This is a genomic window from Methylobacterium brachiatum (assembly GCF_020523825.1).
Classification (GTDB): Bacteria; Pseudomonadota; Alphaproteobacteria; order Rhizobiales; family Beijerinckiaceae; genus Methylobacterium; species Methylobacterium brachiatum.
The window spans coordinates 1-110,979 of record NZ_JAJALK010000002.1; the positions used below are offsets into that span (position 1 = coordinate 1).

General features: G+C 70.3%; 117 protein-coding genes (1 of these 117 only partly in view). 72 read left to right on the forward strand and 45 right to left on the reverse strand.

Translation table 11 applies throughout. The features are described 5' to 3' along the window. From LGR69_RS03675 to LGR69_RS03695, 5 genes are all read right to left on the reverse strand, one after another. The coding region (locus LGR69_RS03675) for a GTP-binding protein (RefSeq protein ID WP_230365228.1) at positions 1–362 on the reverse strand (362 nt) is incomplete at its 3' end. A gap of 58 nt (positions 363–420) precedes the next feature. Next, positions 421–2,496: an elongation factor G gene (fusA, locus tag LGR69_RS03680; RefSeq protein WP_007557566.1), complete on the reverse strand. Its 2,076-nt coding sequence runs from the start codon at positions 2,494–2,496 to the stop codon at positions 421–423. A 30-nt stretch (positions 2,497–2,526) separates the two neighbouring features. Further along, a complete protein-coding gene (gene rpsG / locus LGR69_RS03685) occupies positions 2,527–2,997 on the reverse strand; it encodes a 30S ribosomal protein S7 (RefSeq protein WP_007557567.1) in 471 nt (156 codons plus the stop codon). Between the two features lie 133 nt (positions 2,998–3,130). Then, positions 3,131–3,502, reverse strand: coding sequence for a 30S ribosomal protein S12 (rpsL, locus tag LGR69_RS03690; protein ID WP_007557568.1), 372 nt, complete (start codon positions 3,500–3,502; stop codon positions 3,131–3,133). Positions 3,503–3,860: 358 nt separating this feature from the next. Continuing rightward, positions 3,861–4,460 carry a DUF805 domain-containing protein gene (locus LGR69_RS03695; RefSeq protein ID WP_230365229.1) on the reverse strand — a complete coding sequence of 200 codons (600 nt, stop codon included), beginning with the start codon at positions 4,458–4,460 and terminating at the stop codon, positions 3,861–3,863. Positions 4,461–5,290: 830 nt separating this feature from the next. Between LGR69_RS03695 and LGR69_RS03700 the strand changes: the two genes are divergently transcribed. The 16 genes from LGR69_RS03700 (at position 5,291) to LGR69_RS03775 (ending at position 15,182) form a co-directional block, all read left to right on the forward strand. After that, positions 5,291–6,094: an ABC transporter substrate-binding protein gene (locus LGR69_RS03700; protein WP_007557571.1), complete on the forward strand. Its 804-nt coding sequence runs from the start codon at positions 5,291–5,293 to the stop codon at positions 6,092–6,094. Positions 6,095–6,101: 7 nt separating this feature from the next. Continuing rightward, a complete protein-coding gene (locus LGR69_RS03705) occupies positions 6,102–6,836 on the forward strand; it encodes an amino acid ABC transporter permease (RefSeq protein WP_230365230.1) in 735 nt (244 codons plus the stop codon). Beyond that, positions 6,833–7,528, forward strand: a complete 696-nt coding sequence (locus tag LGR69_RS03710) for an amino acid ABC transporter permease (protein ID WP_230365231.1) — start codon at positions 6,833–6,835, stop codon at positions 7,526–7,528. Before LGR69_RS03705 ends, LGR69_RS03710 begins: the two co-directional genes overlap by 4 nt. Before the next feature lie 211 nt (positions 7,529–7,739). Beyond that, positions 7,740–8,117, forward strand: a complete 378-nt coding sequence (locus tag LGR69_RS03715) for a hypothetical protein (protein ID WP_007557577.1) — start codon at positions 7,740–7,742, stop codon at positions 8,115–8,117. A gap of 447 nt (positions 8,118–8,564) precedes the next feature. Further along, positions 8,565–8,933 carry a 50S ribosomal protein L14 gene (gene rplN / locus LGR69_RS03720; protein WP_007557579.1) on the forward strand — a complete coding sequence of 123 codons (369 nt, stop codon included), beginning with the start codon at positions 8,565–8,567 and terminating at the stop codon, positions 8,931–8,933. After that, positions 8,933–9,247, forward strand: a complete 315-nt coding sequence (gene rplX, locus LGR69_RS03725; RefSeq protein WP_230365232.1) for a 50S ribosomal protein L24 — start codon at positions 8,933–8,935, stop codon at positions 9,245–9,247. The genes rplN and rplX overlap by 1 nt, the downstream gene beginning before the upstream one ends. After that, positions 9,240–9,806 carry a 50S ribosomal protein L5 gene (rplE, locus tag LGR69_RS03730; protein WP_007557583.1) on the forward strand — a complete coding sequence of 189 codons (567 nt, stop codon included), beginning with the start codon at positions 9,240–9,242 and terminating at the stop codon, positions 9,804–9,806. The genes rplX and rplE overlap by 8 nt, the downstream gene beginning before the upstream one ends. A gap of 40 nt (positions 9,807–9,846) precedes the next feature. Continuing rightward, complete coding sequence (gene rpsN, locus LGR69_RS03735) at positions 9,847–10,152, forward strand: 30S ribosomal protein S14 (RefSeq protein WP_007557584.1); 306 nt, start codon at positions 9,847–9,849, stop codon at positions 10,150–10,152. Between the two features lie 10 nt (positions 10,153–10,162). After that, positions 10,163–10,558, forward strand: a complete 396-nt coding sequence (gene rpsH / locus LGR69_RS03740; RefSeq protein ID WP_007557585.1) for a 30S ribosomal protein S8 — start codon at positions 10,163–10,165, stop codon at positions 10,556–10,558. Between the two features lie 22 nt (positions 10,559–10,580). Continuing rightward, entirely contained in the window at positions 10,581–11,114 is a 534-nt protein-coding gene (gene rplF / locus LGR69_RS03745) for a 50S ribosomal protein L6 (protein WP_007557586.1), read from the forward strand. Between the two features lie 10 nt (positions 11,115–11,124). After that, on the forward strand, positions 11,125–11,487 hold the full coding sequence (gene rplR / locus LGR69_RS03750; protein ID WP_007557587.1) for a 50S ribosomal protein L18: 363 nt from the start codon (positions 11,125–11,127) through the stop codon (positions 11,485–11,487). A gap of 112 nt (positions 11,488–11,599) precedes the next feature. Next, a complete protein-coding gene (gene rpsE / locus LGR69_RS03755; RefSeq protein ID WP_007557588.1) occupies positions 11,600–12,187 on the forward strand; it encodes a 30S ribosomal protein S5 in 588 nt (195 codons plus the stop codon). 12 nt (positions 12,188–12,199) lie between these two features. Next, a complete protein-coding gene (gene rpmD, locus LGR69_RS03760) occupies positions 12,200–12,391 on the forward strand; it encodes a 50S ribosomal protein L30 (RefSeq protein WP_007557591.1) in 192 nt (63 codons plus the stop codon). 10 nt (positions 12,392–12,401) lie between these two features. Further along, entirely contained in the window at positions 12,402–12,908 is a 507-nt protein-coding gene (gene rplO / locus LGR69_RS03765; RefSeq protein WP_007557593.1) for a 50S ribosomal protein L15, read from the forward strand. 154 nt (positions 12,909–13,062) lie between these two features. Further along, positions 13,063–14,409, forward strand: coding sequence for a preprotein translocase subunit SecY (secY, locus tag LGR69_RS03770; RefSeq protein WP_007557594.1), 1,347 nt, complete (start codon positions 13,063–13,065; stop codon positions 14,407–14,409). Between the two features lie 170 nt (positions 14,410–14,579). Continuing rightward, positions 14,580–15,182 carry an adenylate kinase gene (locus LGR69_RS03775; RefSeq protein WP_050732925.1) on the forward strand — a complete coding sequence of 201 codons (603 nt, stop codon included), beginning with the start codon at positions 14,580–14,582 and terminating at the stop codon, positions 15,180–15,182. A 221-nt stretch (positions 15,183–15,403) separates the two neighbouring features. Here LGR69_RS03775 and LGR69_RS03780 read toward each other — a convergent pair whose 3' ends face one another. The 3 genes from LGR69_RS03780 to LGR69_RS03790 all read right to left on the reverse strand — a co-directional run bounded on the left by LGR69_RS03780 (position 15,404) and on the right by LGR69_RS03790 (position 18,405). Continuing rightward, positions 15,404–16,618 carry a glycosyltransferase family 61 protein gene (locus LGR69_RS03780; RefSeq protein WP_230365233.1) on the reverse strand — a complete coding sequence of 405 codons (1,215 nt, stop codon included), beginning with the start codon at positions 16,616–16,618 and terminating at the stop codon, positions 15,404–15,406. A 492-nt stretch (positions 16,619–17,110) separates the two neighbouring features. Next, positions 17,111–17,845, reverse strand: coding sequence for a DUF4198 domain-containing protein (locus tag LGR69_RS03785; RefSeq protein ID WP_205836171.1), 735 nt, complete (start codon positions 17,843–17,845; stop codon positions 17,111–17,113). Positions 17,846–18,048: 203 nt separating this feature from the next. After that, entirely contained in the window at positions 18,049–18,405 is a 357-nt protein-coding gene (locus LGR69_RS03790; RefSeq protein WP_007557602.1) for a hypothetical protein, read from the reverse strand. A 251-nt stretch (positions 18,406–18,656) separates the two neighbouring features. Between LGR69_RS03790 and rpsM the strand changes: the two genes are divergently transcribed. From rpsM to rplQ, 5 genes are all read left to right on the forward strand, one after another. Then, a complete protein-coding gene (gene rpsM / locus LGR69_RS03795; protein WP_007557604.1) occupies positions 18,657–19,025 on the forward strand; it encodes a 30S ribosomal protein S13 in 369 nt (122 codons plus the stop codon). 170 nt (positions 19,026–19,195) lie between these two features. Further along, a complete protein-coding gene (gene rpsK, locus LGR69_RS03800; protein ID WP_007557606.1) occupies positions 19,196–19,585 on the forward strand; it encodes a 30S ribosomal protein S11 in 390 nt (129 codons plus the stop codon). A gap of 25 nt (positions 19,586–19,610) precedes the next feature. Beyond that, positions 19,611–20,483, forward strand: a complete 873-nt coding sequence (locus tag LGR69_RS03805; protein WP_230365234.1) for an MBL fold metallo-hydrolase — start codon at positions 19,611–19,613, stop codon at positions 20,481–20,483. Positions 20,484–20,589: 106 nt separating this feature from the next. Continuing rightward, positions 20,590–21,609 (forward strand): DNA-directed RNA polymerase subunit alpha, encoded by a 1,020-nt coding sequence (locus LGR69_RS03810; protein WP_007557610.1) that lies wholly within the window; start codon positions 20,590–20,592, stop codon positions 21,607–21,609. 197 nt (positions 21,610–21,806) lie between these two features. After that, positions 21,807–22,217, forward strand: coding sequence for a 50S ribosomal protein L17 (gene rplQ / locus LGR69_RS03815; RefSeq protein WP_007557611.1), 411 nt, complete (start codon positions 21,807–21,809; stop codon positions 22,215–22,217). Between the two features lie 479 nt (positions 22,218–22,696). On the opposite strand, the gene LGR69_RS03820 is transcribed toward rplQ, so the two are convergent. The 8 genes from LGR69_RS03820 to LGR69_RS03855 are packed head-to-tail and all read right to left on the reverse strand — an operon-like array spanning position 22,697 to position 34,011. Continuing rightward, positions 22,697–24,667 (reverse strand): response regulator, encoded by a 1,971-nt coding sequence (locus LGR69_RS03820; RefSeq protein ID WP_230365235.1) that lies wholly within the window; start codon positions 24,665–24,667, stop codon positions 22,697–22,699. Then, positions 24,664–26,385 (reverse strand): response regulator, encoded by a 1,722-nt coding sequence (locus LGR69_RS03825; RefSeq protein ID WP_091865357.1) that lies wholly within the window; start codon positions 26,383–26,385, stop codon positions 24,664–24,666. The genes LGR69_RS03820 and LGR69_RS03825 overlap by 4 nt, the downstream gene beginning before the upstream one ends. After that, positions 26,382–27,461 (reverse strand): chemotaxis-specific protein-glutamate methyltransferase CheB, encoded by a 1,080-nt coding sequence (gene cheB / locus LGR69_RS03830; RefSeq protein WP_230365236.1) that lies wholly within the window; start codon positions 27,459–27,461, stop codon positions 26,382–26,384. The genes LGR69_RS03825 and cheB overlap by 4 nt, the downstream gene beginning before the upstream one ends. Further along, positions 27,458–29,713, reverse strand: coding sequence for a hybrid sensor histidine kinase/response regulator (locus tag LGR69_RS03835; RefSeq protein ID WP_230365237.1), 2,256 nt, complete (start codon positions 29,711–29,713; stop codon positions 27,458–27,460). The genes cheB and LGR69_RS03835 overlap by 4 nt, the downstream gene beginning before the upstream one ends. Positions 29,714–29,727: 14 nt before the next feature. Continuing rightward, positions 29,728–31,401: a methyl-accepting chemotaxis protein gene (locus LGR69_RS03840; RefSeq protein ID WP_230365238.1), complete on the reverse strand. Its 1,674-nt coding sequence runs from the start codon at positions 31,399–31,401 to the stop codon at positions 29,728–29,730. 49 nt (positions 31,402–31,450) lie between these two features. Next, complete coding sequence (locus tag LGR69_RS03845) at positions 31,451–32,026, reverse strand: chemotaxis protein CheW (protein ID WP_230365239.1); 576 nt, start codon at positions 32,024–32,026, stop codon at positions 31,451–31,453. After that, positions 32,026–33,510 carry a CheR family methyltransferase gene (locus LGR69_RS03850; protein WP_230365240.1) on the reverse strand — a complete coding sequence of 495 codons (1,485 nt, stop codon included), beginning with the start codon at positions 33,508–33,510 and terminating at the stop codon, positions 32,026–32,028. The genes LGR69_RS03845 and LGR69_RS03850 overlap by 1 nt, the downstream gene beginning before the upstream one ends. Before the next feature lie 6 nt (positions 33,511–33,516). Continuing rightward, positions 33,517–34,011, reverse strand: a complete 495-nt coding sequence (locus LGR69_RS03855; RefSeq protein ID WP_230365241.1) for a chemotaxis protein CheW — start codon at positions 34,009–34,011, stop codon at positions 33,517–33,519. A gap of 215 nt (positions 34,012–34,226) precedes the next feature. Here LGR69_RS03855 and LGR69_RS03860 point away from each other — a divergent pair, with 215 nt between their 5' ends. The 5 genes from LGR69_RS03860 (at position 34,227) to LGR69_RS03880 (ending at position 40,098) form a co-directional block, all read left to right on the forward strand. Next, the gene (locus LGR69_RS03860) at positions 34,227–34,475 is read left to right on the forward strand and encodes a hypothetical protein (protein ID WP_007562963.1); all 249 of its coding nucleotides are present in this window, start codon (positions 34,227–34,229) and stop codon (positions 34,473–34,475) included. Positions 34,476–35,154: 679 nt separating this feature from the next. After that, a complete protein-coding gene (locus tag LGR69_RS03865; RefSeq protein ID WP_007562961.1) occupies positions 35,155–35,970 on the forward strand; it encodes a DeoR/GlpR family DNA-binding transcription regulator in 816 nt (271 codons plus the stop codon). 85 nt (positions 35,971–36,055) lie between these two features. After that, entirely contained in the window at positions 36,056–37,588 is a 1,533-nt protein-coding gene (gene glpD / locus LGR69_RS03870) for a glycerol-3-phosphate dehydrogenase (protein ID WP_230365242.1), read from the forward strand. A 55-nt stretch (positions 37,589–37,643) separates the two neighbouring features. Next, positions 37,644–39,149: a glycerol kinase GlpK gene (gene glpK / locus LGR69_RS03875; RefSeq protein ID WP_007562957.1), complete on the forward strand. Its 1,506-nt coding sequence runs from the start codon at positions 37,644–37,646 to the stop codon at positions 39,147–39,149. Between the two features lie 217 nt (positions 39,150–39,366). Further along, positions 39,367–40,098, forward strand: coding sequence for an MIP/aquaporin family protein (locus tag LGR69_RS03880; protein WP_091865534.1), 732 nt, complete (start codon positions 39,367–39,369; stop codon positions 40,096–40,098). A gap of 126 nt (positions 40,099–40,224) precedes the next feature. Here the strand turns inward: LGR69_RS03880 and LGR69_RS03885 are convergent, their stop codons facing one another. After that, positions 40,225–41,124, reverse strand: coding sequence for a DUF4261 domain-containing protein (locus LGR69_RS03885; RefSeq protein ID WP_230365243.1), 900 nt, complete (start codon positions 41,122–41,124; stop codon positions 40,225–40,227). 422 nt (positions 41,125–41,546) lie between these two features. Here LGR69_RS03885 and lipA point away from each other — a divergent pair, with 422 nt between their 5' ends. The 3 genes from lipA (at position 41,547) to LGR69_RS03900 (ending at position 43,962) form a co-directional block, all read left to right on the forward strand. Beyond that, positions 41,547–42,530 carry a lipoyl synthase gene (gene lipA, locus LGR69_RS03890; protein ID WP_007562952.1) on the forward strand — a complete coding sequence of 328 codons (984 nt, stop codon included), beginning with the start codon at positions 41,547–41,549 and terminating at the stop codon, positions 42,528–42,530. A 16-nt stretch (positions 42,531–42,546) separates the two neighbouring features. Beyond that, a complete protein-coding gene (locus LGR69_RS03895; RefSeq protein ID WP_007562951.1) occupies positions 42,547–43,002 on the forward strand; it encodes a type II toxin-antitoxin system RatA family toxin in 456 nt (151 codons plus the stop codon). Between the two features lie 441 nt (positions 43,003–43,443). Then, positions 43,444–43,962, forward strand: coding sequence for a hypothetical protein (locus LGR69_RS03900; RefSeq protein WP_007562948.1), 519 nt, complete (start codon positions 43,444–43,446; stop codon positions 43,960–43,962). A gap of 22 nt (positions 43,963–43,984) precedes the next feature. Here the strand turns inward: LGR69_RS03900 and LGR69_RS03905 are convergent, their stop codons facing one another. Together LGR69_RS03905 and LGR69_RS03910 are read right to left on the reverse strand one after the other, a co-directional pair. Next, the gene (locus LGR69_RS03905; protein WP_230365244.1) at positions 43,985–45,202 is read right to left on the reverse strand and encodes an FAD-dependent oxidoreductase; all 1,218 of its coding nucleotides are present in this window, start codon (positions 45,200–45,202) and stop codon (positions 43,985–43,987) included. Positions 45,203–45,220: 18 nt separating this feature from the next. Next, complete coding sequence (locus LGR69_RS03910) at positions 45,221–45,718, reverse strand: CinA family protein (protein WP_007562944.1); 498 nt, start codon at positions 45,716–45,718, stop codon at positions 45,221–45,223. Between the two features lie 99 nt (positions 45,719–45,817). On the opposite strand from LGR69_RS03910, the gene LGR69_RS03915 reads away from it, so the two are divergent. Beyond that, positions 45,818–46,216 carry an MAPEG family protein gene (locus LGR69_RS03915; protein WP_007562942.1) on the forward strand — a complete coding sequence of 133 codons (399 nt, stop codon included), beginning with the start codon at positions 45,818–45,820 and terminating at the stop codon, positions 46,214–46,216. 345 nt (positions 46,217–46,561) lie between these two features. Here the strand turns inward: LGR69_RS03915 and LGR69_RS03920 are convergent, their stop codons facing one another. Then, positions 46,562–47,893, reverse strand: a complete 1,332-nt coding sequence (locus LGR69_RS03920; RefSeq protein WP_230365245.1) for a bifunctional 2-C-methyl-D-erythritol 4-phosphate cytidylyltransferase/2-C-methyl-D-erythritol 2,4-cyclodiphosphate synthase — start codon at positions 47,891–47,893, stop codon at positions 46,562–46,564. Between the two features lie 170 nt (positions 47,894–48,063). Here LGR69_RS03920 and dusB point away from each other — a divergent pair, with 170 nt between their 5' ends. From dusB to ntrC, 3 genes are read left to right on the forward strand one after another with little or no spacing between them, the layout of a single operon-like run. Continuing rightward, a complete protein-coding gene (gene dusB, locus LGR69_RS03925; RefSeq protein ID WP_230365246.1) occupies positions 48,064–49,086 on the forward strand; it encodes a tRNA dihydrouridine synthase DusB in 1,023 nt (340 codons plus the stop codon). Next, positions 49,083–50,240, forward strand: coding sequence for a two-component system sensor histidine kinase NtrB (locus LGR69_RS03930; protein WP_007562935.1), 1,158 nt, complete (start codon positions 49,083–49,085; stop codon positions 50,238–50,240). Before dusB ends, LGR69_RS03930 begins: the two co-directional genes overlap by 4 nt. Positions 50,241–50,289: 49 nt before the next feature. Then, on the forward strand, positions 50,290–51,750 hold the full coding sequence (ntrC, locus tag LGR69_RS03935) for a nitrogen regulation protein NR(I) (RefSeq protein ID WP_230365247.1): 1,461 nt from the start codon (positions 50,290–50,292) through the stop codon (positions 51,748–51,750). A 93-nt stretch (positions 51,751–51,843) separates the two neighbouring features. Here ntrC and LGR69_RS03940 read toward each other — a convergent pair whose 3' ends face one another. Then, complete coding sequence (locus tag LGR69_RS03940; RefSeq protein ID WP_039902856.1) at positions 51,844–52,113, reverse strand: hypothetical protein; 270 nt, start codon at positions 52,111–52,113, stop codon at positions 51,844–51,846. A 107-nt stretch (positions 52,114–52,220) separates the two neighbouring features. Between LGR69_RS03940 and LGR69_RS03945 the strand changes: the two genes are divergently transcribed. From LGR69_RS03945 to LGR69_RS03990, 10 genes are all read left to right on the forward strand, one after another. Then, a complete protein-coding gene (locus tag LGR69_RS03945; protein ID WP_007562928.1) occupies positions 52,221–52,394 on the forward strand; it encodes a ribosome modulation factor in 174 nt (57 codons plus the stop codon). Positions 52,395–52,658: 264 nt separating this feature from the next. After that, a complete protein-coding gene (gene metC / locus LGR69_RS03950; RefSeq protein WP_230365248.1) occupies positions 52,659–53,849 on the forward strand; it encodes a cystathionine beta-lyase in 1,191 nt (396 codons plus the stop codon). 71 nt (positions 53,850–53,920) lie between these two features. Further along, entirely contained in the window at positions 53,921–55,642 is a 1,722-nt protein-coding gene (locus tag LGR69_RS03955) for an ArnT family glycosyltransferase (RefSeq protein ID WP_230365249.1), read from the forward strand. Beyond that, positions 55,639–56,394 (forward strand): glycosyltransferase family 2 protein, encoded by a 756-nt coding sequence (locus LGR69_RS03960; protein ID WP_230365250.1) that lies wholly within the window; start codon positions 55,639–55,641, stop codon positions 56,392–56,394. Before LGR69_RS03955 ends, LGR69_RS03960 begins: the two co-directional genes overlap by 4 nt. Then, entirely contained in the window at positions 56,388–56,723 is a 336-nt protein-coding gene (locus LGR69_RS03965; protein ID WP_007562919.1) for a lipid-A-disaccharide synthase N-terminal domain-containing protein, read from the forward strand. The genes LGR69_RS03960 and LGR69_RS03965 overlap by 7 nt, the downstream gene beginning before the upstream one ends. Continuing rightward, on the forward strand, positions 56,720–57,319 hold the full coding sequence (locus tag LGR69_RS03970; RefSeq protein WP_230365251.1) for a pyridoxamine 5'-phosphate oxidase family protein: 600 nt from the start codon (positions 56,720–56,722) through the stop codon (positions 57,317–57,319). Before LGR69_RS03965 ends, LGR69_RS03970 begins: the two co-directional genes overlap by 4 nt. Positions 57,320–57,573: 254 nt before the next feature. Then, positions 57,574–59,265, forward strand: a complete 1,692-nt coding sequence (locus LGR69_RS03975) for a methyl-accepting chemotaxis protein (RefSeq protein WP_230365252.1) — start codon at positions 57,574–57,576, stop codon at positions 59,263–59,265. Positions 59,266–59,401: 136 nt separating this feature from the next. Then, on the forward strand, positions 59,402–60,301 hold the full coding sequence (rarD, locus tag LGR69_RS03980; protein ID WP_230365253.1) for an EamA family transporter RarD: 900 nt from the start codon (positions 59,402–59,404) through the stop codon (positions 60,299–60,301). 47 nt (positions 60,302–60,348) lie between these two features. After that, on the forward strand, positions 60,349–62,733 hold the full coding sequence (locus LGR69_RS03985) for a response regulator (protein ID WP_091859708.1): 2,385 nt from the start codon (positions 60,349–60,351) through the stop codon (positions 62,731–62,733). Then, complete coding sequence (locus LGR69_RS03990) at positions 62,730–63,011, forward strand: hypothetical protein (protein WP_007562909.1); 282 nt, start codon at positions 62,730–62,732, stop codon at positions 63,009–63,011. The genes LGR69_RS03985 and LGR69_RS03990 overlap by 4 nt, the downstream gene beginning before the upstream one ends. Before the next feature lie 366 nt (positions 63,012–63,377). Here the strand turns inward: LGR69_RS03990 and LGR69_RS03995 are convergent, their stop codons facing one another. Beyond that, entirely contained in the window at positions 63,378–63,932 is a 555-nt protein-coding gene (locus LGR69_RS03995) for a GNAT family N-acetyltransferase (RefSeq protein WP_230365254.1), read from the reverse strand. A 129-nt stretch (positions 63,933–64,061) separates the two neighbouring features. Here LGR69_RS03995 and LGR69_RS04000 point away from each other — a divergent pair, with 129 nt between their 5' ends. Beyond that, positions 64,062–64,436, forward strand: a complete 375-nt coding sequence (locus LGR69_RS04000) for a hypothetical protein (protein ID WP_007562907.1) — start codon at positions 64,062–64,064, stop codon at positions 64,434–64,436. Between the two features lie 40 nt (positions 64,437–64,476). Here the strand turns inward: LGR69_RS04000 and LGR69_RS04005 are convergent, their stop codons facing one another. After that, entirely contained in the window at positions 64,477–65,502 is a 1,026-nt protein-coding gene (locus LGR69_RS04005) for a P1 family peptidase (RefSeq protein ID WP_230365255.1), read from the reverse strand. A gap of 100 nt (positions 65,503–65,602) precedes the next feature. On the opposite strand from LGR69_RS04005, the gene LGR69_RS04010 reads away from it, so the two are divergent. Beyond that, entirely contained in the window at positions 65,603–66,472 is an 870-nt protein-coding gene (locus LGR69_RS04010; protein ID WP_230365256.1) for an NAD(P)-dependent oxidoreductase, read from the forward strand. A gap of 99 nt (positions 66,473–66,571) precedes the next feature. Beyond that, entirely contained in the window at positions 66,572–68,290 is a 1,719-nt protein-coding gene (locus tag LGR69_RS04015) for a methyl-accepting chemotaxis protein (protein ID WP_122160298.1), read from the forward strand. Positions 68,291–68,322: 32 nt separating this feature from the next. On the opposite strand, the gene LGR69_RS04020 is transcribed toward LGR69_RS04015, so the two are convergent. Then, on the reverse strand, positions 68,323–69,174 hold the full coding sequence (locus LGR69_RS04020; protein ID WP_230365257.1) for a S49 family peptidase: 852 nt from the start codon (positions 69,172–69,174) through the stop codon (positions 68,323–68,325). 224 nt (positions 69,175–69,398) lie between these two features. On the opposite strand from LGR69_RS04020, the gene LGR69_RS04025 reads away from it, so the two are divergent. From LGR69_RS04025 to LGR69_RS04060, 8 genes are all read left to right on the forward strand, one after another. After that, on the forward strand, positions 69,399–69,701 hold the full coding sequence (locus LGR69_RS04025) for a hypothetical protein (RefSeq protein WP_007562897.1): 303 nt from the start codon (positions 69,399–69,401) through the stop codon (positions 69,699–69,701). Between the two features lie 176 nt (positions 69,702–69,877). Next, on the forward strand, positions 69,878–72,628 hold the full coding sequence (gene gyrA / locus LGR69_RS04030; protein ID WP_091859690.1) for a DNA gyrase subunit A: 2,751 nt from the start codon (positions 69,878–69,880) through the stop codon (positions 72,626–72,628). Positions 72,629–72,689: 61 nt separating this feature from the next. Next, positions 72,690–73,193 carry a pantetheine-phosphate adenylyltransferase gene (gene coaD, locus LGR69_RS04035; protein ID WP_122160296.1) on the forward strand — a complete coding sequence of 168 codons (504 nt, stop codon included), beginning with the start codon at positions 72,690–72,692 and terminating at the stop codon, positions 73,191–73,193. Positions 73,194–73,220: 27 nt separating this feature from the next. Beyond that, positions 73,221–73,769 carry a peptidylprolyl isomerase gene (locus LGR69_RS04040; protein ID WP_230365258.1) on the forward strand — a complete coding sequence of 183 codons (549 nt, stop codon included), beginning with the start codon at positions 73,221–73,223 and terminating at the stop codon, positions 73,767–73,769. Between the two features lie 9 nt (positions 73,770–73,778). After that, positions 73,779–74,276 carry a hypothetical protein gene (locus LGR69_RS04045; protein WP_230365259.1) on the forward strand — a complete coding sequence of 166 codons (498 nt, stop codon included), beginning with the start codon at positions 73,779–73,781 and terminating at the stop codon, positions 74,274–74,276. Between the two features lie 67 nt (positions 74,277–74,343). After that, complete coding sequence (locus tag LGR69_RS04050; protein ID WP_007562886.1) at positions 74,344–74,805, forward strand: peptidylprolyl isomerase; 462 nt, start codon at positions 74,344–74,346, stop codon at positions 74,803–74,805. A gap of 120 nt (positions 74,806–74,925) precedes the next feature. After that, positions 74,926–75,312, forward strand: a complete 387-nt coding sequence (locus LGR69_RS04055; RefSeq protein ID WP_230365260.1) for a type II toxin-antitoxin system RelE/ParE family toxin — start codon at positions 74,926–74,928, stop codon at positions 75,310–75,312. Next, positions 75,290–75,613, forward strand: coding sequence for a helix-turn-helix domain-containing protein (locus tag LGR69_RS04060; RefSeq protein WP_230365261.1), 324 nt, complete (start codon positions 75,290–75,292; stop codon positions 75,611–75,613). The genes LGR69_RS04055 and LGR69_RS04060 overlap by 23 nt, the downstream gene beginning before the upstream one ends. Here LGR69_RS04060 and mobA read toward each other — a convergent pair. Both mobA and apbC read right to left on the reverse strand, forming a co-directional pair. After that, positions 75,564–76,220: a molybdenum cofactor guanylyltransferase MobA gene (gene mobA / locus LGR69_RS04065; RefSeq protein ID WP_307355180.1), complete on the reverse strand. Its 657-nt coding sequence runs from the start codon at positions 76,218–76,220 to the stop codon at positions 75,564–75,566. The genes LGR69_RS04060 and mobA overlap by 50 nt on opposite strands. 7 nt (positions 76,221–76,227) lie before the next feature. Further along, positions 76,228–77,376, reverse strand: coding sequence for an iron-sulfur cluster carrier protein ApbC (gene apbC / locus LGR69_RS04070; protein WP_230365262.1), 1,149 nt, complete (start codon positions 77,374–77,376; stop codon positions 76,228–76,230). Positions 77,377–77,550: 174 nt separating this feature from the next. On the opposite strand from apbC, the gene LGR69_RS04075 reads away from it, so the two are divergent. Together LGR69_RS04075 and LGR69_RS04080 are read left to right on the forward strand one after the other, a co-directional pair. Next, positions 77,551–77,868, forward strand: a complete 318-nt coding sequence (locus tag LGR69_RS04075) for a type II toxin-antitoxin system TacA family antitoxin (protein ID WP_230365263.1) — start codon at positions 77,551–77,553, stop codon at positions 77,866–77,868. After that, the gene (locus LGR69_RS04080; protein WP_230365264.1) at positions 77,865–78,389 is read left to right on the forward strand and encodes a GNAT family N-acetyltransferase; all 525 of its coding nucleotides are present in this window, start codon (positions 77,865–77,867) and stop codon (positions 78,387–78,389) included. Before LGR69_RS04075 ends, LGR69_RS04080 begins: the two co-directional genes overlap by 4 nt. A gap of 17 nt (positions 78,390–78,406) precedes the next feature. Here the strand turns inward: LGR69_RS04080 and LGR69_RS04085 are convergent, their stop codons facing one another. Next, positions 78,407–78,706, reverse strand: coding sequence for a hypothetical protein (locus tag LGR69_RS04085; protein ID WP_230365265.1), 300 nt, complete (start codon positions 78,704–78,706; stop codon positions 78,407–78,409). A gap of 126 nt (positions 78,707–78,832) precedes the next feature. On the opposite strand from LGR69_RS04085, the gene LGR69_RS04090 reads away from it, so the two are divergent. The 10 genes from LGR69_RS04090 (at position 78,833) to LGR69_RS04135 (ending at position 90,453) form a co-directional block, all read left to right on the forward strand. Further along, positions 78,833–79,336, forward strand: a complete 504-nt coding sequence (locus LGR69_RS04090) for a pyridoxamine 5'-phosphate oxidase family protein (protein WP_007562869.1) — start codon at positions 78,833–78,835, stop codon at positions 79,334–79,336. A gap of 126 nt (positions 79,337–79,462) precedes the next feature. Next, complete coding sequence (gene pncB, locus LGR69_RS04095; protein WP_230365266.1) at positions 79,463–80,755, forward strand: nicotinate phosphoribosyltransferase; 1,293 nt, start codon at positions 79,463–79,465, stop codon at positions 80,753–80,755. Between the two features lie 112 nt (positions 80,756–80,867). After that, positions 80,868–82,316, forward strand: coding sequence for an MmgE/PrpD family protein (locus LGR69_RS04100; protein ID WP_230365267.1), 1,449 nt, complete (start codon positions 80,868–80,870; stop codon positions 82,314–82,316). Positions 82,317–82,370: 54 nt separating this feature from the next. Continuing rightward, complete coding sequence (locus LGR69_RS04105) at positions 82,371–82,526, forward strand: hypothetical protein (protein WP_230365268.1); 156 nt, start codon at positions 82,371–82,373, stop codon at positions 82,524–82,526. A gap of 130 nt (positions 82,527–82,656) precedes the next feature. Next, positions 82,657–83,154, forward strand: coding sequence for a hypothetical protein (locus tag LGR69_RS04110; protein WP_163006005.1), 498 nt, complete (start codon positions 82,657–82,659; stop codon positions 83,152–83,154). A gap of 158 nt (positions 83,155–83,312) precedes the next feature. Further along, a complete protein-coding gene (locus LGR69_RS04115; protein WP_230365269.1) occupies positions 83,313–85,358 on the forward strand; it encodes an AI-2E family transporter in 2,046 nt (681 codons plus the stop codon). Between the two features lie 95 nt (positions 85,359–85,453). Further along, a complete protein-coding gene (gene hisN, locus LGR69_RS04120) occupies positions 85,454–86,242 on the forward strand; it encodes a histidinol-phosphatase (protein ID WP_230365270.1) in 789 nt (262 codons plus the stop codon). A gap of 61 nt (positions 86,243–86,303) precedes the next feature. Beyond that, positions 86,304–87,428, forward strand: a complete 1,125-nt coding sequence (locus tag LGR69_RS04125) for a hypothetical protein (RefSeq protein WP_230365271.1) — start codon at positions 86,304–86,306, stop codon at positions 87,426–87,428. Between the two features lie 189 nt (positions 87,429–87,617). After that, positions 87,618–89,063: a YcjX family GTP-binding protein gene (locus tag LGR69_RS04130; RefSeq protein WP_230365272.1), complete on the forward strand. Its 1,446-nt coding sequence runs from the start codon at positions 87,618–87,620 to the stop codon at positions 89,061–89,063. A gap of 361 nt (positions 89,064–89,424) precedes the next feature. Next, complete coding sequence (locus tag LGR69_RS04135; RefSeq protein WP_230365273.1) at positions 89,425–90,453, forward strand: YcjF family protein; 1,029 nt, start codon at positions 89,425–89,427, stop codon at positions 90,451–90,453. A gap of 10 nt (positions 90,454–90,463) precedes the next feature. On the opposite strand, the gene LGR69_RS04140 is transcribed toward LGR69_RS04135, so the two are convergent. The 3 genes from LGR69_RS04140 to LGR69_RS04150 form a co-directional block, all read right to left on the reverse strand. Continuing rightward, a complete protein-coding gene (locus tag LGR69_RS04140; protein WP_007562848.1) occupies positions 90,464–90,691 on the reverse strand; it encodes a hypothetical protein in 228 nt (75 codons plus the stop codon). 94 nt (positions 90,692–90,785) lie between these two features. Beyond that, positions 90,786–91,337 carry an RBBP9/YdeN family alpha/beta hydrolase gene (locus tag LGR69_RS04145; RefSeq protein WP_050733559.1) on the reverse strand — a complete coding sequence of 184 codons (552 nt, stop codon included), beginning with the start codon at positions 91,335–91,337 and terminating at the stop codon, positions 90,786–90,788. Positions 91,338–91,446: 109 nt separating this feature from the next. Continuing rightward, positions 91,447–92,520, reverse strand: a complete 1,074-nt coding sequence (locus LGR69_RS04150) for an apurinic/apyrimidinic endonuclease family protein (RefSeq protein WP_007562844.1) — start codon at positions 92,518–92,520, stop codon at positions 91,447–91,449. 121 nt (positions 92,521–92,641) lie between these two features. Between LGR69_RS04150 and LGR69_RS04155 the strand changes: the two genes are divergently transcribed. The 6 genes from LGR69_RS04155 to mscL all read left to right on the forward strand — a co-directional run bounded on the left by LGR69_RS04155 (position 92,642) and on the right by mscL (position 98,037). After that, complete coding sequence (locus LGR69_RS04155) at positions 92,642–93,835, forward strand: YihY/virulence factor BrkB family protein (RefSeq protein WP_039902842.1); 1,194 nt, start codon at positions 92,642–92,644, stop codon at positions 93,833–93,835. 117 nt (positions 93,836–93,952) lie between these two features. Continuing rightward, positions 93,953–94,363, forward strand: a complete 411-nt coding sequence (gene msrB, locus LGR69_RS04160; protein WP_007562841.1) for a peptide-methionine (R)-S-oxide reductase MsrB — start codon at positions 93,953–93,955, stop codon at positions 94,361–94,363. Between the two features lie 320 nt (positions 94,364–94,683). After that, a complete protein-coding gene (locus LGR69_RS04165) occupies positions 94,684–95,700 on the forward strand; it encodes a CYTH domain-containing protein (RefSeq protein ID WP_230365274.1) in 1,017 nt (338 codons plus the stop codon). Positions 95,701–95,979: 279 nt separating this feature from the next. After that, positions 95,980–96,690 carry a phosphatidylserine decarboxylase gene (locus LGR69_RS04170; RefSeq protein ID WP_230365275.1) on the forward strand — a complete coding sequence of 237 codons (711 nt, stop codon included), beginning with the start codon at positions 95,980–95,982 and terminating at the stop codon, positions 96,688–96,690. A 6-nt stretch (positions 96,691–96,696) separates the two neighbouring features. Next, the gene (locus LGR69_RS04175) at positions 96,697–97,539 is read left to right on the forward strand and encodes a CDP-alcohol phosphatidyltransferase family protein (protein WP_007562835.1); all 843 of its coding nucleotides are present in this window, start codon (positions 96,697–96,699) and stop codon (positions 97,537–97,539) included. Positions 97,540–97,608: 69 nt separating this feature from the next. Then, the gene (mscL, locus tag LGR69_RS04180) at positions 97,609–98,037 is read left to right on the forward strand and encodes a large conductance mechanosensitive channel protein MscL (protein WP_230365276.1); all 429 of its coding nucleotides are present in this window, start codon (positions 97,609–97,611) and stop codon (positions 98,035–98,037) included. A gap of 16 nt (positions 98,038–98,053) precedes the next feature. Here mscL and LGR69_RS04185 read toward each other — a convergent pair whose 3' ends face one another. From LGR69_RS04185 to LGR69_RS04255, 15 genes are all read right to left on the reverse strand, one after another. Beyond that, the gene (locus LGR69_RS04185; RefSeq protein ID WP_007562831.1) at positions 98,054–98,329 is read right to left on the reverse strand and encodes a hypothetical protein; all 276 of its coding nucleotides are present in this window, start codon (positions 98,327–98,329) and stop codon (positions 98,054–98,056) included. A gap of 141 nt (positions 98,330–98,470) precedes the next feature. Then, positions 98,471–98,884, reverse strand: coding sequence for a DUF1236 domain-containing protein (locus LGR69_RS04190; protein WP_007562829.1), 414 nt, complete (start codon positions 98,882–98,884; stop codon positions 98,471–98,473). Positions 98,885–99,017: 133 nt separating this feature from the next. Continuing rightward, positions 99,018–99,758, reverse strand: a complete 741-nt coding sequence (locus LGR69_RS04195) for a NepR family anti-sigma factor (protein WP_007562827.1) — start codon at positions 99,756–99,758, stop codon at positions 99,018–99,020. A 160-nt stretch (positions 99,759–99,918) separates the two neighbouring features. Continuing rightward, entirely contained in the window at positions 99,919–100,704 is a 786-nt protein-coding gene (locus LGR69_RS04200) for a class II glutamine amidotransferase (protein ID WP_007562825.1), read from the reverse strand. A 79-nt stretch (positions 100,705–100,783) separates the two neighbouring features. Beyond that, positions 100,784–101,101: an oxidase gene (locus tag LGR69_RS04205; protein ID WP_230365277.1), complete on the reverse strand. Its 318-nt coding sequence runs from the start codon at positions 101,099–101,101 to the stop codon at positions 100,784–100,786. Further along, positions 101,098–101,631 carry a hypothetical protein gene (locus tag LGR69_RS04210; protein ID WP_230365278.1) on the reverse strand — a complete coding sequence of 178 codons (534 nt, stop codon included), beginning with the start codon at positions 101,629–101,631 and terminating at the stop codon, positions 101,098–101,100. The genes LGR69_RS04205 and LGR69_RS04210 overlap by 4 nt, the downstream gene beginning before the upstream one ends. A gap of 2 nt (positions 101,632–101,633) precedes the next feature. Continuing rightward, positions 101,634–101,852, reverse strand: coding sequence for a hypothetical protein (locus tag LGR69_RS04215; protein WP_230365279.1), 219 nt, complete (start codon positions 101,850–101,852; stop codon positions 101,634–101,636). Between the two features lie 18 nt (positions 101,853–101,870). Then, positions 101,871–102,530, reverse strand: coding sequence for a cytochrome c oxidase subunit 3 (locus LGR69_RS04220; protein ID WP_007562818.1), 660 nt, complete (start codon positions 102,528–102,530; stop codon positions 101,871–101,873). Further along, positions 102,527–104,203 (reverse strand): cytochrome c oxidase subunit I, encoded by a 1,677-nt coding sequence (locus LGR69_RS04225; protein ID WP_007562817.1) that lies wholly within the window; start codon positions 104,201–104,203, stop codon positions 102,527–102,529. Before LGR69_RS04225 ends, LGR69_RS04220 begins: the two co-directional genes overlap by 4 nt. A gap of 10 nt (positions 104,204–104,213) precedes the next feature. Next, positions 104,214–105,188 (reverse strand): cytochrome c oxidase subunit II, encoded by a 975-nt coding sequence (coxB, locus tag LGR69_RS04230; RefSeq protein WP_007562815.1) that lies wholly within the window; start codon positions 105,186–105,188, stop codon positions 104,214–104,216. A gap of 5 nt (positions 105,189–105,193) precedes the next feature. Continuing rightward, a complete protein-coding gene (locus tag LGR69_RS04235; RefSeq protein WP_091863454.1) occupies positions 105,194–105,682 on the reverse strand; it encodes a hypothetical protein in 489 nt (162 codons plus the stop codon). Further along, the gene (locus LGR69_RS04240; RefSeq protein ID WP_230365280.1) at positions 105,679–106,731 is read right to left on the reverse strand and encodes a hypothetical protein; all 1,053 of its coding nucleotides are present in this window, start codon (positions 106,729–106,731) and stop codon (positions 105,679–105,681) included. The genes LGR69_RS04235 and LGR69_RS04240 overlap by 4 nt, the downstream gene beginning before the upstream one ends. After that, the gene (locus tag LGR69_RS04245; RefSeq protein ID WP_091863452.1) at positions 106,728–107,264 is read right to left on the reverse strand and encodes a c-type cytochrome; all 537 of its coding nucleotides are present in this window, start codon (positions 107,262–107,264) and stop codon (positions 106,728–106,730) included. The genes LGR69_RS04240 and LGR69_RS04245 overlap by 4 nt, the downstream gene beginning before the upstream one ends. Next, the gene (locus LGR69_RS04250; RefSeq protein ID WP_230365281.1) at positions 107,261–109,288 is read right to left on the reverse strand and encodes a quinol:electron acceptor oxidoreductase subunit ActD; all 2,028 of its coding nucleotides are present in this window, start codon (positions 109,286–109,288) and stop codon (positions 107,261–107,263) included. Before LGR69_RS04250 ends, LGR69_RS04245 begins: the two co-directional genes overlap by 4 nt. Before the next feature lie 2 nt (positions 109,289–109,290). Then, on the reverse strand, positions 109,291–110,979 hold the 3' portion of the coding sequence (locus tag LGR69_RS04255; RefSeq protein WP_230365282.1) for a TAT-variant-translocated molybdopterin oxidoreductase. 1,278 nt of this gene lie beyond the right edge of the window; the window shows 1,689 of its 2,967 coding nt (coding positions 1,279–2,967); its start codon lies off the right edge, out of view; it ends in the stop codon at positions 109,291–109,293.

The following is a 110,979-nucleotide window of genomic DNA, read 5'->3' on the forward strand; positions in this document are numbered from 1 at the left end:
AGGATGTGCTCGCGGGTCTGCGGCATCGGGCCGTCGGCCGCCGACACGACCAGGATCGCGCCGTCCATCTGGGCGGCGCCGGTGATCATGTTCTTCACGTAGTCGGCGTGGCCGGGGCAGTCGACGTGCGCGTAGTGCCGGTTCTGCGTCTCGTACTCCACGTGCGCCGTCGAGATCGTGATCCCGCGCGCCTTCTCCTCAGGCGCCTTGTCGATCTGGTCGTAGGCCGTGAACGTCGCCCCGCCCGTCTCCGCCAAAACCTTCGTGATCGCCGCCGTCAACGACGTCTTACCGTGGTCGACGTGACCGATCGTGCCAATGTTGCAGTGCGGCTTGGTGCGGGAGAACTTTTCCTTGCCCATCAGAGCCTCCTAAATTCGAAATCGCGTTGCGGAAGAAGGGGTGCCTCAGGCCGAAGCCTCAGGCGTACTTGGCGATGACCTTGTCGGCCTCGCCGCGCGGCACCTCTTCGTAGTGGTCGAACTGCATGGTGAAGTTCGCCCGGCCCTGCGACATGGAGCGCAGGTTGTTCACGTAGCCGAACATGTTCGCCAGCGGCACCATCGCGTTGATGACGTTGGCGTTGCCGCGCATGTCCTGGCCCTGGATCTGGCCGCGGCGGGAGTTCAGGTCGCCGATGACCGAGCCGGTATACTCTTCCGGCGAGACGACCTCGACCTTCATCACCGGCTCGAGCAGCACCGAGCCGCCCTTCTGGAGCGCCTCGCGCAGAGCGGCGCGGGACGCGATCTCGAAGGCGAGCGCCGACGAGTCGACGTCGTGGTAGGCGCCGTCGATGAGCTCGACCTTGATGTCGACCACCGGGAAGCCCGCGAGCACGCCGGCGCCGAGGACCGAGTTGAGGCCCTTCTCGACGCCCGGGATGTACTCCTTGGGCACCGCGCCGCCGACGATCTTCGACTCGAACGAGAAGCCTGCGCCCGGCTCGTTCGGCTCGACCACGAACTTCACCCGCGCGAACTGGCCGGTACCACCGGTCTGCTTCTTGTGGGTGTAGTCGATCTCCTGACGACGGGTCAGCTTCTCGCGGTAGGCCACCTGCGGCTGGCCGATATTCGCGTCGACCTTGTAGGTGCGGCGCAGGATGTCGACCTTGATGTCCAGGTGCAGCTCGCCCATCCCCTTCAGGATGGTCTGGCCGGATTCCTGGTCCGTGGAGACCCGGAAGGACGGATCCTCGGCGGCCAGCTTCGCCAGAGCGATGCCGAGCTTCTCCTGGTCGGCCTTCGACTTCGGCTCGACGGCGATCTCGATCACCGGCTCCGGGAACTCCATGCGCTCCAGGATCACGGCCTTGTTCGGGTCGCACAGGGTGTCGCCGGTGCGGGTGTCCTTGAGGCCGGCGAGGGCAACGATGTCGCCCGCGAAGGCTTCCTTGACGTCCTCACGGTTGTTGGCGTGCATCAGGAGCATGCGGCCGACGCGCTCCTTCTTGTCGCGCGTCGAGTTGATGACGTTGGCGCCCGACTCGATCTTGCCCGAGTACACGCGGCAGAACGTGATCGTGCCGACGTGGGGATCGTCCATGATCTTGAAGGCGAGCATGGAGAAGGGATCGGTATCCGTCGGGTGACGGACGACCGGCTCCTCGGTCTTGAAGTCGATGCCTTCGACGTCGCCGCGATCGGCCGGGGAGGGGAGGTAATCCACCACCGCGTCGAGCAGGGGCTGCACGCCCTTGTTCTTGAAAGCCGAGCCGCAGAGCACCGGATGGAAGGCGCGCTGCTGCACGGCGCGACGCACGAGCTTGTGCATCGTGGCGGCGTCCGGCTCGGTGCCGTCGAGATAGGCCATCATGGCCTCGTCATCGAGCTCGACGCAGGCCTCGACCAGCTTGGCGCGATACTCGACGGCCTGGTCCTTGAGCTCCTCGGGGATCTCGACCTCGGAGAAGTCGGCGCCCAGGGTCTCACCGGACCAGACGATCGCCTTCATCTTGATGAGGTCGATGACGCCCTTGAAGCTGGACTCGGCACCGATCGGCAGCTGCAGGCAGACGGGCTTGCCGGCGACGCGGTCGATGATGTCGGCGACGCACTTGAAGAAGTCGGCGCCGATCTTGTCCATCTTGTTGACGAACACGACGCGCGGGACGTCGTACTTGTCGGCCTGGCGCCAGACGGTCTCGGTCTGGGGCTCGACGCCCTGGTTGCCGTCGAGCACGCACACGGCGCCGTCGAGCACGCGCAGCGAGCGCTCGACCTCGATGGTGAAGTCGACGTGGCCGGGGGTGTCGATGATGTTCAGGCGCTTCTCGCGCCAGAAGCACGTCGTCGCGGCGGACGTGATCGTGATGCCGCGCTCCTGCTCCTGCTCCATCCAGTCCATGGTGGCGGCGCCGTCATGGACTTCGCCGATCTTGTGCGACTTTCCGGTGTAGTAGAGGATCCGCTCCGTCGTCGTGGTCTTCCCGGCATCAATGTGGGCCATGATGCCGAAGTTGCGGTAGTCCTCGATCGCGTGCGTGCGGGGCATCGGATTGCTCCTGAGAGACGGCGGAACCGCTTACCAGCGGTAGTGCGAGAAGGCGCGGTTGGCTTCAGCCATCCGGTGCGTATCTTCCCGCTTCTTGACGGCGTTGCCGCGGTTGTTGGCGGCGTCGAGCAGCTCGGCGGAGAGACGCTCGATCATGGTGCGGTCGTTGCGCGACCGGGCGGCCTGGATCAGCCAGCGGATGGCGAGGGCCTGTCGGCGCTCGGTCCGGACCTCGACGGGGACCTGGTAGGTCGCACCGCCGACGCGCCGGGAGCGCACCTCGATCATCGGGGCGACGTTGTCGAGCGCGGCGCGGAACACCTCGATCGGGTTGGCGCGGGCGCGGTTCTCGACGATGTCGAAGGCGCCGTAGACGATCCGCTCGGCGGTCGACTTCTTGCCCTCGTACATGATCGAATTCATGAACTTCGTCAGCACCACGTCCCCGTACTTCGGGTCCGGGATGATCTCACGCTTCTCGGCAGAGTGGCGACGGGACATCTCTTAAACTCTCAAACGAGTAGTTTTTAAGCACCTCGCGCAGGCCGCCTTGGCTCTTTTGATGAAGCCGGCGACATCCTTACGAGGCCGTGGAAAGGCCGTTGCGCGACCGGATAAAGTCCGGCCGGCGATCTTACTTCGGACGCTTGGCGCCGTACTTGGACCGGCGCTGCTTCCGGTTCTTCACGCCCTGCGTGTCGAGCACGCCGCGCAGGATGTGGTAGCGCACACCCGGAAGATCCTTCACGCGGCCGCCGCGGATCATGACGACCGAGTGCTCCTGGAGGTTGTGACCCTCGCCCGGGATGTAGCCGATCACCTCGAAGCCGTTGGTCAAACGGACCTTGGCGACCTTACGAAGGGCCGAGTTCGGCTTCTTCGGGGTCGTCGTGTAGACCCGGGTGCAGACGCCGCGCTTCTGCGGGCAAGCGTCAAGCGCCGGAACCTTGTTGCGGCTCCGCTGGATCTTCCGCGGCTGGGCGATCAGCTGGTTGATCGTCGGCATCCTGTGCCCTCTTCCTCGGTCACCTTGGCCGGACTGCGCAGAGCAGTCCGCAAAACGAATATGCGCCGGAGGTCCTGTCACAGACCCTCGGCGCGGTGTGGGCAGAGGAGCACGCCCGAAACGAACGCGCTCGTACCTACGGATCTGACTTAGAGCGTCAGGCGATTTGAGCCTTCGGATCGCTCGGGGCGATGGCGGCGCCCGGGGTCATACCCAAGGGCCGTCGGCAGCCAATGGCCGTCCGAAGTGGCGCGCTTCTAGCCGCGGTTAACGCGCAGGTCAATGCGTCCGGCGCGATATTCTTGCGATTGGCGCGCCTGATATCTTGCAGCCTGCGGCGAAGCTTAGCGCAATTCGGTCAGGTCGTCTCGGTGACTGGCGGCGGCCCGAATCGATTCGGTCCGGCATCGCCCGGGCGGGCGAGCACGGCGACGACGAACCAGATCCAGAGCGCGAATTCGACGAGGGCACAGGCGATGAGCAACGTGATTCCCGTGGCGGTGCCGCCCGACGTCATTCCCGCAACCATCCCGATCAGCGCGATCGGCAGCGGCGCCAGGAATATGAGGTTCCACCACCCGGACCGGTTCACGTCGTGGCAGCGCTTGATCGCGAGAGCGAGGCTGCACCACAGGATGACCACGGGCCCGATCATGTTGATGAGCGGAAGGATGCTCAAGAACAGATTGACGACCAGGAGCACGAGGAAGCCGAACAGCCAGTAGTCGCGCCGCCCGATCCGCCCCTCCGGGCTGAAATAGAAGGCGAGCCAATCCCGCTCGCTTAACAGCTGCGCGACGGAGGGAGCGAGAATCGGCTCGGCGCCCGGGACGGCATAGACCTGGCGCGCGTCTCCCTGTTCCGCCACGAAATCGACCGCCTGCCCGACGCGTATTGCCGATCCCCCCAGGTCCGGGGCGGCGAAGCGATAGCGCTGTCCGTCGTCTCCCGCGATCACGCCCGGCGCGCTCGCCCCGGGCGCCGCCAAAACCTTTCCGCGCATTCACCATCTCTCCCATTCGCGCGCCCGGTGCGATCGGGACGCAGGAACCCGGAAGATGTCCCGGGGGAAGATTGGCGGTCACCTATGACAGGTGGACTATTTGCGAGCGCGCGCAGATCCCAATCGGCACGATTTAAGGTGTTCAACCTGATGATCCGTTCCGGGCAGCGGATAATTAAAGAATTAACAATCTTCGCAGGGCGAACCAAGATCTGCGCCCGTGATCCGGCATTTAGCACTCGACGGAAGACCTCGCCTTCGCCGCGGCGGTCGCGCAATTGCGGGCTCGACTGCATCACGGAACAGAAGCGCGAAGGGCCGCAAGAGCTCATCGGATCACCGCGAAATTTTCATTGCGTCGTTCGGGCCATTCCTGCGCTTTCATTCTCCAAACGACAGAACTAAGAGAATGAACGGCTGTTGATTTTCCGGTTCGCCCTGCGGATCTTCATCGGTGCAACGCGTCTCGACGACGCAACTGCTTCCGATCATGACCCGCACCGATCCATTCTTCGTTCGATGTCCTGCCTGCGTCGGTCCGCCCGGCGGATGATCGGGCGGCGATCACGATGCCGGCCGCCCCGATGAGACACGCGCTGCGACCCGGCACCACCATAGCTCCACGCGAAAAGGCGGCGGGATCGGAGCGCACCGGCGCGCCGTGTCCCGGGCGCGAATCGCTCGGCTCCGGCGGGGGCCACCGGCCTCGCCACGCGACCGCCAGATCCTGAGCGCGCCCGATTCGGCCCTGGCGGGCCCAAACTTCCCTTCACCCGGAGACATCCATGCGCCGCTTGCTCACCTTTGCCCTTGCAACACTCCTCTCGGTCGGTGCCGCACAGGCCGACCGCCTCGACGACATCAAGAAGGCGGGCGTGCTGCGCGTCGCCACCTTCGACAGCAACCCGCCCTTCGGCTTCGTCGATCCGAACACCAAGCAGCTGGCCGGGCTCGATGTCGATTACGCCCAGGCGATAGCCGACAAGATCGGCGTGAAGCTGGATCTGCGGCCGACCAACCCGGCCAACCGCATTCCGCTCCTGACCTCCGGCAAAGTGGATCTGGTGCTGGCGAACTTCACCATCACGGAAGAGCGGGCCAAGCAGCTCGATTTCAGCATCCCGTATTTCGCCTCCGGCCAGCAATTCCTGGCCAAGAAGGGCACGCTCACCGCGGCCGAGCAGCTGAACGGCCTGCGCATCGGCGCCGACAAGGGCACTACCAACGAGATCGTCCTGCGCCGCGACTTCCCGAAGGCGACCGTGGTGGCCTTCGACGACACGCCCTTCGCCTTCGCGGCCCTGCGCAACGGCAACGTCCAGGCGATCACGCAGGACGGGCCCAAGCTCGTCGGCCTGCTGGCCAAGGTCCCGGACAAGGAGAATTACGAGGTTCCGGCCTTCTCGATCTCGAACGACTATATCGGCGCCGGCCTCCCGAAGGGTGAGACCCGTCTCCGCGACGTCGTGAACGAGACCCTCCGGGAGCTGGAGGCCAGCGGCAAGGCGGCGGCGATCTACGATCGCTGGTTCGGCCCGAACACGACCCAGCCGCTGCCGCGCCTGTTCCGGATCGGCGACCACAGCTAGCCGCCCGGTGAGCCTCTTCGGCGATCTCCTGGCGCCGCGCTACCTGATCTGGCTGCTGCAGGGTTTCGGGGTCACCCTGGCCCTGTCGGCGGCGGTCTGCGTCGCCGGGACCGGGCTCGGCCTCGCCCTCTGCTGCCTGCGCGAGACGGGGGGCCGGCTCGCGGGGGCGGGGATTGCGGGCTTCGTGGGCCTCGTCCGGAACACGCCGCTCCTGGTGCAGCTGTTCTTCTGGTACTTCGGCGCGGCCGCGCTGATGCCGGCCTGGCTCACCGCCTGGCTGAACAGCCCGCACAGCCTGCCCCTGGGGCCGGCCGCCCTGACATGGCCCGCCTACGAGACCCTGGCGGGGTTCCTCGGGCTGACGCTCTACGCCGCCGCCTACATCGCCGAGGAATGCCGCGCCGGCCTCAACGGCGTCCGGCCCGCCCAGCGGGAGGCCGGCTTGGCCCTCGGCCTGACCGATCTCCAGGTCTACCGCCACATCGCCCTGCCGCAGGCCCTGCGCATCGCCTGGCTGCCGGTGGTCGGCCAGTACCTCAACGCGATCAAGAACACGTCGCTGACCATGACCATCGGGCTGGCCGAGCTGTCCTACGCCGCGCGGGAGGTGGAGACCGAGACCTTCCTGGCCTTCCAGGCCTTCGGCATCGCGACGCTCCTCTATGTCGGGGCCGTGGCGGCGGTCGAGGCGGCCGGCCATGCCGTCGCGCGCCGCGACCCGGCGGGAACCGCCCGCCGGTGAATCGCGCCGTCATCACCGACAATCTCGGCTACCTGCTGGCCGGCGCCTGGCCGGACGGCCCGGTGGGCGGCCTGATGCTGACCCTGATTCTCTCCGTTGAATCGGGCCTCGCCTCGGCCATGCTGGGGCTCGTCCTCGGGATCGCCCTGGCGATGAGCCACGGCCGGACACGGCGGGCGCTGACCCTGGGGCTCGGGCTGTTCCGCGCCGTCCCGATCGTGATGCTGATCTTCTGGAGCTACTTCCTGCTGCCGATCCTGTTCGGCGTGTCGGTCCCGGAGACCGGGACCGTGGTCACCGCCCTGTCGCTCGTGGGCGGTGCCTACCTGGCCTACGCAGTGGCGGCGGGGATCGAGAGCATCGGGCGCGGCCAGTGGGAGGCCGGGCTGGCGCTGGGTTTCGGCCGGTGGCAGGTCCTGCGGTACCTCATCCTGCCCCGGGCGCTGCTGGCCATGGCACCGTCCTTCGTCAATCAGTGGACCGCGCTGATCAAGGATACCGCGCTCGCCTACGTGGTCGGCGTGCCCGAACTCTCCTTCGTGGCGACGCAGGTGAACAACCGCGCCATGGTCTACCCCGCCGAGATTTTCCTGTTTGTCGGCGCCGTCTACGGATGCCTCTGCCTGCTGGTCGACCGGCTCGCCGCGCTGCTGGCGAGGCAGCGTCGCCGACCGCGCGCGGGCAGGGCCTGACAGCGAACCTCACCTCCTCGTCTCCGCGCGATTCGGATGCGCCGCCGCGGACGCAGCGCGACCGCCTCCGAGGACGTGCCGTGCCCGCAGCGTGCCGGATCGGGGCAGGGGCCCGGCATCACGGTCTACGGAAGATTAAAACGAACCGTCGAAATGTCCCGGTCGTCGGGCGGCCCGCGGGCCGCCTCAGTGCGTATCGAGGATGTTGCGTATGGGTTGCGTCGCGGTCAGCAACGTCGTCCCCTTCCGGCGGATCGCCCCCGCCTCCGCGGCAGGCGAGCGGGATGCGCGCAACCGCCGTCGCAGCGAGCAGCGCGCGCTGATGGATGCGGTCTACGCCACCGGCAGCATGATCGTCGCCGCCGAGGATCGCGAGATCAAGCTCACCGCCTCGCGCCTGCAGGTCTACGGCTTCCTGACGATCGAGGAGGTCACCGAGGATGGCGGGATGCGGCGTCTGCGCCCGTCCGAGGCGATTCGCGCCCGGTCCGAGCGCCCGTGGCGCCTGTCGAAGCCGGCCTTCGGCGGCGCGGTGACGATCCCGAGCCTCGACGATTTCCTGTTCGAATCGGCCGGCCAGCCGTTCTGAGTCGCCCGGTCCCATCCGACCCACCCGCCGCGCGTGCTTGCGCGGCGGCTATCGCCGTTGCCCCGCTGCCGGATGATCGCGCGGCCGCCAAGGAATGGATGATGGCCCGAGCCATCGACTCACCCGACGCCCGGCGCTAAGCCGTTCACCGGCAGCGCCCGAACGGGACGCGGCGCCCGCGCCCGAATCGCCCCGGCAACGCTCGGCCGGCCCGGCGATTTTGCCGCGATCGGCTTGCCATCGCGGCCCACCCGTAGTATCCGCCCGGCCTTCGCGACATTTTCCATGGGTGCTCGCACCCTGTGAACGCGGTGACCGCGCCGGCGTCTCTGACGCCGCAAGCGCGGTCTATACCATGAGCCGGGGACATCAGATCCCCATCAGGCGTCGTCCGCCGGGCAATACCGCCCGCGTGCGGAAACCCGCCTGAAACAAGGAGTCACGCACGTGATCCAGATGCAGACGAATCTGGACGTCGCCGACAACTCTGGTGCACGCCGTGTGATGTGCATCAAGGTTCTCGGCGGGTCGAAGCGCAAGTATGCCGGCGTTGGCGATGTCATCGTCGTGTCGGTCAAGGAGGCGATCCCGCGCGGTCGCGTCAAGAAGGGCGACGTCATGAAGGCGGTCGTCGTTCGCACGGCCAAGGCCGTGAAGCGCGTCGACGGGTCGGTGATCCGCTTCGACAAGAACGCTGCGGTCCTGATCAACAATCAGAAAGAGCCGATCGGCACCCGCATCTTCGGACCGGTGCCGCGCGAGCTGCGCGCGCGCAACCACATGAAGATCATCTCTCTGGCGCCGGAGGTGCTGTAATGGCCGCCAAGATCAAGAAGGGCGACACGGTCGTCGTACTCACCGGCCGCGACTCGGGTCGCTCGGGCGAGGTCATTCAGGTTCTGCCGAAGGAAGGCCGGGCTTTCGTGCGCGGCATCAATCTGGTCAAGAAGCACCAGAAGCAGACGCAGAACCAGGAAGGCGGGATCATCTCCAAGGAGGCCGCCATCCAACTCTCGAACATCGCGGTCGCCGACGCCAACGGCAAGCCGACCCGCGTGGGTTTCCGCATCCTCGAAGACGGGCGCAAGGTCCGATTCGCCAAGAGCACGGGGGATCAGATCGATGGCTGAGGCCGACAAGAACGCCTACACCCCGCGCCTGCGCAAGCACTACGACGAGGTGGTGCGCCAGAAGCTGATCGAGGAGTTCGGGTACAAGAACCCGATGCAGGTTCCGCAGATCGAGAAGATCGTCATCAACATGGGCGTCGGCGAGTCCACCGCGGACTCCAAGAAGGCGACCGTCGCGGCCGGCGACCTCGCGCTCATCGCCGGTCAGAAGCCGGTGATCACCCGGGCCCGCAAGGCCATCGCGACCTTCAAGGTCCGGGAGGGCATGCCGATCGGCTGCAAGGTGACCCTGCGCAAGCAGCGCATGTACGAGTTCATGGATCGCCTGATCACGATCGCGCTGCCGCGCGTCCGCGATTTCCGCGGCCTGAACCCGCGCTCGTTCGACGGGCGGGGCAACTACGCGCTGGGTCTCAAGGAGCACCTCGTGTTCCCGGAGATCTCCTACGACAAGGCCGAGCAGATGTGGGGCATGGACATCGTCGTGGCGACCAGCGCCAAGACCGATGCCGAGGCCAAGGCTCTGCTCGCCGCCTTCCAGTTCCCGTTCCGGCAGTGAGGCCCTCGCGCCTCATACGCGGACACCGGAGATAGACCACATGTCGAAGAAAAGCTCAGTCGAGAAGAATGAGGCCCGCAAGACGCTGGTGAAGCGTTTCGCGGCCAAGCGGAAGGCGCTCCTCGAGATCGCCAACAACGACGCCCTCGAGATGGAGGAGCGCTTCGAGGCGCGCCTCAAGCTCGCGGAACTGCCGCGCAACTCGTCGGCCACCCGCATCCGCAACCGTTGCGGCATGACCGGCCGCCCGCGCGCGTTCTACCGCAAGATGGGCATCTCGCGCATCGCGCTGCGGGAGCTTGGCAACCGGGGCCTGATCCCCGGCCTGGTCAAGTCGAGCTGGTAAGGAGGTCCCCATGGTCAACGATCCCGTGGGCGACATGCTCACCCGCATCCGCAACGGCCAGCTGCGCCGTCGCAACGTCGTTCAGACGCCCGGCTCGCGCCTGCGCGCCAACGTGCTGAACGTGCTGAAGTCCGAGGGCTACATCCGCGATTACGCGGCGACCGACCTGGGCAACGGCCGCACCGAGTTCGCCATCGAGCTCAAGTACTACGACGGTCGCCCGGTGATCCGCGAGATCAAGCGCGTGTCGAAGCCCGGCCGTCGGGTCTACTCGTCCGTCGGCGATCTGCCGCACGTGGCCGACGGCCTCGGCGTCACCATCGTCTCCACCCCGCAGGGCGTCATGGCCGATCACGAGGCGCGCGAGCGCAACGTCGGCGGTGAAGTGCTCTGCACCGTATTCTGATCGGGACGGAGGAGGTTATCCCATGTCTCGCGTAGGCAAGAAGCCCGTTCCCGTGCCGGCCGGCGTCACCGCCACCGTCACCGGCCAGACGGTGAAGATGAAGGGCTCGAAGGGCGAGCTGCAGTTCGACGTTCCCGCGCTGGTCAGCGTGGCGATGAAGGACGGCGCCATCGAGGTCCAGCCGATCAACCAGTCCAAGCCCGCGCGCTCCCTCTGGGGCACGTCGCGGGCTCAGATCGCCAACATCGCCGAGGGCGTGTCGAAGGGCTTCGAGAAGAAGCTCGAGATCACGGGCGTCGGCTATCGTGCGGCGATGGCCGGCAAGGCCCTCAAGCTGTCGCTCGGCTACAGCCACGACATCGAATACGCGATCCCCGCCGGGATCACGATCGTTACCCCGAAGCCCACCGAGATCACGATCTCCGGGATCAACCGCCAGCAGGTCGGTCAGGTCGCCGCCGAGATCCGCGAATACCGCGGACCCGAGCCCTACAAGGGCAAGGGCGTGAAGTACGCGGGCGAGTTCATCTTCCGCAAGGAAGGCAAGAAGAAGTAAGGAGGGCATCATGTCTCGCAAGCTCGAAGCCCTCGATCGCCGCAAGGCGCGCGTCCGTCGCGCGCTGCGGGCGGCCGCCAACGGCCGTCCGCGGCTCTCGGTGTTCCGCTCGTCGAAGCAGATCTACGTGCAGGTCATCGACGACGTCGCCGGCAAGACGCTGGCCGCCGCCTCGTCGATCGACAAGGCGCTCAAGGGTGATCTCAAGACCGGCGCCGACGTGGCCGCCGCCACCGCGGTCGGCAAGCTCGTCGCCGAGCGCGCCAAGGCTGCGGGCGTGACGAAGGTGATCTTCGACCGCTCCGGCTACATCTATCACGGCCGGGTCAAGGCCGTGGCCGAAGCTGCCCGCGAGGGCGGCCTGGAGTTCTGAGGAACTCCCTCCGCGCGGCGTAAGACCCGCGCGGCCATCCCCTGCCGTCTCCGGCGAGGGGAATCGAGCGAGCGGATCGTCCGATCCGCGCTAGTGAGATAGGTTAGACAACATGGCACGTGAACGGGAAGGCGGGGGCCGCGGCCGCCGCGATGAGCGCGAGGAGCGCGACAGCGAATTCGTGGACAAGCTCGTCCACATCAACCGCGTCGCCAAGGTGGTGAAGGGCGGCCGTCGCTTCGGCTTCGCGGCCCTCGTCGTCGTCGGCGACCAGAAGGGCCGCGTCGGCTTCGGCCACGGCAAGGCCCGTGAGGTGCCTGAGGCGATCCGCAAGGCGACCGAGGCGGCCAAGCGCGGCCTGATCCGGGTGTCGCTGCGTGAGGGCCGGACCCTCCACCACGACGTCAACGGTCGTCACGGCGCCGGCAAGGTGATCCTCCGCGCGGCTCCGCAGGGTACCGGCATCATCGCCGGCGGCCCGATGCGCGCCGTGTTCGAGACCCTCGGCATGCAGGACGTCGTCGCCAAGTCGCTCGGCTCCTCGAACCCCTACAACCTCGTGCGCGCCACCTTCGAGGCGCTCAAGAACGAGGACAGCCCGCGCTCCGTGGCGGCCCGCCGCGGCATCAAGGTGTCGAGCCTCCAGGCCCGTCGCCGCGACGCCGATCCGGCCGACCAGTCCGAAGCTGCGGTCGCGTAAGGGGAGGGTCCGATGGCACAGAAGACCGTCCGTATCGAACAGATCGGCTCGCCGATCCGCCAGGAGGCCAGCCAGCGCCAGACGCTGATCGGCCTCAAGCTCAACAAGCTCCACCGCGTGTCCGAGCTGGAGGATACCCCCTCCGTGCGCGGCATGATCCGCAAGGTTGCGCACCTCGTGCGCGTCCACGGCGACGTGGCGTGAGGAGGTTCCGATGAAGCTCAACGAGATCAGCGACAATCCCGGCGCAACCAAGAATCGGATGCGTGTCGGTCGGGGCATCGGCTCCGGCAAGGGCAAGACCGCCGGCCGCGGCGTGAAGGGTCAGAAGGCCCGGACCGGCGTGTCCATCAAGGGCTTCGAGGGCGGTCAGATGCCGCTGCATCGTCGCCTGCCGAAGCGCGGCTTCAACAACCTCTACGCCCAGGACCTGAACGAGGTGAATCTCGGCCGGATCCAGGAGGCGGTGGACGCCGGCAAGCTCGACAAGGCCGCGACCGTGACGATCGAGAGCCTCGTCGCGGCCGGCATCATCGCCCGTCCCCGCGACGGCGTGAAGCTGCTCGGCGTCGGCGAGCTGACCGCGAAGCTCAGCTTCGAGGTCACCCGCGCCTCCAAGTCCGCCATCGAGGCGGTCGAGAAGGCCGGCGGTTCGGTCACGGTCGCGTTCGCGACGGGCGTGTCCCATCGCGGCGGTGCCACCGCCGAGGCCACGGCCTGACGCCCGGTCTAGGGGCGACGCGGGGACCCGTTGCACGGTCCCCGCGGACCCTTTAAGCCGATCCTCCGAGCGGCGGCCCTGCGACCACGCGGGCCGCCGTTTTCATTTCATCCGGGCATGCTTGGCCCGGCGACACTCCCAGGACGCGACGCTTATGGCCTCAGCAGCCGAGCAGCTTGCCGCCAACCTCAACTTCGGGGCGATCGCCAAGGCCGATGAGCTGAAGAAGCGCATCTGGTTCACCCTGGGCGCCCTCGTGGTGTTCCGGCTGGGCACCTACATCCCGATCCCCGGCATCGATCCGGAGCAGTTCGCCCGCAACTTCCAGCAGCAGGCCGGCGGCGTGCTCGGGCTGTTCAACATGTTCTCCGGCGGTGCCGTCGAGCGGATGGCGATCTTCGCCCTCAACATCATGCCGTACATCTCGGCCTCGATCATCGTTCAGCTGCTCACCTCGGTGATCCCGAGCCTGGAGGCGCTGAAGAAGGAGGGCGAGTCCGGCCGCAAGGTCATCAACCAGTACACCCGCTACCTCACGGTGGTGCTGGCGCTGGTGCAGTCCTGGGGCATCGCGATCGGGCTGCAGAGCTCCTCGGCCGCGATCGATCCCGGCCCGTTCTTCCTGGCCTCGACGGTCATCACGCTGACCGGCGGTACCCTGTTCCTGATGTGGGTCGGCGAGCAGATCACCTCGCGCGGCATCGGCAACGGCTCGTCGCTGATCATCTTCGCGGGCATCGTCGCCCACCTGCCGGTGGCGATCGCGGGCGCGCTGGAGCTCGGCCGCACCGGCGCGCTCTCGCCGGTGATCATCCTGGGCGTCGCCGTGGCCGCCGTGGTGCTGGTCTACTTCATCGTGTTCATGGAGCGCGCCCAGCGCCGCCTCCTGATCAACTACCCGAAGCGGCAGGTCGGCAACCGGATGTACGAGGGCCAGACCTCGTTCCTGCCGCTCAAGCTCAACACCTCGGGCGTCATCCCGCCGATCTTCGCCTCGTCGCTGCTGCTCCTGCCGGCCACCGCGGCGAGCTTCTCGGCCAATGGCGGCAGCACCGGCTGGCTCGGTACCGTCACCGCCTATCTGGGCCACGGCACCCCGCTGTTCATGGCGCTCTATGCGGCTCTGATCATCTTCTTCACGTTCTTCTACACCGCCGTGGTGTTCAACCCGCAGGAGACGGCGGACAATCTGAAGAAGCATGGCGGCTTCATCCCGGGCATCCGTCCGGGTGAGCGCACCGCAGCCTTCATCGACAAGGTGCTGACCCGCATCACGGTGATCGGCGCCCTGTACCTGACTCTGGTCTGCCTGTGCCCGGAGATCCTGTCCTCCTACGCCTCGGCGAGCCTGGGCTTCGGCGGCACCTCGCTGCTGATCGTGGTCTCGGTGACCATGGACACGGTGGCCCAGATCCACGGGCACCTGATGGCGCATCAATACGAGGGCCTCGTGAAGAAGGCCAAGCTGCGTGGCGCCTCGACCACGCAACGCCGCCGCTGACCCTGCTACAGAAGCGGGACGAAGCCACCGACGACCCCGCCTCTGACCCAAAGGTCCGGGTGCCTCCAGGCCCCGGACCGGCTAGAAAAACACGAGACGGGCGATGCCGGGGAGGCTTCGCCACCCGCCGCTTGGGCCCGTAGAGAGTCGGGCCGGACGAGGACAACGCCATGCGCATCATTCTGCTCGGCCCCCCCGGCGCGGGGAAGGGGACGCAATCCGAGCGGATCGTACAGCGCTTCGGCATCCCGCAGCTGTCCACGGGCGACATGCTGCGCGCCGCGGTCGCCGCCGGGACGCCGGTCGGCCTCGAGGCCAAGGCCGTGATGGAATCGGGCGGCCTGGTCTCCGACCGGATCGTGGTCGGCATCGTCGCCGACCGGATCGAGGAGCCGGACGCGAAGCGCGGCTTCATCCTCGACGGCTTCCCCCGCACCGTGGCCCAGGCCGAGGCGCTCAATACGATGCTGTCCGGCAAGGGGCTGAGCCTCTCCGCGGTCATCGAGTTCAAGGTCGATGAGGACGCGCTGGTCGGACGGATCCAGAAGCGGGCGGCCGAGACGCAGGCCCGCGGTGAGGCGGTGCGCAAGGACGACACCCCCGAGGTGTTCAAGCAGCGCCTGGAGGCCTACCGGGCCCAGACCGCGCCACTCTCGGCCTATTATGCCAAGACCGGCCTGCTCCACACGGTCGACGGCATGCAGCCGATCGATACAGTGACCGCCGAGATCATGACGGTGCTGGAGCCGCACGCGGAACGCGTCGCCTCCTGACGCGATCGCCGGCCGGCCGCGCTACGGCGGCCCGCCGGCTTTTCGCCCGGGTTCGGTGGGCCGCGATGAACGGCGCCCTCGGCGCTACCGGCCCGCGAAGACGAGCTCATTCTTCGAAGAATCGGGCCTTCCGCACCTCCGTGTTCGCGCCAGCCGTCGAAGAGCATCCGGGCTCGATTGACGGTGGCGCGGCGCGCTCGTCGCGTCGTCAGCCGGACGCTTCAGGCGGCGTGCCGGCGGATCGCCCGGTCCCCGTCGAGCCAGGCCAGGGCGCGGGCGAGGTGGTCGGGATCGAGCACGTAATCCGATTGCGCCGGACGCGTCGGGTCGAGGGCCTTGCCGTAGCAGACGCCGTAGCGATGACCGCGCGCCGCCGCGAGGTCGAGGTAATACGGGTCGGTGAAGGTCTCCGGGGCGAGGTAGAGGATCCGCGTGCCCGGTCGGCAGAACAGCGTGTTCACCATCGCGGCGCCCATGCAGCCGACGACGTGCTCCGCGCCCGCGAAGGCGGCAGCCTGCTCCCGGGCTGAAATCCCCTCCGGATCGAACGGCTGGTAGCCGCGCGCCAGCAAGGTCCTGCAGAGGTCGTCCCACCCGACTGGGACACGGCCCCGGTCGCGCCGGCGTATCACGAACAGCCGGGTCGGACGCCGCGGCGCCGGGCGCCACCAGCGCCGGTCCAGGCGATCCATCATCGCGATGGCTCGAGCCGAGAGGTCGGCGAGGGCCTGAGGATGCTTCGGCCCCGGCAGACCGGCCACCGGCGAGGCGAAATACAGGGTCTCCGCCCGGTAGGTCGTATCCGGCCGCAACAGGCGTAGCGTCACGTCGCGGCGGTGGAGTAAGGCGCGGAGGAGTTCGATCCGCATCCGGTCGGTCGCCGGGACGAAACCGTGCAGCAGCAGGCAGATCCGCTTGTGGCGGCGGGCCAGGTGCTCGACCGCCAGGAGGCGCGGCAGATCCTCGGCCAGCCAATGCCCCCAGTTGAACGTCCCGGAGGAGGTCAGCAGCAGATAGGCGTCGGTGCTCGGCAGCGTCCGGGTCGGCGCGCCGGGTCCGGGTTGCGGAAGCGTGACGCGATCCGCGGGCCGGAAGGTCTCGAACAGTTGCAGCGTTTCGCCGTCCCGGTCGATCGTGAGGCTTCGGTCGTGGATGCGCGCCTTGTCGATCCGCACCAGGACGCTGCCCGGCGCGACAGCCTGGGCGCCGCCCACGAAGGCGAATGCCGCGGTCAGGGCGGGCAGGAGAGCCGGGTCGGCGAAGATCGCGTCGGTGTCGAGGACGCGGGTATAGCGGGCCGGCGCGTAGAGTTTTGCGACCGGGACGATCTCCGGAGCCGGGCTCCCGTGCAGCCCGGCAAGGAGATCCGCATCACCCGGGAAGCCGCCGGCGGCGTAGACGGACGGATCGCAGGAGATGTAGCGCGGCGTGCGCATGACATTCAGCGGATCGACCGCCCCACATCAACGATGTGTCATGAACATCTCCGGTTCTGCCCACGTCAAGCACGGCCCGCGCGACGATGAATGCGCGAGTCACGACTTAAATTATATTGATAATCATATTGCCAAACACGGCAATCGCGCGTCGAAATGTCCGTCGACGCCGCTTTCTATTTGATGATCCTCGGCGCGCTCTTTCGCGAAACTTCCCATCTCGCGCCGAGAATCGCCAAACATCCCCGCAATCCAGGGCGGCGATGGAGCCGGCTCGTGGTCGAGACCTGCCTCTGGCTGCCCGGGCGCGCGGCTCGGCCGGCGCGGCATGGGGGCTTACAGGCCGAGGCTCCGCGCGGGGCCGACAGGATCGCCCCGCTTCCGAGCAGGCGGGTCGCCGCCTCGCGGACGACGGCTCACAGGATTCCGCCCCGGCTCAGGCCGCCTCCGAGCCGCGCCGAACGTGGCGGCAGCTCGGAGGCGCGCCCGTGATCAGTTCGTCTTCGGATCGGCGACCGTGAACGCGAAGGTGGCCGAATAGGTGTCCGTGTCGGCCAGCGCGGGGGTCTGCGAGGGGGCGACGCGGTGATTGACAGCCAGCACCTGCGGGCCGGCCGCCCGCAGAGGGACCGTCGCTTCGCCGGCGGCGTCCGTCGCGGCCCGAGCCTGGTCCGCCTCGCTCTTGAAGGTCGCACCGTCGGTGGCGACGACGTCAGCCCCGGAGAGCGGGCGCCCCTCGAACAGGACACGGACCCGGATCGCGCCCTTGGCGGCATTCGGCGCTTCCAGCGGCACGATCTCCAGCGGCTGGCCGACGACCCGATCCCACGGCGCGGTCGGGCCGACCGCCGCCTTGGCGTACTTGACCGACCACTGGCTCTTCTCGCCCTCCGGCACCATGCGCTTGCTGGCATTGCGGTAGCTGCCATCCGCCAAGCGGACCCAGTAGCCGTTGTCGTAGGCCGCCGCGACCAGCGCGTCCCCGCTCAGGGTCGCGCGCAGAACCGGCACGGCCCCCGGCTCCGCCTGCGCGGTGAGCCCGACCGTCCGAGACGGCTCATAGGCGATGAGGCCGGTGAGCTTGCGGGCCGCCGGCATCTCGGGCTCGTGCGGATGCCCATACTGGACCATCACGCTGCCCGGACCGGGCGAGAGCCACAGATCGTGGGCGGCGGCCGGTCCGGCGAGGGCGACGGATGCGGCGGCGAGAAGGGCGATACGGATCATCGTGACAGGTCCTCCGGTGACGTAGGGGCAGCCTAACCTGGTATCCGCTCGTCTTTCAAAGCGGATGATCGAGTCTCACCCGTTGCGGACCAAGCGAGGGCCGCAAACCGTCGGATTTGGCCGCCCGGTCCTCTCGGGCGCCCCCGTCTGGTTCACCGCCAAACCGGCATGCGGGGATTGTTGAGCGGCCCCACGGAGACGCGTCACCGGCGCCGCTCCGCCCGCAGGCCCCCGAAGAAATTGACGATGTCCATCGGCAGCGCCCGGCGGCCGAACAGGCGGAACGGGTTGCCGTCGGTACGGCCGTCGCGCAGCTCGACCATCGCGGTCATGCTGTTGTAGCGGAACACCATGCGGCGGTCCGCGAAGGTGGCCCAGAGCAGGCCGGGGCCGTCCTCCTCGTCCTGGAGGGCGATCGAGCCGGGCTCAGCCTCGGTGAGGATCCCGCCGGTGACGGCCAGGATCACCGGGACGACCTCGTCGGCATTCTCCTCCGCCGCCCGCAGGACCGAATCGGCGAAGGCCCGCAGGGTGGCGCCGTCGCTGGTCAGAACCGACATCTATGTTCCCTCGAGGAGCCGTGTCCGGTCCGCACGCGACGCATGGCGGCACGGCCGATCGTTCACCGGTCGTTGACATCTGGGCCCACGCACGCTAGCAGGCCGTCCTTCGTCCAATCGATCGCTGGTCCGAGGTGCCCTGTCCAGGGCCGCCCCCGGGCCACGTTGTCGTTTGGCGCGCGCAGGGGCCGGCCTCCACCGGACGCGCGCGGCAACTGCCCGGGTTTCCGGGCCTCATATGGAGCGTGATTATGGCCCGTATCGCAGGCGTCAACATCCCGACCAACAAGCGCGTCGTCATCGCGCTCCAGTACATCCACGGCATCGGCGCCAAGAAGGCCGAGGAGATCACCCAGAAGGTGAACATCCCCGCCGAGCGTCGGGTCAACCAGCTCACCGACGCCGAGGTTCTCCAGATCCGCGAGACGATCGACCGCGACTACATCGTCGAGGGCGACCTGCGCCGCGAAGTCTCGATGAACATCAAGCGCCTGATGGATCTCGGCGCCTATCGCGGCCTGCGTCACCGCAAGCAGCTGCCGGTCCGCGGCCAGCGCACGCACACCAACGCCCGCACCCGCAAGGGCAAGGCGAAGCCGATCGCCGGCAAGAAGAAGTAATTTTTGACTTTGGAAGGCCGTGCTTCGCTCGGCCTTCCCTCCGTTGCGCTAGTGTCCCGCAAGGATCCCGTCGCTGGCTCGACCGCCCCGCACGGGCGCGCCGGCCAAGTCCCAAAAGAATCCCGAGCGCCTGGAATTACGGGCGCGCTTGAAGGAAGAGTGAGACCCGAATGGCCAAGGAACCCCAACGCGTCCGCCGCCGCGAACGCAAGAACATCGTGTCGGGCGTCGCCCATGTGAACGCCTCGTTCAACAACACGATGATCACCATCACGGACGCGCAGGGCAACACGATCTCGTGGTCGTCCGCCGGCGCCATGGGCTTCAAGGGCTCGCGCAAGTCGACCCCGTACGCCGCCCAGGTTGCCGCCGAGGACGCCGCCCGCAAGGCGTCCGAGCACGGCATGCGCACCCTCGAGGTCGAGGTCTCCGGCCCGGGTTCGGGTCGTGAGTCGGCCCTGCGCGCCCTCCAGGCCGCGGGCTTCACGGTCACCTCGATCCGCGACGTGACCTCGATCCCGCACAACGGTTGCCGTCCGCGCAAGCGTCGTCGGGTCTGAACCAACCGGTTTGACGGAGAAGCTCATGACGGGATCGAAGCCGCTTCCGGGCGTGCTGCGTTGGAACCTCGGCGACCTCACGGTCACCGCGCTCAACGACGGCTGGTTTCAGGCCAGCCTCGATCTCGTCACGGGAATCCCGAAGGACGAAGCCGGCAAGCTGCAGGTCGCGGGCTTCCGCACCGAGCAGCCCAAGATCACGCTGAACGCCTTCCTGATCACCGGCGCCGGCCGCAAGCCGGTGCTGATCGATTCCGGATACGGCGATTTCGCCCCGGTGGAGACCCTGGGGCGGTTCAGCACGGCGCTGGCGCTCACCGGCGTCAAGCCGGAGGAGATCGAGACCGTCCTGGTCACGCACCTGCATCCCGACCATGTCGGCGGGCTGGTGACGAACGGGGCGGCCCGGTTCCCGAACGCCGAGATCGTGGTCCACGCCGACGAGGCGGCCCACTGGCTGCCGGACGACGCGCTCTCGCGGGCGCCGGACGAGGCCAAGCCGTATTTCGAGGGCGCCCGCAAGGCGGTGGCGCCCTACGCCAAGCGGATGCGCGAGCATCGCGGCGGCGAGGTCCTGCCGGGCATCACGGCGGTCCACCTGCCGGGCCATACGCCGGGGCATTGCGGCTTCCGCATCGTCTCCGGTGGACAGTCGCTGCTCATGTGGACGGATGTGGTGCACCTGCCCGCGATCCAGTTCAAGAACCCGGAGGCGGGTGTCGGTTTCGACGTCGATGGCGACCAGGCGCGGGCGACGCGCAAGGCCATCATGGACGAGGTGGCGCGCGAGCGGAGCTTCATCGCGGGCGCGCACCTGGAATTCCCGGCGCTCGGCTACGTGGACCGGGACGGGGCGGGCTACCGCTTCGTGCCGGCCCTGTGGGTGGGCGGCGAATAACAGACTTTGCATTCAGGGACCGTTCGGGGCGCCAGGGGGCGGCGCCGGACGGCCGAAGCGCGGGAACGGGTGTCGCGGGTCCCGGGCATGGACGAGAGGTAGGATCGTGGTCATTCAGAAGAACTGGCAGGAACTGATCAAGCCGAACAAGCTGCAGGTCTCGACCGGCGACGACCCGAAGCGGGTCGCCACCGTCGTGGCCGAGCCGCTCGAGCGCGGCTTCGGCACCACGCTCGGCAACGCCCTGCGCCGCGTGCTCCTGTCCTCGCTCCAGGGCGCGGCCGTGACCTCGGTGCAGATCGACGGCGTGCTGCACGAGTTCTCCTCGATCCCGGGCGTCCGCGAGGACGTCACCGACATCGTCCTGAACATCAAGACCATCGCGATCCGGTCGCAGACCGATGCGCCCAAGCGCATGACCCTGCGCAAGACCGGCCCGGGGACCGTCACGGCGGGCGACATCGGCACGGTCGGCGACATCCAGATCCTGAATCCGGAGCTGGTGATCTGCACCCTGGACGACGGCGCCGAGATCCGCATGGAGTTCACGGTCGCCACCGGCAAGGGCTACGTCCCGGCAGAGCGCAACCGCCCCGAGGACGCGCCGATCGGCCTGATCCCGGTGGACTCCCTGTTCTCCCCGGTGACCAAGGTCAGCTACCGCGTCGAGACCACCCGTGAGGGCCAGGATCTCGACAAGGACAAGCTGACGATGACCATCGAGACCAACGGCGCCGTGGGCCCGGAGGACGCGCTCGCCTACGCGGCGCGGATCATCCAGGACCAGCTGCAGGTCTTCGTGAACTTCGAGGATCCGCGCAAGGAAGAGGCCGCGCCGCTCGCGCCGCAGCTGCCCTTCAACCCGGCGCTGCTCAAGAAGGTCGACGAGCTGGAGCTGTCGGTCCGCTCGGCGAACTGCCTGAAGAACGACAACATCGTCTATATCGGCGACCTGATCCAGAAGTCCGAGGGCGAGATGCTGCGGACCCCGAACTTCGGCCGCAAGTCGCTCAACGAGATCAAGGAAGTGCTGGCCGGCATGGGCCTGCACCTCGGCATGGACATCCCCGGCTGGCCGCCGGAGAACATCGAAGATCTCGCCAAGCGCTTCGAAGAGCATTACTGAGGCGAAGCCGCCTCGGGCCGGACTTGGCGGCGCTGATCGGCGCCGTCTGCTTGGCCGATCCAGATCCGGGACTTCGCAGGCACGACGCGAAGTCCCAACAGTTCCCGCCGCGGGGTTATGCGGAATGAATGGCCCCGCTGTTGGGGCGCCCGGCCGTACCGTGGCACGGCGGCCGTGAAGAGAAGGAAGCCAGATCCATGCGTCACGGTTATCGCGGCCGCCGCTTCAACCGCACCGCCGAGCACCGCAAGGCGATGTTCGCCAACATGTCGGTCGCCCTGCTGAAGCACGAGCAGATCGTCACCACCCTGCCGAAGGCCAAGGACCTGCGTCCCGTGGTCGAGAAGCTCGTCACCCTCGGCCGCATCGACAGCGTCCACACCCGCCGTCTCGCCATGGCGCAGCTGCGCGATGCTGACATGGTCAAGAAGCTCTTCGCCGTGATCGGCCCGCGCTACCAGGGTCGTCCGGGCGGCTACCTCCGCATCATGAAGGCCGGCTTCCGCAAGGGCGACAACGCCCCGCTGGCCGTGATCGAGTTCGTCGATCGCGACGTCGAGGCCCGCGGCAAGGATTCCGGCCAGGTCGAGGTCGCCGAGGCGGCCTGAGCCAACGCTCCACCGACCGAACCCAAAAGAGCCGCCCCGGATCGTCCGGGGCGGCTTTTTCGTGCGCGGGCGCGGCCCAAAAAAGAACCCGCCGGCTTGCGCCGGCGGGCCTGAAGCAGGGTCCACGTTTCGGTCCGTCGCGGGAGCTCGCCCTGGCGGTCAGTGTCGGCCTGACCGGGAACTCGACCGCGCCGCGGGTCCGAAACCCCTATCCCTGCTGATTCCTGTTGGGCGGATCGTCCTGATCCGGGTCGGCATCACGCCGCCTGCCTGGGAAGATACCGTGATTGCTCATGGTTCACCTCCAGTTCGTAACCCGGAGCGCACCGGCTCCGTGGGGGGTCAATGAGCCGGCAACGGTGTGGTTCCCATGCAAGTCAGGGGGACGTGCATCGGCGCTGCATGCCCCGGTGTTTCGGCCCCTGCACTTGGCGCATCCAATCCCGTCATTGAGCGCAGCGAAGCAATGACGGTTTGGATCAACCGCGCCCCGAGCCCGCCCCGTCCAGCAGCTCCGAGACCCGGCTCGCCAGGTCGGCGGAGCGGAACGGCTTGGTCAGCACCGGGAGGTCGTCCGGGATCTGCATCGCCTCGGCATGGCCGGTGAGGATCAGCACCGGCAGGCTGGGGTCGCGGACGCGGATCTCGGCGGCGAGCTCGATGCCGCTCATGCCCGGCATGGCGAGGTCGGCGACGATCAGGTCGAAGCGCCCGGGCGCGAAGGAGCGCAGCGCGGCCTCGCCGTCGCCGGCCTCGGTGGCGTCGTGGCCGAAGCCCGCCAGGAACGAGGCGGTGACGTGCCGGACCTGGGCGTCGTCGTCGACCACCAGGATCCGCGCCGGCCGGGCCGCCACCGGCACATCGCCCGGCGCGCGCGTCGGCTGCTGGGGCGCCTCGGCCGCGAAGGGGAGGGCGAGCTCGACCCGGGTGCCCCGGCCGACCTCGCTCTCGATGGCGAGCCGACCCTTCGATTGCTGGGCGAGGCCGAACACCATGGCGAGCCCGAGACCGGTGCCCTGGCCCACCGCCTTGGTGGTGAAGAACGGCTCGCAGACCCGGCGCAGGATCTCGTCCGGGATGCCGGTGCCCTCGTCGGAGACGCTGACGCCGAGATAGGAGCCGTCGGCGATCTCCGGGTCGCCCGCGATGTCGAGGCGCCGCGTCGCCACCGTGATGGTGCCGCCGTCGGGCATCGCGTCCCGAGCGTTGATGCACAGGTTGAGCACCGCGAGTTCGAGCTGGTCCGGATCGACCTGGACGGCGGGCAGCCCGGCTGTCAGCTCCGTGCGGACGCTGACCAGGCCGCCGAGGCTGCGGCCGAACAGGTCGCTCATCCCGCCGATCAAGGCGTTGACGTCAGTGGCCCGCGCCTGGAGGTCGTGGGCGCGGCTGAAGCTCAGGAGTCGCTTGGTCAGGGAGGCGCCGCGCTCGGCCGCGCCGCGGGCGTTCTCGATCAGGCGCTGCACCCGGGGCTGCTCGGCGACCTTGGGAGCGGCGAGTTCCAGGCTGCCGAGGATCGCGGTCAGAAGGTTGTTGAAATCGTGCGCGATGCCGCCGGCCAGGGTGCCGAGCGCCTGCATCTTGTCGGATTGGCGCAGCCGCGCCTCCAGGGTCCGCTGCTCGGTCACGTCCCGCTCGATCACCGCGAGGTGGCTGACCGCGCCGCCGGCGTCGCGGATCGGCACCCGGGTGACGTGGCTCCACAGCTCGGCGCCGGTCGGGCCCTCGCTGGTCAGGCTCTCGGCCACCGTGCCGGAGCGGATCGCGGCGGCATCGGCCTCGGCCACGGTGCCGCCCTTCGCGCCGAGCAGGTCGCCCTCGCGCTGCCCGATGCAGCTGAAGACGTCCCGGCCGAGCAGGGTCGCCTTGCGGGCGTTGAGCCGCACGAACCGCCCGTCCGCATCCTTGAAGCTGATCGCATCCTGGGCGTGGTCGAGCAGCCCGCGCAGCAGCGCCCGCTCGGTGGCGAGGTCCCGGCCCAAACGGTGGCGCTCGAAGGCCTGCCGGACGGTCGAGCGCAGCAGGCTCGCGTCCCAGGGCTTGGTGACGTAGCCGACGATGCCGCCGCGGTTGAGCGCGGCGATCACCGCGGTGATGTCGGCATAGCCCGTGAGCAGGATCGCCTGCGCGTCGTGGAAGGCGCGGGCCTCGGCCAGCAGCGCGTCGCCGGTGAGGCCGGGCATGCGCTGGTCCGACAGCACCACGGCGATGTCGGGCTCGGCGTGCAGGATCTCGAGCGCCTCGTTCGGGTTCGAGGTGGTCAGCACCCGGTAGGAATCCTCGAACAGGTCCTCCAGGGCGATCAGGATATCCGGCTCGTCATCGACGGCCAGGATGGTCCCGCGGGGGCCATCGAACCCGGCCTCCTGAGCGTGGTGCGAATGCGTCTCTGTCACCGAACCGGTGTCCACTGCAGCGGGGAATGCTCGTCCGACCGTGCCTTCACTCATGCGCTGGCCGCCTGCCGCGGAATCCCGATCACGAAGCAGGCTCCCCCGTCCGGCGCCGCCTCCACGGTGAGCGAGCCGCTATGCGCCTGAACGACGCTGTAGGCAATCGCAAGACCCAGGCCGGTGCCTGAACCCACCGGCTTTGTTGTGAAGAATGGCTCGAATATCTTCTCACGCAGGTCTTCCGGGATACCAGGACCAGTATCGCTGATGCGAATCTCGTCGACCTCCGGTGTTGATAGGGTGTTGATCCGGATAATGCCACCCTCCGGCATGGCGTCGGCGGCGTTGCCGAGGATGTTCATCACCACCTGGTTGAGCAGCGCCGGGGTGCAGTGGATCTCGGGCCGGCCGGCGAAGCTGCGCTCCACGGCGATCCGGTCGCCGAGCTTGTGCTGGATCAGCGCCAGCACGGTCTCGATCGCCTCGGGCACGTTGACCAGCGCCCGCTCGCCCTCGTCGAGGCGGGAGAACTTGCGCAGGTTGAGCACGAGATCCTGGATCCGGGTCAGACCCATCCGCATGGAGCCGACCCGCTGGCGGGCCTTGTCGAGGGCGCGGGTGGCGGCCTCCGGGGCGGCGTTCGGCAGCTCGTTGAGCAGGCGCTCGACCGTGCCCTGGTGCGCCAGGATGAAGGCCAGGGGGTTGTTGATCTCGTGGGCGATGCCGGCGACCAGCTCGCCCAGCGAAGCCATCTTGGCGGCCTGGACCAGCTTGGCCTGGGCCTCGGTGATCTGCCGGTTGGCGTCGGCGAGGTCGCGGTTGGCCCGCTCCAGGGCGTCGGCGAGGCGGGCACGCGCCTCGGAGGCCTCGGCCTCGGCGCGGGCCCGCTCCACCGCCCGCTCGCGCTCGCCGAACTGGCCGGCGATGCGGCGGTCATCCTCCTCCAGCAGGCGCCGGCGGACGAAGCCGCGCACGCGCAAGGCCAGGACCTCGGCATCGGTCTTCGAGACCACGTCGTCGGCGCCGGCCGCGAAGGCCTCCACCAGGAAATCCTTGGCCGGGTCGCTGCCGGCGATGCCGACGAGGTGGAAGCCGGCGCCGGCCGCCTGGCCGGAGCGGCGCTGGCTGATCGCCCGGCACAGGGTCAGGCCGTCATAGGCGTGGCCGAGCAGGTCGACGGTCACGCAGTCGAACGCATCCTCGGCGACCCCGTCGAGGGCGTTAAGCGCCGCCTCCGGCCCGTCGGCGGTGGCGACGTGGTGGCCCTCCTGCCCGAGGAGGCCCGCCAGGAAGGTCCGGTAGGTGAGGCTGCCGTCGATCACCAGGATCCGGCCGCGCCGGAACGCGGCGGCGCCCGGCCCCTCGCCGTCGCCCGACGCCCGGCGCTCGCGCAGCAGGGCGCGGATGCGCAGGATCATCAGGTCGCGGTCGGCGGATTTCGGCAGGTAGGCGTCGGCGCCGCTCTCGAGGCCCTTCCGCTCGCCGCCGCCGCCGCCGGTGAGCATCAGGACCGGCAGGGCGCGGGTGCGCAGGGACAGGCGCATCTGCCGGATCAGCTCGTCACCGTCCATGCCGGGCAGGTGGTAATCGGCCACCACGAGGTCGGGCTGGGTGCGGTTGAGATGATCGAGGGCGGCCTCGGCCGAGGGGCAGCGCTCCACCGCGAAGCCGTGGGCCTCCAGGAGGAGGCGCAGCTCCAGGGCCTGCGTCTCCGAATCCTCGACCAGCAGGATCCGGGCGGGCCCATCCTGGGCGCCGGCCTCGCTCCGGCTCACGGCCGCGCCCCGGGATCGGCGAGCCGCAGGACGTGGTCGCCGATCCGGTCCAGCGGCAGGATCGTGCGGGCGGCGCCGAGCCGCACCGCCGCGGCCGGCATGCCGTAGACCACCGCGGTGCTCTCGTGCTCGGCGACCGTCTGGGCGCCGGCCCGGTGCATGTCGGCGAGCCCGACGGCCCCGTCCTCGCCCATGCCGGTGAGCAGCACGCCGATCCCCGCGGCGCCGGCCTGGCGGGCGAGGGAGCGGAACAGCACGGTGGCGGCCGGGCGCTGGCCGGAGACGGGCTCGGTGTCGACCACCCGCAGCACGCGGCCCGATCCGAGCTCGAGATGGCGGTCGCCGGGCGCCACGTAGACGCGGCCGGGCTCGGCCCGCTCGCCGTCCTGCGCCAGGGAGACCGGCAGGGCCACGACGCTGTCGAGCCAGTTCGCGAACCCCTCCATGAAGGCCGCGCCCATATGCTGGACCACGAGCACCGGCAGCGGGAAGGTCTTGGGCAGTGTGCCGATCACCCGGGCGAGCGCCGGCGGGCCGCCCGTGGAGGCCGCGATCGCCAGCAGGCTCGGGGCCTGCCCGGCCAGGTCGGCCGGCGCCGCGAAGGATCCCGAGAAGGCGGCCAGGCTGTTCCGGCCGGCCCATTCGGTGCCGATCGGGCGCCGCCGGATCACCGGGACCTGGGCCATGATCCGCAGCTGGGTGCAGATCTCGCCGGCCACCGCCTCGTAGCCGGCATGGGTGGTGGCCACGGGCTTCTCGACCACCGACAGGGCGCCGGCGCGCAGGGCGTTCATCGAGATCCGCAGGGAGGAATCCTCCACCGAATCGGCGATCACGACGATCGGGGTGGGCTGCTCGGCCATGATCCGGCGCGTGGTCTCGAGACCGTCGATGCCGGGCAGGCGGATATCCATCGAGATCACGTCGGGCCGCACCGTCTGGAGGGTGCCCAGCGCCTCCTCGCCGGAGGCCACCGCGGCGACCAGTTCGAGCCGGGGATCGCGCGAGACGATGTAGCGCAGCAATTCGCGCACGACGAGGCTGTCCTCGACCAGCATCACCCGCACGGGCGTCATAGCAGTTGCCCGATCGTGTCGAGCAGATGGCGCTGGTCGAATTTCTGCTTGGTCAGGTAGGCGTCCGCGCCGAGGTCGAGGCCCCGGGAGACGTCGGCGGCATCCCCGCGCGAGGTCATCAGGATCGTCGGCAGCCGGGCGAAGCGCGGGTCGGCGCGCAGCGCCTTCAGCAGGCCGAAGCCGTCCAGGCGCGGCATCTCCACGTCGGCGAGGACCAGATCGACGGGCTCGATCTCGGCGCGCAGCCGGTCGAGGGCGTCCTGACCGTCGACGCAGACGACCACGCGGTAGCCGGCGGCTTCCAAGATGCCCTTCTCCAAGGTCCGGGTGGTGATCGAATCGTCGACGACCAGGATGGTCGCCCGCGCGGTGGCGCGCTGTGAGGTCGTCGAACGTGGAGCCTGCGCCATCGTTCCGGCCGACAGGCCCGCAGATGTCGCACTCGCCCGCGCGGCGAGCCCCTCCGGGTCGAGCACCAGCACCGGCACGTCGCCGGGCAGCACCGCGGTGCCGGCGATCAGGTCCGGATCGGACCCGAAGGACGGCGCCGGCAGGACCAGCAGCGCCCGGACATCGTGCAGGCGCTCGACCCCCAGCGCCAGGCGGCCGCCGCCGGCCCGGAGCAGCACCGCGATCAGGATCGCCGGATCCTGGCCGGCGGCATCCGGGGCGGCGGGCGCCTGGCCCAGGATCTCGGCGAGATCAGTGACCGGGTGGTTGGTGGCCGCCTTGCCGTCGCCGACCCGCAGGATCGTCCGGCCCATCGCCACCGGCAAGGCGGCTCGGTCGAGCCGCAACAGGCGCTCCACGGCGCCCCCCGGCAGGGCGTAGGTCCGGCCACCCGCTTCGACCAGCAGCAGGCTGCGCCGCGCCGCCGAGAGCGGCAGGCTGAAGACCAGGGCGGTGCCGGCGGGCTCGCGCGGCTCCAGGCGGACGCTGCCGAGGAGCTGGCGGGCCGCGTCGGCGGCGACCGACAGGCCGTAGCCGCGTCCCGACAGGGTATCGACCGCCTCCGCGGTGGAGAAGCCGGGCTCGAAGACGAGGCGCAGCAGGGTCTCGGGATCGTCGGCCTCCCCGGGGGCGAGCAGGCCGCGGGCGCGGGCGGTGGAAGCGATCCGGGCCAGGTCCGGCCCCGGCCCGTCATCCGCGACGGTGACCTGCAGGCGCGAGCCGCGCACGGCCACCTCCAGCCCGAGCCGCAGGGCCTCGGGCTTGCCGGCGGCGCGGCGGATCTCCGGGCTTTGCCAGCCATGGCTGAGGGCGTTGCGCAGGGCGTGGAGCAGCGGGTCCTTCAGGGCCTGGAGCAGGCCGCGCTCCACCGGCAGGTCGAGGCCGCGCAGGTCGAGATCGACGTCGCGGCCCTGCTCCCGGGCGGTCTCGCGGATCGAGCGGGCGAGGGGGCCGAGCACGGTCTCGGCCGGCACCAGGGCGAGGCGCTCGGCCTCGGTGCGGACCCGGAAGGCCGCGCCCTCGATCGCGCTGGTCGCCGCGGCCTGGCGGCGGGACAGCTCGGCGGCCTCCCGGGCGAAGCCGCCGAGACGGGCGGCCAGCGCCCGCAGCGCCGGGGCTTCCGCGTCGGATTTCGCGGCCAGCGCCTCGGCGCCGACGCGCATGTCCCGGGCGAGCCGGGCGAGGCGCGCCAGACCCTCGGCGGCGGGCGCCTGCGCCGCCAGGGTGCTGGTCAGGTCGTGGCTCGCCCGGGCCAGAGCCTCCACGGCCTCACCGGGCACGCGCAGGATCGCGGCGCCGGATTCGGCGGGCTCGGGGGGCGGCGCGGGGGTCGGCGCAGCGGGGGTGGGCGCGGCGGGGGTGGGCGCGGCGAAGGCGGGCGGCGCCTCGGGGGGCGGAGCAGTCGGCGGTGCGGCGTCCCCCGGGGCCTCCCCGGGCAGGCCGAGGCATTGCCCTAAAGCCGTCAGGGCGTCGGCCGGCATGTCCGGCCCGGCGCCGTCCTGGAGGCCGGCGACGTAGGTCTCGATCCGGTCGAGGGCGAGGTGGACCGCGTTGGCTGCCTCGCGGTCGAGGGCGCGCGCGCCGGTGCGGACCCGCTCGAACAGGGTCTCCAGCCGGTGGGCGACCGCCTCCACGGGGGGCAGGTCGACGGCCCGGGCGGCGCCCTTCAGGCTGTGGGCGCGGCGGAACACGTCGTTCCAGTCCGGGGTCGCGCTCCCGAGCGCGGCCCGGATCGCCGTGACGTGCTCGCGGTGCTCGACGTCGAAGGCGGCGAGGAGGAGTTGGCGGATATCGGCGGCCAAGACGGCGCCCGCCCTCAATGCCGGTAGCGTTCGGCCAGGGCCATGAGGGCCTGGGCGAGTTCGGTGAGGTTGGCCGAGGCCGCCTCGACCTCGCGGGTGCCGGCCGCCGTCTGCTGGCTGGCCTGGCGGATGTTCTGCAGCGCCCCCATCACCTGCTCGATGCCGAGCTGCTGCTGGTTGGTCGAGGCCACGATCTGCTGGAAGGTCTGGACGTTCTCCTCGACCCGCGCCGTGATCTCCTCGATCGTCCGCTGCGTCGTGTCCGAGCGCGTCTTGCCGGCCGCCGCCCGCTTCACCGCCTCCTCGGTGAGCATCACCGAGGTGTTGATGCCCCGCTGGATCTCGCCCAAAATCCCCCGGACCTGACCCGTGGCCGCCTTGGCCTGGTCGGCCAGAAGCTTCATCTCCGAGGCCACCACCGCGAAGCTGCGCCCGCTCTCGCCGGCCGCGGCCGCCTCGATGGCGGCGTTGAGCGCCAGAAGATGCGTGCGCTCCGAGATGTCGTTGACCGTCTCGATGATGTCGCCAATCGTCTGGGTCTTCTCCGACAGGCTGACGATGTTGCCGGCCACGGCCTCGGCCTGCTCGCGGATCGCGTCCATCGCCTTGGCGGTGTCGGAGACCGCGCGCAAACCCTGGCGGGAGGTCTGGGCGGTGGCCTGGGCGGTGGCGATCACCTCGGTGGCGCGCTTGCCGATCTGGGCGCCGGAATGGGTGATCTCGTCCACCGTGGCGGCGGTCTCCTGGACGGCGGCGAATTGCTCCTCCACCGAGGCCGCCTGCTGCTGGGCCGAGGCACGGATCTCGGCGGCGGCGGCGTTGAGGTCGGCGGTGGCGGCGCGGTTCGTCCGGGCGAGATCGGACAGGCCGTCCACCATCGCGTCGAGCGTGCGCCCCAGGCGCGCGATCTCGTCGCCGCCGCGCATGTCGAGCTTGCCCGAGAGGTCGCCGGAGCCGACCCGCTCGACGAAGGCCATGACGGTCTCCAGCGGGTGCACCACGGCGCGGCGGATCATCCAGGTGACCAGCATCGCCAGCAGGACCGCCGCGGCGAGGGTCAGGTAGATCGACAGGCGCGAGCGCTCGTAGACCTCGTGGGCGGCGCGCTGCCCCAGGGCCATGCCGCCGTCGAGCAGGGTGCGCAGGTTGGTGATGCCGCCCAGGAACGGCGCCTGCAGGCGGCTGATCTCGTCGTTGCGGGCCTCGACTCCGGCCACATCCTGCTGGGCGATGGCGGCGAACTGCGCCTCGCTCGCGGTCCGGACATCCCGGAACGAGCGCTGCACCTCGGCCGCCGCCGCGGCGATCCGGTCCCAGACGGCGTTGCGCTGGGCCGAGATCGAGAGCGTCCGGTACTCGCCGGCGAGCTGCATCGTGGTGGCCAGCGCGCTCTCGACCTGGGCCGCGGTCCGGCGCCACGCCGCCACGTTGTCGTCGGTGCGCGCCGGGCGGCCCTGGGCCTGCGACAGCAGCGCGATCACGGCGTTGCGGCGCAGGAGCCCGAGATCCCGGGCCTGGTTGCCGAGGTCGTCGAGCTGGCGCAGCACCGACATGTCGCGCCGGACGATGGCGTCGGTCGTGTCGCGGACCGCCCCGATCTGCTCGAGGGCGTAGAAGCCCAGGGCCACGATCACCACCGTGACGGCGACGAAGCCGAGGAGGATGCGTCTTCCGATCGAGAACGTCACGGTCGGGGCTGGCTCCGGTGATGGGGCGCGGGGGCGCGGACCTGAACAGTTAGGGCAGCACGCGACGCAGGAGGCGGGGCAGGTCGACGACGACGAAATCCGGTCGGCCGCCGCCGGCCGAAGCGGGGGCATAGCCCGAAGCGGCGGCGTTGCCCAACCCGGCGGGGTCGGCCGCCTCCGCCATCCCTGCGGCAGACGGTCCCGCCGCGGCGGCGATCCCCAGCACCCGGTCGACCGCCAGCGCCACGGGCTGGGTCTGGCTGCCGCGCAGCACCACGAGATGCCCGGCCTCGCCCTCGGCCTCGGGCGGCGCTTCCGGCCGGCCGAGCGCCCGGGCGAGGCCGAGGACGCCGACGATCCGGCCCGAGAGGGCGATCAGGCCCAGCAGCGCCGGCACCGCCCCGGGCATCGGCGTGAACGGGCGCATCGGCAGCACGTGCGCGACCGCCGCGAGGGGAATCCCGTAGCGCTCGGTCCCGCAGGCGCAGACGAGGTGGTCGATGCCGGTCTCGGGTCCCGCGGCGGCCTGGCTGCGCCGGGCCAGGGACGCGGCGCGCTCGGCCCGGATGTCCCGCGCGGTTCTCGGCTTCGTCGCCTGCTCCGGTGCGCTTATGCGCGCGTCCATCAGGGCCTCCCGGTTCCGCCATCCGCACCGAGCCCGGCGCGGGCCGCGGCCGCGCCGGCGGCGATCTCGCCCGCCGCGGCGCCGTCGCCCTCGAGCAGGAGGGTGTTCGGCCCGAGGGCTTGGCTGAGCGCGATGGCGTTGTCGAGAGCGCGGGCCGCCGCCTCGGGGCGGCCGAGCGCGATCAGCAGCAGCCCGAGATGGTAATGGGCCATCACGAAGCCCCGGTCGAGATAGAGCGCCGCCCGCAGGGCCCGCTCGGCCTCGACGTCCCGGCCGAGGGTGCGGGCGAGAAGCCCCTCGTAGAAGCGCAGGGCCGGATCGGTCGGGTCCCGCGCCAGGGCGTCGCGCAGCACCCGCCAGGCGGCGCCGGTCTCCCCGGCATCGGCGAGCGCACGGATGCGCGCGAGGTCGTCCGCCGGCGTCTCGCCGTCGCCCAGGTCGAGGCTCGGCAGGAAAGCGGGCCGTGGCGGGGCGAGGATCGTCGCCACCGCGCTCTCGACGGGCTCGTCCGGCTCGTCCGCCTCGTGAATGCGCGGCGCCGACCAGGCCGGCTCGAGCGCCGGCGGGACCGGCCGGGGCGCCAGCGTCGGCACCGCGTCGGCCAGGCGCCGATAGGCGACGGTCCCGGGCAGGCTGACCGGGTCGAGGAAGCCGGAGAAGGTCGGGTTGGGCTCGGCATGGCCGAGCAGCATCCAGCCGTCCGGCCGGAGGCGGCGACCGAGGCCGCGCACCACCGCGGCCACCGTCTCGGCCTCGAAATAGATCAGCACGTTGCGGCACAGGATCAGGTCGAAGCCCTCGCCCGGCGGGACCTTGGGCTCGACCAGGCTCAGGAGGTTGCCGCGCTCGAACCGCACCAGCGCGCGGTATTCCGGCCGCAGGGCGAAGCCGCCCTCGCGCCGGATCCCGGGGGCGGGGGGCAGGCGCGTGAAGTAGCGCAGGCGGTCCTCCGGCGGCATGGTCCGGAGCGCCCAGCGCCCGTACTCGGCCGCCCGGGCGGTCGCCAGCGCCTCGACGCTGATATCGGTGCCGAGGATCACGATCCGCCAGTCGGGCAGGGCATCGCCCAGGGCCTCGCGCACCAGGATCGCCAGGGAATAGGGCTCGGCCCCGGTCGAGCATCCCGCGCTCCAGATCCGCAGGGTGCGGTCGTGGCGATGCGCCGCGATCAGCGCCGGCAGGATCGTCTCGCGCAGGGCCTGGAACTGCTCGGCGTAGCGGAAGAAGAAGGTCTCGCCGACCGTGATCTCGGCCTCGAGATTGGCCCATTCCGCCTCGCCCCGGGACCGGTCGGCCAGCAGGGCGCTGTAGGCGGCGCAATCGGCGATCGCGGTGGCCCGGAAGCGCCGGTGCAGGCGCTCGGCCAGGAGCTCGTCCTTGTCGATGTAATAATGATGGCCGGTGCGCGCGATGATCCGCGCCTTCAGCGCGGCATAGGCCGGGTCGCCACCCGGATCGGGGCGGGAAGGAACGAAGCGCGGCATCGCCGATCACGCGGACGGGGGCAGGGCGGCCAGGCGCTCGGCCGCCGCCCGGGTCAGCGCCGCGACCCGTTCCCGCTCCTGCGCGGTCAGCAGGCTCTCGGGGGAGAGGGCGTGGACGAGCCGGTCGCCGATCACGAGCTCGGCCGCCACGCAGCCGTTGAGCGTCCCGGCCTCCTCGGCCGGCCGGATCGCGCCCTCGGGCACGATCACCAGATCGGCGGCGCGGTCGACCAGATAGGCGACCGCATCGTCCCGGGTGAGCACCAGATGCGCGTAGAGGCCGGGCCGGGTGGCGGCCGGGCGCAGGCCGAGGAGCGGCGCCAGATCGATCACCGGGATTGGCGCGCCGCCGAGATTGAGGAAGCCGGCGAGCCAGCCGCCGGTCGCCGGGGGATTGTGCAGGTCCGGCAGCGGCAGGATCTCGGAGACGGCCGCGCGCGGCAGGGCGCAGGGCGTGCCGGCGATGTCGAGGAGCAGATAGGCCGAACCGCTGCTGGCCAAAGCCGCCCCCTCCCGTACGCATCGCGGCCCCGCCGGGACAGGCCGCGCAATAGGCCCCCGCCCCCCGGCAGGCAATGACCCGATCCCGGCATCCAACACCGGATCGCGGCGCCAGGGAACCATGTCTCCCCTCAGCCGCTTATTTTCCGACGCAGCGGCAAAGCCCAGACGACGGGCGACGCCTCGCCTGCGACTGTCTACGCCAGGGATTGATCATGAGGAAACTTCTGTTGGCCGCCGCGTCGCTGACGCTGCTCGCGGGCTCCGCCTACGCCCAGGGCAACGCGCCCTACAACAATTCCGGCGCACAGGCCGGTGGTCCCCGTGGCGGCCTGGAGCGCGCCGGCGAAGCCGCCGCGATGGAGCAGGGCGCCGCCCCGGCCCAGCGTCCGGTCATGCGCAAGCGCATGAAGCACAAGCGGATGATGAAGCATCATCGCCGGTCGCGTCACCACCAGATGTGAGCAGCCCGGGCGCGCCGCCAAGCGGCGTCACCGGCTCGATCAGGCCTGCCGCAGCCGCGGCAGGCTTTTTTGTTGGGTTTTCCGGTCGCGGCCTACGGCGGTCGCACAGCCGGCTCTGCAGGTCGCGACGCGCCCCTCCCGCGCGGGCCAGCGGGTTCTCCACATCGTTTCGGCATCAAGCGCTTGCGGCGCCATGCTCTTCCTCTCCCCTTGCGGGCTACGATATTCACACATCGCTGCCGGACGCGAACCAAGGCCAACCCCAGACGCGCCTCCCTCCCCCTCTGTGGGGGAGGGTGGGCCGGCCGTCAGGCCGGGTCGGGAGAGGGGCCAGGGGTGGCGCAGGCGGCATCGCTGCGCCACTTCCGCCCCCCAACCTCCAGCTCCTTCCCGCAAGCCGGAGGAGCGCGTGTTCCACCTTTCGTCACGACCTGCGCATGTCCGCGCCCCTGCGGGACAGACGACCCGCACCGCGACCGGCAGCGTGCGAGTTCGGTCACCCCAATGGAGCGGGCCTTCGCCACCCCCGCGACCTGTGCGCATCCGATCCGCCGCGTGCCCAACCCGGTTGCCCGGCCGCCCCGGCGGGTTCACTCTCGTGCGAAAGCCGACCACCCCACAGAATGTTCGCAAACGAACATCCCCGCGCCGGACGGGCCGGGGAACGCCAGGAGTCTCGATGTCACGACCGCTCGACCGGAGATCCGAGGACAGGGTCGAGGCCACCGGGGTCGAGGCGCGGCGCAGCGCCATCGTGGCGGCCGTGCGCCAGCGGGGCTTCGTCACGATCGAGGCCCTGGCCGCGCAGTTCGGCGTCACCGTCCAGACGATCCGGCGGGACCTGAACGAGCTGAGCGCCGAGGGCCGGCTCGAGCGTTACCGGGGCGGCGGCGGGTTGCCGTCGAGCGTCGAGAACATCGACTATGCCGACCGGCGGGTGACGCTCCTGCCGGAGAAGACCCGGATCGGCCGGTTGGCGGCCAGCCGGATCCCGTCGCATTGCTCGGTCTTCGTCAATATCGGCACGACCCCCGAGGCGGTCGCCCGGGAATTGACCCGTCACGACGACCTCAGCGTCATCACCAACAACCTCAACGTCGCCCTCTCCCTGGCTGAGGCCACGGAATTTCACATCGTCGTCGCGGGCGGCACCGTGCGCAACCGCGACGGCGCGGTGCTCGGCCAGCTCACCTGCGACACGCTCAGCCAGTTCCGGGTGGACGTGGCGGTGATCGGCATCAGCGGCATCGATGCCGACGGCGCGCTGCTCGACTACGATTACGAGGAGGTGCGGGCGACGCAGACCATCCTGGCCCATGCCCGCAAGACCTTCCTGGTCGCCGACCACACCAAGTTCACCCGACGGCCGATGGTGCAGGTCGGGCGGCTGGATCAGGTGGATACCTTCTTCACCGACCGGATGCCGCCGCCCGAGATCGTCGCGATGATCGAGCGCCAGGGGGTCACCCTGGCGGTGGCCGACGACGAACCGTAACGAACATGCGTTTTTTCGCTTGCGAAAATCGGCAGGCGGCTCAATATGTCCTGAACCTGCCATTCAGGGCGGGAGAGGAGGAACAATGCCGGCTGCACCGCGCCAGCACACGCCGTCCGACGCCTACGATCTCCTGGTCATCGGCGGCGGCATCAACGGCACCGGAATCGCGCGCGATGCGGCGGGCCGCGGCCTGTCGGTCCTGCTGGCCGAGCGCGGGGACCTGGCCGGCTTCACCTCCTCGTCCTCTACGAAGCTGATCCACGGCGGGCTGCGCTACCTCGAATATTACGAGTTCCGTCTGGTCCGCGAGGCCCTGGCCGAGCGCGAGCGGCTGCTGCGCCAGGCGCCCCACGTGATCTGGCCCCTGCGCTTCGTGCTCCCTCACGACGAGGGCCTGCGCCCGGCCTGGATGCTGCGGCTCGGCCTGTTCCTGTACGACCACCTCGCGCGGCTGCGGACCCTGCCGGGCTCGAAGTCGGTGGACCTGCGCACTTCGCCCTTCGGCGCGCCGCTGCAGAAGCGGCTGACCAAGGGCTTCGTCTATTCGGATTGCTGGGTCGAGGACAGCCGCCTGGTCGTGCTCAACGCCATGGATGCCCGCGAGCGCGGCGCCACGGTCCTCACCCGCACCGGCGTCGTCTCGGCACGGCGCGAGGGTGAGGGCTGGGTCGCGACCTTGCGCGACGAGCGCACCGGGACCGAGCGGACGATCCGGGCCAAGGCCGTGGTCAACGCCGCCGGCCCCTGGGTCAGCGCGACGCTGGGCGGCACGCTCGGCATCAACAGCCGCGCGGCGGTCCGCCTGATCAAGGGCAGCCACATCGTGGTCAAGCGCCTGTTCCCGGGCGACCAAGCCTATATCCTGCAGCAGCCCGACAAGCGGATCATCTTCGCGATCCCCTACGAGCGCGACTTCACGCTGATCGGCACCACCGACGTGCCCTATGACGGCGAGCCCGGCCCGGTCTCGATCTCCCCGGAGGAGACCGATTACCTCTGCGGCTGCATCAACCGCTCGTTCGACACCCGCATCACCCCGGCCGACGTGGTCTGGAGCTATTCGGGCGTGCGCCCGCTCTACGACGACGCGGCCGAGAACGCCTCCGCGGTGACCCGCGACTACGTCCTCGACGTGGAGGACCAGGGCGGCAAGGCGGCGGTGCTGTCGGTGTTCGGCGGCAAGATCACCACCTACCGGCGTCTGGCCGAGCACGCGATCGAGAAGCTCAAGCCGTTCTTCCCGGGCCTCAAGCCGGCCTGGACCGGCGATGCGGTCCTGCCCGGCGGCGCCATGCCGGACGCGGATTTCGACCAGTTCCTGGCCAAGCTCCAGGCGGAGAAGCCGTTCCTGCCCGTCGAGACCGCGCGGCGCCTCGCCCGGGCCTACGGGACCAAGGCCCGCGAGATCGTCGGGACCGCGCAGTCGATGGCGGATCTCGGCGAGGCGTTCGACGGCGGCCTGACCGCGGCCGAGGTCGATTATCTGCGCGTCGCGGAATGGGCGGTCACCGCCGAGGACATCCTCTGGCGCCGCTCGAAGCTCGGCCTTCGCACCAGCCCGGAGAGCGCCGCGCGCCTGTCCGCCTACCTCGACCGCAGGGCCGAGGCCGCATGATTGTGTCGAACCCGAGCCGGCGCGAGACCGGTCGGGCCTAACCAGGGAGGGAACGATGAGCCGTTACGTCGGGGCCATCGACCAGGGCACCACGAGCAGTCGCTTCATGGTGTTCGATCGTGAGGGCAGCGTCATCGCGCTGGCCCAGGCCGAGCACGCGCAGATCTATCCGGCCCCTGGCCATGTCGAGCACGACGCCGCCGAGATCTGGACCAAGACCCAGGCCGTGATGCGCGAGGCCCTGGACAAGGCCGGCCTCCAGCCCACCGACCTCGCGGCGGTCGGCATCACCAACCAGCGCGAGACCACGCTGATCTGGGACCGGCGCACCGGCAAGCCGCTCCACAACGCCCTGGTCTGGCAGGATACCCGCAACGACCGGCTGGTGGCCGAGTTCGCCCGGGACGGCGGCCGCGACCGGTTCCGCGACCTCACCGGCCTGCCGCTGGCGAGCTATTTTTCCGGGCTGAAGCTGCGCTGGCTGCTCGACCATGTCGAGGGCGCCCGGGAGCGGGCCGAGGCCGGCGACGTGCTGTTCGGCAACATCGACACCTGGCTGGTCTGGAACCTCACCGGCGGCACCGAGGGCGGGCTGCACGTCACCGATGTGACCAATGCCAGCCGCACGCAGCTGATGTCGTTGAAGTCCCTGGAATGGGACGACGGCATGCTGGCGACCTTCGGCATCCCGAAGGCGATGCTGCCAAAAATCGTCTCGTCGAGCGAGGTCTACGGCGAGACCAAGGCGCCGTTCGCGGGCGTGCCGATCGCCGGCATCCTGGGCGACCAGCAGGCGGCCCTGTTCGGCCAGACCTGCTTCAGTCCGGGCGAGGCCAAGAACACCTACGGCACCGGCTGCTTCGCGCTGATGAACACCGGCACCGAGCCGGTCCCGTCCAAGGCCGGCCTGGTCACGACCCTGGCCTACCGGCTCGACGGCGAGAAGCCGGCCTACGCCCTGGAGGGCTCGATCGCCATCACCGGCGCCCTGGTGCAGTGGCTGCGCGACAACCTCCACATGATCAAGGATTCGGCCGAGGTCGAGACGCTGGCCACCACGGTCGAGGACAATGGCGGCGTCTACTTCGTGCCGGCCTTCTCGGGCCTCTACGCGCCGCACTGGAACGAGGGCGCCCGCGGGCTGATCATCGGCCTCACCCGCTACGTCAACCGCGGCCACATCGCCCGCTCGGTGCTGGAGGCGACCGCCTTCCAGACCCACGAGGTGCTGGACGCGATGGCCAAGGATTCCGGGATCCCCGTCAAGGAGTTGCGCGCCGACGGCGGCATGGTCGCCAACAACACGCTGATGCAGTTCCAGGCCGACATGCTCGACGTGCCGGTGGTGCGCCCGAAGGTCTCCGAGACCACGGCGCTCGGGGCCGCCTACGCGGCGGGCCTCGCGGTCGGCTACTGGAAGGGCCTCGACGACCTCAAGCGCAACTGGGGCGTCGACAAGCGCTGGACCCCGAAGATGGATGCCGGCCAGCGCGAGAAGATCGCCGCCGCCTGGGGCCGGGCGGTGCAGCGCTCCTTCGACTGGAAGCTCGACGAGGATTGAGGGGGCGCCTTCGGGCCGGATCACGCCCACCCGCGATCTCATCCCGCGGTGCTGCGCAACAGCCTCGGAGGAGGGCTCCTTCGAGGCCTCCGCTCCGGCGCCTCAGGATGCGCGAAGAGATCGGAAGGCCGACAAAGATCGACAACCACATCAAAGACTTAGACGCTCGAACAAGCTGTAAAGCCTTACAATAAACAGCAAACGGGGGAGATAGACCATGACGTCGCCATTCCTGGGTGAATTCCTCGGTACGATGACGCTGATCGTGCTGGGAGACGGCGTCGTCGCCGGCGCCCTGCTCAAGCGGTCCAAGGGTGAGGGCGCCGGCTGGATCGCCATCACGGCCGGCTGGGCCTTCGGGGTTCTCGCCGGGATCTTCGTCGCCACCGCCACCGGCAGCCCGGACGCGCATCTCAACCCCGCCGTAACCGTGGCGGGCGCCGTCGGCTCCGGGGATTTCTCGAAGCTCTGGGTCTACATCCCGGCCCAGATGCTCGGCGCCTTCGCGGGCGCGGCGATCGTCTGGCTGCACTACCTGCCGCACTGGGCGGCGACGCCCGAGCCGGATCTCAAGCTCGCCTGCTTCTGCACCGGGCCGGCGATCCGCGACGCCAAGGCCAACTGGACCTCGGAGATCATCGCCACCTTCTTCCTGATCCTGACCATCTCGGCGCTGGTGACCAACACGCTCGGCGCCTCCGGGGCGATCCCGCGCGGGGTCGCGCCCTACATGGTCGGCATGCTGGTCTGGGGCATCGGCCTCTCGCTCGGCGGCACCACCGGCTACGCGATCAACCCCGCCCGCGACCTCGGGCCGCGCATCGCCCACGCGGTCCTGCCGATCGCCGGCAAGGGCTCGTCCGACTGGGGCTACGCGCTCGTCCCGGTGGGCGGCCCGGTGATCGGGGCCGTGCTGGCGGGGCTGCTGGTGCGGGCGCTCGGGATCTGAGGCCGCGGGCACCTGCGTTCCGAAGACCCTTCCGGCACGCGAGGCCGGCATGATCTGAAGCAGCGTGGGCGCCGGACACGCTCCAGCGTCCGCCGCCTAGGAACCGGCGGGCGCGGGAACGCCGGATTACTCTGGCTCCGACTCAGGCCGGCGGCACTCCGGATGCTGCGGGCTCGCGGCAGCGATGGATCCGGAGATCACCGGCAGGCCCGCAAACCGCTCCGACGGGCAGAGACGCACCGGTATGCGCTCGGCCTCCGAGATCCCGAACGTGCTGCCATCCGTCAAAACGGGGCCTCTCTCGATCAGATAGGCCGCCAGCATTTCCGTCCGCGCCATCAAAAGCTTCAGGTCGCCTGCCGCGCTGATGAGCTCCAGCTCGCGGTCGACGAATTTGCGCAGCCCCTGCGTGACGATGCCGACGCCGCCGGTCCGCGCATCGCGAAAAGGATGGATGCCCACCCAGAGCGGGACCGGAAAACGCGGGTATGGCGCGAAGGCGTCTTTGCCCATTTCGGCCCAGAACTGTGGCGGCTGGGCGACCTCCGCATCCCAGACGACGCCGAGAGAATCCGGTGCGAGGCTGAGCAGCGCGTCGACGATGGCGGTCGTCATGCGAGCCGCCGGGAGCAGATGCTCTTGCTGGCCCATGATCGTCACGAACAGGTGCGCAGTGCTCTCCCGAAATGCCGCGCCGGCGCCGGGCCACAAGATCGAGGCCCGTGCGATCAGATGCTCATCGATCGGCAATGGAGCCTCGATCGACATGACGGCGACGAGGCGGCCTGAGCACTTCAGGAGCGGACTCGGTCGCGCATCGGCACCCGTCGGTGAGCTGCCCGTGCCCACACCCTCGACGTCGAGGTCTGGATAACGCTGACGCAGCACGGTTACCAGCTGCGCCAAGTCCGGCGAGATCGGCCTTTTCAGCAGAATATAGGCAAGCGGCCCAGCCATCAATTCTACCTTATAGATCTTGATTGATACTTGATTAGCGCATTGCACCACGTCAATAACGTTTTGCAAAACTCCCGATCACCGGCGATTCTCCCGTTCCTCGCCACGCCACAGGGTGGAGATGAGAGGCCCGGACCCGTGCTGCCGTCGGCCATGGGCAGCGTCGGCGACGCGTTTCGCGTTTGGGCCGAGCGAGACGACGATCGGCTTGACCCTGCCCAGCGCGATGGCGATCCGGCCCGTCGGGCCGAGCCGCGGCATCACGTCCGGCCGGGCATTCACCGGTCGTGGAAAACTAGCACATGGTCCGGGCAACGGGATCCGGGACGGTGTGCTAGGTCTCCGCCCCGACATCCCTCTCAACGGGAACCGGGGGGTGTCGCGCCGCAGCGTCGCGGCGGTTTGCGGGCGGCGGGCAGAACCTCTAGATCAGTCCCCAGTGACCGACTGCGCCTCCGGGCGCCTCCCCGCGGTGTGGCAGCCCCCGACCCATGGCCGTCGTCCTCGACATCCTGAAGAACGATCCGCGCTCGGCGCGCCTGCGCCATCCCGAGAAGGCGCACCGGCCGGACCAGCCCGTCCAGGCCAAGAAGCCGGACTGGATCCGGGTCAAGGCGCCGGGCTCCAAGGCCTGGACCGAGACCCAGAAGATCGTCCGCGAGCACGGCCTCGTCACGGTCTGCGAGGAAGCCGGCTGCCCCAATATCGGCGAGTGCTGGGAGAAGCGGCACGCCACCTTCATGATCATGGGCGATACCTGCACGCGGGCCTGCGCCTTCTGCAACGTCCGCACCGGCCTGCCCGACGCCCTCGATCAGCACGAGCCGGAGAAGATCGGCGACTCGGTGGCCAAGCTCGGCCTGCACCACGTCGTGATCACCTCGGTGGACCGGGACGACCTGAAGGATGGCGGCGCGCAGCATTTCGCCCGGACCATCGCGGCGATCCGCAACGCGAGCCCCGGCACCACGGTGGAGATCCTGACCCCCGACTTCCTGCGCAAGGACGGGGCCCTCGAAGTCGTGGTCGCGGCCAAGCCCGACGTGTTTAACCACAACCTCGAGACGGTGCCGGCCAAGTACCTGACGGTGCGGCCCGGCGCCCGCTACTTCCACTCGGTGCGCCTGCTGCAGCGGGTGAAGGAGCTCGACCCGTCGATCTTCACCAAGTCCGGCATCATGGTCGGGCTCGGCGAGGAGCGGAACGAGGTGCTCCAGCTCATGGACGACCTGCGCTCGGCCGATGTCGACTTCCTGACCATCGGCCAGTACCTGCAGCCGTCGAAGAAGCACCACGAGGTCGTGCGCTTCATTCCGCCCGACGAGTTCAAGACCTACGAGACCACCGCCTACGCCAAGGGCTTCCTGCTGGTCTCGGCCACGCCCCTGACCCGCTCGTCGCACCATGCCGGCGAGGATTTCGCGCGGCTGCAGGCGGCCCGCCTCGCCAAGCTGTCGCCCGCGCTCTCGGCCTGAGAAAGTCCCGACACCGATGCCGTCTTTCCGGGTTACCCGTGCGGTGCGGCATTCGCCGCAGCAGATGTACGATCTTGTGGCCGATGTGGAGCGCTATCCCGAGTTCCTGCCGCTGTGCGAATCCCTGCGGGTGATCCGCCGCCAGGACATGCCGGAGGGCGGGCAGGTGCTGATCGCCGAGATGGGCGTCGGCTACAAGGCGATCCGCGAGCGCTTCACCACGCGGGTCAGCCTGGATCCGGACAACCGCAAGATCGTGGCCGAGTATATCGACGGCCCGTTCCGCCATCTGGAGAACCGCTGGCTGTTCAAGGAGGCGCCGGACGGCGGCTGCACCGTCGACTTCTTCATCACCTACGAGTTCAAGAGCCGGACGCTGGGCCTCCTGATGGGCACGATGTTCGACCGCGCCTTCCGCAAGTTCACCGACGCCTTCGAGGGACGGGCGGACCGGATGTACGGCACCGCCTGAGGGGGCTTTCGGTCGAGCGCGTCCGTCATCGCGCGCGCAGCGAGCTGACTCAGGGCTGCGTGCGGTCCCGGACCGTGGCGCTTCCCCGGTTTGCTCCGCTGCGCGCAAGGATGGGCCCGGCCCCGAAGGGATCCGGTCGCCTCGCCCGAGATGAGCCTCCGATCGCCTAGGTCGGGTGACCGAGTTGACAGCGTTGCGGCCTCACCGCCGGCGTTGCGCCAATATTGCACAGCTTGCGGCGCAGGCGCGGAACGACAGCATCTGCCCATGCACTGCCTTCAATCTCACTATATCGCCCGATAAAACCACGGCCGCCTGCAAGTCGTACGCAGGACAGCGCCGTCGCGGCACTCAGCTTTACAGCTTCTTGGGAGCGTGCCAGCAAAACGCATCGGGATCCAATTGATTCCGTCGTTTTACTGACACTTTCAGGAATTGATCATGACGTACAGGAAGGCGGTGCTCGCCATTCCTCTGACGACGGCTGCCCTGATCACGCTGACGGCCTGCAACAGCACCGGCACGGCTTCGGGGGCGGCCCCGGCGGCGGCCGGTGCCAGCGCCGCGCCGGTCGCCCTGGCCGAGGACCGCTTCAGCCCGTCCTTCATCCACGCCCATCTCAAGGTCAGGCGCACCACGGTCGATCAGGTGCTGGCGCTGTACGGCCCTCCGGCGAGCCGGGACAACGTCGCCTCCCCGTCGGGGGATCGCAGCGTCATGACCTATATCCGGCCCGAGGCGGTCAAGGGCGGGGTCGGCGAAACGCTGGGCGCCATCGCGTCCCTGACCCCACTGGGGTCGTCGGCAGGCGAGGCCCTCTACCATGCCGGCGGCGCGGTCGACGGTGTCGAGAGCATCGCCGCCGCCTCCGCGGCCTCGTCCGCCAAGGCCCGGGGCGCCGGCAACAAGCTGGAGCTGGTCTTCGTGAACGGCCGCCTGGCCGACTGGCGCCTGCTGTAGCGCCGCGCCGCGGGGTGCGCGATCAGGCCCGGGCCGGAGCGGCGACATGCTCCGGCCGCACGCCCATCCCGATCATCCGGGCGGGCAGGGCCTGAAGGAACGGCAGCCGGTCGAGGATGCGCAGGGCCAGGGGCGCCCGGAACGGGGCGTCGGCCTTGAGCGCGGTGGCGATCACCCGGGCCTGGATCACCCGCTGCAGCATCTGGGTCGCCCGGACCGGGAACATCCGCCGAGCCTGGACGCGGGCGAGGTCGGCCTCGGTCACGCGCCCCGCCCGCAGGGGCTCGGCCAGGATGTTGGCCGCCGCCACCGCGTCTTGGATCGCCAGGTTGATGCCGACCCCGCCCACCGGCGACATGGCGTGGGCGGCATCGCCGATGCAGAGCAGGCCGGGGCGATGCCAGCGCGCCAGCCGATCGACGGTCACGGTGAGGAGCTTCACCGCATCCCAATCGGCGATGGATTCGGTGCGGTCGGCCAGGAACGGCGCGATCTCGGCCACCGTCGCCCGGAAGGCCGGCAGTCCCTTGGCGCGGAGCGCCGCGTCGCCGCCCTTCGGGACCACGTAGGCGCATTGCCAGGCGTCGCCCCGGTCCAGCGTGATCAGGATGCGCCCCGGGCCGAACCGCCCGGCCGCCGCCTCCGGGTCGCCGTCCCGGCGCGGCAGGCGGAACCACAGCACGTCGATCGGCGCCCCGAAGGCCCGGGGCGCGAATCCGGCAAGCGCGCGCATCCGCGAATGGCGGCCGTCGGCGCAGAGCACGAGGTCGGACCGGATCTGCACCGGCCCGTCCGGCCCCTCGGCCCGCACGCCCACGACATGGCCCCCGTCTTCGATGAGGTCGTGGGCCTCGGTCCTGCGGATCAATCGAAACCCCGGATAGCCGGACGCTTCACCGGCCAAAAAGTCCAAAAAATCCCATTGCGGCATGAAGGACAGGAAGCGGTTGCGGGTCGGCAGCCGGCTGAAATCCGCGACCCGGTAGCTCCGGTCATTCACGACGCCCGAGAAGGTCTCGACTCGCCGCTGGGGCAGGGCGCGGAACCGCTCGGCGAGGCCGAGCTCGTCCATCAGGTCGAGGGTGGAGGGGTGGATCGTGTCGCCGCGGAAGTCGCGCAGGAAATCGGCGTGCTTCTCCAGCACCGTGACGGCGATCCCGGCCCGGGCGAAGAGCAGGCCGGCCATCATCCCGGCCGGGCCGCCGCCGACGATGCAGAGCTGGGTCTTCAGGCCGTCCATCGAGCCCTCCGCACCTGATCAGTCGACGAGTGCCCCTTCGAGCAAGCCGAGCGCGTCCGCGACCGCCGCGCGGCGGATCGCGCCGCGGCCGAGGTCGCCGTAGCGTCGTTCCAGGTGGCGGCGCCCGCCTTCGCGCAGGGCGAGCCCGAAATGGACCAGCCCGACCGGCTTCTCGGCGCTGCCGCCGCCGGGGCCGGCGATGCCGGTGATCGCCACCGCGACCGTGGCGCGCGAGGCGGCCAGCGCCCCGCAGGCCATCGCCCGGCCGACCTCCTCGCTGACGGCGCCGTGCCGGCGGATCAGGTCCATCGGCACCCCGATCGCCTCCGCCTTGGCCTCGTTCGAGTAGGTGACGTAGCCGCGCTCCACCACCGCCGAGGAGCCCGGCACCGCGGTGAGCAGCCCCGCCACCAGCCCGCCGGTGCAGGATTCGGCCGTGACGATGGTGCGTCCGGCCTCGGCATAGGCGGCGACCAGCGCCGCGGCGCGGTCGAGAAGCTCCGTGTCGTCGATCATGCGCGAGGCTCGCCCTGGGCCGGAGCGCCCTATCTCGTGTTGTGACCCAAGCCCGGCCCCGGCTCAAGGACCGGCGCCCACACCGGAGACCCCAACCCGATGATCTTCCCCGCGACCACGGCTGTCTACGCCGCGCTGCTCGCCCTCGTGTATCTCGGCCTGTCCGGCTGGGTGATGGGTTCTCGCGTCTCCGGCAACGTCCTGTTCGGCGACGGCGGCGACGAATCCATGCTCAAGCGGGTCCGCTCGCACGCCAACTTTTCCGAATACGTCCCGCTGGCGCTGATCCTGGTCGGCCTCCTGGAAGCCGGCGGCGGCAGCCACGGCCTCGTCCAGGGGCTGCTGATCGCCCTGCTGGTCGGCCGCATCCTGCACCCGATCGGCATGTTCGCCGCGCCCAACTCCCCCCGCCAATTCGCCTGCCGGGGCGGCGGCATCCTGCTGACGCTGGCCGTGCTCGCCATCGCGGCGATCGCGCTGCTGCTGCGGACGGCGTGATTCGTTTTTTGGATGGGGCGGCCGTCATCGAACGGTGCGTTCGTGGCCTCCGACAGGGGTGCTCAGGGCATGATGGGCGCCCATCAAACCAATCCCCTCATCTGAGGTGCCGTCGCGAAGCGGAGGCCTCGAAGGAGGCCTCCAGCCGGCCGCGCGCTCCCTGGAGGGCTCCTGCGAGGCTCGCTGCGCTCGCACCTCAGGATGAGGGCAGGGGGGATAGACCCGATGTCGTGCGCCAGCCCGCGCAGCTGGCTGACCGATCGCTTTTTCTGATCACGCCGTCGCGGCCGGGTCGCCGATCGTCGTCCCTCTTCAAAGAACGGGAGGGAAAGGCGCCGGCGCCCCTCACCCCTGCCGCATCGCGGTCTCGGCCTCCGCGTCGAGGGCGGGGCCGACCTCTTCGGGGAGGCGGATCGTGGCGGCGGCCTGGGCGGCGAGGCCTTCGGCGCGGCCGACGAAGCCGAGCTTTTCCGTGGTCGTCGCCTTGATCGACACGGCGGTCAGCGGCACGCCGGCGATCTCGGCGATGCGCGCCCGGATCGCCTCCCGGTGCTGGCCGATCCGCGGCGCCTCGGCCAAGACGGTGATGTCGAGATGGTCGATCCGGCCGCCCCGGGCCCGGACCAGCCCGCAGGCATGGGCCAGGAACTGGTCGGAGGAGGCGCCGCGCCAGCGCTCGTCGGAGGGCGGGAAGTGGGTGCCGATATCGCCGTCCGCGATGGCGCCGAGCAGCGCGTCGGTGAGCGCGTGCAGCGCCACGTCGCCGTCTGAATGGGCAAGCACGCCGCGATCGGCCGGGATCTTGATGCCGCCGAGCCAGACATGGTCGCCGGTGGTGAAGGCGTGGACGTCGAAGCCGGTGCCGAGGCGGGTGACGTAGGCGGTCATGGCGCGGGCTCCGGGCGCTGGCATTTCGGATGGGTCGGACGCGAAGGCCCGGTCCGCCTCGATCAGGTCGGCGGGCTGGGTGATCTTGCGGTTGGCGATGTCGCCGACGAACACCACCACGGGCAAGCCCGCCCATTCGGCGAGCGCCCCGTCATCGGTGAAGCCGTCGAGGCCTTGCGCGGCCGCGTCGCGATGGGCGCCGAGCAGCGGCGCGAAGGCGAAGGCCTGGGGGGTCTGGACCGCGCGCAGATGCTCCCGGGGCGGGGTCTCGTGCACTCGGCCGATGCCGGGGGCGATCTCGGCGACGCGCTTGACCGTGTCGGTGACCGGCACGCCCGGCACCGCGGCGCCATGGTCGCGTCCGGCCGCGATCGCCCGGGCGATCAGGGCGGCGTCGACATAGGGGCGGGCGGCATCGTGCACGAGCACGATCTCCGGCGCGTCGCCGGATGCCAGGGCCTCGAGGCCAGCGCGCACCGAGAGCTGGCGGGTGGCGCCGCCCTCGACCGGCGCGCCGATCTTTTCGCGAAGCTCAGGCGCGAGCTCATCCAGGCAGCTGAGAAAGAACGCGGCCGCGTCGGCGGCGATCACCGGCTGGATCCGGTCGATCGCGTCCTGGGCGGCCAGCGCCGCGAGCGTGCGGGTCAGGACCGCCTGGCCGCCGACCCGGCGATACTGCTTGGGGGTGCCCCCGCCGATGCGGATGCCGCGGCCGGCCGCGACCACCACGGCGGCGACGCCGGACCCCGTATCCACGGGTCCGGTGGCAGGCGTGCCGGTGGCGGGCATGGGCGGCGAACTCGTCGAAACCGGGAAGCGGACGGCAGCGGGCGCGCGGGCCAGCCGTGCTGCCGGACCTCTGCCGGTGAGGATGAGCGTCGTTTAAGCGGGGGAGGGCGCGAAATCAACGCGCGGCCCCCGCTTGCCAGCGGACCGCACTTGCCTCATTGTTGTGCAGAATGGCGACTGATCATTATTTAAGCGCGCTGCGCGACGGACGACCGGCCGGCGGGGGCGATTCTCCCGCCCCGCTCTGCCTGCTCGCGCCCCTGTCCGGCGTCACGGACCTGCACATGCGCCGGATCGCCCGGCGCTGCGGCGCCGATGCGGTTGTGTCCGAGATGGTGGCGGCACGCGAATTCACCCGCGGCGCCGGCGAGGCGACCCTGCGGGCGGAGGGTTCCGGGGTCGATCTCCACGTGGTCCAGCTCGCCGGCTGCGAGGCCGAGCCGATGGCCGAGGCCGCGCGGCTTGCCGAGGCCGGCGGCGCCGACGTGATCGACGTGAATATGGGCTGCCCGGCCAAGATCGTCACCGGGATCGCCTCGGGCTCGGCCCTGATGCGCGACCTCGACCACGCGACGCGCCTGCTCGCCGCCGTGCGCGGGGCGGTATCGGTGCCGGTCACCGTCAAGATGCGGCTCGGCTGGGACGACGCCACCCGCAACGCCGTCGATCTCGCCACCCGGGCCGAGCGGCTCGGGCTCAACGCCGTCACCGTCCACGGGCGGACCCGGCAGCAATTCTACAAGGGCGTGGCCGATTGGGCCGCGATCCGCCCCGTGGTCGAGGCGGTGTCGATCCCGGTGATCGCCAACGGCGACGTGGTCGACCTCGCCAGCGCCCGGGCGTGCCTGGCCGCCTCCGGCGCCGCCGGGGTGATGATCGGGCGCGCCGCAACCGGGCGGCCCTGGCTGGTCGGGCAGGTGGCCGCGGCGCTCGCCGGCCGTCCGGCGGAGGCGCCGTCGCGGGCCGAGCAGGCCGCCATGGCGGCCGCGCACTATACCGGGCTGCTCGCGCTCTACGGCCGCCACATGGGCGTGCGCCACGCCCGCAAGCATCTGGCCGCCTATGCCGAGACCGGCGGCGCGCTGGAGCCGGCCGAGCGCACCGCGCTCCTCACCACCACCGATCCGGAGGTGGCGCTGGCGCTTCTGGCCCGCGCCTTCGGGCAGGCCGATCTGGTCCGGGAGGCCGCGTGAGCGACGACGGCTTTCCGCAGGATCCCCGTCCCGAGGCGTCGGGCGGCCGGCGCGACCCGGCCGGAGAGGCCGTGCTCAACGCCCTGCCGCTGCCGGTCCTGACCATCGGCGGCGACGAGCGCATCCTCCACTGCAACCACGCCGCGGAGGCGTTCTTCGACTATTCCGCGCGCCTGATGCAGCGCCGCCGCCTGCGCGACATCATCCCGTTCGCCTCGCCGATCATCGCGCTCGTGGCCGAGGTCCGGCGGCGGCGGGCCAGCGTCAGCGAGTACCGGGTCGAGCTGACCCAGCCCCGCCTCGGGCTGGAGCGCAGCGTCGACGTCTTCGCCACGCCCCTGGCCGACGACGACGACGCCGTGGTGATGATGCTCCAGGAGCGCACCATCGCGGACAAGATGAACCGCCAGCTCACCCATCGCGGCGCCGCGCGCTCGATGGTGGCGCTCGGCGCGATGCTGGCCCACGAGATCAAGAACCCGCTCGCCGGCATCCGCGGCGCCGCGCAGCTCCTGGAGAGCACCGGCGCCGAGGAGGACCGGATGCTCACCCGGCTGATCTGCGACGAATCCGACCGGATCGTGCGGATCGTCGAGCGGATGGAGCTGTTCGGCGACGAGCGCCCGGCCGATCGCGGCGCCGTCAACGTCCACGGGGTCCTCGACCAGGTGAAGCGCTCGGCCCAGTCGGGGTTCGCGCGTCATATCCGGTTCGTCGAGACCTACGATCCGTCGCTGCCGCCGGTGCTCGGCAGCCGCGACCAGTTGATCCAGGTGATCCTGAACCTCGTGAAGAACGCCGCCGAGGCGATCGGCCCGGATGCGGTCGAGGGCGAGATCACCCTGTCCACCGCCTTCCGCACCGGCCTGCGCCTGCAGGTGCCGGGCTCGCGCGAGCGGGTCAGCCTGCCGATCGAGGTCGCGATCCGCGACAACGGGCCGGGCATCTCCGCCGACCTGCTGCCCGACCTGTTCGACCCGTTCGTGACCACCAAGGCGCAGGGATCCGGCCTCGGACTTGCATTGGTCGCCAAGATCGTCGGCGACCACGGAGGCATCGTCGAGTGCGATCCCGCCCCCCGCCGTACGACGTTCCGCATCCTCCTGCCGATGTCCAGCGCCCGCGACGGGCGCGAATCGGCGGTCGATCCGTGATGTCGCCTTGTGTTTCGGCCGCCCGGCCGGAGGTCTGAGTAAGAGAATCATGCCGAACGGCCACATCATCGTCGCCGACGACGACGCCGCCATCCGCACGGTGCTGAACCAGGCACTGTCCCGGGCGGGCTACGAAGTCCGCTCGACGGGCAATTGCGCCACCCTCTGGCGCTGGGTCGCGCAGGGCGAGGGCGACCTGGTCATCACCGACGTGGTGATGCCCGACGAGAACGTGTTCGACCTGCTGCCGCGCATCAAGCGCGTGCGGCCGGAGCTGCCGATCATCGTCATGAGCGCGCAGAACACCTTCATGACCGCGATCCGCGCCTCCGAGCGGGGCGCCTACGAGTACCTGCCCAAGCCCTTCGACCTGAAGGAGCTGATCGCCATCGTCGGCCGCGCGCTGTCACGCCCGCGTGGCACCGCGCCGGCCGGCGCGCCGCCGGAGAACGAGGACATCCCGCTGGTCGGGCGCTCGCCGGCCATGCAGGAGATCTACCGGGCGCTCGCCCGGCTGATGCCCACCGACCTCACCGTGATGATCACCGGCGAGTCCGGCACCGGCAAGGAGCTGGTTGCCCGGGCGCTGCACGATTACGGCCGTCGCCGCACCGGCCCGTTCGTGCCGGTCAACATGGCCGCGATCCCGCGCGACCTGATCGAGTCCGAGCTGTTCGGCCACGAGAAGGGCGCCTTCACCGGCGCCCTCCAGCGCTCGGCCGGCCGGTTCGAGCAGGCCGAGGGGGGCACGCTGTTCCTCGACGAGATCGGCGACATGCCGATGGAGGCCCAGACCCGGCTGCTGCGCGTGCTCCAGCAGGGCGAGTACACCACGGTGGGCGGCCGCGTGCCGATCAAGACCAACGTGCGGATCATCGCGGCGACCAACAAGGACCTGCGGATCTCGATCCAGCAGGGCATCTTCCGCGAGGATCTGTTCTTCCGGCTGAACGTGGTGCCGCTGCGGCTGCCGGCGCTGCGCGAGCGGTCCGAGGACGTGCCGGACCTGATCCGCCACTTCTTCGTGCTGGTCGAGCGCGAGGGCTTGACCCGCAAGACGCTGGACGGCGACGCCATGGAGCGGCTCAAGCGCTACCGCTGGCCGGGCAACGTCCGCGAGCTGGAGAATCTGGTCCGGCGGCTCGCCGCGCTCTATCCGCAGGAGACGATCACCGGCCCGGTGATCGAGGCCGAGCTCGACACCCTGCCGCTCGCCGCCCCGGCCTCGGCCAACGGCAGCGCCCGCAAGGCCAATGGCGAATCCGAGACCCTGTCGAGCGCGGTGGAGCGGCACCTGTCGGATTACTTCTCGGGCTACCGGGACACGCTGCCGCCGCCCGGGCTCTATCACCGGATCCTGCGCGAGATCGAAGGCCCGCTGATCGGCGCGGCGCTCGCCGCCACGCGGGGCAACCAGATCCGCGCCGCCGAGCTGCTGGGCGTCAACCGCAACACCCTGCGCAAGAAGGTCCGGGATCTCGACCTGCAGGTGTTCCGCACCGCCCGGTAACGGGTTGCCAAAGGGCGAGCCCTTTGGCGGGGGTTCGGGGCGGAGCCCCGAGACGCCTGGAGCCCCTATCTACGGCGGCGGCAAGCGCTCCGGTCAGCGCCGGGGCAGGATCGGGTCGCCGCGCATCAGGGCGTTGAGCCGCTCGGTGTCGAAGCCGTTGGGGATGCTGGGCACGACCGGCTTCGGGGCCGGCGCAGCCTTCACCGGGGCCGGAAGCGACCCGGTCGCCGAGGGTTCGGCCTGGGCAGCCCGCACCGTCGCGGGGGGCGCCAGATGGGCGAGCCGGTCGGCACTGACGAGGGCGACGATCGCCGTCGAGACCAGGACGAGGATGCCGCCGAAGAGAGAACGCAGGATACGCACGCAGACGACCCGGAACGCGACTTGAGACGGCAACAGATTACCCGCCGGCCCGTTAACGAAGCCCACCCCAAATTTGCGGGCCGGGTGCCAGTCTTCGGGAGGCGATATTGACGAACGTCCAGGCGACCGCGAGCGACAGCCCGTTCATCCAGGGCCGCAACGCCCGCCTCTACGGTAAGCCCGTGAGCGAATGCCCCTATGCGGAGGGTTCCGAAGAGCACGCCGCCTGGATGCAAGCTTACGAGGAGGCTGTGGTCTCCGATCCGCCCGAGACGCCGTGAGCGCAAGCGCATCGACACCGTGCATCCCCCGCGTCATCCCGGGGCCGCGTAGCGGAGCCCGGGATCCAGAGACGCTAACAGCCCAAGACCTTGCGCCGTCGGCGTTTCTGGATTCCGGGCTCGCCTGCGGCGCCCCGGAATGACCGAGCGGGTATGACAGCCCACCGTCGCCATCAAGAAAACCCTTCAATCGCGCCTCAGGCTTGACCTCGCCCGGGCCCGCGGGCTTCGTGCGTCGCAGCGCAACGCGATCGTCGAGCCCCAATGTCCCTGACGCCCAAGCCCGAATCGAAGCAGACATTCGGGGCGGCGACGCGCCTCGTCCATGCCGGCCGGGATCCGGGCGCGCAGCACGGCTTCGTCAACACGCCGATCTATCGCGGCTCGACCGTGCTCTACCCGACCTACGACGCGATCAAGAACCGGCGCGGGCGCTACAATTACGGCACCTCCGCGACGCCGACGATGGACTCGCTCACCGACGCCTGGACGGAACTCGCCGGTGCCGCCGGCACCGTGGTGACGCCCTCGGGGCTGTCGGCGCTGACCATCGCGCTGATGGCCGCGGTCTCGGCCGGCGACCATCTGCTGGTGACGGATTCGGCCTACCGCCCGACCCGGCAGTTCTGCGACGGCGTCCTGGCCCGGTTCGGGGTCGCGGTCACCTATTACGACCCGACCGTGGGGGCCGGCATCGCCGAGCTGATGCGCCCCAACACCAAGGCGGTGCTGGTCGAGGCGCCCGGCTCGCAGAGCTTCGAGATGCAGGACGTGCCGGCGATCGCCGAGGTCGCCCATGCAAGGGGCGCCTGCGTGATCATGGACAACACCTGGGCGACGCCCCTGCTGTTCCCGCCCCACGAACGCGGGGTCGATATCGCGGTCGAGGCCGGCACCAAGTATCTGAGCGGCGGCTCGGACCTGCTGATCGGCCTCACCTCCGCCAACGCGGCCTATTTCCCGGCGGTGCGGCGCACCTTCGACCATTTCGCGCCCTGCGCCGGGGCCGAGGACATCTTCCTGGCGCTCCGGGGCATGCGCACGATGGCGTTGCGCCTGCGCGAGCACGGCCGCGCCGGGCTGGAGATGGCCCGGTGGTTCCAGGCGCGGCCGGAGGTGCTGCGGGTGCTGCATCCCGGCCTGCCGGAGGATCCCGGCCACGCGATCTGGAAGCGCGACTTCGCCGGCGCCTCCGGGCTGTTCGGGGTGATCCTCAAGCCGGTGCCCGAGGCGGCGGTGGCCGCGATGCTGGACGAGCTGGAGCTGTTCGGGATGGGCTTCTCCTGGGGCGGCTTCGAGAGCCTGGTGATCCCGTTCGACTGCGCCGGCTACCGGACCGCCACCCAATGGGCCCCGGGCGGCCCGGCCCTGCGCTTCCATATCGGGCTGGAGGACATCTCCGACCTCCAGGCCGATCTCGACGCTGGCTTCGCGCGGCTGCGGGCGGCATCCTGACGTCGCGCGCGATGACGGAGGGGTGACGGAGCATTTGACCTTCCCGTCCGATCCTGATTGACCGGCCGGGCATGAGCACGAGCCTCTCCGCCGACGGCGTCCCGCGCCTCGCTTCTGTCGATCGGATCGGCCGCGGCCTCGACGCGCTGAGCCTCACCCATGCCCGGGCCGCCGCCGCCCTGCTGGCGCTCTGCCTGCTGCTGTTCCTGCCCGGCCAGATCTCCCTCCAGCCGATGGACCGGGACGAGCCGCGCTTCGCCCAGGCCTCCAAGCAGATGCTGGAGAGCGGCGACCTGGTCGACATCCGCTTCCAGGGGGAGGCCCGGCACAAGAAGCCGGTCGGGATCTACTGGGCGCAGGCCGCCGCGGTGGCGGCCGGGGAGGCGCTGGGCGTCCCCGACGCGCGACGGCAGATCGCCCTGTACCGGATCCCGTCGCTGATCGGTGCCACGGCCTCGGTGCTGCTCGCCTACTGGGCCGCCCTGGCGTTCCTGCCGCGCCGGCTCGCCCTGCTGGCCGCCGCCCTGTACGGCGCCGGCCTGATGCTCACCGCCGAGGCGCATCTCGCCAAGACCGACGCCCTGCTCGCCGCCTGCGCCACCGCCAGCCTCGGGGCGCTCGCCCGGGTCTGGCTGGCGTCCCGGGCCGGGGGAACCGTGGGCCGTGCGGTCTTCCCGGCCTTCTGGCTCGGGATGGCGCTCGGCATCCTCATCAAGGGGCCGATGGTGCCGCTGTTCGTGGTGCTGCCGGCCCTGATCCTGTCGGTGGCAGCGCGGTCCGGCCGGTGGCTGCTCGCCCTGAGGCCCGCGGCCGGCCTCGCCCTCACGCTGCTGCTGGTGGCGCCGTGGTTCGCGGCCATCGCCTGGAAGAGCGGCGGCGCCTTCTATGCGGAGGCGGTGGGTCACGACATGCTGGCCAAGGTCGGCGGCGGCGCCGAGCGGCACTGGGCTCCCCCCGGGGCCTACGCGCTCGCCTTCTTCGCGACCTTCTGGCCGGGGGCGGCCTTCGCGGCGATGAGCCTTCCGCTCGCCTGGCGCGCTCGGCGCGAGCCCGCCGTCGCCTTCCTGATCGCCGCCGTGCTGCCGGCCTGGCTGATCTTCGAGGCGGTGCCGACCAAGCTGCCGCATTACGTCCTGCCGCTGATGCCGTGGCTCGCCATCCTCACCGCCCTGGCCCTTTGGCGCGGGGCGCTCGACCCGCGGCTGCGCGGGGCGCGGGCGACCGCCCTGCTGGTGCCGGCGATCCCCATCGGGCTGACGCTCGGCCTGTGCCTCGCGGGCTGGCGCCTCGACGGCCACACGCTGCCCTGGGCGGCGCTGCCGCTGCTCGCCGGCGCCTGCGCGGTGGCGGTCCTGGCCTGGATGGCCTTCGCGGGCGGCAGGCCCGAGCGCGCCCTCGTGCTCGGCATCTTCGCGTCCTGCCTGCTCGGGCCGGCGGTGCTGGGCATGGCGCAGCGGTCCCTGCCGGCCCTGAAGGTCTCGCCGCGTCTCGCCGCCCTGCGCGACCGGATGGCCTGCCCGAACCCGCAGGTCGCGAGCCTCGGCTACCGGGAGCCGAGCCTGGTCTTCCTCACCGGCACCGATCTCGCCCTGCCGCCGGACGGGGCCGCGGCCAAGCAGTTCCTGGAGGCGGGCGGCTGCCGGCTGCTGTTCGTCGAGGCCCGGGACCGGGACGACTTCAACGCCGCCTGGCCGGTGGCGCGGGGTGCGCCGGCGCCGCTCGCCGAGGTCGAGGGCTTCAACCTCAATACCGGCCGGCGGGTCTTCGTGACCGCCTACGCGGTGGCCCCGTGACCGGCGCCCCGACCCTCAGCGTCGTCGTGCCCGTGAAGAACGAGGCCGGCAACATCGCCCCCCTGGTGGCCGAGATCGAGGCGGCCTGCATGGCCCTCGGCTTCGAGCTGATCTACGTCGATGACGGCTCCACCGACGGCACGCCGGACAGCCTGGCGGCGGCGCGCGCCGGCCGGCCCTGGATGCGGGTGGTGCGGCACGCGCGCAGCGGCGGCCAGTCGGCGGCGGTGCGCAGCGGCGTCCTGGCGGCCCGGGCGCCGGTCGTCGCGACGCTGGACGGTGACGGCCAGAACGACCCGGCCTTCATCCCGGCCCTGCTCGCCGCCCTGGAGGCGGGGGGCGAACGGGCCGGCCTCGCCCAGGGGCAGCGGCGCGGCCGCAAGGACGGGCGCTTCAAGATGCTGCAATCGCGCATCGCCAACGGCGTGCGCGGGCGCATCCTGAAGGACGCCACCCGGGACACCGGCTGCGGCCTGAAGGTGTTCCGCCGCGCCGTCTATCTCCGGCTGCCCTATTTCGACGCCCTGCACCGGTTCATGCCGGCCCTGGTGGTGCGCGAAGGCTTTACCGTGGTCCACCACGACGTGATCGACCGGCCCCGGCTCACCGGCGTCTCGAATTACGGCCTGTTCGACCGGCTCTGGGTCGGGCTCCTCGACCTCGCCGGGGTCTGGTGGCTGATCCGGCGCAAGCGGGCCGACCCGCAGCCGCACGAACTCCCCGCGCCGGCAGACCAGGACGCCCGATGCTGATTCAGCTGGCCCACGACCTGCCGGACTATTTCTACGACGTGTTCGTCACCCGGCTCGATTTCTGGGTGGTGTTCGGCATCGTCGCCCAGATGGTGTTCGGCTCGCGCTTCATCCTGCAATGGATCGCCAGCGAGCGCGCCGGCCGGAGCGTGATGCCGCTCTCGTTCTGGTTCCTGTCGATCCTGGGCGGGCTGATGACCCTGGTCTACGGGTTCGTCCGCCGGGAGCCGGTGATCATCATCGGCCAGGGCCTGTCCACCGGCATCTACCTCCGCAACCTCGCGCTGATCTTCCGCGAGCGCCGGCGACGCCAGCGGGATCCCGCATGACCCGCGCCCCCCTGCCGGATTTCTACGACGATCTCGACGCGACCTTCGCGGAACTGTGGCGGCTTCTGGCGGAGGGCGCCGCGCGGGGCCGCAGCGGTTTCCACCTGCCGGTGCTGGCGACCCTCGGGCCCGACGGCCCGCGGCTGCGCACGGTGGTGCTGCGCGAAGCCGACAGCGAATCCGGCACCCTCCGGTTCCATTGCGACCGCCGCTCCGACAAGGCCGCCGAGATCCTGGCGAACCCGGCCTGCGCGCTCGCCGCCTACGACGAGGCCAGCAAGATCCAGATCCGGATCGAGGGCCGCGCCACGCTCCACACGGACGACGCCGTCGCTGAGGCCGCCTGGGCCGGCTCCCGGGCGATGAGCCGGGTCTGCTACGGCGCCGACCCCGCGCCCGGGACGGCTCTGCCCACGGGCGGCGCCTACACGCTGCCGGACGAGGATGCGGCGGCGTCCCTCGGCCGCCCGCATTTCGCGGCTGTCACGGTGCGGGCCGCGCGCCTCGACTTCCTGTATCTCGACCGCCGCGGCCACCGCCGGGCGGCCTGGACGCGGGGGCAGGGCGACTGGACCGGCGGCTGGATCGCGCCCTGATCGGAGACGGTGAGCGGCCCCCACCAGATTACAAATCCTACAATCAGCATTAAAATAATGTTTCTGCTTCAATTACGCGCCACATAAGGCGGCGAAATAAGTGCGCGAGATGAAGTTTTATTGATAAAGATCGGAACCGGTCCTTCGGCAATCCTGCCACCGCCTTGATCGCTCGATAATATTACTTGCCGTCAGCAGCAGAAATCAACATAGGTCACTTTGGCTCGAAGGGTATCGTGCCGAGTGGGGCCGTCATGCAACTGATGTCGAAGTTAAGTATTCCGTCGAAGCTTTTCGCAGTTATTGCTCTCATGAGCGCAATTTTCTTCGGATGTGCCTGGTACACGTCGCAGAAGATTGTCGCGATCGACGCGTCATACTCACTTTTGCTTGACAAGGAATCGAAGGCGGTCGTCAAGGTCGCGCGCCTGAACCGCGTCGTGGCGCAGCTCGGCTACGCCGCCCTGCGCACCGCAACCGAAGCCGGCACCGCAGACGGAAGCCGCGTCGGCCGCAGCCTCGACACCCTGGCCGCCGAGGCCGCGAAGTTGATCGACGGCGCTCGCCGGGAAGCGCCCGCGTTCCGGGACCGCATCGAGCAGATCGCCGGGCATTTCGACGCCTATAATCGGGCCCTCCGCGATCTGCGCGACCTGGCCGACAAGGGCAAGGCCGACGAGGCCCTGTCGCTGGCGCGCCGGATCGCGGACGGCGTCCAGTCGGAGACGACCGAGTCCGCCCGCACGCTCGTGGACGACATGGATGTCTCGCTGCAGAAGCGGTCCGACGAGCTGACCGCCGACACCGCCGGGACGCGCACCGTGCTGTTGACCATCTCGCTCCTCGGCATCGCCCTGGGCATGATCGGCGGCATGCTGGTCGTGGTCTACGGCGTCACGCGCCCGATCACCCGGCTGACCGCCGTGCTGCGCCGCATGGCGAACGGGGAGATCGATGCCGAGATCCCCGAGGCCCGGCGCGGCGACGAGATCGGCCTGATCGGCCGCGCCGTGGAAGGCATCAAGGCGCTGGTCGCCCAGAAGGCCGCCGAGCAGGCCGAGATCCGCCGCGTTGCCGACGAGGCCGCCGCGGAGGCGCGCCGCAAGGCCATGCTGGAACTGGCCGACGGCTTCCAGGGCACGGTCGGCCGGATCATCGGCCTGGTCTCGTCCGCGGCCACCGAGCTGCAGGCGACCGCCCAGTCGATGACCGCCACCGCGACCCAGACCGCAAGCCAATCCACCACGGTGGCGGCCGCGGCCGAGGAGGCCGCCTCCAACGTCAACACGGTGGCGAGCGCGGCCGAGGAGCTCGGCTCGTCGGTCCAGGAGATCGGCCGCCAGGTCGACGGCTCGGCCAAGCTCGCCCAGGGCGCCGTGGCCGAAGCCGACCAGACCGCGACCCTGGTCCAGGAACTCAGCGGTGCCGCCGCCAAGGTCGGCGACGTGGTCCGGCTGATCACCGACATCGCCGCCCAGACCAACCTGCTGGCGCTGAACGCCACCATTGAGGCGGCCCGGGCCGGCGAGGCCGGTCGCGGCTTCGCCGTGGTCGCGTCCGAGGTCAAGGAACTCGCCAACCAGACCGCCCGGGCGACCGAGGATGTGGCCGGCCAGATCGGCCAGATCCAGAAATCCACCGGCGCGGCCGTGGCGGTGATCGCGGGTATCACCGCGCGCATCAAGGAGATCGAGTCGGTGGCGACCTCGATCGCCGCCGCGGTCGAGGAGCAGGGGGCGGCCACGCAGGAGATCGTGCGCAACGTCGGGCAGGCGGCGCAGGGCACCGGCGAGGTGACCAGCAACATCGCCGGCGTGGCCTCGGCGGCGGCGGAAACCGGCCGGGCGGCGGACCAGGTTCTGGGCGCCGCCTCGGAACTGTCGCGCCAGTCCGAACACCTCAGCGGCGAGGTCGACCGGTTCCTGTCGACGATCCGGGCCGCCTGAGCCAGACGCGGGCCGCGCAGCGGCCGGGGAGGGCAGACTTGCGCCGTCCCCCCTGTCGCGCGCGGCCGGTCGGGCGTAAAGCCCCGGGGCCGTCCGCCCGCTCGGGTCGCATGGCGGGTCGACCGGGAAGACTGACGTGGGCCTCGTCTACGCGCTCGCCGCCTATCTGAGCTGGGGCCTCCTGGTCCCGGTGCATTTCCGGATGCTCGGGGCCTTCAGCCCGAACCACATCCTGGCCGAGCGGATCGTCTGGTCGAGCCTGTTCGCGGGGGCGCTGGCCCTGGCGCTCGCCGCGCGCAAGCGGCTCCATCTGCCGTTGCCCCTGCGCCCGCGCCACGCCCTGCTGGCGGTCTCGGCCGTGATGATCGGGATCAACTGGCTGCTGTACCTCTACGCGATCGACCGCGGGCACCTGCTCGACGCGAGCCTCGGCTATTACATCAACCCGCTGGTCAGCGTTGCCTTCGGGCGCATCGTGCTCGGCGAGCGGCTGCGGCCCCTGCAGGCGGTGGCGGTGGGGATCGCGGCCGCGGGCGTCGCCGTGGCGGTGGTCTGGGCCGGCGAATTGCCGATCCTGTCGCTCTCCCTGGCGGTGAGCTTCGCCCTCTACGGGCTGGTCCGAAAGATCGTCGGGGTCGATGCCCTGGTCGGGTTCCTGACCGAGACGCTGCTGCTCCTGCCGGCGGCCATCGCGTGGCTGATCCTCTCGCCCGAGCCGTTCCTGCCGGCCGAGCCGAAGAACCTCGCGCTGCTGATGCTCACCGGGCTCACCACGGCGCTGCCGCTGATCTGGTTCGCCGCCGCGGCGGTGCGCCTGCGGCTGACGACCCTCGGCCTGCTGCAATACGTCGCCCCGACCTGCCTGCTGTGCCTCAGCGTCCTGGCCTACGGCGAGCATGTGGAGCCGCCCCGGGCGGCGATGTTCGCCCTGATCTGGGTGGCGCTCGCCCTCTACAGCGTCGACGCCCTCCGCGGCCGGCGCCCCGCCGATCCCGTGCCCGAGATCCGGTCGGATCCCGATCCGATGCGTGTATAAGGCATTCCATGCGCCCCGCGGGGCGATGACGGGATACCGGCGGGCCGATGAGCGAATCCGAGGGCGGCCGAGGCGTCGTCACCGATGCCGATTACAGGAATCTCGCCGAGACGCTGCCGCAGCTCGCCTGGATCGCCGAGGCCGACGGGACCATCGTCTGGTACAACCAGCGCTGGTACGACTACACGGGCAGCACCCTGGAGGAGATGCGCGGCTGGGGCTGGCGCGCCGTCCACCATCCCGACCATGTCGAGGCCGTGACCGAGCGCTTCCGGGCGGCGATCATGCTCGGCCGATCCTGGGAGGACACGTTCCCGCTGCGGGGCCGGGACGGGATCTACCGCTGGTTCCTGTCCAAGGCGCTGCCCCACCGGGACGCGGCGGGCAACATCCTGCGCTGGTACGGCACGAACACCGACATCTCCCGCCGCCGCGCCGTCGAGGACCGCCTGCGCGATTCCGAGCAGCGCTTCCGGGCGCTGGTGGACGCCTCCGCGGCGGTGATCTGGAACACCAACGCGGTGGGCGAGCTGATGCCGCCGCAGGTCCGCTGGAGCACCTATACCGGCCAGAACGAGGAGGCCTATCAGGGCTGGGGCTGGGTCGACGCGGTCCATCCCGACGACCGGGCCCACGCGGCCGATGCCTGGGCCGCCTGCGTCGAGGAGCGCAAGCCCTACGAGGTCGAGTACCGCTTGCGCCGCCATGACGGCGTCTGGCGCGCCATGGAGGTGCGCGGCGTGCCGGTGCTCGCCGAGGACGGCACCTTGCGCGAATGGGTCGGCACCTGCGTCGACGTCACCGAGCGCAAGGAGGCCGAGGAGGCGGTCGAGCGCGCCCGCCAGGCCGCGGAGGCCGCCAACCGGGCCAAAAGCCAGTTCATCGCCAATATGAGCCACGAGCTGCGCACCCCGCTCTCGGCGGTGATCGGCTATTCCGAGATGCTCGGCGAGGAGCTGGAGGATATCGGCCAGGCCGCCCTCCTGCCGGACCTGCGCAAGATCGAGGCGGCGGCCCGGCACCTGCTGTCGCTGATCAACGACGTGCTCGACATCTCCAAGATCGAGGCCGGGCGCATGACCGCCTCGGCCGAGACCTTCCCGGTCGCGGACCTGATCCAGGATGTCGGCGATTCCACCGGGTCGCTGGTGGAGAAGAAGGGCAACCGCTTCGTGGTCGACGCGGATGCCGACGCACTGGGCTCCATCCATCAGGACCAGACCAAGATCCGCCAGTGCCTGGTCAACCTGATCGGCAACGCCGCCAAGTTCACCGAGAACGGCACCATCACCCTGGCGGTGCGCCGCCATCAGGAGGACGGGGCGGACTGGCTGTCCTTCGCGGTGAGCGACACCGGCATCGGGCTGAGCGAGGAGCAGATCGGGCGCCTGTTCGAGCGCTTCGTCCAGGCCGACGACTCGACCACCCGCCAGTTCGGCGGCACCGGCCTCGGCCTCGCCATCACCCGGGCCTTCTGCCAGACCATGGGCGGCGACATCGCCGTCACCAGCACGGAAGGGCAGGGCGCGACCTTCACGATCCGCCTGCCCGCGACACTCAAGCCCGAGGACGAGCCGCCGGAGGTGGCCGAGATCGCAGCCGCGGCGGTCGAGCCGCACGAGCAGCACGAGACGGTCCTGCTGGTGGACGACGACCCGGCCGCCCGGGAGCTGCTCCAGCGCTTCCTCGAGCGCGAGGGCTTTCACGTCCGCACCGCCAATGACGGCCGCGCCGGGTTGACCCTCGCCCGGGCGCTGCGGCCGCGGGCGATCCTGCTCGATGTCGAGATGCCGCGCATGGACGGCTGGGCGGTGCTGCACGCCGTGCGCAGCGATCCCGATCTCGCCGGGACGCCGGTGATCATGACCTCGGTGGTGGCCGAGCAGGGGCTCGGCCAGGCGCTCGGCGCCACCGACTACTTCGTCAAGCCGATCGATTGGGACCGGCTGAAGGGCATGATGGAGCGCTACCGCCCGGAAGGACCGGGGGAGGCGCGCGTCCTCGTGGTCGACGACGACCCGGATGCCCGGGAGCGGTTGCGCCGGTCGCTCGGCCGCGAGGGCTGGACCGTGGACGAGGCCGAGAACGGCCGGATCGCCCTGGAGCGGGTCAGCCAGACGCGCCCGAGCCTGATCCTGCTCGACCTGATGATGCCCGAGATGGACGGGTTCAGCTTCCTGCGGGCGCTGCGCGCCCGGCCGGACGGCGACGTGCCGGTGGTGGTGCTCACCGCCAAGGAGATCACCAGCGCCGAGAAGGCGAGCCTCGGCGCCCAGGCCGACCGGGTGATCGCCAAGGGCTCCATGAGCCTCGCCGAGATCGGCCGGCAGCTGCGGGTGCTCTACGCGCGCTCCGCCGCCGAGCCGGTGCCGGGCCGGCTCCAGGGCCTGATCCAGCGGCTCGCCGAGAACGATGTGGGAGATAAGCCATGAGCGACGACGGGATCGATCCGAACAAGGCGGCGGCGATCCGCCTGCGGGCGCGGCTGGCGGTGGTGGAGCGGGCGGCCTGGTTCGGCCTCGTCCACGCGATGAAGACGCGGCCCGCCGAGACCGAAGCCTACATCGCCTCCGAGCGGGCGCGCTGCGCGGAAGGCTTTGGCGGCACCACCTGGGCCAAGGACCTCACGGATGCCGAGCGCAAGATGCTCGCCGAGGAGGTCGATGCCGGGCTGGCGCAGCTGATCGAGGATGCCAGGCAGGAAATATAGGTCGGGCTATCGGAGCACATGAACGCTCACAGATAGACGCATCGGCATTCAAGCAAAAATCACAACTCAACGGAACATCTCGTCACAAGAAACGAGATCGGATAGTTCTCTTTCAGCCTGTTTGACTGCCTGATCTCAGCCGCGTGACGGTTCCGACCAACAAATATCCCAATCGTTCCCCTCATCCTGAGGTGCTGCGTAGCAGCCTCGAAGAAGCCCTCCAGGGATCGCGCGGCCGGCTGGAGGGCTCCTTCGAGGCCTCCGCTTCGCTTCGTCGCCTCAGGATGAGGGCGGGGGTGGGAAAGACCGGTCCAACGGGCTTTTATGCTTCGTGCGTTCCTATCCTCTACAGCCTGACGAAAATGTCTAGCCGACTGCTCTGGTGTAGATGCTGTAGGGTACGCCATGGATATCGGGCGCGTCGCTGTGCTTGATGAACCCCATGCGGAGATACATCGGCAGTGCCACGGCCATGATCGGCGACGTATGAAGCGCGATGATCGGCGACCGATCGCGTGAGGCACGATCGATGCAGGCCTGGGTCAGTTGCCGGCCGAGGCCCCGCCCTTGGGCTTCGGGTGCTACGACGAGCATTCTTATGATCGGCCAAGATGGATCGAAGTACGATGCCTTGGGCTTGTGGGGTCCAACATAAACAACGCCGCCGACAATTCGTCCTGCGTCCTCCGCAACGATGATTTCACCGTCTTCGGCAAGATCCCCCATACGAGACACACCAGCAACCATGGCTGGCCAATCCGTATAATCGGACTTGAATTGCTCAAAGGCCGCGAGAGCGATGCCACCGAGTTGAGTCTTGTCCAGTGAAACGTAGTTCCGTAGAGTCATCATTGTGTCAAACAAGACATCATGGGGCGCAGCACCGAAATGATAGCCGCCGTTCTGGCGTATGTCTACCAAATCAGATATGCACACAAACATCTCGATAATAATTTGATGGCATTATCTTGGAAGTATTACTATTTCAAAAAATTATTGTCATGAGAATATTTACATAATAGAAAATACATAGTTGTCGTGAATCATGGAATGCTGCTGAACGACAATTCTAAAGGTCAGCGGGCCATGCAAACAGAACCGTATCTCCCAATCAATTTCACGATTTCCTCGGAGGCGTGGGAGGAAATCGAGCGCATACGGCAGTTCTGGGACAGCAAATTCGCCGATAAAGCCGATGTTCTCGTGATCGGCTGGGGAAGAACTATACTGAACGACGGCAGATCTTGGAGTCACGTCGTCGTGAGCTTTTATAGAGTTTCAGAACGACACAAAATCGAACACGGTATTCAGATACTTTCCGGGCATGAGATTGTGTTTTTTACGACACCGGAATTCTACGATCAATTCGAGGGCAAGGTTATCAGATTCGCGCAGGACAAATGGTTTTTCCTGGCGCCAAATTGAAGACACCCGCGATCACGCGCTTCGTGGTCGGTCTCGAAATCTAAGACTCTCGGAACACGTCGCACCAAGCCGGCGGCAAGCCCATGACCGACAGAGGCGCCGCGACAGCGTGGCCCGGCAGGGTCGTCGCGCAATAGACGCCCCGCGCCACGCTCCGCGCCAGCACCCGCGCGGCGGCGTCGCCCAGGCGGGCGAGGTCGGCCACCAGGTCAGTGAGCGGCACGGTGCCGGTCGCCACCGCGAAGACGAGGTCGCCGTCGAGGGGCGTATGGGCCGGCACCAGGGCGCGGGCGAGGCCGTCCTGCGCCGCCACCGCCAGGCGCCGGCACTGGGCCTTGGTCAGCGCCGCGTCGGTGGCGATCACCGCGAGCGTCGTCGCCGCGCCGGGCAGCGTCCGGGCCGGGAAGGCGAGGGCGTCCGCCGGCACCCGGGCCGGGGAGCCCAGCCCGCCGAACTCGTCGTCTACCTCGAACGGCGCGGCCCAGAAATGCGGCCCGTCGCCGATCGTGGCGCTGCCGAAGGCGTTGACCGCCGCCAGCGCGCCGACCGAGCAACTGGTGCCCGGGACGGTCGCCGAGGCGGAGCCGATCCCGCCCTTCAGACGCCCGGTCCGCGCCCCCGTGCCGGCCCCCACGGAGCCGAGGGCGAAATCGTCCGACGCGGCGGCGGCCGCCAGAAAGCCCAGCTCGCGATAGGGCGGATAGCGGCCCCAATCCTTGTCGCCGCCGTTGAGCAGGTCGAACAGGATCGCGCCCGGCACGATCGGCACCCGCATCGGGCCGACCGGAAAGCCGCGCCCGGCCTCGGCGAGCCACGCGGTCACCCCCGCACCCGCGTCGAGCCCGAAGACAGAGCCGCCCGAGAGCACCAGCGCGTCGATCCGCTCCACCGTGCGCTCGGGATCGAGCAGGTCGGTCTCGCGGGTGCCCGGGCCGCCGCCGCGCACGTCGACCGACGCCACCACGGGCGCGTCGAACAGGATCGCGGTGACCCCGCTGGCGACCGTGAGGTCGCTGGCGTGACCGACCCGCAGGCCGGGAATATCCGTGATGCGGTTGCGCGTCATGGATCGAGCTTGCCACGGCCGGCGATCGGCGCAAATCCCGGTGCGCCATCCCCGCCCGATCCGGGTTGGTCGGATGGCAAGGCGCGACGAGGAGCACGGCATGGACGTCGGATTCATCGGATTGGGGCGGATGGGCCGCGGCATGGCCGCGAGCCTCGCGCGGGCGGGCCATCGGGTCCGGGCCTGGAACCGCTCGCCCGAGGGCGCGCAAGGCCTCGACGGGGTGACCCCGGTGGCGAGCGCCGCCGAGGCGTTCGCGGGCGAGGCGGTCATCACCATGCTGGCCGACGACGCGGCGCTCGAGGCGGTGATCGTGTCGGGCGGGCTGCTCGACCAGCCCCAGCGCCCCGGCCTGCATATCGGCATGAGCACGATCTCGGTGGCGCTCGCCCGGCAGCTCACGGCGATCCATGAGCGGGCCGGCGTTCCCTACGTCTCCGCGCCGGTCTTCGGCCGGCCGGACGTGGCCGAGGCCGGCAAGCTCAACATCGTGGCCGCCGGCGATGCGGCCCTGATCGCGCGCGCCGCGCCGCTGCTCGACGCGATGGGGGCCAAGACCTGGCCGTTCGGCGAGGAGCCGTCGCGGGCCAACGCGGTCAAGCTCGCCGGCAACTTCATGCTGATCTCGGCGATCGAGGCCATGGGCGAGGCCTGCGCGCTGACCGAAGGCCACGGGGTCGCGGGCGCGGACTTCCTCGACCTGATGACCAACACGCTGTTCGCCTCGCCGGTCTACAAGGGTTACGGCGCCTCGATCGCCCAGAACCGCTACGAGCCGCCGGGCTTCGGCCTCAAACTCGGCGCCAAGGACGTGCGCCTCGCCCTCCAGGCCGCGGAAGGCGCGGGCGTGCCGATGCCCTTCGCCAGCGTCCTGCGCGACGGGCTGATCGAGGCGATCAGCCACGGGGACGGCGAGAAGGATCTGGCCGCCCTGGCGCGGGTCTCTGCACGGCGTGCAGGCCAGAGTTGAACCTAGCGGCTAGGTCTTTTGCTTCTAATAGAGACCTTAACGATTGATTCAACCCTAAGTCACAGTGTCCGCGCGTAGTTCAAGCGCGGATACCAGTCCATGACCCGACGTCCTCTTTCGCTACAGGCGATGACCCTGTCCACGAAGGTGATCCTGCTCGCCATGGTTGTGGTGACGCTCACGGCGGGGGCGATCTGGATCACCGTCTCGCGGCAGACCTGGTCGCAGATGGAGGCGGAGCAGCGCAGCAACGGCGAGCGCAACCTGCGCACGCTGGCGCTCGTCCTGGCCGCGCGGCTTCCCGGAACGACGGCCGACGTGACGGAGGCGCGGATCGCCAAGGTGGTGGCGCCGAGCCTCGCGGGCTTCGCGGACGCCTCCGTGGTCGACGACGCGGTGGCCTATTCCGGCGGTGTCGCCACGGTGTTCAGCTACGAGCCGGCCACCGGTACCTTCCTGCGGCGGCAGACGACCGTGCGCGGCCAGGACGGTGCCCGCGCCGTCGGCACCCTGCTCGCCGCGGACAGCCCGGCCCAGGCCGCGGTGCGCGCGGGCCGGACCTACGAGGGCCCGGCGGTGCTGTTCGGGCGCCGCTACTACACCGTCTATCAGCCGACCCTGGACGCGGCCGGCACGGTCAACGGCATCCTGTTCATCGGGCTCCCGATCGAGATGTATTTCGACGCCTACGCGCAGACGATGACGAGCCTCAGCGTGGCCGCCCTGGTCATCGCGGTGCTCGCCTGCGCCCTGGTCGGCCTGGTGGCGGCGCGCCTGTTCCGGCCCTTCGCCGCCATCTCGTCGCGGATCGAGGCGCTGGCGGCGGACGATCTGGAGACCCCGATCCCCCATACCGGGCGCGGCGACGAGATCGGCGCGGTGGCCCGGTCCCTCGAGGTGCTGCGCAGTGCCGGCCTGCGGACCCGGGAACTCGAAGGTCTCCAGAGCGCGGGCGCGGCGGACGAGGCCCGGCGCCGGGCGAATCTCGACCGCGTCATCGAGGCGTTCCGCAGGCAGGTCGTGGTGCTGAAGGGCTCGCTCACCGCGAGCACCGGCGAGATGCGGGCGCGCGCCGACGAGATGGTGGCCACCTCCGCGGAGGCGGAAATCGCCGTGGCGGAGACCGAGCGGGGCTCGCACGAGACCTCGGCGAGCGTCCAGACGGTGGCGAGCGCGGCCGAGGAACTGTCCGCGTCGATCGGCGAGATCGGCATGCAGCTCGACCAGGCCGAGCGGCTGGTCACCACCGCGGCCGTGGAGGCCGAGACGATGAACACCGAGATCACGGACCTCGCGGATGCCGCGAGCCGGATCGGCGACGTGGTCGGGCTGATCCGCCAGATCGCCGGCCAGACCAACCTGCTCGCGCTCAACGCCACGATCGAGGCGGCGCGTGCGGGCGAGGCCGGCAAGGGCTTCGCGGTGGTGGCGTCCGAAGTGAAGGCCCTGGCCTCGCAGACGGCCAAGGCGACGGAGGAGATCGGCAACCAGATCGCCGGGGTCCAATCCTCCACCGAGGCGACCGTGGCGGCGATCGGCCGGATGGGCGAGCGGATGCGGGCGGTCACCGAGACCACGGGCGGCATCGCCTCCGCGGTCTCGGCCCAGAGCGCGGCCACGGCCGAGATCTCGCGCAACGTCGCCGACACGGCGGGGGCCACGGAGGCGATTGCCGGCGGCCTGACCACGGTGGCCGGCGCCGCAAGGCGCTCCGCCCGGATGGCGGCCACCGTCACCGGCGCGGCCCAGACCGTGGATTCGGTGGCGGCCGAGCTGGAGAGCGAGATCGAGCGCTTCCTCGCGCAGGTCGCCGCCTAGGCCGGGCCCGGAACCGGTTCGGGCTCCCCGTTTTAGAGCCCGAACCGCGCGAAGGCGGCGCGCTCCTCCAGCGCCGCCAGGGCGTCATCGGCGATCCCGCCCGGCGCCCCGCCCCGGCGCAGCAGGCGGGAGAGGATCCCGCCCCGGGCCTCGGCGACCAGACGCAGGTCGACCGTGTCGCCGAAGCGGGCGCGCATGGTCGCGCGGACGTCGCCGAGCGCGTCGACCAGCCCGAGGGCGAGCGCCTGGCGGCCGGTCCAGACCGCGCCGGTGAACAGGTTCTCGGAGGTCGACAATGTCGGGCGCCGCGCCGTCACGAGCCCGGTGAACAGGTCCTGGATGTCGGCCTGGAGGCGCTTCAGGCGCTCCACGTCGGCCGGATCCTCCGGGCGGAACGGGTCGAGCATCGACTTCGCCTCGCCCTGGGTGTGGACCCGGCGCTCGACGCCGATCTTCTCCAGCAGGCCGTGGAAGCCGAACCCGGCCGAGACCACCCCGATCGAGCCGACGATCGAGGTCGGGTCGGCGACGATCTCGTCGGCCGCGCAGGCGATCATGTAGCCGCCCGACGCCGCGACATCCTCCACGAAGGCCACGACCGGCAGTGCCTTCTCCTCGGCCAAGGCCCGGATGCGCCGGTGGATCAGGTGCGACTGTGCCGGCGAGCCGCCCGGCGAGTTGATCACGATCGCCACCGCCTTGATCCCGGGCATCGTGAAGGCCCGTTCCAGGCTGCCCGCGACCCCGCCGATCGAGAGCCCCGGGCGGATCGGCGAGACCGCCCCGATCGTGCCGGAGAGCCGGACCACGGCGACCCGCGGGCGGCGGTCGCGGAAGCGGCGCGGCAGGAAGGCCCGGAGGGCGTCGGGAAGCGCGAACGGCATGGAGTCCCTTGGACGGCGCGGGAAGCGTGAGTGCTGCCGCCCGAATTGGGCGTTCCGGCCCCGCGCGCAAGGGAACCGGGACAGGAGGTCCCGGCGCTCATGGCGGTCTGCGCAGTCGCAGCGGATCGAACCGTTTGCCGACCTTGGCGGTTCCTGCCGATGGCGCGGATCGCGCCGGCCCGGATCGGCGGACGGCCTCCGGGTGCTCACACGGGAGAGAGACGATGCGACCCTGGCCTATCCTGGTCCTGCTCGCGGCGCTGATCGGGGGCTTCGCCAACGCCCCCGCGGGAGCGGCGCCCCTGCCGGTCCCGGCCGCCGCCGAGGCGGCTGCGCCCGGCCCCACGGTCCAGCTCGCGCGCTGGCATCACCGGCGCCACTGGCACCGGCGCCATCACTGGCGGCGGCACTGGCATCACCGGCGCCATCACTGGCATCGGCGGCACCATTGGCACCGTCATCATTGGCACCGCCGGCCCGTCGTTTACCGCCGGCATTTCGCCCCCCGGCACCCGACTTTCTACTGACGGATGCAGCCTGCGCCCCGGCCGGACCGGTCCGGGGCGCAGCCTTGTGTGCGGGCGCGGAAAAGCTTATTTAACCACCTGATATCACTGCTGTTCCGCAAGGCCGTCCGGGCGCTCCGCGCGCCACCGGGACGGTCGCCAGCACCGCCCCTCCGGGCCTGATTACGGGTAATTCCTTGGCCGAGACCGATCCGACGGGCACCGCCCCGCCCGCCAGCGACATTCGCCCCGTCTCCATCACCGACGAGATGCGCCGCTCCTACCTCGATTACGCCATGAGCGTGATCGTGAGCCGCGCGCTTCCCGATGCGCGCGACGGTCTGAAGCCGGTCCACCGCCGCATCCTGTATTCCGCCTTCGAATCCGGGCACCTGCCGGAGCGGAAATACGTCAAGTCGGCGCGCATCGTCGGCGACGTGATCGGTCTCTACCACCCGCACGGCGACCAATCGATCTACGACGCCTTGGTGCGGATGGCGCAGGACTTCTCCATGCGCCTGATGCTCATCGACGGGCAGGGCAATTTCGGCTCGGTCGACGGCGATCCGCCGGCGGCCATGCGCTACACCGAATCGCGCCTGGCCAAGCCCGCCACGGCGCTGCTCTCGGACATCGACAAGAACACCGTCGACTTCCAGCCGAACTACGACGAATCGCGGGAGGAGCCCACCGTCCTCCCGGCCCGGTTCCCGAACCTCCTGGTCAACGGCGCCGGCGGCATCGCGGTCGGCATGGCGACCAACATCCCGCCGCACAATCTCGGCGAGCTGATCGACGCCTGCGTGGCGCTGATCGACGATCCGGGCCTGACCATCGAGCAGCTCACCGAGATCGTCCCCGGGCCGGACTTCCCCACCGGCGGCATGATCCTCGGCCGGGCCGGCACCCGGCAGGCCTACGCCACCGGCCGCGGCTCGGTGATCATGCGCGCCAAGTCGCATGTCGAGGAGCTGCGCAAGGAGCGCGAGGCGCTGATCTTCACCGAGATCCCGTATCAGGTGAACAAGGCGACGCTGGTCGAGAAGATCGCCGAGCTCGTGAAGGAGAAGCGGGTCGAGGGCATCTCCGACCTGCGCGACGAATCCGACCGCAGCGGCATGCGCATCGTGGTCGAGATCCGGCGCGACGCCATGGCCGAGGTGGTGCTGAACCAGCTCTACCGGTTCACGCCGCTGCAATCCTCCTTCGGCTGCAACATGGTCGCCCTCAACGGCGGCCGGCCGGAGCTGATGAACCTGAAGGACCTGCTCCAGGCCTTCGTGGACTTCCGCGAGGAGGTCGTCTCCCGGCGCACCAAGTTCCTGCTCGGCAAGGCCCGCGAGCGCGCCCACGTCTTGTGCGGCCTGGCCATCGCGGTCGCCAATATCGACGAGGTGATCCGCCTGATCCGGACCTCGCCGGACCCGAACTCGGCCCGCGAGGCCCTGATGAACCGCGACTGGCCGGCCCACGACATCGCGCCGCTGATCGCGCTGGTGGACGACCCGCGCCACCGGGTCGCCGAGGACGGGACCTACCGCCTGTCCGAGACCCAGGCCCGCGCCATCCTGGACCTGCGCCTGCAGCGCCTCACGGCCCTCGGCCGCGACGAGGTCGGGGACGAGCTGAAGACGCTGGCCGACGAGATCGCCGACTATCTCGACATCCTGCGCTCGCGCGCCCGCATCCAGGCGATCGTCAAGGACGAGCTGATCGAGGTGCGGCAGCAATTCGCCACCCCGCGCCGGACCGAGATCGTCGATTACGATTCGAGCGTCGACGACGAGGACCTGATCGCCCGCGAGGACATGGTCGTGACCGTGTCCCATGCCGGCTACGTCAAGCGCGTGCCGCTCTCGACCTACCGGGCCCAGCGCCGGGGCGGGAAGGGCCGTTCGGGCATGGCCACCCGCGACGAGGATTTCGTCACCCGCCTGTTCGTGGCCAACACCCACACGCCGGTGCTGTTCTTCTCCAGCCAGGGCCAGGCCTACAAGGAGAAGGTCTGGCGGCTGCCGATGGCCGCCCCGAACGCCCGCGGCAAGGCGCTGGTGAACATCCTGCAGCTGCAGGACACCTCCGAGCGCATCACCACGATCATGCCGCTGCCCGAGGACGAGGCGTCCTGGGAGACGCTCGACGTGATGTTCGCCACCGCCAGCGGCAATGTCCGACGCAACAAGCTGTCGGACTTCGTCCAGGTGAACCGCAACGGCAAGATCGCCATGAAGCTCGATCCGGGCGACCACATCGTCCATGTCGAGATCTGCCGGCCGGACCAGAACGTGCTGCTCACCACGGCCAAGGGCCAGTGCATCCGCTTCCCGGTGGAGGATGTGCGCGTGTTCAAGGGCCGGGATTCCACCGGCGTGCGCGGCATCCTGCTCGCCCCGGACGACCGGGTGATCTCGATGACCATCCTGAACGCCTTCGACGCCAGCGCCGAGGAGCGGACGGGCTACCTGAAGATGCGCCGCGCCGTCACCGGCGAGGCGGAGGAGGGGGCCGAGGTGGAGGCCGAGGACGGCGCCGAGGCCGCCGCGATCTCGCCGGAGCGCTACGCCGAGATGGGCGCGGCCGAGCAATACGTGCTCACCCTGTCCGAGCGGGGCTACGGCAAGCGCTCCTCGTCCTTCGAGTACCGGACCTCGGGCCGCGGCGGTAAGGGCATCACGGCCATGCGGGTCAACGACCGCAACGGCAACCTCGTGGGCTCCTTCCCGGTCGAGGCCACGGACCAGATCATGCTGGTCACCGACCGCGGCCAGCTGATCCGGGTGCCGGTGGACGACATCCGCATCGTCGGCCGCGCCTCGCAGGGCGTGACCGTGTTCAACACCGCCAAGGACGAGAAGGTCGTGTCGGTGGAGCATATCGAGGGCGAGGACGAGGAGAACGGCGAGGGCGTCGCCGAGGCCGGTCCGGAGGGCGGCGCCGAGGAAGCGTGAGGCTCCGGCCCGCGCACCGCGAGGTTCCGTCCGGCGCAAAAATGCTCTAGGTCGGGCCTCGATGACCCGCACCGCCCTCTACGCCGGCTCGTTCGATCCGGTCACGAACGGCCATCTCGACGTGGTCCGCCAGGCCTGCCGGCTGGTGGACCGCCTCGTGATCGCCATCGGCGTCCATCCCGGCAAGGCGCCGCTCTTCTCCGCCGAGGAGCGCGCCGCCCTGCTCACCGAGACCTGCGGGCCGGTGGCTGAGGCCGAGGGCGCGACGCTGGAGATCGCGACGTTCGCGGACCTCGCGGTCTCGGCGGCCCGGCGCTGCGGCGCCTCGATCTTCATCCGCGGCCTGCGCGACGGCACGGATCTCGATTACGAGATGCAGCTCGCCGGCATGAACGGCGCCATGGCGCCCGAGGTGCAGACCGTGTTCCTGCCCGCCTCGACGCAGGCGCGCCCGATCACCGCAACGCTGGTGCGCCAGATCGCCGGCATGGGCGGAGACGTCTCGCCCTTCGTGCCCGCCGCCGTCGCGGCCCGCCTCCGGCAGCGCTTCGCCGCCACCGCCTGATCCTCTGACCTCTCTGGAAGGAACCCGATGAATCGCCGCCACGCCCTCCTCGCGCTCGCCCTCACGCTCGGCTCCGTCCCGGCCGCCCGGGCCGCCGACGCCAACACGGTCTATCTCGAGACCAAGGACGGGCGCATCACCATCGCGCTGCGGCCCGACCTCGCCCCGAAGCACGTCAAACAGATCAAGACGCTGATCTCCCAGGGCTTCTACGACGGCCTGAAGTTCCACCGGGTGATCGACGGCTTCATGGCCCAGACCGGCGACCCGAAGGGCAACGGCACCGGCGGCTCGAGCCTGCCGAACATCCCGGCGGAGTTCTCCCAGACCGCCGAGTTCCGCCGCGGCACCGTGGGCATGGCCCGCTCGTCGGATCCGAACTCGGCCAACTCGCAGTTCTTCATCTGCCTCGGCGACGCGCCGTTCCTGAACAAGCAGTACACCGTCGTCGGCAACGTCACCGACGGGCTCGACGTGCTCGACAAGATCAAGAAGGCCGCCCCCGGCGCACCGGGCGGGGCCGTGCAGGACCCGGACAAGATCGTCCGCATGACGCTCGCCGAGAAGGCGAAGTAGCGCGCGCCGATGTGGCGTCGGCTCGCCGTCCTCGGCGCGCTCGCCCTCGCTCCGGCGGCGGCGCGTGCCTATGATGGCGGCTATGCCTATGGCGGCTACGCCGACCAGGCCGGCGGCGGCTATCGCCTGAGCCTGCCGCAGACCCTGCGGGGCACCGTCGCGGTGCCGCTGGCGCAGCCCCCGGCCGGGGCTGCCGACACCCTGGCCGAGCTCTACTCGGTGCTGGCGGCCTGCTGGCAGCCGCCCGCCGGTCTCGGCCGACCCGCGGCCGGGTCCGACGATGTCGAGATCACCGCGCGGCTGTCGCTCCGGCGCGACGGCAGCCTGATCGGCACCCCGCGCATCACCTACGCGGCGGGGTTCGCGCGGGACCAGCGCCGCACCCTCGTGCGGGCGACCCTCGAGGCGCTCGCCGGCTGCACCCCGGCGCGGATCACCCCGGGCCTCGGCCGGGCGATCGCCGGGCGGCCGGTGGCCCTGCGCCTGGTCTACCGCCCGCCGGCCTGACCGTTTCGCCGCGCTCGCCGGATCCGGGGAGCGCCGCTACATTCCCACCAACAGGAAGGACCACACCATGGCCGATACCGACACTCTCACCCTCGAGACCACCAAGGGCCGCGTCGTGATCGCGCTGCGCCCCGACCTCGCCCCGGGCCATGTCGAGCGGATCAAGACGCTGGCAGCCCAGGGCTTCTACGACGGCGTGCCGTTCCACCGGGTGATCGAGAACTTCATGGCCCAGACCGGTGACCCGACCGGCACCGGCTCGGGCGGCTCCGAGCTGCCGGACCTGAAGGCCGAGTTCAACGCCGAGCCCCACGTGCGCGGCACCTGCTCGATGGCCCGTACCAACTTCCCGCACTCGGCGAACTCGCAGTTCTTCATCTGCTTCGACGACGCCCGCTTCCTCGACAAGCAATACACCGTCTGGGGCAAGGTCGTGGAAGGCATGGATGTGGTCGACACGCTCAACAAGGGCGAGCCGCCGCGCTCGCCGGACAAGATCGTCAAGGCCAGCGTGAGCGAAGCCGCCTAAGTTGAGACTCGGCCGCCCGTGTTCGCCACAGGTGCGGGCACGGGCGGCCGATCGTGACGGGTCGACTGCGCTGCCGGGCCTAAGCTTTGCAGCATTGACACGGAACGCTACGCTTCGCCCGTGTCCGAATCTCACAGACGCCCGCGAACCTTTAAGACCGCTTGGTTCGCCAAAGCGGCGCGAAAAGCTCATCTTACCGACCGGGACTTGTGCGCGGCGATCCGGGAGGTCGAGCAGGGTCAAGCTGACGATCTCGGCGGCAGTGTCTTCAAGAAGCGCCTGAACAAGAACATGCACCGGAGCGTCATTCTGGCCAAAATCGGCCATTACTGGCTCTATCAGTACCTGTTCGCGAAAAAGGATCGCGCCAACATAGAGGACAACGAGCTGAAGGCATTTCGCTTGCTCGCCAAGGACCTCGGCAGGACGACGGATGCCGACATCGCTCGGCTCATTGCGGCGGGCCACATCATGGAGATCTGCGATGACCGGGAAGCGGGCCTTTAAGAGCGACGCCTTCGAATCAATCCACGCGACCGCCATGGCCTTCCACGAGGTCGGCGTGACGGATGCGGAAACGATGCGCGCCTTCGACGAGATCTGCCTCGCCGTGCCGCCAACGATCGAGCCCGCCCAGATCAAGCAGCTGCGCGAAAACCTCAACGTCAGCCGGCCGGTCTTCGCCCGCTATCTCAACACCAGCGAGCGCAACGTGGAGAAGTGGGAAACCGGCGCCAAGAAGCCCAGTGGCACGGCGCTCAAGCTTTTAGCGGTGGTCCAGAAGCACGGCTTACAGGTCTTGGCTTGAGATCGAGTTCCGCGGCCGCGGCCAGATCCTCCGGCGTGTTGACGTTCAGGAACGGATCGACGCCCGCCACCGGCCATTCCACGACGGTCGCGCCGTGGCGCGCGATGAACCCGCCGACGCGCCTTTCGTCCCGCTCCACCAGGGCGCGGCGCAGATCCCCCCGCAGCCCGACCGGCCAGAGCGCCACGGTGTAGTGCTCGCGCCCACCCGAGGCGGCGAGCGCGATCGGGGCATCCCCAGGAGCCGATCCGAGCCGCATCGCGAGATCCGCCGGGAGGAACGGGGCATCCCCGGGCACGGTCAGCACATGGCTGACCTCAGGCCGCTGCGCGGCTGCGAAATCGAGCCCCGCCAGAAGGCCGGCGAGCGGACCCGGCAGGCCCGGCACCGTGTCGGGCAGCACCGACCCCGGAAACCCGGCGAACCGTGCTGGATCGCCGTTGGCGCTGAGCGCGAGCCCCGCCCCGCATTGCGGCCCGAGCCGCTCGACCACGCGCTCCAGCAGCGTCCGCCCGCCCAGCCGCACCAGCGGCTTGTCGACGCCGCCCATGCGCCGGCCGAGGCCTCCGGCGAGGATCAGGCCTAGGATGTGCGGGCGGTCGACCACGAAGACGTCACTCGATGACGATCCGCGGCGCGGTGCGGCCGGCCGGGGCGCCGGTGAGGTTCGCCCACAGGGACGCGGCGATGTCGCGGTAGACCTTGGCGTGCGGCCCGTCCGGATCGGTCGCCACCACGGGACGGCCGGAATCCGAGGTCTCCCGGATGGTCATGTCGAGGGGCACCTCGCCGAGGAACGGCACGCCGAGGCGCTGCGCCTCGATGCGGGCGCCGCCATGCCCGAAGATGTGCGAGGCGTGGCCGCAATTCGGGCAGATGAAGGTCGCCATGTTCTCGATCACGCCGAGGATCGGAACCGCGACCTTCTTGAACATGGTCACGCCCCGGCGGGCGTCGATCAGCGCGAGATCTTGCGGCGTCGAGACGATGACGGCGCCCGAGAGCGGCGTCGCCTGGGCCATGGTGAGCTGGGCGTCGCCGGTGCCGGGCGGCATGTCGACGATGAGCACGTCGAGCTCGCCCCAGAGCACGTCGCGCAGCATCTGGGTGATGGCCGATTGCACCATCGGGCCGCGCCAGATCATCGCCGTCTCCGGCTCGATCAGGAAGCCGATGGACATGACCTTCAGCCCGTAGCCGACCATCGGCTCCATGGCCTTGTTGTCGACCACGGTCGGCTTGCCGGACAGGCCGAACAGCTTCGGAACGGAGGGCCCGTAGATGTCGGCATCGAGCAGGCCGACCTTCAGCCCCTGGGCCTGGAGGGCCAGCGCGAGGTTGCAGGCGGTGGTGGACTTGCCGACGCCGCCCTTGCCGGAGGCGACGGCCACGATGTGGCGCACGCCGGCGATCTGCGGCCCCTGGTTCGGCGGTGCGCCGGGCCGCGGCGGCGCGACCGGCGGCGGGGTCACCGGACGGGGCGCGGCGTCGCTCTGGGCCGGCATGCCCGGGCCGCGCTCCGAGGTCAGGCTGGCGAACACCCCCGAGACGCCCGGCATCTGCAGGACGCGCCCCTCCGCCTGCCGCCGCACCGGCTCGAACCGCTCGGCCTCGCTCGGATCGACCAGGATCGAGAACATCACCCGGTTGCTCGGATCGACCACGACCTGAGATAGCCGCCCGGAGCCGGGCAGGGTGGTGCCGGCGGCGTCGACGGTGACGGATTGGAGCGCGCGCAGCACGTCGTCGCGGGTAATCGCCAAATCGTCCTCCACCGGGAGCAAGCAGGTCTAATACCCGCTGCATGTAACCGAGCGCCGCAAGAACGCCAGACCCTGTCCCCGCCATCGAGATCTCCACCGCTCCACGACGCGCGGCGGTTTTCCCTCGAAATTGCCGACCATGGGCCGTACATTCGGGGTCGGACGGAGGTGGCGATGCGCAACGCGCGACGATCTGACGACATCCCGAAGAACCGGCGACGCACCGATCGCTTGGAGGCCCGCGTGACGGCGGAGCAGAAAGCTCTCGTCGCGCATGCCGCAGCGCTCGAAGGACGCAGCATCACCGACTTCGTCCTGACGAGCGTCCAGGATGCCGCCAAGCGTGCCATCGCGGAGCACGAGGTGATCCAGCTCAGCGTCCGGGATTCCCGCGCCTTCGTGGAGGCGCTCCTCGCGCCGCGCGAACCCAGCGAGCGGATGCGGGATCGCGTGGCGACTTACCGAACGCTGATGGGTGGCTCGGAGACGTGACCATCGGCGCTGGGCCGGCCATCGAGATCTTCGATGCCGGGCGGCACGATCGATCCCGCTTTGCGTGCGGCGTCGACGCTCTCGATCGCTATCTCCGCTCGCAGGCCGGCCAGGATGCGCGGCGCCGCGTGGCCGCCCCGTTTGTCCTGCTGGAGCCTCCGGAACCCGCCATCCTGGGGTTCTACACCCTCGCCAATACCTCGATCCGGGCCGCAGAATTGCCGCCGGCCTTCGTCAAGAAACTGCCGCGCTATCCGATCCTGCCGGCCACGTTGCTCGGCCGGCTGGCGGTCGATGCGTCACGGCGCGGCCAGGGGTTCGGTACGCTTCTGCTGCTGGACGCGCTGCGGCGCTACCTCAGGAGCGAGACGGCCTCCCTGGCAGTCGTGGTCGATGCGAAGGATGAAGCCGCGGTCGCGTTCTACGAGGGCCATGACTTCCTTCGGCTGCCCGATCAGCCCCGCCGTCTGTTCAAGCCGATGGCCGAGATCGCGATGCTGTTTGACCCTACCGCGTCCTAGACGATCGCCCCGCGCGATCACCGCCGTCCCGGTGGAACCGCGATCAGATTGCATTCCTCCATCGGGCCGCGCACCACGGTGCCGTCGCCGCGCCGGTAGAAGCCGTGGCGAACGTGGCGGCAGCCGAGCGGCCCGCGCAGGCGCTTCACCCGTTCGATATGGACGCTGCCGGCGCGGCGCCCGGAGAAATCGTGGCCGCCGATCCGGACGCCCGGCCCGAACCGGACCTCGGCGCGGGCCGGCGCGGCCGCCAGCCAGACCGATCCGATGAGCACGGCCAGCCCCCAGCGGGCCGTCCACCGCCCGTTCGCCCCCATCCCGAAACCTCCTGAACCAAGCGGGCCTTCGCCCGTTGTCGAGGCGACTTGCGGGCGGGGCCTCCCCAGAGGGGTCCCCCCGCGCGACTCGAGCGCCACGTCGGCGACAGCAAGGAGACCGGTTTCATGCATCAGGGCAACCACCGCGACCACGAGGGCGCGAAGAAGCTGTTCGAGCTGATCAAAGACGTGAAGATCGCGATGATGACCACCGTCGATGCCGAGGGGACGCTCAACAGCCGCCCGATGTGGAACAACGACGCCGACGAGAACGGCGACTTGTGGTTCTTCACCAAGCTGCACTCGCCCAAGACCTCCGAGATCAGCAAGGACAACCAAGTGAACCTCGCTTATTCGGACCCGTCGAGCCAGACCTACGTCTCGGTGGCCGGCAAGGCCGAGATCGTGCGCGACCAGGCCAAGATCGACGAGAAGTGGAATGAGAGCCTGAAGACCTGGTTCCCCAACGGCAAGAACGACCCCGAGGTCGCGCTGATCCGCGTCCATCCGGAAAAGGGCGAGTACTGGGACAGCCCCAACAGCACGATGCTGCACCTCTACGGCTACGTGAAGGCGTCGCTCACCGGCGAGAGCCCCAAGACCGAGACCAAGAAGGTCGATCTCGCCTGATCGCGCGCGACGGCGCGGCGAGGATATCGGGGGCGGCGCGCCGGAGGGTGGGCCGCCCTTCTTCTTGACGCGACCGCGCCCGGCATGCGCTCTGCGCCGGTGACGCGGCGGAAGAGTCCGAAGAGCATGATTGATCTGGCGAAGCGGGTCTACGATCACAGCTTCCGCATCGACCCGATCGTGCGGTCGCTGCTCGACACGGATTTCTACAAGCTGCTGATGGCGCAGACGATCCTGCGCCGGCATCCCCAGATCAGCACGACCTTCGGGATCACCAACCGGACGAAGCGCATCCGCATCGCCGACGAGGTCGATGCCGGGCTGCTGCGCGAGCAGCTCGACCATGCCCGCAGCCTCCGACTCAGCAAGGGCGAGGTGACCTGGCTGCGCGGCAACGTGTTTCGCGGCCAGGGGCGGATCCTCGGCCCCGAATTCGTGGCGTGGTTCGAGGGTTTCCAGCTGCCCGACTACGAGCTCGCGGTCCATGACGGCCAGTACGAGCTGACCTTCCACGGTCCCTGGATCGAGACCACCATGTGGGAGGTTCCGGCGCTGGCGATCCTCAACGAGCTGCGCGCGCGCGCCGTGCTGCGCGGCCTCGGCAAGCTCGACCTTCAGGTACTCTACGCCCGCGCGATGACCCGGGTATGGGAAAAGATCCAGCGCTTGCAGAAGCTGCCCGACCTGTCGGTGGCGGATTTCGGCACACGCCGGCGCCACGGCTTCCTCTGGCAGGATTGGTGCGTCCAGGCGATGGCCGAGGGTCTGGGCGGCGCCTTCCTCGGCACCTCGAACTGCCTGATCGCGGCCCGGCAGGAGGTCGAGCCGGTGGGCACCAACGCCCACGAATTGCCGATGGTCTACGCGGCGCTGGCCGAGGACGACGCGTCGCTCGCCGCCGCGCCCTACCGGGTGCTGGCCGACTGGCAGGAGGATTACCAGGGCAACCTCCGGGTCATCCTGCCCGACACCTACGGCACCACCGGGTTCCTGGCCAACGCCCCGGACTGGGTCAGCGACTGGACCGGGATCCGCATCGACTCGAAGGACCCGATCGAGGGCGGCGAGGAGGCGATCCGCTTCTGGCGGGAGCGCGGCTACGATCCCCGGGATAAGCTGGCGATCTTCTCCGACGGGCTCGACATCGACCAGATCGAGCACATCCACGCCCATTTCCACGGGCGCATGCGCATCGGCTACGGCTGGGGCACCCTGCTGACCAACGATTTCCGCGGTCTCCTGCCGGACGGCAAGCTCGATCCGGTCTCGGTGGTCTGCAAGGTCACGGAGGCGAACGGCCGCCCGACGGTGAAGCTCTCGGACAACCCGACCAAGGCCCAGGGGCCGGCCGACGAGATCGCGCGCTACCGCCGGGTGTTCGGGGTCGGCGAGCAGGCGGCTTTGCCGGTCCTGGTGTGAGGCGGTTCCGGCCTCGCATCCGTGAAGCCCGCCCCCTGACGGCCGGCGCGGACAACAGGTATGGTGTCGACCAACAGGGCCCGCCGCCTGGCCGGCCCGATGGGAGAACGCCATGACCCTGAATCGCCGCTCGCTCATCGGTGCCGCGGGCCTCGCCCTGGCGGCGCCGGCTCTCGACGGCGCGCAGGCCGCCGACGCCGCGAAGCCGGCCGCCAAGGCACCGCCCGTCACCAAGATCCTGGCGCAGTGGATCCTGGCTTCGTCCTACGACACCCTGCCGGAGAATGTCCGGCGCGAGGGGGTGCGCAGCTTCCTCAACTGGGTCGGCGTGGCGATCGGCGGCTCGCACCACGAGACCGTGGACGTCGCGGTCTCGGCGCTGCAGCCGTTCTCCGGGCCGCCGCAGGCCGGCCTGTTCGGCCGGTCGGAGCGGTTCGACATCATGAACGCCGCCTTCCTGAGCGGCGTGGCGAGCCACATCTTCGATTTCGACGACACCCACCTCAAGACGATCATCCACCCGGCCGGCCCGGTCGCCTCGGCGATCCTGGCCTATGCCCAGATGAAGCCGGTCTCGGGGAAAGCTTTCCTCGACGCCCTGGTGGTCGGGATCGAGACCGAGTGCCGGATCGGCAACGCGGTCTACCCGAACCATTACGATGCCGGCTGGCACATCACCGGCACCTGCGGGCCGTTCGGCGCGGCGGCGGCGGTCGGCAAGCTGATGGGGCTCACCGAGCCGCAGATGATCTACGCGCTGGGGCTCGCCGCCTCGCAGCCGGTCGGCCTGCGCGAATCGTTCGGCTCGATGAACAAGAGCTTCAATCCGGGCCGGGCGGCCTCGAACGGCCTGTTCGCGGCGATCCTGGCGGCCAAGGGCTTCACCTCCTCGGACGGCATGATCGAGGCCAAGCGCGGCTGGGCCAACACCATCTCGACCAAGCAGGACTGGTCCGAGATCACGGACGGGCTGGGCACCCGCTACGAGGCGCTGCTCAACACCTACAAGCCGTTCGCCTGCGGGATCGTCATGCATCCGACGATCGATGCCGGGGTGCAGATCCGCGACCAGGACCATGTCCGGCCGGAGGACATCGCCCGGGTCGACCTCAAGGTCCATCCGCTGGTGCTGGAGCTCACCGGCAAGACGGCGCCGAAGACCGGCCTGGAGGGCAAGTTCAGCATCTACCACGCGGCCGCGATCGCGCTCGTTGAAGGTGCGGGCGGCGAGAAGCAGTTCAGCGACCGGGCGGTGAACGACCCGCGTGTGGTCGCCCTGCGCCAGAAGGTGGTGCCGGTGATCACCCCGGGCATCGACGCCGCGCAGGTGGACATGACCGTGACCCTGACCGACGGGCGGAGCTTCCACCGCCGGATCGAGCACGCGATCGGCAGCGTCGAGACGCCGATGTCGGACGCGCAGCTCGAGGCGAAGTTCACCGACCTCGCCGCCGGGGTCCTGCCGGAGGCCCAGGTCAGGCGGGTGATGCAGATGTGCTGGTCGCTGCCCGAGCTGGCGGATGTGGGCGAGGTGGCGCGGGCCGGGGTGCAGGGCGCGTAAAGACGACGGCCGGCCGACGTTGACGGTCCGCCGTTCCGGCACCAAGATCCCGGGATGGCCGACCTGCCGATGAAAGACATTCGAGAGATCAGTCTTGAGGCCGTTCGAAGCATCGCAGGCTCTCAAGCCGGTGAAGCTGAAGTCGGCATCGGCCTCGATTCGTCCGACGAGCCCGTCTATCACATCACGCTGCAACTCGATCGCGGCTAGCAATCCATTCTGTCTTCGGCGGACAGGCTCCAGATCCGCCAGAAGATACGGGATGCCCTGATCGAGGCCGGCGACGAGCGCTATCCGTTCGTCCGTTTCCTGTCGCAAGACGACTGGGACGCCCGCACCCGTGCTCGATCCCCATGAGTTGCTCCAGGTCGCGCGCGCCCTGGCGGCCGGACCATCGCCGGTCGATGCCGAACTCCGTCGTGCGATCTCGTCCGCCTACTACGCGCTGTTTCACGCGACCCTGAAGATGGCGACCGAGCGCTTCGTGGGCGCGCCGCATCGGACCACGTCGGCCTACGCTCTGATCTATCGCGGCTTCGTCCACAATCGAATGAAGGACGTTTGCCGGGCGATCGACCGGCCGATCCTGGGACAGCGGCATCAGACGCTGTTGCAGCGAACCCGCGTCTCCCCCGAGGCACGGACATTCGCCAACGCCTTCGTGAGCCTGCAGGCCCTTCGGCACAGGGCCGATTACGATCCGCAAGTCGCCTTTCGGCGATCGGACGCCGTCGATGCCTGCGATCAGGCCGAGAGCGCCGCCCAGGCTTTGGCCGCCATCGATCCGGTGGAGCTCACCGATATCCTCGCCCTGCTCTTGGTCGAGGCGCGGGTGTAAGGCCCTCTCAGTCCCCGCGCCATAGCCCGCACGGCATTCCGGCCTCTGATCCGCGGAGCCTGCGGGATCGTTTTCCGGCCCCGTGCCGTTCCCCTGCCGCGAGGCCCCGTGACCCCGGCGGGCGCCCGCTTGTGGCGTTCGGGGTGTGGACTCGCAGCATGGGCACGAGAACCCCGGTCGGGGCGCAGCCTGGACACGCGCTGGTTCCGCCGCGGCCGGCCCGCGTGACCGCGGCCGAGACCCCGCGGACCACCTTGGCGTCGCCGATCCTGGTCGGGGCCACCATCGTGGCGGTGCTGTATTTCGGCCGCGAGATCTTCATCCCGATCGCGATCGCGCTGCTCCTGTCCTTCGTGCTGACGCCGCTGGTGAACCGCCTGCGACGCCTGCGCCTGCCGCGGTTGATGGCGGTGGGCGTGAGCGTCCTGCTGACCCTCGGGATCGTGGGCGCGATGGCGACCCTGATCGGCATCCAGGCGGCCGATCTCGCCGGCGACATCCCGCGCTACCGCGCCACCATCGAGCGCAAGATCGAGGGCCTGCGCGCCTCGCCGGTAGGCCACGTCACCGATTATATCGCCAATATCGGCCGGGCGCTCCACAACGGCGGCAAGGAGCCGGGCCAGGACCAGGCCAAAGAGCCGGCCAAGGAGCCGGCGAAAGAGCCACAGCAGGCCGCGCCGCAGGCACCCGAGGCGGCGCCCGGGCTGGACCCGGCGCGGCCGGGGCCGAAACCCGTCCTCGTCGAGGTGTCGTCGACCCAGCCGGGGCCGCTCGAGACGCTCGGCACCCTGCTGTCGCCGGTGCTGCAGCCGCTGGCGACCGTCGGAATCGTCTTCGTGGTGCTGCTGTTCGTCCTGATGCAGCGCGAGGATCTGCGCGACCGGATGATCCGGCTCGCGGGCTCCAGCGACCTGCACCGCACCACCGGGGCGATCGACGACGCGGCCGGGCGCCTGAGCCGCTACTTCGTGGTGCAGCTCGCCCTCAACACCGCCTTCGGGGTCGTGATCGGGATCGGACTCTACTTTATCGGCGTGCCGAACCCGGTGCTGTGGGCGATCTTCGCGGCGCTGATGCGGTTCGTGCCCTATCTCGGGGCGTTCCTGTCGGCGCTCCTGCCGATCACGCTCGCCGCCGCGGTCGATCCCGGCTGGAACATGATGATCGCGGTGGCGATCCTGTTCCTGATCCTGGAGCCGCTCACCGGCCAGGTGTTCGAGCCGATCTTCTACGGCCAGTCCACCGGGCTCTCGCCCTTCGCGGTGCTGGTCTCGGCCCTGTTCTGGACCTGGCTGTGGGGGCCCGTCGGCCTGCTCCTGTCGACGCCGCTCACCGTCTGCCTGGTGGTGCTGGGGCGCCACGTCGAGCACCTCGAATTCCTCGACGTGCTGTTCGGCGACAGGCCGGCGCTCACCCCGGTGCAGAACTTCTACCAGCGCATCCTCGCGGGCGATTCCGAGGAGGTGCTGGGCCATGCCGAGCTGATCCTGCAGCAATGCTCGCTCTCGTCCTACTACGACGAGGTCGTCCTCAAGGCCCTCGAACTGGCCGCCCGCGACGCGGCGCGCGGGGTGCTCACCGCCCAGCAGAAGGGGGCGATGCGCACCGCACTGGGCGAGCTGATCGCCGACCTGTCGGACCGCAGCGACGCCAGCACCGAGGCGGCGGGCGAGAACGGCGACAACGCCTGCAGCCCGATGCCGATCGGTCCGGCGCCCGACGCGCTGCCCCAGGCCTGGACCCGCCAGGGCGCGGTTCTGTGCATCTCGGGGCGCGGCTTCCTCGACGAGGCCGCAGCCATGATCCTGGCCCAGATCCTGGAGAAGCGCGGCATCGGCGTCCGCACGGTGCCGTTCTCGGACGCCTCGACGGCGCGGATCGGACGGTTCGAGCCGGGCCCCGCCCGGATGGCCTGCGTCGTCTCGCTGGCGCTGAACGGCGAGCCGACCCATCTGCGCCGACTGGTCCGGCGCCTGCAGGATCGGATGCCCGGCGTGCCGGTCCTGCTCGGGCTGTGGCTCGCCCAGAACGGCCAGTTGGACAAGGTCGCGCGCGCCAAGGACGGCGCGACCGCGGCGACCGACCAGGTCGCGTCCCTGCGCGAGGCCATCGAGGCGGTTCTGGCCGCCGTCCAGGCGGACATCGCGGCCGTTCCGGAGACCGGGGCGGCGGCGCGCAGGCCGGAACCGGCGGACGCATGAGCGGAGGGGACTTGACGGCCGGGGTGCCGCCCCGGTTTCGTCGCGCACCGGCCGGGCTGCCGGACGGGTCGCGGACAGATCAGGGGACAGGGCCGATGAGCGTCGTCGAACTCGGGCGGTTCATGGACGATCTCGCGGACGCGTCCGGCAAGGCGATCCTGCCGTTCTTCCGCGCCCAGTTCGGCCTCGACGACAAGGCCCGCGGCGGCGCGCCGTTCGATCCGGTCACGGAGGCCGACCGGGCCGCCGAGGTCGTGCTCCGGGCGATGATCGGCCAGACGTTTCCCGGCCACGGCATCCTGGGCGAGGAGTTCGGCGCCGAGCGGCTGGACGCCGAATGCGTTTGGGTGCTCGACCCGATCGACGGGACCCGCGCCTTCATCGCCGGCCTGCCGACCTGGGGCACGCTGATCGGCCTGACCCGCAACGGCGTGCCGGTGCGCGGGCTGATGCACCAGCCCTATCTCGGCGAGCGCTTCACCGGCGACGGCCGCCACGCCCGCCTGCGCGGCCCGGCGGGCGAGCGCACCCTGCGGACCCGCCGCTGCGCCGAGCTGGGCCAGGCGATCCTGGCCACCACCGACCCGCGCCTGTTCGCCTCCGGCGACGAGGCCGAGCGGTTCCGCACCCTGGAGGGCCAGGTGCGGCTGTCCCGCTACGGCGCCGATTGCTACGCCTATTGCATGCTGGCGGCGGGCCAGATCGACCTCGTGGTCGAGGCCGGCCTGAAGCCCTACGACATCGTCGCGCTGATCCCGATCGTCGAGGGCGCCGGCGGCCGGATCACGGCCTGGGACGGCGGCTCGGCCGCCAAGGGCGGGCGGATCGTGGCGGCCGGCGACCCGCGCCTGCACGAGGCGGCGCTGAAGGTCCTGAACCCTTGAGGGCGCACCGTCTCACGGTCCATCGGCTCCGAGATTCGCATGCGCGCGGGAGCCTGTCCGCGTGCTGCTGAACGCGCTCGTCCTGCTGACGGGCCTGATGCCCGCCGTGGAAGATCGCGCGGCCACGCTCATGGCCGCGCCGGCGGCGGCTGTCGCCCCGACTGAGGCTGCGCCGCCGCGTTTCGATCCGGCGACACGCTCCGTCTCCAACTGGCACGTTCAGGCGGGCGAGAGCCTTCTGCCGCGCGCCCTGGCCCTGACGGCCCGGCTGGCCGAGGATCCGCCCTACGTCGCCCGCTGCGTCCGGCTCAACAACGGCTGGTGCATCAAGTCCGCCCGCTGGCCGGGGGAGATCGGTGCCGATGCCGAGGGCCACACCGCCTTCGCGACCCTGGCCGACGGGGCCGATGCGGCGGCGAGCCTGCTGCGCCGCTACTTCCGCGATTACGGCCGGCGCAACGCGCTCGCCATCGTGCGCCGCTGGGCGCCGTCCGAGTGCCGCGTCGCGACGCCGGCCCGGGCGGGCAGGGGCATCGCGATCGGGGTCGCGACGCCGGCGGTCTCGGCGACCCTGGCGCCTCGGGGGCTCGGCCGGACCCTGCGCGCTCGCTTCCTCGCCGCCCACCGGCCGGGCGGCGTGCCCCGGGCGCGGGCCAAGGCCCTGCGGGTGCAGCCCTGGTCGCCGCTCGCCCGGATGGCCGGCCGGCCCGGGGCGCGTCCGGCCGCCGCCCGCGTGCCGCACGTGGCGACGCTCCAGCCGGTGCCCGACATCGCTGCCGGGATCGCCGCCTCGGCCGAGTCCCGGCTGGCGGCCGCGCCCCGGGGCGCCGCGGATCCCGCAGCGCTCCTCGACCGCAAGCTGCCGAGCCCGGACCGGATGGTCGCGGAATCCGCCCAGCTGCCGGCCATCGCGGCCGGGCTGCCCCTGCTCGACCTGCGGCTGCCGGCGCCGCTCTGCACCGGCGACGAGGTCCGGATCCAGGCCTATGCGGCGCGGATCAGCGGCAGCGTCGGGCTGAAGCCCGGCGACGACCTCGACCTGTTCGGGCCGGACGGTACGCCGCGGCCCAACCTGGCGCCGGTCATGCTGGCCATGTCGGCGGTGGAACTCGGAACGCTCCGGGCCGGCCCGGATCTCGTCGCGGGGGCCATCGCCCGCCTGAAGCCCATGACACCGACACCCTAACGTCCTGGTTTCAAAAGGCCCGAGACCTTTTGCGGGTCCAGGGCGGAGCCCTGGCCTCTCGTGGGCTCCGCCCCCGAACCCCGGCAAAGGGCAAAGCCCTTTGGAAAGCCCGAGCCGGCCAAGCCTTGCGGTTCGGCCCGAACCGCGCCACCTGTGCCCGGCCTGTTTCCCGAGACGACGAGCCCGCCCGTGCCCCTGACCGACCTTGCCGCACGCGCCGGCTCGGCCGTCAAAGCCTTCGCCGAAGCCTCGCACGACCTGCTGATCCAGCCGACCTTGCGGCTCGGGGTCACCGGGCTCGCGCGCTCGGGCAAGACCGTGTTCACCACGGCGCTGATCCACCACCTCGTGGAGGCGCACGCCCTGCCGGCCTTCGCGCCCGCGCAGGAAGGCCGCCTGCGCCGCGCCCGGCTGGTGCCGCAGCCCGACGACGACGTGCCGCGCTTCCCCTTCGAGGAGCATTTCGCGACGCTCACCGAGGCGAGGCGCTGGCCGCGCTCCACCGACCGGATCAGCCAGTTCCGCCTGGAGATCGCCTACGAGCGCGCCGCCGGCTGGCGCAGCGGCCCGGCGACCCTGATGCTCGACGTGGTCGACTATCCCGGCGAATGGCTGCTCGACCTCGCGCTGATCGAGACGAGCTACACCGCCTGGTCGCGCGCCACGATCAACGGCACCCGCCGGCCGGGCCGGAATGCCGTGGCGGCGCCCTGGCTCGAGGCGCTCAAGGGCTTCGATCCCAACGGCCCCCTCGACGAGGTCGCGGCCGAGCGCGCGAGCGACGCGTTCAAGACCTATCTGGCGGCCCTGCGCGCCGGCCCGGAATCGGTGGCCACGACGCCCCCGGGGCGCTTCCTGATGCCCGGCGACCTCGCGGGCTCGCCGGCCCTGACCTTCGCGCCGCTGGACAACCTCACCGGCAGCATCGCCCCGGACAGCCTCGTCGGGCTGATGGAGCGGCGCTTCGAGGCCTACAAGGCCAAGATCGTCACGCCGTTCTTCCGCGACCATTTCCAGCGGGTCGACCGGCAGATCGTGCTGGTGGACGTGCTCGCTGCGGTCGATGCCGGGGCCACCGCCCTGGCCGAGCTGGAAGAGGCCCTCGACGCCGTGCTGCTCAGCCTCAATATCGGCCGCAACACGGTGCTGTCGAAGCTGTTCGCGCCCCGGGCCGACCGGGTGCTGTTCGCCGCCACCAAGGCCGACCACCTCCACCAGACCAGCCACGACCGGCTCGACGCGCTGCTGCGCCTGCTGGTCTCCCGGGCCATGCGCCGGACGGAGGCCGCCGGCGCCCGGGTCGGCACCGTGGCGCTCGCCTCCGTGCGCGCGACCCGCGAGACCACGGTCCATGACGGGCCCGAGATCCTGCGTGCGGTCGCCGGGACGCCCGAGGCCGGCGAGACGGTGGGCGACGAGGTGTTCGACGGCAACAGCGAGGCCGCGGTCTTCCCGGGCGAGCTGCCGGCCCGCGCCGAGGCCGTGCTGGAGGGTGCCGTCGCCCCGGGCTCGCTGCGCTTCCCGCGCTTCCGCCCGCCGCTGATCCGCCCCGACGGCCTCGGCCGCCCCGGCCACCTGCCGCAGATCCGCCTCGACCGGGCGATGCAGTTTCTGATCGGCGACAGGCTCGGGTGATGGGGAGGGTGGCTGTCCGGGATGCCGCCGCCGTTGTGAACCGGTCGACGCATGTTTCGATCGCGTTGCGGCGTGCCGGCGCTCGTTCACATGCATGGTGCTCGACGCACACGGCGCCGGTTGGGGCGCGGGTCCCCTCTCCCGTGCGGGAGAGGGACAGGGTGAGGGATGCGACGTCTCCGGAAAGCCCTGGTCCCTCACCCCAACCCTCTCCCGCACGGGAGAGGGGGCGTGTCGCGGCCGGCGCGAAGCGACGGGTCAAGCTTGGAGTCCGTGCCGGCGACGGCACCCGCACCGACCGGCTCCAACAGCCCACCGCCGTGAGGGCAGACCCGAAAAACCCCCTCTGGAGGCCGTAAGCATGTCCTCAGGCCAGAAGCCCCGCGCCTTCCGGATCAATCCCGAGCCGCCGCCCGGTCCGGGGGTGACCACGACGCCGCTCGCGGCGCGGCCGGAGCAGGCCCGGATCGTGGAAGAGCCGTTCGAGATCGTCGACGCGGCCGACGGCGTCGCGGTGCCGGTGGCGCCGCGGCGGCGCTCGCCCTGGGGGGCGCTGTTCCTGACCGCGGCCGGCGGGCTGGTCTCGCTGGGGATCGGGCTGTCGATCGAGCGGATGATCGCAGACCTGTTCCAGGCCGCCCCCTGGCTCGGCTGGGTGGCGCTCGCGCTGCTGGGCCTCGCCGGGCTGGCGCTCCTGGCGATCGTCGGGCGGGAGCTCGCCGGGCTGCGGCGTGAGCGGAAGATCGAGCGGCTGCGGCAATCCGCGATCGACGCGCTCGCCTCCCGCGACCATACCGGGGCACAGGCGGTGGTCCAGGCGCTCTCGACCTTCTACGCCGACCGGGAATCCCTGGCGCCGGGACGCGCCCGGATCGATGCGGCCGCCGACGCGATCCTCGACGTGGACGATCGGATCGGGCTGGCCGAGCACGAGCTGTTGGCGGGTCTCGACCGGCAGGCGCGCAACGCCATCGCGTCCACCGCCAAGCAGGTCTCGGCGGTGACGGCACTGTCGCCGCGGGCGATCGTCGATGTCGCGTTCGTGGTCTTCGCCGCCGTCCGGCTGCTGCGCCGGATTGCATCGATCTACGGGGGCCGGCCGGGCTTCCTGGGCTTCCTGCGGCTGGCGCGCGCCGCAGTGGCGCATCTCACCGTCACCGGCGGCATGGCGGTCGGCGAGAGCGTGATGCAGCAGGTGCTGGGGCTCGGGATCGCCGCCCGGGTCTCGGCGAAGCTGGGGGAGGGCGTGCTCAACGGGCTGATGACCGCCCGATTCGGGCTGGCCGCCCTCAATGTCTGCCGGCCGCTGCCGTTCGTGCGCGAGGCGCCGCCGCGCCTCGCCGATGTGGCGGGCGAGCTGCTGCGCGCGGCAGAGCCCGAATCGAAATAGGCCGGCCCGGTTATTTGGCGGCGGTGGCGGCGCGGCGATTCGCGATGCGGGAGAACATGTTGCCGGTGTAGTCGGCGACCTTCGGCTTCTCGGGCTCGCCGACCTTGGCCTCGAACGCCTCGATGCGCTTCAGGAGCGCGGCGTCGTTGAACAGGGAGCTGTTGAAGTTGATGTGGGCCCGGGGCCCGAGGGCGGCCTGCACTAGGTCGAGTCGTTCCAGAAGCTCTTTACGCGTCACGGTGCTCTCCACGGGCGCCTTCGGGGCGAAGGACCGCCCAAGCCCACACTGGAAGCCGCGAGGGTAAACGACGCGTTAACGCGAGCGCGCTGTCCTACAGCCCCTTCAGGAATCCCGCGAGGCGCATCAGGCCCTCGGGCCACGGTCCATGCCCGCTGGCGACGTTGATGTGGCCCGATTCGCCGGCATCCACCGTCAGGGCGCCCCAGGCATGGGCGAAATCGTCGGCCCGGTCGTAGCGGCAATACGGGTCGGTCCGGCTGGCGACCAGGAGGGAGGGGAAGGGCAGGGGCTCCCGCGGCACCGGCGCGAAGGCGCGCACGGCGTCGGGCAGGCCGGGCGCCTCCTCGACATCCGGGAAGGCCACGAACAAGGCCCCGCGCACCACGCCGGCATCGAAGCGGGGCGCCGCCTCGACGCTGGCGACGACACCGAGGCTGTGCGCGATCAGGATCACCGGCCGGGTCGCGGCCGCCACCGCCTCGGCGATCCGCCCGCACCAGGCCTCGGGGGTCGGCGCGTGCCAATCGTCCTGGGTCACCACCTGCGCGGTGGCGAGGCGGCCGGCCCAGCGGGCCTGCCAGTGGTCCTCCTCCGAGCCTCCGAGCCCCGGGACGATGAGGATGTCGCAATCGGCGGTCTTCATGCCGGCTGCCTAGCGCATGACGCGGAAAAGTGGAATCCGGTTTCCCGAAATCATCATGCGGGAACAAGGCGCTAGCGCCGCCCTCCGGGACGGGCGTCGGGACCGTCGCTTACTCCGCGGCGATCGGGGCGGCCCGGGCCGCGTCGGTGATGTGGCGGGCGATCTGGGTCGAGGCGTAGTTCTTCGCCTTAGCCTCGATCTCGAAATCGGCCCAGACCATGTGGCGGGCCACGAGATCGTTCACCGCCCGGTTCCACATCATGTCGGAATGGGCGGCGAGGTCCCGGACCGCATGGCCGGCGGCGCGCAGGGCCGGGAAATCGGGCAGGGCATCCGGGTCGCAATCGGCCGAGACCGCCTCGCGCGAGACGCTGATATGGGCCACCGGCCGCACCCCGCGCCAGGACTCCCGCACCCGGGCGACGCGGGGATCGTCGGGCTCGAGATATTCGCCGCCGCTCTGGACCCAGTGATGGTGCAGGTCGAGCACCACCGGCACGATGTCGGCGAGCTGGAGCACCGCCTCGACGCCGAAGACGTTCTCGTCGTTCTCGACGGTGATGAGGTCGCGGGCCACCTGGCTCGCCCGGGGCAGGGTCTCGCGGAACCCCGCCACGCCCGGATCGCCGGCGCCGACATGGATGTTGATGTGGGCGCCGTGCGGGTGCCAGCCGCCGCCATAGCCCATGCGGTCGAAGATCTCGGCGTGGTAGTCGAGCTCGGACAAGCCGTTGGCGATGGCCGCCGGGTTGCGGCTCGCCAGCAGGCAGAACGGCCCCGGATGGAAGCTCAGCCGCACGCCGAGCCGGCGCGCCAGCGCCCCGGCCTCGGCCAGCCCGCGCGCGACCAGGGCCTCCATCTCGGGCTCGGCGTAGATCGGGCGCGCGATGGCGTGGGTGTAGCCGGGCAGGACGTTGCTCGCCATGCGCAGCAGGCGCTCGATCGGCGGCCGGGCCCCCACCCAGGCGATCTGGCGGGCCAGCGCATCGAGGTTGTGCGCGACGAGACCGGCGAGCTTCGCATGCCGGGCGACGGGGTCCAGCTTGGCGAGATGCGCCATGGTCACGCTGGTCAGGTTCATGTGGAGCGTCGCCTCGCGCTCCGCCTTGAGGGTGGCGTGCGTGTCGAGCGGCTCGTCCAGAACGAACTTGCAGCAGAAACCGAGGCGGGGCTGATCGCGCATAGGATGCACAACGCGCGAGGACGCCGCGCGTGCCCGACATCGCGCGCGGAACGGCCGCGCTTCGCCGACGTTTGAGCCTTCGAGCGCGGCAGTTCCGCGCGGACGGCCGTCTCGTACCTCCATGCCCGCGTCGCCCCCCCGCCCGAGTTCCGCGCCGGAAACCGGCTCGCTCCTCTGGATCCTGATGCTGGGCTCGGCTCTGGTGGCGCTCGCCGCCGCGCCCGCCCGGCGGCGCATGCCGGACCTGCCCGAACGGCCCGAGGCCCCGGCCGACCGGACCCCGTCGGACGCGAACGAAACGGCCCGCGACAAGGCGGCTAACGGCGGCGCGCGCTCGATCGCCGGCCGCGCCGCGCAGCTCACCGCGGCGACGCAGCCCGAGCGCGGGCGCGCGGCCAACAGCCCCACCGAGATGACCCCGGCCGGCTGGAAGGACATCGCGGTCCGGGTCTACCTGGAATTCAACAAGGACCGGGTGCTGGCGGTGGCCGCCGGGGTGACCTTCTACACCCTGCTGTCGCTGTTCCCGGCCATCGCGGCGCTCGTCACCTGCTACGGCCTGTTCGCGGACGTCAACGCGATCAACGAGCACCTGGCGCAGCTGCACGCGGTGCTGCCCTCGGGCGCGGTCGAGCTGATCGGCGATCAGATCAAGCGCATCGCCGCCAAGGGCAGCAGCTCCTTGAGCCTGACCTTCTTCACCAGCCTGCTGCTGTCGCTGTGGAGCGCCAACGCTGCCATGAAGGCGATGTTCGACGCCCTGAACGTGGTCTACGAGGAGGAGGAGAAGCGCAACTTCTTCTGGCTCAACATCCGCTCGCTGACCTTTACGGTGGGCGCGCTGCTGTTCATCATCATCGCGCTCAACGCGATCGTGGTGGTGCCGGTGGTGCTGAACTTCCTCGGTCTCGGCTCGGGCGCGTGGCTGCTCGCGGCCCTGCGCTGGCCGGCGGTGCTGCTGGTGCTGCTCGCCGGGCTCTCGGTGCTCTACCGGTTCGGGCCGAGCCGCGAGCATGCCCGCTGGCGCTGGGTCGGCGTCGGCAGCATCGTGGCGGGGCTGCTCTGGCTGATCGCGTCGCTGCTGTTCTCCTGGTACGTGGCGAGCTTCGGCACCTACAACGAGACCTACGGCTCGCTCGGCGCCGTGATCGGCTTCATGACCTGGATCTGGATCTCGTCGACCATCGTGCTGCTTGGCGGCGAGATCAACGCCGAGCTGGAGCACCAGACCGGGCGCGACACCACCACGGGCGCGCCGCTGCCGATGGGCCACCGCCGGGCCCGGATGGCCGACACGGTCGGGGCGGCGGCGTAGCGGCACGTCTGCCGGCACTCGGCGACAGGATGCCGCCGGTGCAGCCGTTTTCAGGGGTGCGGGACTGCCGGGCCTCGCGCGCGATGCCTATATCTCCTGTCGAAAAGGGAGATGTTCATGGCCGATAGCGCGACCACCAACCCGGATACCCGCAGCGACGCCGAGTGGCGCGCGACGCTCACGCCCGAGCAGTACCGGGTGCTGCGCGAGCACGGCACCGAGCGCGCCGGCACGAGCTGCCTGCTCGCCGAGAAGCGCCCGGGCACCTTCACCTGCGTCGGCTGCGGCCAGCCGCTGTTCGAGCAGGGAACCAAGTTCGAGTCCGGCACCGGCTGGCCGAGCTTCTTCGAGCCGCTGGAGGGCGCCGTCGAGACCACGGTGGACCGCAGCCACTGGATGGTCCGGACCGAGGTCCATTGCGCCCGCTGCAAGGGCCATCTGGGCCACGTCTTCGACGACGGCCCCGCCCCCACGGGCCTGCGCTACTGCATGAACGGCGCCGCGATGAACTTCGAGCCGGCGGCCTGAGCCGCCCGGCGCCGGTTTAATCTGGATTGGGAAAACGGCGCTGAAAGACGGGATATCGGGGACAGGCGGGGATCCGGGCGAATCACAACCGGGTTCCGGTCTTGATTTCGTCGTGTTTTTGCTTAGCGGTTAACCGTCTCATGTTGTCGCCGTCCGGTATTGGCGGTGGATGCGGTCCTGTCCGAGCCAATACGGCGTTGCGGCTCAGCTTATACGCCGTCAGTGCTGGTTCGACTTACCAGATCCATCCGGGCCGGCGGCCCTGAGGGCAGTCCGCCGGATCGGCGCACCGCCGACGAAGCGGGAGGGGTTTTGAGTTCATGAGCACCATTCGCCGATTCCTGGTCGCGCCATCCCTGGTCCGCCTGATCCGCAAGGAGCGGGGCGGTGCCCGGATCACCGAGGGCCACTTCGCCGCGCAGGGGGGCCGCAGCTCCTACGTGCGCGTCGACGGCCAGAACTGCCAGCTGGTGCTGGTGAACAAGGGGCCGGACGGCATCCCGGTCGAGGAGCGGACCGACGTGCCGCGCGCCCACGGCGACGCGCTGCTCGACGTCTGCCCCGGCAAGGCAGCCTACGACCGCACGGTCCTGACCATCGGCGGGCGCGAGGTCACGATCGACCGCTACGTCACGCCGGGCAATCTCGACCTGATCAGCGTCGCCTTCGACAATGACGGCGATGCCTCCGCCTTCCAGGCGCCGACCTGGTTCGGCCGCGAGGTCAGCAGCGAGCCGGCCTTCGAGCGCCAGGCGCTCGCCATCCAGGGCGTGCCGGCGGCCGAAGAGGCGCCCCTGAGCAACGCGGCCCTCGACGCGGTCCTCGACCTGATCGAGCCGCGCTTCGGCTTCGGCCGCTACGGCAGCACCGCGCGCGCCAGCGAGCCGTCGGAAGACGGCGCGATGAACGCCATGCGCCGGATCGTGACCCCGGCCGCCGCGGCAGCCCCCGTCGCGGCACCGCCCGCCCCGCCGGCCCCGGCTCCGGCCCCCGAAGCCGTCGAGCCGCCCCCGGCGGCCCCCGTCGCCGAGGCCCATCCGGAGCCCGAGCATCATCCGGAGCCCGAGCCGGCCCCCGCCCCGGAGCCCGTGCATCACGCCGCGCCGGTCGCCCAGGAGCCCAGCGCCGCCCCGACCCAGGCCGCGCCGCAAGAGACCATCCACAGCGATGCCCGCATCGACGACGTGATCGAGAGCCTGTCCCAGGCGCTCGGCGCCGCGATCCACCAGCAGCCGGAACACGCTACCACGGAGGCCAAGGACGCGAAGTCGGACGAGGCCGCGGGCGTGTTCGAGCGCTGGACCGTCCGTCCCCGCCGGACGCAGCAGCAGACCTGATCCGCCGAATTTCCGTGAAGGCCGCGGGGGCAGGGCGCCACCGCGGCCTTTTTGCTGCGCGCAGCGCATCTCGGACCGACCCTTGGGCTCTGCGGCGCCCCGGCTCCCTCTGCCGGGCTACGCTCTTCCATGCCCCGGCGCCGCAGGCGGGTGGGGACCATGACGCATGTCTGGTAGAGCCTCGGAACGCCCCGCAAAGTTGACGCCGGCCCGGCAGGCTGCCATCCGCGCGTCCTGAGATGTCCGCCCGCAAGCGGCGCCGTTCGAGTCCGAAAAGCAATGACAGACCTGATCGAGACGATCCGCCGGACGCTCGTGCCGATTCACAAGGAGGGCTATCCCTTCATCCTGATCGGCATCGTGCTCACGGTGCTGGCCGGCTATTTCTCGCAGTTCTTCGGGTGGATCTTCCTGATCCTCACCCTCTGGGTCTGCTACTTCTTCCGCGACCCGGAGCGGATCACCCCGGTGGCCGACGGGCTGGTGGTCTCGCCCGCGGACGGGCGCGTCAACCTGATCGCCACCGTGCTGCCGCCCCCGGAGCTCGACCTGCCGCAGGTCCCGACCCTGCGGGTCTCGGTGTTCATGAACGTGTTCGACTGCCACGTGAACCGGGTGCCGGTCTCCGGGCGAATCGGGCAGATCCACTACACCCCGGGCCTGTTCCTCAACGCCGAGCTCGACAAGGCCAGCGACGACAACGAGCGCAACGGCCTGGTCATCGAGACCAGCCATGCCGGGCAGGCCAAGCGCGTCGGCGTGGTGCAGATCGCCGGGCTGGTGGCGCGGCGGATCGTCGGCTTCGTCTCGGCCGGGGACACGCTGGCGGTGGGCGAGCGCTTCGGGTTGATCCGGTTCGGCTCGCGGGTCGACGTCTACCTACCGGCCGGCGCCACCGTGCTGGTCGGCCTCGGCCAGAAGGCGGTGGCCGGCGAGACGGTGCTGGCCGATCTCGGCGGCGGCCCGGGGCGGCAGTTCAAGCGGATCTAGACGATCATGGACGACCTGTTCCCGCCCTTCGCGCCCGATCCGAACGAGCCGCGCCCGCGCCGGTTCAAGCCGGTGCCGTTCCGGATGATCGCGCCCAACATGATTACCCTGATGGCGCTCTGCCTCGGGCTGACGGCGATTCGGCTCGCCTTCGAGGGCAAGTTCGAGCCCGCCGTCATCGCCGTGGTGGCGGCCGGCGTGCTCGACGGGATCGACGGGCGGGTGGCGCGGCTGCTCAAGGGCACGTCCCGGTTCGGGGCGGAACTGGATTCGCTGGCCGACTTCGTGAATTTCGGCTGCGCCCCGGCGCTGATCCTCTACGGCTTCGCGCTGTTCCACCTCAAATCCGCCGGCTGGATCGTGGCGCTGATCTTCGCCATCGCCATGGCCCTGCGGCTCGCCCGCTTCAACGCGATGCTGGACGACCCGAACCGGCCCGAATGGAAGAAGGATTTCTTCGTCGGCATGCCCGCGCCCGCGGGAGCGCTGACCGCGATGCTGCCCCTCTACCTGCACTTCCTCGGCCTGGGCGGCGACACCTGGGCCGCCCCGGCGATCCTGATCTACGTGCTGGCCATCGCCCTGCTGGTGGTCTCCACGGTCCCGACCTTCTCGGGCAAGACCATGGGCAAGCGGGTGCCGCGCAGCCTCGTCCTGCCGATCTTCCTGTTCGGGGTCGCGGCCTTCGGCATCCTGATCAGCTATCCGTTCGAGGCCCTGGTGGCCGTGAGCGGCGGCTACCTGCTGACTATCCCGGTGGTGGCGGCCCAGTATCGCCGCCGCGCCAAGGCCGAACTGGCCGCCGCCGTGGACGAGCCGTCGGGACCTGCGGCGATCGGTGGGGGATAGGCCGAGGCCGACGCTGGCTTTCGCGCGCCTCCGGCCTAGGTTGGCCTGGGATACCGGCGGGGGTTGGGGATGCTCGAAGAGTTCAAGAAGTTCGCGCTGCGCGGGAACGTGGTCGACCTCGCGGTCGGCGTGATCATCGGCGCGGCCTTCGGGGCGATCGTCAACTCGGCGGTGCAGGACCTGTTCATGCCGGCGATCGGCGCGATCACCGGCGGGCTCGATTTCTCGAACTACTACATCCCGCTCTCGTCCAAGGTTCAGGCCGGGCTGCCCTATGCGGATGCCAAAAAGCAGGGCGCCGTCTTGGGTTACGGCCAGTTCCTGACGTTGACCCTAAACTTCTTGATCGTCGCCTTCGTGCTGTTCCTGGTGATCCGGGCGATGAACAAGCTGCAGCATGCCGAGGCCAAGAAGCCCGAGGCGGTGGCCGAGATCCCGGCGGATGTGAAGCTCCTGTCCGAGATCCGCGATCTCCTGGCCGAGAAGCCGCGGGCCTGACGGTCAGGTCCGACGCTCAGGTCTTGGGCTTGTCGGCATCCTCTGGATTGACCCCGAGGGCGTCGAGGATCTGGTCGAGGGCCTGGCCCACCGCGCCGGTGCCCTCCTCGTGAGTCTTCAGCCGGGTCTCGAGCCGGCGGATCTGCGGCTCGAACGCGTCCGGCACCGGGTCGTCCCCGAGGAATCGGGGCTTGTCCGGACCGACGGGCAGCACGCCGCGCAGCTGCTGGCCGAGATGGTCACGCACCGGTTCCGGCAGCGTTGCGCCGGGGTCGCTCGGATCCTGGCTCATGATCTCCTCACATATGCCTTGGCGGATCAACGACTTCGCCGGAGAACCGTTGCGCCGCCGTCGCGGATCGCAGATCGAAGACGGGCCCCGAAGCGAGTCGCTCCGGGGCCCGGTGGGCCGGCGCGGGACCGGCCCGGCTGATTAGTCGATGACCTCGACGATCCGGTGACCGCGATCGACCAGGACCGGACGATCGTTCACGACCGTGTAGCGGTAGCCCGGCTGCACGCGGTACTCGGACGGGACGTCGTAGTAGGTGACGCCGGAGGCCGGCAGCGTGGAGCCGACGGCGACGCGGCCGTCGTAATCGTACGAGCGGACGTTGCGCTCGCGGACGTAGCTGCGGAAGCGCGGCGCCATGTCGACGCCGAGGATGCCGCCGACCGTGCCGGTGGCCGCGCCGACGGCGCCGCCGACGATCCCGCCGATCGGGCCGGCCGCGTCGTTACCGGCGGCCGCGCCGCGCTCGGCACCCGGGATGGTGCCCTGGGCCTGGGCGGCGAGCGGCAGCGACAGGACGAGGGCCGAGGCGGCGATGAGGGTCTTGAGGGTCATACAGGATCACTCCGTTCCGTGGCGTTCCGCCGCAACGAGGCGACGAAGCTCGGGCCGGTAACGCCCGATCCCCGGAAACGGATGCATCCTTTCTCCGGCGCGACGCGCCGAAGACCACGCAGCCCAGGGTTTACTAGGCGTCCTTGGGCATCGCCGACTGGATGAACCGGTCGGAACCGAGATCCTCCTCGTCGTAGCCCAGCAGCTCGGCCAGCCGGCCGCGGGCGCGGCTGACGCGGCTCTTCACGGTGCCGACCTTGCAGCCCATGATCGTGGCCGCCTCCTCGTAGGAGACGCCCTCGGCGCCGACCAGCACCAGCGCCTCGCGCTGGTCCGGCGGCAGCTTGGCCAGGGCCGATTGCAGATCCTCGACGTCGAGCCGGTCGCCCTGATGCGGGGCCGTGGCCAGCCGCGCCGCGTAGGAGCCGTCCTGGTCCTCGACCTCGCGGACCCGCTTGCGGTGATCCGAGTAGAAGATGTTGCGCAGGATCGTGAACAACCATGCGTTGAGGTTGGTCCCCGGCTGGAACCGGGCGCGGTGCTGCCAGCCCTTCAGCAGGGTGTCCTGGACGAGGTCGTCGGAGCGGGCGGGGTTCGAGGTCAGCGACAGCGCGAAGGCGCGCAGCGACGGCACCGCCGCGAGCAGGCCGTTGCGGAATTCCGGCTCGATCGCCTCGCCGCGGGCGCGCAGCGCCTCTTCCAGCTTCTCGATCAGGTCGGCGAAGCGGGAGGGCAGCACCTCTTCGCCGATCCGCTCGTAGACGGTGCGCAAGTGCTCGCCTAGATGCGTGCGGATGTTCGGCGCGAGGTTCGGGCGGCCATCCTGAAGCCCGTCCTCTTGGGATAGGACGGTGTCGGTCTCGTCGCGGCTCATGCGTGTCGTGCTCGTCAGCTCATCGTGGCTCGACCTGCGGTCCGGAACGGTCGAGGCGGATCGCTTGCCGGCCGAACTCCCTTCAAGTCCGGTCGATGCTCTCCTGTTACGGTCGTTCTAGCGCATCGGGGGCGCGCATGCACCCTCGCTCAAGTCGTCCTCAGGAGAGCCCGGCCGGTCTCAACAGGCGGATCGCCCCATCGCGCAGGGTTAGGACGTCGCCGCGGGCGAGGTCGGTCCAGCACTCGTCCCGGGTCAGCGCCTGGGTGGCGATGACCGTGACCACGTCGCTCTCGGAGGTCTCCTGCGCGAAATCGACCTGCCAATCCTCGTCGATCAACGTGGCGGTGCCGAACGGCGCCCGGCGGGTGAGATAGCAGAGGCGCTTGCCGCAATGCGCGTAGAGGGTGCGGCTGTCGGTCAGCAGCATGTTGAAGACGCCCAGCGCGTGCAGCTCGCCCGCGAGGTCGGCCACCGCCCGGTCGAGGGTCTCGGGCCGGGGCAGGGCCTTGAACCGCGCCTGCAGGCGGCCGAGCATCCAGCAGAAGGCGTGCTCGCTGTCGGTGGAGCCGATCGGCATGAAGCTGCCGAGCGGCAGGCGCTTCACGCCCTTGAGCTGCCCGTTATGCGCGAAGGTCCACCGGCGGCCCCACAATTCGCGCGCGAACGGGTGGGTGTTCTCCAGGCTGACCCGGCCGCGATTGGCCTTGCGGACATGGGCGACGACGATGCGGCTCTTGATCGGCATGTCGCGCAGCAGCCGGGCCAGCTGCGAGCGCGAGCTCGGCTCCGGCTCGTGGAAGCTGCGGCAGGTCCGCCCGTCATAGAAGCTGATGCCCCAGCCATCGGCATGGGGCCCGGTGTCGCCGCCGCGCCGGGCGAGCCCGGCGAACGAGAAGCGGATGTCGGTCGGCACGTTGGCGCTCATGCCGAGCAATTCGCACATCAGGATAATGCCGGGACCATGCGGGGAAGGGGCAACGTTTAGGAGTGTTCGGTCGCCCGAACAACGGCTTTCGCGCCGCTCACCGAGCAAGATAATCGGTCAGCGTCATCCCGATCATGATGGCGACCCAGAAGAAACCGAGCACCGAGAACAGCCGCACCAGCGGCGGCTCGTGGATCACCTCCATGGACACCAGGAGGATCAGGGCCACCATCACGGCGACCACGAGGAGCTCGACGACCCAGACCTGGGGGAAGGGCAGGGTGGCCCCCAAGGTGACGTTGACCGCGAGCAGGGCCAGCAGCGCCAGGAAGGTCAGCACCGGCGTGCGCAGCCGCCGCCGGAGCAGGGCGCGGTCTTCGGCGCTCAGGGCCGACCAGGGCGCAAGCAGCCTCATGCCTGATGCTGCCCCGGACCGACATGGCCGGTTCGATCCGGAAGCATCGCGAGGGCGTCCTGCGCGGCGGCGGCGGCGTCCGGATCCGGCCCGGCGGCGAGTGCGGTGAGTTGAGCGCTCGCGACGCGGCGGCTCTCGGGATCCGCTATCGACACGCGATCCGCGTCCAGAAAGTGAAGCGCCTCGGACCGCGCCTCGAAGGAGCCGCTGCGCAGGATGTTGAGGAGGCCCTCCAGAGAAAGCGTCCCGCCCAACTCGTCGAGGGCGAACAGGAGCGACCCAGATTGCGGCGCGACGTCAGCCCGCCGGAGGAGCACGCCGATGCGTTCTGCGGCACCGTCCGCCTTCAGGTCCGCAAGCGCCAGAGCGGCGGCGTTGCGCAGGCGATGCGAACCGGTCCGGTCGAGAAGGCGCGCGATCTCCGCCGTCGTCAGGGCCGGCGGCCGGCTCCCGACGTCGCGCAGCCACGCGATCATCTGCTCCTCGTCGACGGAGCCCGGAGATTCCCAATCCTGTAGAGCGACGGCCATGCTCAAGACCTTACACGATTCCGACCTGAGTTGATCCACGCCTCGTATTCCGCAAGCGCCTGCTCCCGGCTCTCCAGATCGCGTCCCCCGGACTCCTCCTTGCCGACGCGATGCCACCAGCGCCGAAAGGCTTCGAAGTCAGGTTGCTCGTCGAGGCCGAACCAACGGTCGCGCCGGGTCTGCGATCCGCCCCGAAAGCGGCCGCTCGGCTCCTTCGACATCGCATCGCATCCCCCGACTCATCGGTTCACCACGTAGAGGATCGGGAAGGCCAGGATCCAGACGAGGTCGATGAAGTGCCAGTACAGGCCGTAGACCTCGATCCAGTTCTGGTGGCGGGACAGGAATCCGGCCTTGGCGGCCATCCAGGTCATGCCGAGCAGGAGCGCGATGCCGGTGAACAGGTGGAGCGCGTGCAGGATCGTGGCGACGTAGTAGAGGTTCACGAACAGCCGTGCCGGCGGCGTCTCGGCCAGCGCGAAGGGCCGATTGCTCAGGAACGGCATCATGTGCTCGTCCCAGTCGGCGTAATACTCGTAGCCCTTGAGCACCAGGAACAGGCTGCCCAGCGCCGCGGTGGCGAGCATCGCCCGGACCATGGCGCGCTGCCAGCCGATCCGCGAGAACTCGATCGCCATCGACATGGTCAGGCTGGAGCAGATCAGCACCACGGTGTTGACCGCGCCGATCCAGAACTTGAGGTGCTTGGCCGCCGCGACCGTCGCCTCGGGGTGCTGGATCCGGGTGATCAGAGCCACCAGGAACAGGGCCGAGAACAGCAGCAGCTCGGTGATCAGCCAGGCCCAGATGCCGAGCGTCGCGGCGGCGCGCTGCTGGCCCACCGTCTCGAAATGCCCGGCGCGGGAGACCCCGACGCCCTCTGCCAGTCCCTCGCTCATCCGTGCTGGTCCCGGGCTTCCTGCGCCTGGATCGGGTAATCGTAGGGGATGCGCGGCACCTCGGGCGGCGAGTGGAAATTGTGCTTGGGCGGCGGCGAGGCGGTCTCCCATTCGAGCCCCTTCGCGTTCCACGGATTGGCCGGCGCCTTCCGGCCGAACCACAGGGAATAGACGAGGTAGAGCATCGGGAAGATGTAGCCCGCGGCCAGGATCGTGGCGCCGGCCGAGGACAGCACGTTCAAGAGCTGGAACTCGACCGGGTAGGTCGCGTAGCGCCGGGGCATCCCGAGATAGCCGAGGATGAACTGCGGGAAGAAGGTGACGTTGAAGCCGAGGAAGATCAGCACCGCCGAGACCCGGCCCCAGGGCTCGCTGTACATCCGGCCGGTGAATTTCGGCCACCAGAAGTGCAGGCCGCCCAGGAAGGCCAGCACCGTGCCGCCGACCATGATGTAGTGGAAATGCGCGACCACGAAGTAGGTCGCGTGGATGTGCTGGTTGATGGCGAGCGTCGCCAGGTAGAGGCCGGTGAGCCCGCCGAGCACGAACAGCCCGATATAGCCCATGGCGTAGAGCATCGGCGTGTCGAGCCGCAGGCTGCCCTTATGGATCGTGGCGGTCCAGTTGTAGACCTTCACCGCGGACGGCACCGCCACCGCGAAGGACAGGGCGGAGAAGACCAGGGAGGCCAGGTCGCTCTGGCCGTTGACGAACATGTGATGGCCCCAGACGAAGAAGGTCACCGAGGCCAGCCCGATCGACGCGTAGGCGACGAAGCGGTAGCCGAACAGCTTCTTCTGCGCGAAGGCCGGGACGATCTCCGAGATCACCCCCATGCCGGGCAGGACCATGATGTACACGGCCGGGTGCGAGTAGAACCAGAACAGGTGCTGGAACAGCACCGGGTCGCCGCCATAGGCCGGATCGAACACGCCGATATGGAAGCCGCGCTCCATGATCAGCAGGATCAGCGCGGTGGTGATCACCGGCGTGGCGAGCAGGAAGATCAGGCTGGTGGCGTAGTGCGCCCAGACGAAGATCGGCAGCTTGAACCACGTCATGCCGGGGGCCCGCATGGTGTGGATCGTGACCACGAAGTTCAGGCCGGTGAGGATCGACGAGAAGCCCACGATGGTCACGCCGATCAGGGCCGGCAGGACCCAGGTGTTCGAGAAGGCGGTGGAGAGCGGCGCGTAGAAGGTCCAGCCGGTATCGACGCCGCCGAGCACCAGCGAGACCAGGGTGAAGAACGCCCCGGCCATGAACACGTACCAGCTCGTCAGGTTGAGCTTGGGGAAGGCCAGGTCCTTGGCCCCGATCATCAGCGGGATCAGGAAATTGCCGAAGGTCGCCGGGATCGACGGGATCAGGAAGAACCACACCATCACCACGCCGTGGATGGTGAAGGCCTTGTTGTAGGTGTCGTTGGTCATGATCGCGCCGTTCGGCACGATCAGCGCCAGCCGGACCACGCCGGCCGCCACGGCCCCGATCACGAAGAAGCCGGTGATCGAGGTGAGGTACAGGATCGCGATGCGCTTGTGGTCGGTGGTGAGGAACCACGAGCGCAGGGTCGAATCCGCGTGGAGATAATCCGCCTTGCGCCCGAGGGTGGCCTCCGGCGCGTGCGGCTCGCGGCGGGCCGTGCCGCCGACGCTGCCCGTTGCGCTCATGGTGTCGCCCTCATGGATTCGCCTGCGCGGCCTTGCCGGAGGCCGGCGCCGTGTAGGATTTCAGGAAGTCGATGAGGCGACCGAGCTCGTCCTCCGGGATCCGCCCGGCAAAGCTCGGCATGACCTGCTTGTAGCCCTCGGCGAGCCGGTCGCCGTTCGGGTTCAGGATCTTCTCGCGCAGCCAGGTCTCGTCGGCCGTCACGGTGCGGCCATCGGCGAGCTTCACCGGGCTGCCGTAGAGGCCAACGAGGCTCGGGGCCTTCACGGTTGCGCCGGGATCGTGGCAGCCGGCGCAGCCATAGGCCTCGTAGAGGGTGCGGCCGGCCGCGACCTTGCTCTGCTGCGCGCCGGCATGGGTCAGCCACTCCTGGTAGTCGCCCGGGTTCATGAACGTGACCTGGCCGCCCATCACGGAATGGTCGGTGCCGCAATATTCCGAGCAGTGCAGGTGATAGGTGCCGATCTTGTCGGCCTTGAACCACAGGTCGGTGTAGCGGTCGGGCAGGGCGGCGACCTGCAGGCGCAGGGCCGGCAGGTAGAGGGCGTGGATCACGTCCTGGCTGATGATCCGCAGGCGGATCGGCTGCCCGATCGGCAGGTGGAGGTCGTTGATCTCGGCCTGGCCGGTCGGGTGCTGGAACTTCCACATCCATTGCCGGCCGATCGCCTCGATCACCATCGCGTCGGGCGGCGCGTTCTTCGAGGCGATGAACAGGCGCGCGCCCCAGACGAAGAAGATCAGCGTCAGCAGGAACGGGATCAGCATCCAGCTGATCTCGATCAGGTTGGAGCGGATGCCGGACGGGTGCCGGTCCGCCTCCGAGCCCTCCCGGTAGCGCAGGGCGAAATAGGTGATCGCCACGAAGACCGGCACGGTCAGCAGCAGGGTCAGGACCGTGAAGGCCAGGATCAACAGGTCCGTCTCGGACGCTGTGGCCGAGATCGCGGGGGGCCAGAGTTCGAGGGCTGCGTGGTTCGGCGTCATCCTGTCTACCGTTCCGGCGCGTCGAGGGAGCGGCCGACGATCAGCTCCATGGCCCGGTCGACCGGGATGCGGGCCCGGGTGCGGGCCGGATCGCTGTAGCCGTAGCCGGAGACCTGCGCCGCCGCTCCGGCCCGCTGGCGGTCGAGATCGGCATAGGGGTCCGCCTGGAGGTTCGGCGGCGGCGGCGTCAGGGGCGCGGTCTGCTGGCGGGTGAGGGGCGGCAGGCTCCGGCGCTGGCTGGCGCTGAAGGCGCCCATCAGCCAGACCATGGTGCCGATCACCGTGAGGACCGCGAGCGCGAGGCCCGCCATCACCAGCGCGGTGTTGCGGACGCTGACGTCGCGCGTCTCGTAGCCGGGACCGTCCGGATCGCGCGGGGCGTTGGCCGGCGTGCCGCGGGGCGGCCGGCCGTTCAGCAGGCCGCTGCCGCGCAGGGTCAGCCCGGCCAGGATCGCCGGGATCAGGCCGGGACCGGGGGTGCCGCCGGCGCTCATGCGACCCTCCCGGCGCGCCGGGCTTTCGGCGCCGCCCGCCCGCCCAGCAGGGGATGCAGCGCGGCCGCCAGACACGCCACCGCCAGGGCGGCGAGCGCGTCGGCCGGGCGGATCACGAACCGGTCGCGCAGGGCCGGCGTCACCAGCCAGAACATCTCGAGCGCGTGCACGGCGAGCGCTGCGCCGGCCAGGATCCGGGTGGTCGGGCGGCCCGGACGGAGGGTCGCGAGCCCGGCCAGCACCACGACGATCCCGGCCGCGATCGACAGGCCGCGCCCGAGCCCGCCGCCGCGGGCGAAGTACCAGGACACCTCCGGCGGCAGGTTGGCCGACCAGACGATCAGGAACTGCACGAAATGCAGGAACGCCCAGAGGCCGAGCAGGACCACCAGGGGAACCAGCCGGCCCCGCCCGGGCGGGGTGCGCCCGCGACCCACCGGCTCGGGCTCCTCCCAGGCGAGCAGGATCGCGGCCGCGAAGGCCAACCCGCTCCAGGCGGTCATCACCAAGAGGCCGAGCAGGGCGGAATCGAGCCGCGGGTCGAGGGAGGCGATGACGTCGGTGGTGAACAGGGTGCCGACCACCGCGTGGAGCCCCACCGCCGGCACGGTGCGGCCCTCGCCCGGCTCGTCGAAGGGCCGCGCGAAGCGGAAGGCCAGCCAGGTCCAGGCCGCGAGATACGCGATCACCCGGGCCGCGAAGAACGGCGTGGTGAACCAGAGCGCGGCGAGCGGCGTGCGCGGCGCCGCCCCGACCCAGGGATAGAGCAGCGGCACGGCGGCGAGGAGCGGCAACCCCAGCAGCGCGGCCACCGGCATCAAAGCCATCAGCCGGCGCAGGGCCGCCAGCATCTCGACACCGCCGCGCTCGCGCACGCGCTTGCCGAAGCGCTCGGCCACGATCGTCACCGGCAGCGCCCCCACCGGCAACGCCAGGAGGACGAGCCAGGCGGAGAGATACCCGCAGGCCGCGCCGCGCCAGCCGCCCGCGAGGAAGCAGCCGGCCAGCACGCCGAACCCGATCAGGCCGAGGAGGAGGGGGCGGCTCACTGGGTCGCCTCCAGCCGGGCCCGGTCGTCCGGCGGCAGGCTCGCCACGGGGGCGTCCTGGCTGAGCTGGAGCGCCCGCACATAGGCGACGATCGCCCAGCGGTCGGCGGAGGGGATCATCTGCGCCATGCCGAACATGGCGCGCCTGCCGTTGCCGATGGCGTCGTAGATCTCGGCGGCCGGGGCCTTGCGCAGGGGCTCGGCCGTGAGGTCGCCGGCATGCGGGAAGCCGCGGGCCACGACGATGCCCTGGCCGCGCCCGTCCTGGCCGTGGCAGGGGGTGCAGAACACCGCGTAGCGCTGCCGGCCGCGCTCGACCAGGTCCTGGCTGATCGTCTGCGGCTGCGGCGCCTCCCGCGCCGGGTCGGTCCGCGGCACGGTCCCGGGGACCGGCTGGCGCATGGTGAGCTGGCGGGGGAAGAACGGGTTCCGGTCCCAGGTCTTGGCCCGGGCCTGGTCGTCCATGTTGGCCTCGCCGCAGGCCGAGAGGGCCGGCAGCGCCGCGACGAGGATGAGGCCGACGGCGCGTCTCATCGCGGGATCCTGCGGATCTCGAGGGGACGCCCGGCCTCGACCGGCAGGCTGGTGAGCCGCCGCTCGAACCGGGCCGCGTCGAACCGGTCGCCCCGCGCCTCCGCGGAGAGAAAGAACCGGTCGTCCGAGGCGCGCAGGAAGCCCGGGATGTTGAAGGCCGGGTGGTTCAGCCGCGGCAGGCGGTTGAGCACGAGCAGCGCGAGGTGGATCGCGATGCAGCCGGTCATCATCGCGAAGGAGATGCTCGGCACCACGAAGGACGGCCAGGACAGGCGCGGGCGCCCGCCGATCAGGAACACGTAATCGTAGGCCGTGGCGTAGACGCACATCGCGTAGAAGCCCGCGCCGCCGAGCAGCGCGCCGGCGAGCGCGTAGGGCAGGATCGAGCGGCCCTCCAGGCCGAGCGCCCGCAAGGTCCGGGGCATCGGCACCGGCCCGTGCCCGTCGAGATGGACCTGGTCTGGCGGGCTGATCGACGACACCGCCTGCAGGGCGGCGGCGAGGTCGGACTGGCTGGCGAAGGTGGCGGACACGCCCCAGAGCGGCGCCGGCCCGGGATTCTCCTCCGGGCGGAGGGTGGCCCGGGACGCGGCCTCCCGGGCGGCGGCCTCGGTGCCCGGGGCCCGGGCGAGGGCCAGGCGCCGGCTCTCGATGATCGAGACCGCCGGCAGGTAGCGCAGGAACAGCAGCAGCAGGGTCAGGAACAGGCCGAGCGAGCCCGCGAAGGTGGCGATGCCCCAGGGATCCGGCCCGTAGGGCAGCCGCGAGGAGGGCAGGAAGTCCTGGGTCAGGGTGACGACCAGGACCATGACGTGGTCGGCATAGGCGCCGGCCGCCACGAGGAGCCCGACCGCGGCGAGCACCAGCGGCGCCGTGCGGGCGCGGGCCGACCACAGCACCTGCGCCGGCAGGACCAGGCCGAGGATCGCCGTCCACGAAACCAGGGCGTGGTCGCCGGTCATGCGCCGCACCAGAACGCCCCGCGCCTCCGGATCGCCGTTGAGGAACGTGTCGAAATACTCGGCGGCGTAGCAATAGGCGCTGGCGCAGCCGAGGCAGAGCAGCAGGCGGCCGAGCACGTCGAGGTGGCGCACGCTCACCAGGGCGTCGAGGCCGTAGACGATGCGGATCAGCACCACGATCGCCGCGGTGACGCCGACGCCGGAATAGACCGCGTTCACCAGGAAGCTCACCGGCAGGAGCGTGCTGTGCCAGCCCGGCATCAGCGATCCGGCGAGCATCACCGAGGCGCCGGTCTGGACCGAGACGACCAGCAGCACGCCGAGCAGGGCCACCGTCCGGTAGGCCTGGACCCAGATCTGCCAATGGGCGGCCGAGCCGCGCCAGCCGGAGGCGACGATGCCGTAGATCTGCGCGCGCAGCAAAGCGAGCTTGCGGGTGCGGGCCTTGGCGTCGCTCTGGCGCATCGCCTCCACGAAGGCGCGGTCGCGCAGGGTCGCGAGGTCCGGCAGCATCCCGATGAACCAGAGGCTCACGCAGATCACCAGGAAGGCGACGATGTCGATCGCGTCCCACAGGAGCGGCGAGCGGAATTGCGGCCAGAGATTGTAGGTGTTGGGGTAGGGCAGGTTCCAGAAGAAGAACCACGGCCGCCCGAGATGGATGATCGGGTAGAGCCCGGCCGACGCGGTGGCGAGCAGCGCCAGGGTCTCGGCGATGCGGTTCACCGCCCCGCGCCACTCCGCCCCGAGCAGGAGCAGCACGGCCGAGACCAGCAGGCTGCCCGAGGCGACGCCGATCCACCAATCGTAGCTCGCGATGTCGAGCGCCCAGACGACGGCGTTGTTGTTGGCCCAGACCCCCGGCCCTGCATAGAGCAGGTAGCCGAGGGTGAAACCGAACACGCCGAGCAAGGCCACCGCCCCCGCGAAGGCGATCCACCAGCGGCGGTTGCGCGGATGGGTCAGCGGGATCGCCGCCACCGCGCCGCCGATGCCCTGGAGGGTTTCTTCCGGGCCGATCAGGGGGCCCGCGGGCTGGCCGCCGAAGAGGGCGCCGGACATGCTCAGCCCTCCCGTCCGGTGGGATCGGCCGCGGGCGCGAGCCCGGCGAGGTAGGTGGTGCGCGGGCGCGTGTTCAGGTGGCCGAGCAGCGCGTATTCCCGCGGATCCTTGCGGGCGGCCGAGACCCGGCTTCCCGGATCGGCGACGTTGCCGAAGGTGATCGCCCGGGTCGGGCAGGCGCCCTGGCAGGCGGTCTCGACGGCGCCGTCCGGGATCGGGGCATGCGCGTCCTTGGCGGAGGTGATCCGGGCCGCCGCGATGCGCTGGATGCAGTAGGTGCACTTCTCCATCACGCCGCGGGCGCGGACCGTGACCTCGGGATTGCGCTGCTGCTGCTGCACCGGGGTCATCCCGCCTGTATAGTCCAGGTAGTTGAAGCGGCGGACCTTGTAGGGGCAGTAGCTCTGGCAGGTCCGGGTGCCGACGCAGCGGTTGTAGACCTGGAGGTTCAGGCCCTCGCTGTCGTGCAGGGTCGCCTCCACGGGGCAGCCGACCTCGCAGGGCGCCTGCTCGCAATGCATGCACGGCACCGGCTGGAAATGCGTCGCCGGCGCGTCGAGGTCGCCCGCGTAGTAGCGGTCGACCCGCAGCCAGCCCATCCAGCGCCCGAGCGCGACCTCCTCGCGCCCGACCACCGGGATGTTGTTCTCGGCCTGGCAGGCGGTGACGCAGGCGTTGCAACCGATGCAGGCATCGAGGTCGATCGCCATGCCCCATTGCGCCGCCTCGCCGGTGAGCTGGCGCTCCGGGGGCGGGTAGAACGAGGCCGGGGCCGCCGCGTCCTTGGGGTCGCCCACCGGGGCGGCGCCGAGAGCCTGGACCCGGACGATGTCCTGGCCCTCCATCGTGCCGAGGTTCTGGGTGGTCGCCGGCATCCGGCGTCGGCCGGTCTTGGTCAGCCGCGCCCCGGTGAGCCGCCAGGGCGTCGCGACGGGCCGCAGGGTGGCGGCGTCGTAGCCGAGGCCGTTCGAGAGGTGGTCCGGCACGTTGCGGCCGTAGCCGAGGCTCAGGGTCACGGTCTCGGCGGCCTGGCCGGGCAGGATCCAGGCGGCGCCCTCGACGGCGCGCCCGTCGGCCTCGACCCGCACGATATCGCCCATGGCGATGCCCTCGCGCTCGGCGAGATGCGGGCTGAGGGCGACGACGTTCTCCCAGACGATCTTGGTCAGGGGTTTGGGCAGCTCCTGCAGCCAGGCGAGGTCGGCATGGGTGCCGTCCCAGATCGTGGGATCGGGGCGGAACACCACCTCGATCCCGCCCGGAGCAGGCGCCGGAGGGACGGGGGGCGCCTCCTGGGTGAGGGCGACATCCTCGGCGGCGCCGGCGCTGTCCGGAAAGAAACCCCGGCGCAGGGCGTCGGCGAAGCGGGCCTCGAAGGCGGCCGCATCCTCACCCTCCTTCCGCCAGCGCGCCTTGACCAGGCCGAGCGCGTCCGCGCCGCCCTCGCTCCCGCGCCCATCGGTCAGGAAGGCCAGCATGTCCTGGAGGGTGCGGCCGTTATAGAGCGGCGCCACCGTCGGCTGGATCAGCCCGACCGTGCCGTCGAGGGATCGCACGTCGCCCCAGGATTCGAGCGGGTGGGCGGTGGGCAGGTGCCAGTCGGCATGGGCCCCGGTCTCGTCGGCATAGAGCCCGGCATGGATCTTGAGCGGCACGCGCTCCATCCGGGCCGCGAAGTCGAGGGCGGCCGG

Bases quoted from the DNA above. Each gene is read 5' to 3' on its own strand.
- LGR69_RS04015 (WP_122160298.1), top strand. From the start codon at position 66,572: ATGACCCGACGTCCTCTTTCGCTACAGGCGATGACCCTGTCCACGAAG.
- LGR69_RS04090 (WP_007562869.1), top strand. From the start codon at position 78,833: ATGCATCAGGGCAACCACCGCGACCACGAGGGCGCGAAGAAGCTGTTC.
- rpsG (WP_007557567.1), bottom strand. From the start codon at position 2,997: ATGTCCCGTCGCCACTCTGCCGAGAAGCGTGAGATCATCCCGGACCCG.
- LGR69_RS03845 (WP_230365239.1), bottom strand. From the start codon at position 32,026: ATGGACGCGCGCATAAGCGCACCGGAGCAGGCGACGAAGCCGAGAACC.
- LGR69_RS04145 (WP_050733559.1), bottom strand. From the start codon at position 91,337: ATGAAGACCGCCGATTGCGACATCCTCATCGTCCCGGGGCTCGGAGGC.
- rplE (WP_007557583.1), top strand. From the start codon at position 9,240: ATGGCTGAGGCCGACAAGAACGCCTACACCCCGCGCCTGCGCAAGCAC.
- rpsN (WP_007557584.1), top strand. From the start codon at position 9,847: ATGTCGAAGAAAAGCTCAGTCGAGAAGAATGAGGCCCGCAAGACGCTG.
- LGR69_RS04040 (WP_230365258.1), top strand. From the start codon at position 73,221: ATGAATCGCCGCCACGCCCTCCTCGCGCTCGCCCTCACGCTCGGCTCC.
- LGR69_RS03805 (WP_230365234.1), top strand. From the start codon at position 19,611: ATGACGGGATCGAAGCCGCTTCCGGGCGTGCTGCGTTGGAACCTCGGC.
- LGR69_RS03970 (WP_230365251.1), top strand. From the start codon at position 56,720: ATGACCCGCGCCCCCCTGCCGGATTTCTACGACGATCTCGACGCGACC.
- secY (WP_007557594.1), top strand. From the start codon at position 13,063: ATGGCCTCAGCAGCCGAGCAGCTTGCCGCCAACCTCAACTTCGGGGCG.
- LGR69_RS04170 (WP_230365275.1), top strand. From the start codon at position 95,980: ATGACAGACCTGATCGAGACGATCCGCCGGACGCTCGTGCCGATTCAC.
- LGR69_RS04050 (WP_007562886.1), top strand. From the start codon at position 74,344: ATGGCCGATACCGACACTCTCACCCTCGAGACCACCAAGGGCCGCGTC.
- LGR69_RS04010 (WP_230365256.1), top strand. From the start codon at position 65,603: ATGGACGTCGGATTCATCGGATTGGGGCGGATGGGCCGCGGCATGGCC.
- LGR69_RS03785 (WP_205836171.1), bottom strand. From the start codon at position 17,845: ATGATCCGTATCGCCCTTCTCGCCGCCGCATCCGTCGCCCTCGCCGGA.
- LGR69_RS03820 (WP_230365235.1), bottom strand. From the start codon at position 24,667: ATGAGTGAAGGCACGGTCGGACGAGCATTCCCCGCTGCAGTGGACACC.
- LGR69_RS03910 (WP_007562944.1), bottom strand. From the start codon at position 45,718: ATGATCGACGACACGGAGCTTCTCGACCGCGCCGCGGCGCTGGTCGCC.
- LGR69_RS04025 (WP_007562897.1), top strand. From the start codon at position 69,399: ATGCGACCCTGGCCTATCCTGGTCCTGCTCGCGGCGCTGATCGGGGGC.
- LGR69_RS04100 (WP_230365267.1), top strand. From the start codon at position 80,868: ATGACCCTGAATCGCCGCTCGCTCATCGGTGCCGCGGGCCTCGCCCTG.
- rplQ (WP_007557611.1), top strand. From the start codon at position 21,807: ATGCGTCACGGTTATCGCGGCCGCCGCTTCAACCGCACCGCCGAGCAC.
- glpK (WP_007562957.1), top strand. From the start codon at position 37,644: ATGAGCCGTTACGTCGGGGCCATCGACCAGGGCACCACGAGCAGTCGC.
- ntrC (WP_230365247.1), top strand. From the start codon at position 50,290: ATGCCGAACGGCCACATCATCGTCGCCGACGACGACGCCGCCATCCGC.
- LGR69_RS04195 (WP_007562827.1), bottom strand. From the start codon at position 99,758: ATGAGCCGCGACGAGACCGACACCGTCCTATCCCAAGAGGACGGGCTT.
- rplO (WP_007557593.1), top strand. From the start codon at position 12,402: ATGAAGCTCAACGAGATCAGCGACAATCCCGGCGCAACCAAGAATCGG.
- LGR69_RS03920 (WP_230365245.1), bottom strand. From the start codon at position 47,893: ATGCCCGCCACCGGCACGCCTGCCACCGGACCCGTGGATACGGGGTCC.
- LGR69_RS03850 (WP_230365240.1), bottom strand. From the start codon at position 33,510: ATGCCGCGCTTCGTTCCTTCCCGCCCCGATCCGGGTGGCGACCCGGCC.
- cheB (WP_230365236.1), bottom strand. From the start codon at position 27,461: ATGACGCCCGTGCGGGTGATGCTGGTCGAGGACAGCCTCGTCGTGCGC.
- rpsL (WP_007557568.1), bottom strand. From the start codon at position 3,502: ATGCCGACGATCAACCAGCTGATCGCCCAGCCGCGGAAGATCCAGCGG.
- LGR69_RS03915 (WP_007562942.1), top strand. From the start codon at position 45,818: ATGATCTTCCCCGCGACCACGGCTGTCTACGCCGCGCTGCTCGCCCTC.
- LGR69_RS04105 (WP_230365268.1), top strand. From the start codon at position 82,371: ATGGCCGACCTGCCGATGAAAGACATTCGAGAGATCAGTCTTGAGGCC.
- pncB (WP_230365266.1), top strand. From the start codon at position 79,463: ATGATTGATCTGGCGAAGCGGGTCTACGATCACAGCTTCCGCATCGAC.
- hisN (WP_230365270.1), top strand. From the start codon at position 85,454: ATGAGCGTCGTCGAACTCGGGCGGTTCATGGACGATCTCGCGGACGCG.
- LGR69_RS04185 (WP_007562831.1), bottom strand. From the start codon at position 98,329: ATGAGCCAGGATCCGAGCGACCCCGGCGCAACGCTGCCGGAACCGGTG.
- LGR69_RS04235 (WP_091863454.1), bottom strand. From the start codon at position 105,682: ATGAGCGCCGGCGGCACCCCCGGTCCCGGCCTGATCCCGGCGATCCTG.
- LGR69_RS03985 (WP_091859708.1), top strand. From the start codon at position 60,349: ATGAGCGAATCCGAGGGCGGCCGAGGCGTCGTCACCGATGCCGATTAC.
- LGR69_RS03895 (WP_007562951.1), top strand. From the start codon at position 42,547: ATGCCGTCTTTCCGGGTTACCCGTGCGGTGCGGCATTCGCCGCAGCAG.
- metC (WP_230365248.1), top strand. From the start codon at position 52,659: ATGTCCCTGACGCCCAAGCCCGAATCGAAGCAGACATTCGGGGCGGCG.
- fusA (WP_007557566.1), bottom strand. From the start codon at position 2,496: ATGCCCCGCACGCACGCGATCGAGGACTACCGCAACTTCGGCATCATG.
- LGR69_RS04135 (WP_230365273.1), top strand. From the start codon at position 89,425: ATGTCCTCAGGCCAGAAGCCCCGCGCCTTCCGGATCAATCCCGAGCCG.
- LGR69_RS03880 (WP_091865534.1), top strand. From the start codon at position 39,367: ATGACGTCGCCATTCCTGGGTGAATTCCTCGGTACGATGACGCTGATC.
- rpsM (WP_007557604.1), top strand. From the start codon at position 18,657: ATGGCCCGTATCGCAGGCGTCAACATCCCGACCAACAAGCGCGTCGTC.
- LGR69_RS04150 (WP_007562844.1), bottom strand. From the start codon at position 92,520: ATGCGCGATCAGCCCCGCCTCGGTTTCTGCTGCAAGTTCGTTCTGGAC.
- LGR69_RS03790 (WP_007557602.1), bottom strand. From the start codon at position 18,405: ATGTCGGTTCTGACCAGCGACGGCGCCACCCTGCGGGCCTTCGCCGAT.
- LGR69_RS04020 (WP_230365257.1), bottom strand. From the start codon at position 69,174: ATGCCGTTCGCGCTTCCCGACGCCCTCCGGGCCTTCCTGCCGCGCCGC.
- LGR69_RS04205 (WP_230365277.1), bottom strand. From the start codon at position 101,101: ATGAGGCTGCTTGCGCCCTGGTCGGCCCTGAGCGCCGAAGACCGCGCC.
- LGR69_RS04060 (WP_230365261.1), top strand. From the start codon at position 75,290: ATGACCGGGAAGCGGGCCTTTAAGAGCGACGCCTTCGAATCAATCCAC.
- LGR69_RS03715 (WP_007557577.1), top strand. From the start codon at position 7,740: ATGGGTTGCGTCGCGGTCAGCAACGTCGTCCCCTTCCGGCGGATCGCC.
- LGR69_RS03905 (WP_230365244.1), bottom strand. From the start codon at position 45,202: ATGGACGGCCTGAAGACCCAGCTCTGCATCGTCGGCGGCGGCCCGGCC.
- LGR69_RS04155 (WP_039902842.1), top strand. From the start codon at position 92,642: ATGCCCGCGTCGCCCCCCCGCCCGAGTTCCGCGCCGGAAACCGGCTCG.
- LGR69_RS03955 (WP_230365249.1), top strand. From the start codon at position 53,921: ATGAGCACGAGCCTCTCCGCCGACGGCGTCCCGCGCCTCGCTTCTGTC.
- rpsE (WP_007557588.1), top strand. From the start codon at position 11,600: ATGGCACGTGAACGGGAAGGCGGGGGCCGCGGCCGCCGCGATGAGCGC.
- coxB (WP_007562815.1), bottom strand. From the start codon at position 105,188: ATGACGCCGAACCACGCAGCCCTCGAACTCTGGCCCCCCGCGATCTCG.
- LGR69_RS04220 (WP_007562818.1), bottom strand. From the start codon at position 102,530: ATGAGCGAGGGACTGGCAGAGGGCGTCGGGGTCTCCCGCGCCGGGCAT.
- LGR69_RS03775 (WP_050732925.1), top strand. From the start codon at position 14,580: ATGCGCATCATTCTGCTCGGCCCCCCCGGCGCGGGGAAGGGGACGCAA.
- rplF (WP_007557586.1), top strand. From the start codon at position 10,581: ATGTCTCGCGTAGGCAAGAAGCCCGTTCCCGTGCCGGCCGGCGTCACC.
- LGR69_RS04215 (WP_230365279.1), bottom strand. From the start codon at position 101,852: ATGTCGAAGGAGCCGAGCGGCCGCTTTCGGGGCGGATCGCAGACCCGG.
- LGR69_RS03865 (WP_007562961.1), top strand. From the start codon at position 35,155: ATGTCACGACCGCTCGACCGGAGATCCGAGGACAGGGTCGAGGCCACC.
- LGR69_RS03700 (WP_007557571.1), top strand. From the start codon at position 5,291: ATGCGCCGCTTGCTCACCTTTGCCCTTGCAACACTCCTCTCGGTCGGT.
- LGR69_RS04165 (WP_230365274.1), top strand. From the start codon at position 94,684: ATGAGCACCATTCGCCGATTCCTGGTCGCGCCATCCCTGGTCCGCCTG.
- rpsH (WP_007557585.1), top strand. From the start codon at position 10,163: ATGGTCAACGATCCCGTGGGCGACATGCTCACCCGCATCCGCAACGGC.
- LGR69_RS03900 (WP_007562948.1), top strand. From the start codon at position 43,444: ATGACGTACAGGAAGGCGGTGCTCGCCATTCCTCTGACGACGGCTGCC.
- LGR69_RS03780 (WP_230365233.1), bottom strand. From the start codon at position 16,618: ATGCGCACGCCGCGCTACATCTCCTGCGATCCGTCCGTCTACGCCGCC.
- rpsK (WP_007557606.1), top strand. From the start codon at position 19,196: ATGGCCAAGGAACCCCAACGCGTCCGCCGCCGCGAACGCAAGAACATC.
- LGR69_RS04005 (WP_230365255.1), bottom strand. From the start codon at position 65,502: ATGACGCGCAACCGCATCACGGATATTCCCGGCCTGCGGGTCGGTCAC.
- LGR69_RS03860 (WP_007562963.1), top strand. From the start codon at position 34,227: ATGAGGAAACTTCTGTTGGCCGCCGCGTCGCTGACGCTGCTCGCGGGC.
- LGR69_RS04045 (WP_230365259.1), top strand. From the start codon at position 73,779: ATGTGGCGTCGGCTCGCCGTCCTCGGCGCGCTCGCCCTCGCTCCGGCG.
- LGR69_RS03965 (WP_007562919.1), top strand. From the start codon at position 56,388: ATGCTGATTCAGCTGGCCCACGACCTGCCGGACTATTTCTACGACGTG.
- LGR69_RS04190 (WP_007562829.1), bottom strand. From the start codon at position 98,884: ATGACCCTCAAGACCCTCATCGCCGCCTCGGCCCTCGTCCTGTCGCTG.
- LGR69_RS04245 (WP_091863452.1), bottom strand. From the start codon at position 107,264: ATGAGACGCGCCGTCGGCCTCATCCTCGTCGCGGCGCTGCCGGCCCTC.
- rplX (WP_230365232.1), top strand. From the start codon at position 8,933: ATGGCCGCCAAGATCAAGAAGGGCGACACGGTCGTCGTACTCACCGGC.
- LGR69_RS04075 (WP_230365263.1), top strand. From the start codon at position 77,551: ATGCGCAACGCGCGACGATCTGACGACATCCCGAAGAACCGGCGACGC.
- LGR69_RS04085 (WP_230365265.1), bottom strand. From the start codon at position 78,706: ATGGGGGCGAACGGGCGGTGGACGGCCCGCTGGGGGCTGGCCGTGCTC.
- LGR69_RS04250 (WP_230365281.1), bottom strand. From the start codon at position 109,288: ATGTCCGGCGCCCTCTTCGGCGGCCAGCCCGCGGGCCCCCTGATCGGC.
- msrB (WP_007562841.1), top strand. From the start codon at position 93,953: ATGGCCGATAGCGCGACCACCAACCCGGATACCCGCAGCGACGCCGAG.
- LGR69_RS03975 (WP_230365252.1), top strand. From the start codon at position 57,574: ATGCAACTGATGTCGAAGTTAAGTATTCCGTCGAAGCTTTTCGCAGTT.
- rplR (WP_007557587.1), top strand. From the start codon at position 11,125: ATGTCTCGCAAGCTCGAAGCCCTCGATCGCCGCAAGGCGCGCGTCCGT.
- LGR69_RS04200 (WP_007562825.1), bottom strand. From the start codon at position 100,704: ATGTGCGAATTGCTCGGCATGAGCGCCAACGTGCCGACCGACATCCGC.
- LGR69_RS04115 (WP_230365269.1), top strand. From the start codon at position 83,313: ATGGGCACGAGAACCCCGGTCGGGGCGCAGCCTGGACACGCGCTGGTT.
- dusB (WP_230365246.1), top strand. From the start codon at position 48,064: ATGGCGACTGATCATTATTTAAGCGCGCTGCGCGACGGACGACCGGCC.
- coaD (WP_122160296.1), top strand. From the start codon at position 72,690: ATGACCCGCACCGCCCTCTACGCCGGCTCGTTCGATCCGGTCACGAAC.
- rpmD (WP_007557591.1), top strand. From the start codon at position 12,200: ATGGCACAGAAGACCGTCCGTATCGAACAGATCGGCTCGCCGATCCGC.
- LGR69_RS04000 (WP_007562907.1), top strand. From the start codon at position 64,062: ATGCTGCTGAACGACAATTCTAAAGGTCAGCGGGCCATGCAAACAGAA.
- LGR69_RS03990 (WP_007562909.1), top strand. From the start codon at position 62,730: ATGAGCGACGACGGGATCGATCCGAACAAGGCGGCGGCGATCCGCCTG.
- mscL (WP_230365276.1), top strand. From the start codon at position 97,609: ATGCTCGAAGAGTTCAAGAAGTTCGCGCTGCGCGGGAACGTGGTCGAC.
- lipA (WP_007562952.1), top strand. From the start codon at position 41,547: ATGGCCGTCGTCCTCGACATCCTGAAGAACGATCCGCGCTCGGCGCGC.
- LGR69_RS04225 (WP_007562817.1), bottom strand. From the start codon at position 104,203: ATGAGCGCAACGGGCAGCGTCGGCGGCACGGCCCGCCGCGAGCCGCAC.
- LGR69_RS04175 (WP_007562835.1), top strand. From the start codon at position 96,697: ATGGACGACCTGTTCCCGCCCTTCGCGCCCGATCCGAACGAGCCGCGC.
- glpD (WP_230365242.1), top strand. From the start codon at position 36,056: ATGCCGGCTGCACCGCGCCAGCACACGCCGTCCGACGCCTACGATCTC.
- LGR69_RS04210 (WP_230365278.1), bottom strand. From the start codon at position 101,631: ATGGCCGTCGCTCTACAGGATTGGGAATCTCCGGGCTCCGTCGACGAG.